The sequence below is a fragment of the Paraburkholderia sp. JHI2823 genome (genome assembly GCF_038900695.1).
GTDB classification, from domain to species: Bacteria; Pseudomonadota; Gammaproteobacteria; order Burkholderiales; family Burkholderiaceae; genus Paraburkholderia; species Paraburkholderia mimosarum.
Window position 1 is genome coordinate 1 of sequence record NZ_JAYMRY010000032.1, and the last position, 90,929, is coordinate 90,929.

The 90,929-nt window shown below is 63.6% G+C and carries 80 protein-coding genes; 57 read left to right on the top strand and 23 right to left on the bottom strand.

All coding sequences use genetic code 11. The features are described 5' to 3' along the window. Positions 1–353 precede the first annotated feature (353 nt). Positions 354–2,432, top strand: a complete 2,079-nt coding sequence (ligA, locus tag VSR34_RS27505) for an NAD-dependent DNA ligase LigA (protein ID WP_028211407.1) — start codon at positions 354–356, stop codon at positions 2,430–2,432. Next, positions 2,429–2,962, top strand: coding sequence for a peptide deformylase (gene def / locus VSR34_RS27510; protein ID WP_028211408.1), 534 nt, complete (start codon positions 2,429–2,431; stop codon positions 2,960–2,962). The genes ligA and def overlap by 4 nt, the downstream gene beginning before the upstream one ends. Before the next feature lie 80 nt (positions 2,963–3,042). Here def and VSR34_RS27515 read toward each other — a convergent pair whose 3' ends face one another. Then, entirely contained in the window at positions 3,043–3,945 is a 903-nt protein-coding gene (locus tag VSR34_RS27515; RefSeq protein ID WP_337588020.1) for a pseudouridine synthase, read from the bottom strand. Between VSR34_RS27515 and VSR34_RS27520 the strand changes: the two genes are divergently transcribed. Then, positions 3,919–4,668, top strand: coding sequence for a hypothetical protein (locus VSR34_RS27520; protein WP_342964065.1), 750 nt, complete (start codon positions 3,919–3,921; stop codon positions 4,666–4,668). The two genes, VSR34_RS27515 and VSR34_RS27520, sit on opposite strands and share 27 nt — an antisense overlap. Positions 4,669–5,063: 395 nt before the next feature. Here the strand turns inward: VSR34_RS27520 and VSR34_RS27525 are convergent, their stop codons facing one another. Further along, complete coding sequence (locus VSR34_RS27525; RefSeq protein ID WP_028231863.1) at positions 5,064–7,643, bottom strand: [protein-PII] uridylyltransferase; 2,580 nt, start codon at positions 7,641–7,643, stop codon at positions 5,064–5,066. A 307-nt stretch (positions 7,644–7,950) separates the two neighbouring features. Further along, positions 7,951–8,772, bottom strand: coding sequence for a type I methionyl aminopeptidase (map, locus tag VSR34_RS27530; protein WP_028211412.1), 822 nt, complete (start codon positions 8,770–8,772; stop codon positions 7,951–7,953). Positions 8,773–9,195: 423 nt separating this feature from the next. Here map and rpsB point away from each other — a divergent pair, with 423 nt between their 5' ends. The 16 genes from rpsB to VSR34_RS27610 all read left to right on the top strand — a co-directional run bounded on the left by rpsB (position 9,196) and on the right by VSR34_RS27610 (position 25,706). Continuing rightward, positions 9,196–9,951: a 30S ribosomal protein S2 gene (gene rpsB / locus VSR34_RS27535; protein ID WP_028211413.1), complete on the top strand. Its 756-nt coding sequence runs from the start codon at positions 9,196–9,198 to the stop codon at positions 9,949–9,951. A gap of 211 nt (positions 9,952–10,162) precedes the next feature. Continuing rightward, positions 10,163–11,044: a translation elongation factor Ts gene (tsf, locus tag VSR34_RS27540; protein WP_028211414.1), complete on the top strand. Its 882-nt coding sequence runs from the start codon at positions 10,163–10,165 to the stop codon at positions 11,042–11,044. A 268-nt stretch (positions 11,045–11,312) separates the two neighbouring features. Further along, the gene (gene pyrH / locus VSR34_RS27545; protein ID WP_028211415.1) at positions 11,313–12,029 is read left to right on the top strand and encodes a UMP kinase; all 717 of its coding nucleotides are present in this window, start codon (positions 11,313–11,315) and stop codon (positions 12,027–12,029) included. Positions 12,030–12,121: 92 nt separating this feature from the next. Beyond that, positions 12,122–12,682 (top strand): ribosome recycling factor, encoded by a 561-nt coding sequence (gene frr, locus VSR34_RS27550; RefSeq protein ID WP_028211416.1) that lies wholly within the window; start codon positions 12,122–12,124, stop codon positions 12,680–12,682. 85 nt (positions 12,683–12,767) lie between these two features. Next, the gene (locus VSR34_RS27555) at positions 12,768–13,544 is read left to right on the top strand and encodes an isoprenyl transferase (RefSeq protein ID WP_028211417.1); all 777 of its coding nucleotides are present in this window, start codon (positions 12,768–12,770) and stop codon (positions 13,542–13,544) included. Beyond that, the gene (locus VSR34_RS27560) at positions 13,538–14,347 is read left to right on the top strand and encodes a phosphatidate cytidylyltransferase (protein WP_028211418.1); all 810 of its coding nucleotides are present in this window, start codon (positions 13,538–13,540) and stop codon (positions 14,345–14,347) included. The genes VSR34_RS27555 and VSR34_RS27560 overlap by 7 nt, the downstream gene beginning before the upstream one ends. 52 nt (positions 14,348–14,399) lie before the next feature. Next, positions 14,400–15,581 carry a 1-deoxy-D-xylulose-5-phosphate reductoisomerase gene (locus VSR34_RS27565; RefSeq protein ID WP_028211419.1) on the top strand — a complete coding sequence of 394 codons (1,182 nt, stop codon included), beginning with the start codon at positions 14,400–14,402 and terminating at the stop codon, positions 15,579–15,581. 108 nt (positions 15,582–15,689) lie between these two features. Further along, complete coding sequence (gene rseP, locus VSR34_RS27570) at positions 15,690–17,078, top strand: RIP metalloprotease RseP (protein ID WP_028211420.1); 1,389 nt, start codon at positions 15,690–15,692, stop codon at positions 17,076–17,078. 68 nt (positions 17,079–17,146) lie between these two features. Beyond that, positions 17,147–19,453: an outer membrane protein assembly factor BamA gene (bamA, locus tag VSR34_RS27575; RefSeq protein ID WP_028211421.1), complete on the top strand. Its 2,307-nt coding sequence runs from the start codon at positions 17,147–17,149 to the stop codon at positions 19,451–19,453. A gap of 61 nt (positions 19,454–19,514) precedes the next feature. Next, on the top strand, positions 19,515–20,060 hold the full coding sequence (locus tag VSR34_RS27580; protein ID WP_028211422.1) for an OmpH family outer membrane protein: 546 nt from the start codon (positions 19,515–19,517) through the stop codon (positions 20,058–20,060). Positions 20,061–20,096: 36 nt separating this feature from the next. Next, positions 20,097–21,173 (top strand): UDP-3-O-(3-hydroxymyristoyl)glucosamine N-acyltransferase, encoded by a 1,077-nt coding sequence (gene lpxD / locus VSR34_RS27585; protein WP_028211423.1) that lies wholly within the window; start codon positions 20,097–20,099, stop codon positions 21,171–21,173. A 364-nt stretch (positions 21,174–21,537) separates the two neighbouring features. Next, positions 21,538–22,002, top strand: a complete 465-nt coding sequence (fabZ, locus tag VSR34_RS27590) for a 3-hydroxyacyl-ACP dehydratase FabZ (RefSeq protein WP_028211424.1) — start codon at positions 21,538–21,540, stop codon at positions 22,000–22,002. A gap of 78 nt (positions 22,003–22,080) precedes the next feature. After that, entirely contained in the window at positions 22,081–22,869 is a 789-nt protein-coding gene (gene lpxA / locus VSR34_RS27595; protein WP_342964066.1) for an acyl-ACP--UDP-N-acetylglucosamine O-acyltransferase, read from the top strand. Positions 22,870–22,872: 3 nt separating this feature from the next. After that, positions 22,873–24,042: a lipid-A-disaccharide synthase gene (gene lpxB, locus VSR34_RS27600; protein ID WP_342964067.1), complete on the top strand. Its 1,170-nt coding sequence runs from the start codon at positions 22,873–22,875 to the stop codon at positions 24,040–24,042. Continuing rightward, on the top strand, positions 24,039–24,815 hold the full coding sequence (rnhB, locus tag VSR34_RS27605; protein WP_342964068.1) for a ribonuclease HII: 777 nt from the start codon (positions 24,039–24,041) through the stop codon (positions 24,813–24,815). The genes lpxB and rnhB overlap by 4 nt, the downstream gene beginning before the upstream one ends. 105 nt (positions 24,816–24,920) lie before the next feature. After that, complete coding sequence (locus VSR34_RS27610) at positions 24,921–25,706, top strand: TrmH family RNA methyltransferase (protein WP_028211428.1); 786 nt, start codon at positions 24,921–24,923, stop codon at positions 25,704–25,706. A gap of 89 nt (positions 25,707–25,795) precedes the next feature. On the opposite strand, the gene VSR34_RS27615 is transcribed toward VSR34_RS27610, so the two are convergent. After that, positions 25,796–26,611 carry a pyruvate, water dikinase regulatory protein gene (locus VSR34_RS27615; RefSeq protein ID WP_342964069.1) on the bottom strand — a complete coding sequence of 272 codons (816 nt, stop codon included), beginning with the start codon at positions 26,609–26,611 and terminating at the stop codon, positions 25,796–25,798. Between the two features lie 398 nt (positions 26,612–27,009). Here VSR34_RS27615 and ppsA point away from each other — a divergent pair, with 398 nt between their 5' ends. From ppsA to VSR34_RS27630, 3 genes are all read left to right on the top strand, one after another. After that, positions 27,010–29,403, top strand: coding sequence for a phosphoenolpyruvate synthase (gene ppsA / locus VSR34_RS27620; protein WP_042290977.1), 2,394 nt, complete (start codon positions 27,010–27,012; stop codon positions 29,401–29,403). Between the two features lie 143 nt (positions 29,404–29,546). Beyond that, positions 29,547–30,020, top strand: coding sequence for an NfeD family protein (locus VSR34_RS27625; protein ID WP_342964070.1), 474 nt, complete (start codon positions 29,547–29,549; stop codon positions 30,018–30,020). 59 nt (positions 30,021–30,079) lie between these two features. Next, positions 30,080–31,039, top strand: coding sequence for a stomatin-like protein (locus VSR34_RS27630; RefSeq protein WP_028211432.1), 960 nt, complete (start codon positions 30,080–30,082; stop codon positions 31,037–31,039). Positions 31,040–31,140: 101 nt separating this feature from the next. On the opposite strand, the gene smpB is transcribed toward VSR34_RS27630, so the two are convergent. Next, the gene (gene smpB / locus VSR34_RS27635) at positions 31,141–31,587 is read right to left on the bottom strand and encodes an SsrA-binding protein SmpB (RefSeq protein ID WP_028211433.1); all 447 of its coding nucleotides are present in this window, start codon (positions 31,585–31,587) and stop codon (positions 31,141–31,143) included. 102 nt (positions 31,588–31,689) lie between these two features. On the opposite strand from smpB, the gene VSR34_RS27640 reads away from it, so the two are divergent. After that, positions 31,690–32,127: a type II toxin-antitoxin system RatA family toxin gene (locus VSR34_RS27640; RefSeq protein ID WP_028211434.1), complete on the top strand. Its 438-nt coding sequence runs from the start codon at positions 31,690–31,692 to the stop codon at positions 32,125–32,127. Next, complete coding sequence (locus VSR34_RS27645; protein WP_028211435.1) at positions 32,124–32,456, top strand: RnfH family protein; 333 nt, start codon at positions 32,124–32,126, stop codon at positions 32,454–32,456. Before VSR34_RS27640 ends, VSR34_RS27645 begins: the two co-directional genes overlap by 4 nt. 144 nt (positions 32,457–32,600) lie before the next feature. Here the strand turns inward: VSR34_RS27645 and VSR34_RS27650 are convergent, their stop codons facing one another. Beyond that, on the bottom strand, positions 32,601–33,647 hold the full coding sequence (locus tag VSR34_RS27650; RefSeq protein WP_081715956.1) for a DMT family transporter: 1,047 nt from the start codon (positions 33,645–33,647) through the stop codon (positions 32,601–32,603). Positions 33,648–33,938: 291 nt separating this feature from the next. Between VSR34_RS27650 and guaB the strand changes: the two genes are divergently transcribed. The 4 genes from guaB to VSR34_RS27670 all read left to right on the top strand — a co-directional run bounded on the left by guaB (position 33,939) and on the right by VSR34_RS27670 (position 39,475). Further along, the gene (gene guaB / locus VSR34_RS27655; RefSeq protein WP_028211436.1) at positions 33,939–35,399 is read left to right on the top strand and encodes an IMP dehydrogenase; all 1,461 of its coding nucleotides are present in this window, start codon (positions 33,939–33,941) and stop codon (positions 35,397–35,399) included. A gap of 6 nt (positions 35,400–35,405) precedes the next feature. Continuing rightward, a complete protein-coding gene (locus VSR34_RS27660) occupies positions 35,406–36,128 on the top strand; it encodes a hypothetical protein (RefSeq protein ID WP_028211437.1) in 723 nt (240 codons plus the stop codon). Between the two features lie 201 nt (positions 36,129–36,329). Continuing rightward, positions 36,330–37,913, top strand: a complete 1,584-nt coding sequence (gene guaA, locus VSR34_RS27665) for a glutamine-hydrolyzing GMP synthase (protein WP_342964071.1) — start codon at positions 36,330–36,332, stop codon at positions 37,911–37,913. A 218-nt stretch (positions 37,914–38,131) separates the two neighbouring features. Next, a complete protein-coding gene (locus tag VSR34_RS27670) occupies positions 38,132–39,475 on the top strand; it encodes a tyrosine-type recombinase/integrase (RefSeq protein WP_342964072.1) in 1,344 nt (447 codons plus the stop codon). A 79-nt stretch (positions 39,476–39,554) separates the two neighbouring features. On the opposite strand, the gene VSR34_RS27675 is transcribed toward VSR34_RS27670, so the two are convergent. Together VSR34_RS27675 and VSR34_RS27680 are read right to left on the bottom strand one after the other, a co-directional pair. Next, positions 39,555–39,695 (bottom strand): hypothetical protein, encoded by a 141-nt coding sequence (locus VSR34_RS27675; protein ID WP_342964073.1) that lies wholly within the window; start codon positions 39,693–39,695, stop codon positions 39,555–39,557. 46 nt (positions 39,696–39,741) lie between these two features. Next, the gene (locus VSR34_RS27680) at positions 39,742–40,296 is read right to left on the bottom strand and encodes a KilA-N domain-containing protein (protein ID WP_342964074.1); all 555 of its coding nucleotides are present in this window, start codon (positions 40,294–40,296) and stop codon (positions 39,742–39,744) included. A 155-nt stretch (positions 40,297–40,451) separates the two neighbouring features. Here VSR34_RS27680 and VSR34_RS27685 point away from each other — a divergent pair, with 155 nt between their 5' ends. The 6 genes from VSR34_RS27685 (at position 40,452) to dnaB (ending at position 44,511) form a co-directional block, all read left to right on the top strand. Continuing rightward, on the top strand, positions 40,452–40,667 hold the full coding sequence (locus tag VSR34_RS27685; RefSeq protein ID WP_342964075.1) for an AlpA family phage regulatory protein: 216 nt from the start codon (positions 40,452–40,454) through the stop codon (positions 40,665–40,667). Continuing rightward, positions 40,642–41,094, top strand: coding sequence for a hypothetical protein (locus tag VSR34_RS27690; protein WP_342964076.1), 453 nt, complete (start codon positions 40,642–40,644; stop codon positions 41,092–41,094). Before VSR34_RS27685 ends, VSR34_RS27690 begins: the two co-directional genes overlap by 26 nt. Continuing rightward, positions 41,081–41,395: a hypothetical protein gene (locus VSR34_RS27695; protein ID WP_342964077.1), complete on the top strand. Its 315-nt coding sequence runs from the start codon at positions 41,081–41,083 to the stop codon at positions 41,393–41,395. Before VSR34_RS27690 ends, VSR34_RS27695 begins: the two co-directional genes overlap by 14 nt. Before the next feature lie 406 nt (positions 41,396–41,801). After that, positions 41,802–42,044, top strand: a complete 243-nt coding sequence (locus VSR34_RS27700) for a hypothetical protein (protein ID WP_342964078.1) — start codon at positions 41,802–41,804, stop codon at positions 42,042–42,044. Further along, positions 42,044–43,135 (top strand): hypothetical protein, encoded by a 1,092-nt coding sequence (locus VSR34_RS27705; protein WP_342964079.1) that lies wholly within the window; start codon positions 42,044–42,046, stop codon positions 43,133–43,135. The genes VSR34_RS27700 and VSR34_RS27705 overlap by 1 nt, the downstream gene beginning before the upstream one ends. Then, a complete protein-coding gene (gene dnaB / locus VSR34_RS27710; RefSeq protein ID WP_342964080.1) occupies positions 43,132–44,511 on the top strand; it encodes a replicative DNA helicase in 1,380 nt (459 codons plus the stop codon). Before VSR34_RS27705 ends, dnaB begins: the two co-directional genes overlap by 4 nt. A gap of 92 nt (positions 44,512–44,603) precedes the next feature. Here the strand turns inward: dnaB and VSR34_RS27715 are convergent, their stop codons facing one another. Together VSR34_RS27715 and VSR34_RS27720 are read right to left on the bottom strand one after the other, a co-directional pair. After that, complete coding sequence (locus tag VSR34_RS27715) at positions 44,604–44,840, bottom strand: hypothetical protein (RefSeq protein ID WP_342964081.1); 237 nt, start codon at positions 44,838–44,840, stop codon at positions 44,604–44,606. Next, positions 44,837–45,634 carry a hypothetical protein gene (locus tag VSR34_RS27720; RefSeq protein WP_342964082.1) on the bottom strand — a complete coding sequence of 266 codons (798 nt, stop codon included), beginning with the start codon at positions 45,632–45,634 and terminating at the stop codon, positions 44,837–44,839. The genes VSR34_RS27715 and VSR34_RS27720 overlap by 4 nt, the downstream gene beginning before the upstream one ends. A 344-nt stretch (positions 45,635–45,978) precedes the next feature. On the opposite strand from VSR34_RS27720, the gene VSR34_RS27725 reads away from it, so the two are divergent. The 7 genes from VSR34_RS27725 to VSR34_RS27755 all read left to right on the top strand — a co-directional run bounded on the left by VSR34_RS27725 (position 45,979) and on the right by VSR34_RS27755 (position 52,902). Beyond that, on the top strand, positions 45,979–46,278 hold the full coding sequence (locus VSR34_RS27725) for a hypothetical protein (RefSeq protein ID WP_342964083.1): 300 nt from the start codon (positions 45,979–45,981) through the stop codon (positions 46,276–46,278). After that, on the top strand, positions 46,265–47,140 hold the full coding sequence (locus VSR34_RS27730) for a Rha family transcriptional regulator (RefSeq protein WP_342964084.1): 876 nt from the start codon (positions 46,265–46,267) through the stop codon (positions 47,138–47,140). The genes VSR34_RS27725 and VSR34_RS27730 overlap by 14 nt, the downstream gene beginning before the upstream one ends. A gap of 401 nt (positions 47,141–47,541) precedes the next feature. Continuing rightward, entirely contained in the window at positions 47,542–47,907 is a 366-nt protein-coding gene (locus VSR34_RS27735) for a hypothetical protein (RefSeq protein ID WP_342964085.1), read from the top strand. Between the two features lie 386 nt (positions 47,908–48,293). Then, complete coding sequence (locus VSR34_RS27740; RefSeq protein ID WP_342964086.1) at positions 48,294–49,751, top strand: hypothetical protein; 1,458 nt, start codon at positions 48,294–48,296, stop codon at positions 49,749–49,751. After that, a complete protein-coding gene (locus VSR34_RS27745; protein ID WP_342964087.1) occupies positions 49,748–50,518 on the top strand; it encodes a hypothetical protein in 771 nt (256 codons plus the stop codon). The genes VSR34_RS27740 and VSR34_RS27745 overlap by 4 nt, the downstream gene beginning before the upstream one ends. A gap of 5 nt (positions 50,519–50,523) precedes the next feature. Beyond that, a complete protein-coding gene (locus tag VSR34_RS27750) occupies positions 50,524–52,143 on the top strand; it encodes a hypothetical protein (protein ID WP_342964088.1) in 1,620 nt (539 codons plus the stop codon). Positions 52,144–52,263: 120 nt separating this feature from the next. Beyond that, positions 52,264–52,902, top strand: coding sequence for a hypothetical protein (locus VSR34_RS27755; protein WP_342964089.1), 639 nt, complete (start codon positions 52,264–52,266; stop codon positions 52,900–52,902). Between the two features lie 169 nt (positions 52,903–53,071). Here the strand turns inward: VSR34_RS27755 and VSR34_RS27760 are convergent, their stop codons facing one another. The 4 genes from VSR34_RS27760 to VSR34_RS27775 form a co-directional block, all read right to left on the bottom strand. Further along, positions 53,072–53,662 (bottom strand): recombinase family protein, encoded by a 591-nt coding sequence (locus VSR34_RS27760; RefSeq protein ID WP_342964090.1) that lies wholly within the window; start codon positions 53,660–53,662, stop codon positions 53,072–53,074. A gap of 236 nt (positions 53,663–53,898) precedes the next feature. Further along, on the bottom strand, positions 53,899–55,461 hold the full coding sequence (locus tag VSR34_RS27765; protein ID WP_342964091.1) for a hypothetical protein: 1,563 nt from the start codon (positions 55,459–55,461) through the stop codon (positions 53,899–53,901). Beyond that, the gene (locus tag VSR34_RS27770) at positions 55,458–57,554 is read right to left on the bottom strand and encodes an AAA family ATPase (RefSeq protein ID WP_342964092.1); all 2,097 of its coding nucleotides are present in this window, start codon (positions 57,552–57,554) and stop codon (positions 55,458–55,460) included. The genes VSR34_RS27765 and VSR34_RS27770 overlap by 4 nt, the downstream gene beginning before the upstream one ends. 142 nt (positions 57,555–57,696) lie before the next feature. Next, a complete protein-coding gene (locus VSR34_RS27775) occupies positions 57,697–60,510 on the bottom strand; it encodes a UvrD-helicase domain-containing protein (RefSeq protein ID WP_342964093.1) in 2,814 nt (937 codons plus the stop codon). Between the two features lie 1,433 nt (positions 60,511–61,943). On the opposite strand from VSR34_RS27775, the gene VSR34_RS27780 reads away from it, so the two are divergent. Both VSR34_RS27780 and VSR34_RS27785 read left to right on the top strand, forming a co-directional pair. Next, on the top strand, positions 61,944–62,384 hold the full coding sequence (locus VSR34_RS27780) for a hypothetical protein (RefSeq protein WP_342964094.1): 441 nt from the start codon (positions 61,944–61,946) through the stop codon (positions 62,382–62,384). Positions 62,385–62,391: 7 nt separating this feature from the next. Next, positions 62,392–64,998 (top strand): AAA family ATPase, encoded by a 2,607-nt coding sequence (locus tag VSR34_RS27785; RefSeq protein WP_342964095.1) that lies wholly within the window; start codon positions 62,392–62,394, stop codon positions 64,996–64,998. Between the two features lie 1,105 nt (positions 64,999–66,103). Here VSR34_RS27785 and VSR34_RS27790 read toward each other — a convergent pair. Continuing rightward, positions 66,104–66,778: a hypothetical protein gene (locus tag VSR34_RS27790; RefSeq protein WP_342964096.1), complete on the bottom strand. Its 675-nt coding sequence runs from the start codon at positions 66,776–66,778 to the stop codon at positions 66,104–66,106. Positions 66,779–67,785: 1,007 nt separating this feature from the next. On the opposite strand from VSR34_RS27790, the gene VSR34_RS27795 reads away from it, so the two are divergent. Then, positions 67,786–68,394, top strand: coding sequence for a hypothetical protein (locus VSR34_RS27795; protein WP_342964097.1), 609 nt, complete (start codon positions 67,786–67,788; stop codon positions 68,392–68,394). Positions 68,395–68,659: 265 nt separating this feature from the next. Further along, the gene (locus tag VSR34_RS27800; RefSeq protein ID WP_342964098.1) at positions 68,660–69,169 is read left to right on the top strand and encodes a hypothetical protein; all 510 of its coding nucleotides are present in this window, start codon (positions 68,660–68,662) and stop codon (positions 69,167–69,169) included. Positions 69,170–69,736: 567 nt separating this feature from the next. Here the strand turns inward: VSR34_RS27800 and VSR34_RS27805 are convergent. After that, positions 69,737–70,462, bottom strand: a complete 726-nt coding sequence (locus VSR34_RS27805) for a hypothetical protein (RefSeq protein WP_342964099.1) — start codon at positions 70,460–70,462, stop codon at positions 69,737–69,739. A 526-nt stretch (positions 70,463–70,988) separates the two neighbouring features. Then, positions 70,989–71,198 (bottom strand): hypothetical protein, encoded by a 210-nt coding sequence (locus VSR34_RS27810; protein WP_202905085.1) that lies wholly within the window; start codon positions 71,196–71,198, stop codon positions 70,989–70,991. A gap of 513 nt (positions 71,199–71,711) precedes the next feature. On the opposite strand from VSR34_RS27810, the gene VSR34_RS27815 reads away from it, so the two are divergent. From VSR34_RS27815 to VSR34_RS27825, 3 genes are all read left to right on the top strand, one after another. Then, on the top strand, positions 71,712–72,413 hold the full coding sequence (locus VSR34_RS27815; protein WP_028211439.1) for a potassium channel family protein: 702 nt from the start codon (positions 71,712–71,714) through the stop codon (positions 72,411–72,413). Between the two features lie 207 nt (positions 72,414–72,620). Further along, positions 72,621–72,905, top strand: a complete 285-nt coding sequence (locus VSR34_RS27820) for a helix-turn-helix transcriptional regulator (RefSeq protein WP_342964100.1) — start codon at positions 72,621–72,623, stop codon at positions 72,903–72,905. Then, on the top strand, positions 72,898–74,145 hold the full coding sequence (locus VSR34_RS27825; RefSeq protein WP_028211441.1) for a type II toxin-antitoxin system HipA family toxin: 1,248 nt from the start codon (positions 72,898–72,900) through the stop codon (positions 74,143–74,145). The genes VSR34_RS27820 and VSR34_RS27825 overlap by 8 nt, the downstream gene beginning before the upstream one ends. Before the next feature lie 536 nt (positions 74,146–74,681). Here VSR34_RS27825 and VSR34_RS27830 read toward each other — a convergent pair. Continuing rightward, a complete protein-coding gene (locus VSR34_RS27830; protein WP_036018742.1) occupies positions 74,682–75,659 on the bottom strand; it encodes a sugar-binding transcriptional regulator in 978 nt (325 codons plus the stop codon). A gap of 32 nt (positions 75,660–75,691) precedes the next feature. Next, entirely contained in the window at positions 75,692–76,186 is a 495-nt protein-coding gene (gene rpiB / locus VSR34_RS27835) for a ribose 5-phosphate isomerase B (RefSeq protein WP_042288912.1), read from the bottom strand. A 264-nt stretch (positions 76,187–76,450) separates the two neighbouring features. Between rpiB and VSR34_RS27840 the strand changes: the two genes are divergently transcribed. The 7 genes from VSR34_RS27840 to dhaL all read left to right on the top strand — a co-directional run bounded on the left by VSR34_RS27840 (position 76,451) and on the right by dhaL (position 83,685). Next, the gene (locus tag VSR34_RS27840; RefSeq protein WP_342964101.1) at positions 76,451–77,932 is read left to right on the top strand and encodes a sugar ABC transporter ATP-binding protein; all 1,482 of its coding nucleotides are present in this window, start codon (positions 76,451–76,453) and stop codon (positions 77,930–77,932) included. Then, entirely contained in the window at positions 77,929–78,921 is a 993-nt protein-coding gene (locus tag VSR34_RS27845) for an ABC transporter permease (RefSeq protein ID WP_342964102.1), read from the top strand. Before VSR34_RS27840 ends, VSR34_RS27845 begins: the two co-directional genes overlap by 4 nt. A 26-nt stretch (positions 78,922–78,947) precedes the next feature. Further along, complete coding sequence (locus tag VSR34_RS27850; RefSeq protein ID WP_036018708.1) at positions 78,948–80,000, top strand: substrate-binding domain-containing protein; 1,053 nt, start codon at positions 78,948–78,950, stop codon at positions 79,998–80,000. A 13-nt stretch (positions 80,001–80,013) separates the two neighbouring features. Further along, positions 80,014–80,784, top strand: coding sequence for an SDR family oxidoreductase (locus VSR34_RS27855; protein ID WP_028231254.1), 771 nt, complete (start codon positions 80,014–80,016; stop codon positions 80,782–80,784). A 76-nt stretch (positions 80,785–80,860) separates the two neighbouring features. After that, on the top strand, positions 80,861–82,003 hold the full coding sequence (locus tag VSR34_RS27860) for an alcohol dehydrogenase catalytic domain-containing protein (RefSeq protein ID WP_028211447.1): 1,143 nt from the start codon (positions 80,861–80,863) through the stop codon (positions 82,001–82,003). A 3-nt stretch (positions 82,004–82,006) separates the two neighbouring features. After that, a complete protein-coding gene (locus VSR34_RS27865; RefSeq protein WP_028211448.1) occupies positions 82,007–83,011 on the top strand; it encodes a dihydroxyacetone kinase subunit DhaK in 1,005 nt (334 codons plus the stop codon). Continuing rightward, positions 83,011–83,685, top strand: coding sequence for a dihydroxyacetone kinase subunit DhaL (dhaL, locus tag VSR34_RS27870; RefSeq protein ID WP_028211449.1), 675 nt, complete (start codon positions 83,011–83,013; stop codon positions 83,683–83,685). The genes VSR34_RS27865 and dhaL overlap by 1 nt, the downstream gene beginning before the upstream one ends. A gap of 283 nt (positions 83,686–83,968) precedes the next feature. On the opposite strand, the gene VSR34_RS27875 is transcribed toward dhaL, so the two are convergent. The 4 genes from VSR34_RS27875 to VSR34_RS27890 all read right to left on the bottom strand — a co-directional run bounded on the left by VSR34_RS27875 (position 83,969) and on the right by VSR34_RS27890 (position 87,966). Next, positions 83,969–84,961, bottom strand: coding sequence for a sugar-binding protein (locus VSR34_RS27875; protein ID WP_028211450.1), 993 nt, complete (start codon positions 84,959–84,961; stop codon positions 83,969–83,971). Between the two features lie 212 nt (positions 84,962–85,173). Then, positions 85,174–86,169: an ABC transporter permease gene (locus tag VSR34_RS27880; RefSeq protein ID WP_342964103.1), complete on the bottom strand. Its 996-nt coding sequence runs from the start codon at positions 86,167–86,169 to the stop codon at positions 85,174–85,176. A 364-nt stretch (positions 86,170–86,533) separates the two neighbouring features. Further along, positions 86,534–87,274, bottom strand: a complete 741-nt coding sequence (locus tag VSR34_RS27885) for an ATP-binding cassette domain-containing protein (RefSeq protein WP_028211452.1) — start codon at positions 87,272–87,274, stop codon at positions 86,534–86,536. A 218-nt stretch (positions 87,275–87,492) separates the two neighbouring features. Continuing rightward, positions 87,493–87,966: an Lrp/AsnC family transcriptional regulator gene (locus tag VSR34_RS27890; protein WP_342964104.1), complete on the bottom strand. Its 474-nt coding sequence runs from the start codon at positions 87,964–87,966 to the stop codon at positions 87,493–87,495. Positions 87,967–88,220: 254 nt separating this feature from the next. On the opposite strand from VSR34_RS27890, the gene VSR34_RS27895 reads away from it, so the two are divergent. Together VSR34_RS27895 and VSR34_RS27900 are read left to right on the top strand one after the other, a co-directional pair. After that, positions 88,221–89,615: an amino acid permease gene (locus tag VSR34_RS27895; protein WP_028211454.1), complete on the top strand. Its 1,395-nt coding sequence runs from the start codon at positions 88,221–88,223 to the stop codon at positions 89,613–89,615. 50 nt (positions 89,616–89,665) lie between these two features. After that, entirely contained in the window at positions 89,666–90,862 is a 1,197-nt protein-coding gene (locus VSR34_RS27900) for an amino acid aminotransferase (RefSeq protein WP_028211455.1), read from the top strand. The last annotated feature ends 67 nt before the right edge of the window (positions 90,863–90,929 follow it).

A 90,929-nucleotide genomic window follows, 5' to 3' on the forward strand; every position in this document is an offset into this window, starting at 1 on the left:
GCTGCGCAGCGGTGACATCTTCGGGAGGACGGGCGGGGGTACGGACCATGCCTTGGGCAACTCGCTTGGAAAAGATTTCGGACGTCAGATTATCTCAGGAAGCGGCGCGGGCAGGTCGTGGCGATGGTTCATGGTGGCCCGGATGCCGTTGCCGGCAGCGTGTTGCGGTGCACTCAAGTTCGCATCACCGGGCCCGGGCGTCAACGGCATCGATGCAGCGTTAGCCTTTCGGCCAGGACCATCGGTAGGGCCGTACGGCGACGCACGAAGCTGGCCGTTCGGCCGATGCGACACGCGCCGCTTCCTGAGATAATCTGACGTCCGAAATCTTTTCCAAGCGAGTTGCCCAAGGCATGGTCCGTACCCCCGCCCGTCCTCCCGAAGATGTCACCGCTGCGCAGCGCGCGGCGTGGTTGCGCGCCGAACTCGAGCGGGCGAATCACGCCTACTACGTGCTCGACCAGCCGGAACTGCCCGACGCGGAATACGACAAGCTGTTTGGCGAACTCCAGCAGCTCGAGGCAGAGCACCCGGATCTCGTCACGCCTGATTCCCCTACCCAGCGAGTGGGCGGCAAGGCGGCCGCGGGCTTCGAGCCCGTGGTGCACGACGTGCCGATGCTCTCGCTCAACAACGGCTTCGCCGACGACGACATCGTCGCGTTCGACAAGCGCGTGGCCGATGCGCTTGGCAAGATCGGGGGCACCCAGTCCGTCGATGCCGCCGGGGTCGAGTATGCGTGCGAACTCAAGTTCGACGGTCTCGCCATCTCGCTGCGCTATGTCGATGGCGTATTTGTCCAGGCGTCCACGCGCGGCGACGGCACGACCGGCGAGAACGTCACCGAGAACGTCCGCACGATTCGCTCGCTGCCGCTGCGCCTGAAGGGCAAGCACGTGCCGAAGGTGCTCGACGTACGCGGCGAAGTGCTGATGTTCCGCCGCGACTTCGAGCGCATGAACCAGCGGCAGCGCGACGCCGGCCAGAAGGAATTCGCGAATCCGCGCAACGCTGCGGCGGGCAGCCTGCGGCAACTCGATCCGAAAATCACGGCGCAGCGGCCGCTATCGTTCTTCGCCTATGGCATTGGCGTGCTCGAGGGCGAGCCGATGCCGGCCACTCATAGCGAGCTGCTCGACTGGTACGAGCAACTGGGCTTGCCGGTGAATTCCGAGCGCGCGGTCGTGAAGGGTGCGCGAGGTCTGCTCGAATTTTTCCGCGCCGTGGGTGAGAAACGCGAGAGCCTGCCGTACGACATCGATGGCGTGGTCTACAAGGTGAACCGCCGCGACGAGCAGGACGCGCTCGGTTTTGTCTCGCGCGCACCGCGCTTCGCGCTCGCCCACAAGTTCCCGGCCCAGGAAGCGCTCACGAAGCTGCTGGCGATCGACGTGCAGGTGGGCCGCACCGGCGCCATCACACCGGTCGCGCGGCTCGAGCCGGTGTTCGTCGGCGGTGCGACCGTGACCAACGCCACGCTGCACAACGAAGACGAAGTGCGCCGCAAGGACATCCGCATCGGCGACACCGTGATCGTGCGCCGCGCGGGCGACGTGATTCCCGAAGTGGTCAGTGCGCTGCTCGACCGGCGTCCTGCCGACGCCAGCGAGTTCGTGATGCCGAGCGCCTGCCCTGTGTGCGGTTCGCGCATCGAGCGCCTGCCGGACGAAGCGATCGCGCGTTGCACGGGCGGCCTCTTCTGTCCGGCGCAGCGCAAACAGGCACTGTGGCACTTCGCCCAGCGCCGGGCGCTCGACATCGACGGATTGGGCGAGAAGATCATCGACCAGCTGGTCGACCAGAACCTCGTGCGCACGCCCGCAGATCTTTTCAATCTCGGCTTCGGCACGCTCGCGCAACTCGATCGCATGGCGGACAAGTCGGCGCAGAACCTGCTCGATTCGCTCGAAAAGGCCAAGTCCACGACGCTTGCGCGTTTTATCTACGCCCTCGGCATCCGGCACGTGGGCGAGTCGACGGCCAAAGACCTTGCGAAGCATTTCGGCTCGCTCGATCCGATCATGAACGCCTCGGTCGAGGAACTGCTCGAAGTGAATGATGTCGGGCCGATCGTCGCGCTCGCCATTCACGAGTTCTTTGCGGAAGCGCACAACCGCACAGTGATCGAGCAACTGCGTGCGCCGGGCAAAGTAACATGGGCGGAAGGTCCGCCCGCGCCGAGGGCGCCCGTGGGCGTGCTGGCAGGCAAGACGGTGGTGCTCACCGGCACGCTGCCCACGCTCGCGCGCGACGAGGCGAAGGAGATGCTGGAGGCAGCCGGTGCGAAAGTGGCCGGCTCGGTGTCGAAGAAGACCGATTATGTGGTGGCGGGCGCCGACGCGGGCAGCAAGCTTGCGAAAGCCGAGGAACTTGGTGTGCCGGTGCTCGACGAAGAAGGAATGCGCAAGCTCCTGGAGGGGCAAACGACATGATTCGCGAAATTCTCAGGATGGGCGATCCGCGCCTGCTCAACATCGCAAAGCCGGTCGATCACTTCGATACGCCCGAGCTGCACGAACTCATAGCCGACATGTTCGACACCATGCATGCGGCGAACGGCGCGGGCCTCGCTGCCCCGCAGATCGGCGTGGACCTGCAGGTGGTGATCTTCGGTTTCGAGCAAAACGAGCGCTATCCCGAGGCGCCGGCGGTGCCGCAAACGGTGCTCATCAACCCGGTCATTCATCCGTTGTCGCACGACATGGAAGAGGGCTGGGAGGGCTGCCTTTCGGTGCCGGGCATGCGGGGCGCGGTAAGCCGCTACTCGATGATCCGCTACAACGGCTTCGACCAGTACGGCACGCCCATCGAGCGCGTGGCCGAGGGTTTTCACGCGCGGGTCGTCCAGCACGAATGCGACCACCTGATCGGCAAGCTGTACCCCATGCGCATCACCGATTTCTCGAAGTTCGGCTTTACCGAGGTGCTGTTTCCGGAACTCGACCCGAGCAGAGACGACTGAACGTCGGATCTTCTCAAGAAAAACGGGAGCCCGATGGCTCCCGTTTGTTCATTCGGCGCGGTGTTTGCGGCGGAGTCGCGTCAGAACGCTTCGTCAGCCGCCAGATAGCGCCATTGGCCCTGCGGCAGGGCGCCGAGCAGCACGCGGCCCATGCGCACGCGCTTGAGACCCACCACCTTGAGGCCGACGAGTTCGCACATGCGGCGGATCTGGCGTTTCTTGCCTTCGCGCAGCACGAAGCGCAACTGCTCGCCGTTCTGCCAGCTCACCTGGGCTGGCTTGAGCGGCACGTCGTCGAGCGACAGGCCGTGGCGAAGCTTCGCCAGCAGCTCAGCCGGGAAGTGCTGATCGATTTCCGTGTCGATGTCGTTATAGGTGACACGTACGAGGTATTCCTTGTCGATGTCCGAGCTCTCACCGATCAGCTGCTTGGCCACGCGGCCGTCCTGGGTCAGCACGAGCAGGCCCGTCGAGTCGATGTCGAGCCGCCCAGCCGGCGCGAGCGTGCGCAGATGCTTTGCCGAGAAACGAATGCCCGAGCGGTCGCCTTCCCAATGATTCTCGCCGGTGACGAGCGTGGCGGCGGGCTCGTAGCCGTCCTCCGCCTGGCCCGACACATAGCCAACGGGCTTATGCAGCAGGATCGTCACCTGGCGCGCCTGAGCGGCGAGCGCGGCCGGGTCGACCTCGATGCGCTGATCGGGCGTGACCTTGGCTCCGAGGGTGTCGACGACTTCGCCATCGACGTACACCCAGCCTTTTTCGATCCATTCATCGGCTTCGCGGCGCGAGCACAGGCCCAGTTCGGACATGCGCTTGGACAGGCGCAGCGTGTTGTCGCCGTCGACTTCTTCCCGCGGCGCACGGCGCGGCGCCGATCCGGCGTCGTCGCTGCGGCGTAATGGCTTGTCGGCCGACTTGACGGGGCGGGCGGATTTGCGATCGCCGCCAACTCGATGGTCGTCGCTCCGGGTGGATTTCACCGGGCGCGCGAAACTGCGCTCAGTACCCTCGTCGCGTCCCCGTGCGGGGCGGCGGTCGTTGCTGTCTGTGCGACGTGTGAAGCGCTCCTCGCCGCCTTCGCTTCGGTTGCGCGGCGGGCGGCGGTCGTCTCCTTCCGTGGGTCGCGCGAAGCGTCTCTCACCACCATCCTCGCGGCTGCGCGGCGGGCGGCGGTCGTCGCCTTCCGTGCGGCGCGCGAAACGTCGGTCACCACCTTCCTCGCGGCTGCGCGGCGGGCGGCGGTCGTCGCCTTCGGCGCGGCCTGCGAAGCGTCGCTCACCGCTTTCGTCGCGGCTGCGCGGCGGGCGACGGTCGCCGCCCTCGGCGGGGCGTGCGAAGCGCCGGTCACCACCTTCGGCGCGCCGTGCGAAACGTTGCTCACCGCCTTCCTCGCGGCTGCGGGGCGGCCGGCGATCATCGCTCTCCGTGCGTCGCGCGAAACGTCGGTCACCAGCTTCCTCGCGGGTGCGCGGCTGGCGGCGGTCGTCGCCTTCGGCGCGCCGTGCGAAACGTTGCTCACCACCTTCCTCGCGGCTGCGCGGCGGGCGGCGTTCGTCTCCTTGGGTGCGTCGCGCGAAACGTCGCTCACCACCTTCGTCGCGGCTGGGCGGCTGGCGGCGGTCATCGCCTTCCGTGCGTCGCGTAAAACGTCGCTCGCTGCCTTCTTCACGGCCACGCGCAAAGCCTCGTGGTTCATCGGCTGAACGCCGCGCCGGGCGACGGTCGTCGCCGAAGCCGCCTTCGCGAGCGGGCCGCGCCGGGCGGCTCGAACTGTCGCGCTCGCGCGTCGTCGCCGGCCGCGCCGGGCGTTCGCCTGGGCGCGCATCGGCGCTGCGCGTCGCCGTGCGGCCGGTGGAGGTGCGCGCGGGCTTCGCCGCCCCCGTTTTGGAAGCCGATGCCGGCCGCGCCTCAGCCGGCCGCACCTCAGCCGGCCGCACCTCAGCCGGCCGCACCTCAGCCGGCCGCACCTCAGCCGGCCGCACCGGCTTACGCGCGGTCGTGCTGCCGCGGCGGACGGGGGCGCGTTCCGGAGTGGTCGGACGCGGATGTTTGGCTGTCAGTTTGGCTCGCATGGATCTGGGTATTTCGCTTGGGTCATTCACACTGCAATGGCGCGCAGCAATTCGGTCTCGACACGAATCTGCTGGCGGTTGTCGGACAGTCCCGAGCCGTCGAGCAGAAACACGTCTTCCACGCGTTCGCCGAGCGTATTGATCCGCGCCGCGTGGACGCCGACATGGTGTTCGGCGAGCACGCGTGCGATGGAATAGAGGAGGCCCGGCCGGTCGTTCGCCGACACGGACAGGATGTAGTACTGGCCGCGCTCGTCGGCGCGCAGGTCGACGCGCGGGGTCACCGGGAAGGTGCGCGACAGGCGCGAAAGGCGTCCCTTCGACGGCTCGGGCAGTGCCTTGCCGGTGGCGCTCAGCCGCGCCGCGAGTTCCTGTTCGACGAGGTTCGCGATATCGCGATAATGCACGTCGCCCTCGGTGTGGGCGACGATGAAGTTGTCCAGCGCATAGCCGTGGCGTGTCGTGCTCACGCGCGCGTCGAGCACGGAGAGGCCGCTGCGGTCGAAGTACGCGCACATCGTCGCGAAGAGGTCGGGGCGGTCCTTCGCGTAGACGAGCACCTGGAGCGCCTCGCCGATGGGCGACGGGCGCGCGCGCACAACCGGTTCCGGCGCCTCGACGTGGCGGTAGAGCACGCGCGTTTGCCAGGCGATGTCGGCGGCGTCGTGGCGCAGGAAGTAGCCCACGTCGAGCTGGTCCCACAGCGCTCGATGCGCGTGCTCCGGCACCGTCTCGAGGCGCAGCAGGGCGAGCGCCAGCTCCTGGCGCGTCTTGAGTTCCGAATGTGCGTCGGGCTGGGCGCCGCCAAGGACGGCGAGCGTCGAGCGGTAAAGGTCTTCGAGGAGCTTGCCTTTCCAGTTGTTCCAGACTTTCGGGCTCGTGCCGCGGATATCGGCGACCGTCAGCAGATACAGCGCGGAAAGGCGCCGCTCCGTGCCGACCAGATCCGCGAAGCGCTTCACGACCTCGGGGTCGGTGATGTCCTGCTTCTGCGCGACCTGGCTCATGGTCAGGTGCTGCTGGACGAGCCAGACGATCAGGTCGGCATCGTCGCCCGCGATGTCGTGCTCGCGGCAAAAGCGCCGCGCGTCGGCCATGCCAAGCTGCGAATGGTCGCCGCCACGGCCCTTCGCGATGTCATGGAACAGGGCCGCGACATAGAGCACCCAGGGGCGCTCGAAGTTCGCGATGAGCTGGCTGCAGAACGGATACTCGTGCGCATGCTCGGCCACGGCGAAGCGGCGCATGTTGCGCAGCACCATCAGGATGTGCTGATCGACCGTGTAGACGTGGTAAAGGTCGTGCTGCATCTGCCCGACGATGCGCCGGAAATTCAGCAGGTAGCGCCCGAGCACACTGGTCTGGTTCATGAGCCGCATGGCATGCGTGATGCCGGCCGGCTGCTTGAGAATCTCCATGAACAGCCGGCGGTTCTCCGGGTCGCGGCGCCAGTTCTGATCCATGGTCTCGCGCGCGTTGTAGAGCGCGCGCAGGGTCCTCGCCGAGAGACCCTTCACGCCGGGCACCTGCTCGTAGAGCAGGAACGCTTCCAGAATCGCGTGCGGCTCGCGTTCGAACACGTCGTCGCTGACGATTTCCAGCATGCCCTGCTTTTCGACGAAGTGGTCCGAGAGCGTTCGCGTGATGCCACTCGTGCTCGGGAAGAGCTGCGCCTCGATGTTCTGGATGAGGATGGTGGCGAGCTGCGTGACTGCCTTCGCCGCCCAGTAGTAGCGGCGCATGAGCTGCTCGCTCGCACGCCGCGCGCCGCTTGCCTTGAAGCCGAAGCTCTCGGCCACGGCCGTTTGCAGATCGAACACGAGGATGTCCTGACGGCGCCCCGCGATGACATGCAGCCGCGCGCGCAGCGCCTTGAGGAACGCTTCGTTGCGGCGCAGCTCGCGCGCTTCGCGCCCGGTAATGAGCCCGCGCTGATCCAGTTCCTTCCAGCTGCTGCCAAAGGCCGCGGCCTCGGTGATCCAGAGGATCAGTTGCAGGTCGCGCAGTCCGCCGGGGCTCTCCTTGACGTTGGGTTCGAGCGAGTAAGGCGTGTCCTGGAAGCGCGCGTGGCGCTGGCGCATTTCGAGCACCTTCGCCTGGAAGAACGCGCGCGGATCCATGGCGTCGCGGTAACGCTGCGCGAAGTCGCCAAAGAGCGTTGCGCTACCCGTTATGCGGCGTGCCTCGAGCAGGGACGTGCGCACGGTTACGTCGTTGGCGGCCTCTTCGAGACATTGCGAGACGCTGCGCACGCTGCTGCCGATATCGAGCCCGAGGTCCCATGCGAGCCCGATGAACCGCTCGATGCGTGCTTCGAGCGGGGCGAGCGCCTCGTCGTCCGGCAGCAGCACGAGGATATCGACATCGGACCAGGGCGCGAGCTCGCCGCGGCCGAAGCCGCCCACGGCGACGAGCGCCAGCGTCGCCGGCAGCTCGCAGAGGTTCCAGGCGCTGCGCAAGGTGTCGTCGGTCGTGCGGGCGAGGGCGCGCATCAACGAGTCGACGTTGGTTGCGGTCCTGAATCGCTCGAGCAACTGGGCCTTGGCGGCCTTGTAGTCGGACTTCAGCGACGACGTATCGGGAACGGCGACAGCGGGAGCGCTCATGGGCTGGAATCGTGTGTGGCGTGGTTGGGCGGGTGGCCGGTCGCGCGCGGGGAAGCCTCGCGCTCGCGGATGTCGGCTCCCGTCAGGGCGGCGCTGCCGCCACGTTGGTTTGTCGGCTGGTTCTGCGTCGGGTGCTTCGTTGAATGTTCCGTCGTTCGCTACGTCATTGCGCGGGCGCTGCGCGGCGTGTCCGCCTGCACTGCCTGCTTGCACCGGGCTGGAATGCGGCGCAAGTGCACCTCGCGACCGCATCCATTTTGCGCCGGATCACGCCACGAAGCCCTTTTCCGGAGCTTTCGGTTGGCCGTCAGGCCGCCGTGCCCGCCATTTGCGCGACGATGGCCGGCTTGGCCGGCGTGCCCGCCGAGACTGTCAGGACGTCGTAGCCGGTTTCGGTCACGAGCACCGTGTGTTCCCACTGGGCGGAGAGGCTGCGGTCTTTCGTCTTCACGGTCCACTGGTCCGGCATGGTGCGGATGTCGCGGCGGCCAGCGTTGATCATCGGCTCGACGGTGAAGATCATGCCGGGCACGAGTTCGATGCCCGTGCCGGGTCGGCCGTAGTGGAGCACCTGCGGATCTTCGTGGAACACCGTGCCGATGCCGTGGCCGCAGTATTCGCGCACCACGCTGTAGCCCTGGCTTTCGGCGTAACGCTGGATGGCATGGCCGATGTCGCCCAGGTGCGCGCCCGGCCGGATCTGGTCGATGCCGAGCCACATGCACTCATACGTGGTCTGCACGAGCCGCTTTGCGAGAATCGAGCCTTCGCCGACGATGAACATGCGGCTCGTGTCGCCGAAATAGCCGTCCTTGATGACCGTGATGTCGATATTGAGCGCGTCGCCGTTCTTCAGCGCCTTGTCGCCCGGAATGCCGTGACAGATCACGTCGTTCACGGAGGTGCAGATCGCCTTCGGGTAGGGCGGGTAGCCGGGCGGCTGATAGTTGAGCGGCGCGGGCACCGTGCCCTGCACATTGGTCATGTATTCGTGGCACAGGCGGTCGAGCTCGCCGGTGGTCACGCCGGCCGTGATGAACGGCGTGATGTAATCGAGCACCTCGCTCGCCAGCCGGCAGGCGACGCGCATTTGCGCGATGTCGTGTTCGTTCTTGATCGAAATGGCCATGGTGTGCGCCCGAAAATGCAGTCGAATATTGAATTATCGCACCTAATGCAAGCGGTCGCTGGCTTTTGAAAAGGCGGGCCGCGGTCCGGTGCGCCGTGCTTGCAAGGATCTGCGCCTTGTTCCGCGGGTAATAGCTGGCTTGAGTGGGGCGTCGTTTGCGTGCTATACTCTTCGGCTAAGTCGCTTCCCATGTGTTTTATATTTGCATGGGTCGCGGCGGAATCCGCCGTTGCCGCGGAGCGCCTTGCCGGGAATGCAGGAACACGGTGGGGCGCACGGAGAACATTCGGAAGCATTTTCTCCTGGCAGCACACTCGCGAGCCGGCGCACCCAGGGTGTCGTGCGCGCCGATCCCAAAGAGACCGGGATGGCGCAACGATACGGCAGCCGGCTTCAGACCCAAACCCTAGCGGAGAATTTCTCATGGCAGTTACCATGCGCCAAATGCTGGAAGCCGGTGTCCACTTCGGTCACCAGACGCGCTTCTGGAACCCGAAGATGGCCCCCTTCATTTTCGGCCATCGCAACAAGATTCACATCATCAACCTCGAAAAGACGCTGCCGATGTACAACGACGCGCTGAAGTACGTGCGTCAACTGGCAGCCAACCGCGGCACGATCCTGTTCGTCGGCACGAAGCGTCAATCGCGCGACACGATCGCCGAGGAAGCGCAGCGCGCCGGCATGCCGTTCGTCAATGCGCGCTGGCTCGGCGGCATGCTGACCAACTTCAAGACGCTGAAGGTTTCGATCAAGCGCCTGAAGGACATGGAAGCAGCCGTGGAAGCGGGTGAGCTCGAGAAGATGAGCAAGAAGGAAGCGCTCCTGTTCGAACGCGAAATCGCCAAGCTGCAAAAGTCGATCGGCGGCGTGAAGGACATGGGCGGCATTCCGGACGCGATCTTCGTGGTCGACGTCGGCTATCACAAGATTGCCGTGACGGAAGCGAACAAGCTGGGCATCCCCGTGATCGCCGTGGTCGACACGAACCACTCGCCGGAAGGCATCGATTACGTGATCCCGGGCAACGACGACGCGAGCAAGGCCGTTGCGCTCTACACGCAAGGCGTGGCTGACGCGATCCTCGAAGGCCGTGCGAACGCGGTCAACGACGTGGTTGCGGCCGCGCGCGGCAACGACGGCGACGACGAGTTCGTCGAGGTCAATTCGGAGGCGTAAGCTGCCCCGTGTCCGGCAAGAAAAGGGGGCTTTCCATAGGCCCCTTTTTTTTAAGCCGCGACTTTCGTCGCCGCGTCATCTATGCGGCACCGTAGCCCTGTAGAAACAGCTGTAAGAAAGCGTTTCTCCGCAGGCGGAAACGGAAACGAATTTCTGCCGGCCGCGTCCAAAAGCGCGGCGGCGTGTACCTGACAGACTCAAGGAGCGAATGATGGCGGCAATTACCGCAAGCATGGTGGCAGAACTGCGCGCAAAGACCGACGCGCCGATGATGGAATGCAAGAAGGCCCTGACGGAAGCCGACGGCGACCTGGCGCGCGCTGAAGAGCTGCTGCGCGTGAAGCTCGGCAACAAGGCGAGCAAGGCTGCGTCGCGCGTCACGGCTGAAGGCGTGATCGCTTCGTTCATCGGCGGCAACGCGGGCGCCGTGGTCGAGCTGAACTGCGAAACCGACTTCGTCGCCAAGAACGACGACTTCCTCGCTTTCGCGAACACGGTGGCCCAGCTGGTCGCCGCGCAAAACCCGGCTGACGTCGCAGCCCTGTCGGCCCTGCCGCTGGAAGGCTCGACGGTCGACGCAGTGCGTCTCGCGCTGGTCGGCAAGATCGGCGAAAACGTCTCGATCCGCCGTTTCGCGCGCTTCGAAACCGCCAACAAGCTGGCTTCGTACCTGCACGGCACGCGCATCGGCGTGCTCGTGGAGTACACGGGCGCCGAAGAGCAAGTGGGCAAGGACGTCGCGATGCACATCGCCGCGATGAAGCCGGTCTCGCTGTCGTCGGACGACGTGCCGGCCGACCTGATCGCCAAGGAGCGCAGCATCGCCGAGCAGAAGGCCGCCGAATCGGGCAAGCCGGCTGAGATCGTCGCGAAGATGGTCGAAGGCTCGGTGCAGAAGTACCTGAAGGAAGTCTCGCTGCTGAACCAGCCGTTCGTGAAGAACGACAAGCAGACGATCGAACAGATGCTGAAGGCGGCCAACACGTCGGTGCAGAAGTTCGCGCTGTTCGTCGTCGGCGAAGGCATCGAGAAGCGCCAGGACGACTTCGCCGCCGAAGTGGCCGCGCAAGTCGCTGCTGCAAAGCAGCAATAAAGACGGTCATCGCCGCCCGGGCGCGGATTGCGCGGCCGGCGGCAACCGCAGTTGTTGCAGTACCGCAGTCTGCATTCGCATTTTGTACAAGTCGTAAATCGCGGCGGAGCAATCCGCCGCGGTGGGCAGCGTAGCGACACCGCGCAAGGCAGTCCCCGCCGCGCGCGGCGTCGGCAATCTTCGCAATTTCTGCGGCGCTTGCCCGAAGCCGTATTTCACCCCTACAGTTTCAAGTTATTGCCCTTTGCGCGCGATTCTGGATACCTCCATGCCCACACCCGCCTATAAACGCGTCCTGCTCAAACTTTCCGGCGAAGCCCTGATGGGCGATGATGCATTCGGCATCAATCGCGCCACGATCGAACGTATGGTTGCGGACGTGGCCGAAGTGGTGCGGCTTGGCACGCAGCTCGCGGTCGTGATCGGCGGCGGCAACATTTTCCGCGGCGTCGCGGGCGGCGCGGCCGGCATGGACCGTGCGACCGCCGACTACATGGGCATGCTGGCGACGATGATGAACGCGCTGGCTTTGCAGGACGCCATGCGCCACGCCGGCATCGAGGCGCGCGTGCAGTCGGCGCTGCGCATGGACCAGGTCGTCGAGCCGTACATCCGCCCCCGCGCGATCCGCCAGCTCGAAGAGGGCAAGGTCGTGATCTTCGCCGCGGGCACGGGCAACCCGTTCTTCACCACCGACACGGCTGCCGCGCTGCGCGGCTCGGAAGTCGGCGCCGAGGTCGTGCTGAAGGCCACGAAGGTCGACGGCGTCTACTCGGCCGACCCGAAGAAGGACGCGAGCGCCACGCGCTATTCGACGATCAGCTTCGATGAGGCAATTGGCCGCAACCTGCAGGTCATGGACGCCACCGCGTTCGCGCTGTGCCGCGACCAGAAGCTGCCGATCCGGGTTTTTTCGATCAACAAGCCCGGTGCCCTCAAGCGCATTGTTCAGGGCGAAGACGAAGGTACGCTCGTCCACGTGTAAACTCTCGTCTCACGAGAGATTCGAACACGGGCCGCGCCGCCCACCAGCGCGCCGGCGGGCCCGTACCGTTATCAAGGTTGGGAGGTATCAAAATGGCTGTGGCTGACATCAAGAAGGGCGCCGAGCAGAAAATGCAGCGCTCGATCGAAGCGTTCAAGAGCGACCTGGCGAAAATCCGCACGGGCCGCGCCCATACCGGTCTGCTCGACCATATCCAGGTCGACTACTACGGCTCGCCCGTGCCCATCTCGCAGGTCGCGAACCTCACGCTCGTCGACGCGCGCACGATCGGCGTCCAGCCGTGGGAAAAGAAGATGGTCCAGGTCATCGAAAAAGCGATCCGCGAGTCGGATCTCGGCCTGAACCCGGCTACGCACGGCGATCTGATCCGCGTGCCGATGCCCGCGCTCACCGAAGAGCGCCGCAAGGAACTGACGAAGATCGTCAAGAACGAAGGCGAAACGGCGAAGGTGGCCGTGCGCAATCTGCGCCGCGACGCGAACGAGCAGCTCAAGAAGCTCGTGAAGGACAAGGAGATTTCCGAAGACGACGAGCGCCGCGGCGGCGACGACGTCCAGAAGTTGACGGACCGCTTCGTGGCCGAGATCGACAAGCTCGTGCAGACGAAGGAAGCCGAGATCATGACGGTCTGAGGCCCTCGGGCTCGCAGATTCGCCGGGTGTCTGGATGTGTTTCCCGGCGATTTCCTTTTTTCACAGCAGTTATAGTCCGACGGCCATGACCTATACCAGCTCAACCGTTCACGTGCCCGACGTGGCGGCCGTACCGCGCCACATCGCGATCATCATGGACGGCAATGGCCGTTGGGCAACGCAGCGCCGCCTGCCACGCGTCGCAGGCCACACGCGCGGCGTGGACGCCGTGCGCTCGGTCGTCGAGACGTGCGTGGAGCGCGGCGTCGAGTACCTCACGCTGTTCGCGTTCAGTTCCGAGAACTGGCGCCGCCCGACCGACGAAGTCTCGTTCCTCATGCGCCTGTTCGTCAGCGCGCTCGAGCGCGAGGTGGCGCGGCTGCACGCGAACGGCATCCGCCTGCGCGTGGTCGGCGACCTGTCGATGTTCAACGAGCGCATCCAGGACCTGATCCGCCGCGCGGAAACCAGGACCGCGCGCAATACCCGTCTCACGCTCACGATCGCTGCGAACTACGGCGGTCGCTGGGACATCATGCAGGCGACCCGCAAACTGGTCGAGGAGGCCGCGGCCACGGGCCAGCCGGTGCCCGTGACCGAAGACTCGTTCGCCCAGCATCTCGCAATGGCCTATGCGCCCGAGCCCGATCTGTTCATCCGCACGGGTGGGGAGCAGCGGGTGAGCAATTTCCTGCTCTGGCAACTCGCGTACGCCGAGTTCTATTTCACCGACACGTTCTGGCCGGATTTCGACGCCGAAGCGCTCAACCGCGCCATCGCGTCGTACGCCGAGCGCGAGCGCCGTTTCGGCCGCACCAGCGCGCAGGTCGTCGCCCAGAACGTCGATTCGCTTTCATGCTGAAGACCCGCGTCATCACGGCGCTCGTCCTGCTGGCCGTCTTTCTGCCAGTTACCCTGTACGCGCCGGTGGCGTGGTTCGGCGCGCTGATCGGCGTCGTGGTCGTGTTCGCCGCGTGGGAGTGGGCGCGCCTCCTGAAGGCCGGCGCCACCGGCTCGATCGTCTATGCGGTGGTCGCGGCGGCGGTCGTCGTGCTCAGCACGCGCCTGCCGACGCCGCTGCCGCTCTTTCAGGCGGCGGCGGTGTTCTGGATCATCGCCGGCCCGTACGTGCTGCTGCGCAAGCCGGTGCTGGCCGCGGGCGCCTGGCGCGCCTTCCTGCTCGCTGCCGGGCTCATCCTGTTCGCTGCCTGCTGGCATGCGCTGGTGGCGGCGCGCACGGCGGGCGTGGCTTTCGTCCTGTCCCTTCTGCTCGTCGTATGGCTGGCCGATATCGGCGCATACTTTGCAGGTAAGGCATTCGGAAAGCATAAGCTCGCGCCTGCGATCAGCCCCGGCAAGACGTGGGAGGGCGCCGTGGGCGGGTGGGCCGCCGTGATGGTCGTGTCCAGCGCGGCGATCGCGCTTCACGCGTTCGAACCCACGCTGTATTCCGCGCTCGCGGCCCAGACCGGACTTGGCCGTGCGCTTTTCGTACTTACCGTGCTGGTCGCGTTCAGCGTGGTCGGCGATCTGTTCGAGTCGATGCTCAAGCGCCAGGCTGGCGTGAAGGACTCGAGCGGCCTTCTGCCCGGTCACGGCGGGGTCCTCGACCGCATCGACGCGTTGCTGCCCGTGCTGCCGCTCGCCATGCTGCTGCTTGGCTAGAGGTGCCTGTTTAGAGACGCTCGGTTAGAGACGCTCGGTTAGAGATTTCAATATGCAAAAACGACTCACTCTGCTCGGTTCCACGGGCTCGATTGGCGACAGCACGCTCGACGTCGTCGCGCGGCATCCGCAACGCTTCTCGGTCTACGCGCTCACCGCGCATCGCAACGGCGACAAGCTCGTCGAGCAATGCCTGCGCTTCGCGCCCGAAGTGGCCGTGGTCGGTGACGCCGCCACCGCCGGGCAGGTCGAGCGCAAGCTGCGCGAAGCCGGCTCGAAGACGATCGTGACCTACGGGCCGCAAGCCCTTGTGGAAGTCTCGAAGAGCGATGGCTGCGACACCGTGGTCGCGGCGATCGTCGGCGCGGCGGGTCTCGCGCCCACGCTGGCGGCAGCGAAGGCCGGCAAGCAGATCCTGCTCGCCAACAAGGAAGCGCTCGTGATGTCGGGCGACATCTTCATGGATACGGTGCGCGACAGCGGCGCGGTGCTGCTGCCGCTCGATAGCGAGCACAACGCCGTATTCCAGTGCTTTCCCCGCGAGGGCACGCAACATGGTGGCGTGACCAAAATCATCCTCACGGCCTCGGGCGGCCCGTTCCGCACGCGCGAGCCCTCGACGCTCGTGAACGTGACGCCGGACGAGGCCTGCAAGCACCCGAACTGGTCGATGGGCCGCAAGATCTCGGTCGACTCGGCCACGATGATGAACAAGGGCCTCGAAGTGATCGAGGCGCACTACCTGTTCGACCTGCCGGGCGAGCGCATCGACGTGCTGATCCATCCGCAAAGCGTGATCCACTCGATGGTCTCGTACGCCGACGGTTCGGTGCTCGCGCAACTAGGCAACCCCGACATGCGCACGCCGATCGCCCACGCGCTGGCTTACCCCGAGCGGGTCGACTCCGGAGTCGCTCAGCTCGATCTGGCGCAGATCGCGACGCTCACGTTCGAAAAACCCGATTACGCGCGCTTTCCGTGCCTCGCGCTCGCGATGCAGGCGCTGGCCGCCGGTGGCGTCGCGAGCGCGGCGCTCAACGCGGCGAACGAGGTCGCAGTGGAAGCATTCTTGAATCGGCGCATCGGCTTCATGGCCATCGCACAGACGGTGGACGCCGTACTGAGCGCGCTCGAGAACCGCAGCGCCTCGAGTCTCGAAGTCGTGCTCGAAGCCGACGCGGCTGCCCGCCGTGCGGCTCACACCATCATCGACAGCCTGCCGGTGCCGGCCTGACAGGTCGCCGAGGGGCTCGCGAACGGTTCCCGGAGGACCACGGGCACGCGAGCCTGACCTCGGGGCCGCTCCCGCACCGGTGCGCTGCTTCCAGCCAGGGAGGCGCTCATGAACCTGCTTACTGAACTCATCGCGTTCGTTGTGGCGATCGGCGTGCTCGTGGTCGTCCACGAGTACGGGCACTACAGCGTCGCGCGTTTGTGCGGCGTGAAGGTCCTGCGCTTCTCGATCGGTTTTGGCAGACCGCTTGTCCGGTGGGTCAACAAGAAGAGCGGTACCGAGTGGACCATCTCGGCGCTGCCGCTCGGCGGCTACGTGAAGATGCTCGACGAGCGCGAGTCGGACGAAAAGATTCCGGCGGGCGATTTGCCGCACGCGTTCAACCGCCAGTCGGTCGGCAAGCGCATCGCGATCGTTGCGGCCGGGCCGATCGCCAATTTCGTGCTGGCCGTTGCGCTGTTCGCGGTGGTGTACGCGAGCGGCGTGACGGAGCAGTCGGCCATCGTCGCGGCGCCGCCCGCGCAATCGGCGGCGGCGCGTGCGGGTTTTCAGGGTGGCGAGACGATTCTTTCGGTGAGCGATGCAAACGGCAGCGACACCGAGCGCGTACGTTCGTGGTCGGACCTGCGCTGGAAGCTGCTCGCTTCGGCATTCGACCAGGGTCGCGTCGTGCTTTCCGCGCGTGACGGCGCGGGCACTTATGATTTTCCGCTCGACCTCTCGCAGCTCACGGGCAAGGATCTCGACGACGACTTCATGACGAAGCTCGGCCTCGAAGCGGGGGGCAGCACGCTGAAAGTGGCTGCCGTGGAGGCGGGTAGTGCGGCGCAACATGCCGGGCTGCAAGCGGGCGATCAGCTGCGCGCCATCGACGGCCGTCCCGTGGACAGCGCAACCACATTCATCGCCTACGTCAAGGCGCATGCGGGCAAGCCCGTGCTGCTCACGGTGACGCGCGATGACGGCGCCCGGCACACGCAGCAAACGCTCATGCTGACGGTCACGCCAACGCTTCAGCGCGATGCGCAAACCGGCGACGAAGTGGGGCGCATCGGCGCGGCGCTCTCGGCGCAGGCGCCTTCGGTGGACGTTCGCTACGGGCCGCTGGAGAGCGTGCGCCTCGGTGCGTATCGCACGTGGGACATCGCCGTCTATTCGCTGCGGATGTTCGGCCGCATGGTGACCGGCGAAGCTTCGCTGAAGAATCTGTCCGGGCCGGTGACGATTGCCGACTACGCCGGCAAGAGCGCAAGACTCGGCCCTGCCGCGTTTTTATCGTTCCTCGCCCTTGTGAGCATCAGCCTCGGTGTATTGAATCTGCTCCCAATTCCGGTATTGGACGGGGGGCATCTGTTATATTATCTGGTTGAAGCCGTAACGGGCAAAGCCGTATCGGATCGCTGGCAGCTGGTGCTGCAGCGAGCGGGGCTTGCCTGCATCGTCGCGCTGTCGGCGATCGCGTTGTTCAACGATCTGGCTCGGTTAATCCATTTCTAAAGATGTCTGGCGGCGTCCGAGGGCGGGCCGCCTGACCTGATGCAGCTATACATAATTGGGGAAGCACGTTGTTTAGACCTCATCGCTTGGTTCCAAAAACGGTTGCGGCCGCGGCGATTGCCGCGCATGGACTCGTTGCCCACGCAGCAACGACGCCTTTCGTGGTTCAGGACATCCGCATCGAAGGGCTGCAACGCGTCGAGCCGGGCACCGTGTTCGCCTATCTGCCGATCAAGCAGGGCGATACGTTCACCGACGACAAGGCGTCCGAGGCCATCCGCGCACTCTATGCGACGGGCTTCTTCAACGACGTGAAGATCGCCACCGAAGGCGGCGTGGTGGTCGTGCAGGTGCAGGAGCGCCCGGCGATCGGCACGATCGACTTCGCGGGCATCAAGGAATTCGACAAGGACAACCTCACGAAGGCGCTGCGTGCAGTCGGCCTCTCGCAAGGCCGCTATTACGACAAGGCGCTCGTCGACAAGGCCGAGCAGGAGCTCAAGCGGCAGTACCTCACGCGCGGCTTTTACGCCGCCGAGGTCACCACCACGGTCACGCCGATCGACCGCAACCGTGTCGGCCTGCTGTTCTCGGTCGTCGAAGGCCCGAGCGCGAAGATCCGCCAGATCAACTTCATCGGCAACAAGACCTACAGCTCGGGCACACTGCTCGCCGAGATGCAGCTGTCCACGCCGAACTGGTTTTCCTGGTACACGAAGAACGACCTTTACTCGAAGGAAAAGCTCACGGGCGACCTCGAGAACGTGCGCTCGTACTACCTGAACCACGGCTACCTCGAGTTCAACATCGACTCGACGCAGGTCTCGATCTCGCCCGACAAGAAGGACATGTACCTCACCATCGGCATTCACGAAGGTGAGCCGTACAAGGTGTCGGGCGTGCATCTCGCGGGCAACCTGCTCGACCGCGAGGCCGAGCTCAGGAAGCTCATCAAGATCAAGCCGGGCGACACCTTCTCGGCCGAGAAGCTGCAGGCCACCACCAAGGCCATCGTCGACAAGCTCGGTGAGTACGGCTACGCGTTCGCGACCGTCAACGCGCTGCCGCAGATCGACCAGCAGAATCACACGGTCGACCTCACGCTGCAGGTCGACCCGAGCCGCCGCGTGTACGTGCGCCGCATCAACGTGGTGGGCAACACGCGCACGCGCGACGAAGTCGTGCGCCGCGAAATGCGCCAGCTCGAAAGCTCGTGGTTCGATTCGAACCGTCTCGCGCTCTCGAAGGACCGTATCAACCGTCTCGGCTACTTCACGGACGTCGACGTGACCACGGTGCCCGTGGAAGGCACGGCCGACCAGGTGGACGTGAACGTCAAGGTCGCCGAAAAGCCAACCGGCGCGATCACGCTCGGTGCGGGTTTCTCGTCCACGGACAAGGTGGTGCTGTCGGCGGGCGTCTCGCAGGACAACGTGTTCGGTTCGGGCACGTCGCTGTCGCTGAACGTGAACACCGCGAAGACGTACCGCACGCTGGCCCTCACGCAGGTCGACCCGTACTTCACGGTGGACGGCATCAAGCGCATCACCGACGTCTACTACCGCACGTACCAGCCGTTGTACTACTCCACGGATTCGAGCTTCCGCATCATCACGATGGGCGGCGACCTCAAATTCGGCATTCCGTTCTCGGAAGTCGACACGGTCTATTTCGGCGCGGGCTTCGAGCAGGATACGCTCGACGTCGACGCGAACACGCCGCAGAGCTACAAGGACTACGTGAACGAGTTCGGCCGCGTGTCGAACAACGTCCCGCTCACGGTGGGCTGGTCGCGCGACGCGCGTGACAGCGCGCTCGTGCCGAGCAAGGGCTACTTCACGCAAGCTAACGCCGAGTACGGCACGCCGGTCGGCGGCACACAGTACTACAAGGCCGACATCCAGGCCCAGTACTACTATTCGTTCGCGCGCGGCTTCGTGCTGGGCATGAATTTCCAGGGCGGCTACGGTAACGGCCTCGGCGGCAAACCGTACCCGATCTTCAAGAACTACTACGCGGGTGGTATCGGTTCGGTGCGCGGCTATCAGCCGAGCTCGCTGGGTCCGCGCGACAAGACGACGAACGACCCGATCGGCGGTTCGAAGATGCTGGTCGGCAACATCGAGGTGACGTTCCCGCTGCCGGGCACGGGCTATGACCGGACGCTGCGCGTATTTACCTTCGTCGACGGTGGTAACGTCTGGGGCACGGAAGGCAACAGTATCGGCGCCAACGGCCTGCGTTACAGCTACGGTTTCGGTCTCGCCTGGATCTCGCCGATCGGCCCGCTCAAGCTGAGCCTGGGCTTCCCGATCACCAAGCATACGGGCGACCAGTACCAGAAGTTCCAGTTCCAGATCGGGACGGCGTTCTGACGTATGTTCAGCCCGGCGCCGCGAAGCGCGGCGCCGGAATCCAGGAAACGAGAGGATGACTTTGCTAACGGGTATGTTTTCCAGACGGGCGATCGGGGCGATAACGGTTTCGCTGGCGCTCGTCGCTACCGGGACGGGACTCGCGCAGGCGCAGGAAGCCAGGATCGCGGCGGTGAACTCGGATCGCATTCTGCGCGAGTCGGTTCCGGCGAAGGCCGCACAGACCAAGCTCGAGGCCGAGTTCGCCAAACGCGACAAGGATCTGCAGGACATGGCGCAGCGCCTGAAGGCGATGTCCGACTCGCTCGACAAGAACGGCCCGTCGATGTCGCCGACCGATCGCGCGCAGAAGCAACGCGATCTTTCGGCGCTCGACAGCGACTTCCAGCGCAAGCAGCGTGAATTCCGCGAAGATCTGAACCAGCGCCGCAACGAGGAACTCGCGGCGGTGCTCGACCGCGCGAACAAGGTGATCAAGCAGATCGCCGAACAGCAGCACTACGACCTGATCGTGCAGGAAGCGGTCTATGTGAGCCCGCGCATCGACATCACCGACCAGGTGCTGAAGGCGCTTGCCGCGAACAGCGCCGGCAGTAGCAGCAACTGACGCAACTAAAGCAACCAAGGCAGGAGCAGCACGCGCATGGCATTTACGCTTGAGGACATCGTCGGGCGGTTCGGCGGCGAGGTGGTGGGCGATGCGACGCAACGCGTCTCGTCGCTCGCGCCCCTCGACCAGGCTGGTCCGCAACAGCTCGCGTTCCTCGCCAATCCGAAGTATCTCGCGCAGGTCGAGACGACCCGCGCGGGCGCGGTGCTCATCAGCCCGGGCGACCTCGAAAAGCTCGCGTCGCGCGAGGGTCGCAACTTCATCGTCACACCCAATCCGTATGCTTACTTCGCGCGTGTCGCGCAGGCGTTCATCGACCTTGCGGCGCCGAAGGCGCGGCCCGGCGTACACGCCAGCGCGCATGTCGACGCGAAGGCGCAGGTTGCCGCGAGCGCGGTGATCGGCCCCAACGTCACGGTGGAGGCTGGCGCCGTGATCGGCGAGAATGTCCGGCTCGACGCGAACGTTTTCATCGGCCGCGGCACCCACGTAGGCGAGGGCTCGCATCTGTACCCGGGCGTGACCGTCTATCACGGTTGCAAACTTGGCGCACGCGCCATCGTGCATGCCGGCGCCGTGATCGGCTCGGACGGTTTCGGGTTTGCCCCCGATTTCACGGGCGAGGGCGAGGCGCGCACGGGTAGCTGGGTCAAGATTCCGCAGGTGGGCGGCGTGTCCATCGGGCCGGATGTCGAGATCGGTGCGAACACGACGATCGACCGTGGCGCGATGGCCGACACGATCATCGAAACGTGCGTGAAGATCGATAACCTCGTGCAGATCGGCCACAACTGCAAGATCGGCGCCTATACGGTCATTGCGGGCTGCGCCGGCATCGCTGGCAGTACGACGATCGGCCGCCACTGCATGATCGGCGGCGCCGTTGGCATTGCGGGGCATGTCACGCTGGGCGACTACGTGATCGTCACGGCGAAGTCGGGTGTCTCGAAGTCGCTGCCGAAGGCGGGCATCTACACGAGCGCTTTTCCGGCAGTCGATCATGCCGAGTGGAACAAGAGCGCTGCGATCCTGCGGAACATCGACAAGCTCCGCGAGCGCATCAAGGCGCTCGAGGCGGCCGTCGCCCAGAAACCGCAGGGCAGCGAATAAGAAAGCAATTCGGGTAACGGGCGGCGTATCGCGCAAGCGGCACGCCGCCGGAGCGCCGTGCAACGGCGGCCGCACGGGGCGGCGTCAGTTTTTGCGGCCGCTTCGGGTAACGGGCCAGCTGTCCGGGGCCACAACGCCCCGGAGCTACCCGCCCGGAGCTGCCCGCCTGGGGCTACCCGCCTGGGGCATTCCTCATGCACGGGAGACCGGGCGTGGCGCATACTTCGCGTCAGCGCGTGCCTGTTTGGACCCTAAGGGCTGGCCCATTGGGGCTGGCCCATATGGGCCGGGCGGGACGCGCCGGGCGCCTTGAAAATCGAAATCGAAAAGTCACACGCGCAATTCCTGCGTGAGCAGAACCACCATGAACATCGAAAAACTCAACTTCGACATCCACAAGATTCTCACGCTGCTGCCGCACCGCTACCCGTTCCTGATGGTGGACCGGGTTATCGAGCTGGAGCCGCACAAGAGCATCAAGGCGTTGAAGAACGTGACGGTCAACGAACCTTTCTTCACCGGCCACTTCCCGCAGCGTCCTGTCATGCCGGGCGTGATGATTCTCGAGGCGCTCGCGCAGACCGCCGCGCTGCTCACCTTCTCCGAGGAAGAGCAGGATTTCGAGAACACGCTGTACTACTTCGTCGGCATCGACGGTGCGCGCTTCAAGCGTGTGGTCGAGCCGGGCGATCAGCTCATCCTCAACGCGACGTTCGAGCGCTACATGCGCGGCATCTGGAAGTTCAAGGCGAAGGCCGAAGTGGATGGCGTCGTCGCCTGCGAGGCCGAACTCATGTGCACCGTGAAGAAGATGGACGCGGCGCAGTAAGACCCGCAGCCGTATGCCGCGGCGCGCCCTGACCCAGGGGCGCCCCGGCACGGAAACAGAATCGGAAAGCGAGGACGAATGAGCAGGATCCACTCCACTGCGGTCATCGAACAAGGCGCGCAGATCGACGAATCGGTCGAAATCGGACCGTTCGCGGTCGTGGGTGCTAACGTCACCATCGGCGCGCGCACGAAGGTCGGTTCGCACAGCGTGCTGGAAGGCCACACGACGATTGGCGAAGACAATACCATCGGCCACTACGCGTCGATCGGCGGCCGTCCGCAGGACATGAAGTACAAGGGCGAGCCCACGAAGCTCGTGATCGGCAACCGTAACACCATCCGCGAGTTCACCACGCTGCATACGGGCACGGTGCAGGACACCGGCGTCACGATCATCGGCGACGATTGCTGGATCATGGCCTACGTGCATGTGGGCCACGACTGTCGTCTGGGCAGCAACATCATCATGTCGAGCAATGCGCAGCTCGCCGGCCACGTGATCGTGGACGACTACGCGATCGTCGGCGGCATGACCGGCGTGCACCAGTTCGTGCGCATCGGCGCGCACTCGATGGTGGGCGGCGCCTCGGCACTCGTGCAGGACGTGCCGCCGTTCGTCATCGCGGCCGGCAACAAGGCGGTGCCGCACGGCATCAACGTGGAAGGTCTGCGTCGCCGCGGCTTCACGCCCGACGCGATTTCGGCGCTGCGCTCGGCGTATCGCACGCTCTACAAGAACGGGCTCTCGCTGGAAGAGGCGAAGGCGCAGCTCGCCGAACTCGCGCAGGCGGGCGGCGAGGGCGACACGCACGTGCAAGCGCTGCTCGACTTCGTCGAGCAGTCGCAACGCGGCATCATTCGCTGACCGATGGCGCTGCAAACGCGTCCGCTGCGCCTCGCGATGGTCGCCGGCGAACCGTCCGGCGACCTGCTTGCGGCCTCGCTGCTCGCCGGTCTCAAGGCTCGCCTGCCCGATACTACGCAGTACTATGGAATCGGCGGCCCGCGCATGACGGCCGCCGGCTTCGATGCGCACTGGCCGATGGAAAAGCTTTCCGTGCGCGGCTATGTCGAGGCGCTCAGGCACATTCCCGGCATTCTGCGCATCCGCAACGAGCTCAAGCACCAGCTGCTGGCCGACCCGCCCGACGCCTTCATCGGCGTTGACGCGCCGGACTTCAACTTCGGTCTCGAGCACGCCCTGCGCGATGCGGGCATTCCGAGCATCCACTTCGTTTGCCCGTCGATCTGGGCGTGGCGGGGCGGTCGTATCAAGAAGATCCAGAAGGCCGTGGATCACATGCTGTGCGTCTTTCCGTTCGAAACGGCGATTCTCGAAAAGGCAGGCGTGGCCGCATCCTATGTGGGCCATCCGCTCGCCGACGACATTCCGCTCGAACCGGACATGACCGGCGCGCGACGCACGCTCGGCCTGCCGGAAAGCGGTCCGGTGATCGCGGTACTGCCGGGCAGCCGCCGTTCGGAAATCAACCTGATCGGACCGACCTTCTTCGATGCGATGCAGATCATGCAGCGACGGGAGCCGGCGCTGCGCTTCGTGATGCCCGCGGCGACGCCCGCTATCCATGCGCAGTTGCAGGAGCTCGCGAACGCGCACGAGGGTCTCGCGCTCACGATCATCGACGGCCAGTCGCAGCTTGCCATGACGGCCGCCGACGCGATCCTCGTGAAGAGCGGCACCGTCACGCTCGAAGCGGCGCTGCTCAAGAAGCCGATGGTCATCTCCTACAAGGTGCCCTGGCTCACGGGGCAGATCATGCGCCGCCAGGCCTATCTGCCTTATGTGGGCCTGCCGAATATCCTCGCGGGCCGCTTTGTCGTGCCGGAAATCCTGCAGCACTTCGCGACGCCCGAGGCGCTTGCCGACGCGACGCTCACGCAGTTGCACGACGAGGCAAACCGGCGCACGCTGACCGAGGTGTTCACGCAGATGCATTTGAGCCTGCGTCAGAACACCTCGGAGCGCGCGGCAGAAGTGGTCGCGCGCATCGTCGAGGGCCGCAGGGGGCGGACATGAGCGAGGGCACCATCCAACGCGCAAAGGCGCCGGCTGCGAAGAAATCGCCGTCGGCGGCGGCGCTCAAGCTTGCCGCGCGTCGCAAGGCTGCGCGGCAGGCCGGCCTGCTGTTCGAGTCGCCCGACGACGTCATCTGTGGCGTGGATGAAGCGGGGCGGGGGCCGCTCGCCGGACCCGTGGTCGCGGCCGCCGTCATTCTCGATCCCGCCCGGCCGATCCGCGGACTCAACGATTCGAAGCTGCTGACGGCGCAGGCCCGCGAGACGCTGTACGAACGCATTGTCGAGCGATCGCTCGCATGGAGCGTCGCGTCGGCGACGGTCGAGGAGATCGACACGCTCAACATCCTCCACGCGACGATGCTGGCGATGCGACGCGCCGTCGAAGGCCTGAGCATCGTGCCGACGCTCGCGAAGATCGACGGCAATCGCTGCCCGGTCATGCCGGTGCGCAGCGAGGCGGTGATCGGCGGCGACGCGCTCGTGCCGAGCATTTCGGCCGCCTCGATCATCGCGAAGGTCACGCGCGACCGCATGTTGGTGGAACTTCACCAGCGTCATCCGCATTACGGTTTCGATGCACATGCGGGCTATGGCACGCCGCAGCACCTCGAGGCGCTCCGCGTGCATGGTCCGTGCGAGCATCACCGGTGCTCGTTCGCCCCCGTGCGCGACGCGTACGCGCTGCACGGCCTCGCGCTGCGCGGCGTGGCGACAGTGGTCGTCGACGCCGCCGACCTCGCTGAAGGCGACGCGTTCGCGCCGGTGCCCTGAGTCGCTGCCGGCGGCGTCGCTCAGACGCGCTGGCGCCGCTTCGCAGGGTGGCTTCGTCGCCGTTTTACTTTTCCCCGATCCTCTCTTGAAACGCCAGGCCCGCCCGTGAAAGCCATTACCTCGCGCGACAATCCGCTCTACAAGCGCCTGAAAGCGCTGGCCGGTTCGACGCATCAACAGCGGCGCAGCCATCAGGCCCTGCTCGAAGGCTTCCATCTCGCGAGTGCCTGGCTCGACGGCGGCTCGCAGCCCGAATATTGCGTGGTGACCGAAGGCGCGATGGCGCATGAGGAAGCGCAGGCCATCGTCGCCCGCGTGGACGAACGCCGCGTGATCACGCTGCCCGATGCGCTCTTCGGTCAACTCTCGAACGTGGTCCACGGAGTCGGGCTGCTGCTGCTCGTCGATATGCCCGAGATGCAGCTGCCCACGCGCGTCGACTCGACCTGTCTCGTGCTCGACGGCCTGCAGGACGCCGGCAACGTCGGCTCGATCCTGCGCAGCGCGGCGGCGGCCGGAATCGACAAGGTGTTCTGTACGCCGGGCACGGCGTACGTGTGGTCGTCGAAGGTGCTGCGCTCGGCAATGGGTGCGCATTTCCTGTTGCAGGTGTTCGAAAACGTCGAGCCCGATGCGCTCGTCGAGATGCTCGGCGTGCCGGTCGTGATCACGGATTCGCACGGTGCGCAGGCGCTCGACGAAGCCGATCTCACTGGCCAGGTCGCGTGGGTGTTCGGCAACGAAGGGGCAGGTGTTTCGCAGGTGTGGCGCGACGCGGCGGCGCTGCGCGTGACGATTCCTCAGCCCGGCGGCATGGAGTCGCTCAACGTCGCGGCCGCGGCGGCCGTATGCGTGTTCGAGCAATGCCGGCAGCAGCGGCACGCCCGCTGACCCTTGCCTGAACCATCAAAGCGAAAACGCCCGCGTCACAGGACGCGGGCGTTTTCATATTCAATCGCTTCGACTAGCGGCTGCGCCCCTCAATACGAGGGCTTGTCGATGCGAATTTCCTGCAGGATCGTCGTGGCGATTTCCTCAATGGACTTGTGCGTCGACGAGAGCCACTTGATGCCTTCGCGGCGCATCATCGCTTCGGCTTCGTTCACTTCGTAGCGGCAGTTTTCCAGCGCGGCGTACTTGCTGCCCGGGCGCCGCTCGTTGCGGATCTCGGTGAGGCGCTGTGGGTCGATCGAAAGACCGAAAATCTTCGCGCGATGCGCAAGCAACGAACTCGGCAGCTTGCCGCGCTCGAAATCGTCGGGAATCAGCGGGTAATTCGCCGCCTTCACCCCGTACTGCATCGCGAGGTAGAGGCTCGTCGGGGTCTTGCCGCTGCGCGACACGCCCACGAGGATCACGTCGGCGTCGGCGAGATTGCGGTCGGACTGCCCGTCGTCGTGCGCGAGCGAGAAGTTGATCGCTTCGATACGGTTCTTGTATTCGTCGGTGTCGGCGTTCTGGTGGCCGCGGCCCATGGCGTGGCTCGACTTGAGCTCCAGCTCCTGCTCGAGCGGCTCCACGAAGGTCTGGAACATGTCCAGCACGAGCGCATTCGCGCGCTTGACGATCTCGTTCGAGTTGCTGTCCACGAGCGTCGTGAAGACGATCGGGCGGCGGCCTTCCTGCACGGCAGCTTCATTGATCTTCTCGGCCGTCGACCAGGCCTTATCGGTCGAATCGACGAAGGGCACGCGCACGAGGCGGAATTTCTGGTCGAACTGCGACAGGATCGAATGCGCGAAGGTTTCGGCAGTGATCCCGGTACCGTCGGAGACGATGAATACGGTAGGCGGCATCGGTTGAGGCTGGGTACGTGAGCTGCAGGGCCGCTCGGGACAGGCTTGGGCGCCCGGAAAGCCCCGTCCGGCGAGACCGAGGGGCAATTCTCGCCGACTGGCACAATTTCGGGAGTCGGCACGGTAGAATAGCGGCAACCTGTTGGATAAGCAATTGCAGTGCAACCGCGCCAAACAGCCGCCCATCGCGGCGCATTCTGGTGTCAATTTGCAGCGATTCCTTCTAACTATCGGCAATCGCGCGCATCTTCGTGCTTTTCCGCTCCCGGAAATTCGCCTGGCGCCTGAGCGATTGTTTTTCCAACAGGTTGCGCAAGACGCGACTCCGCCTCCAATGGGTGGACCGCGTTCGAGCCCACTTGCGCAATCGTGAATTTTTTTCACACTTAGGGGCTTGTATGACTAACACCGTTGCCAAGGATCAGGCGTATGTAGTGCCTTTCGAGCAGTTGCGGATGACCGATGTCGAGATCGTAGGCGGCAAGAACGCCTCGCTCGGCGAAATGATCAGCCAGTTGGCTGAAGCTGGCGTGCGTGTGCCCACGGGCTTCGCTACGACTGCGCTCGCCTTCCGCGACTTCCTGAAACACAACAACCTGACCGAACGGATCGCCGCTCGTCTGGAAACGCTCGACGTCGACGACGTCAAGGCGCTGGCCGAAGCGGGCAAGGAAATCCGTCAGTGGATCGTCGACGCGCCGCTGCAGCCGAAGCTCGAAGCGGACATCCGCGCCGGCTTCGAGACGCTGCAGAAAGGCTCGCCGGCTGAACTCTCGTTCGCCGTGCGCTCGTCGGCAACGGCGGAAGATCTGCCCGACGCTTCGTTCGCCGGTCAGCAGGAAAGCTACCTGAACGTCGTGGGCATCGAAGATGTGCTCGATCGCTTGAAGCACGTGTTCGCGTCGCTCTACAACGACCGTGCCATTTCGTATCGCGTCCACAAGGGCTTCACCCACGCCGAAGTCGCACTGTCGGCTGGCGTGCAGCGCATGGTCCGCTCGGACCGTGGTGCCGCAGGCGTGATGTTCACGCTCGATACCGAATCGGGCTTCAAGGACGCCGTCTTCATCACGTCGAGCTATGGCCTCGGTGAAACCGTGGTCCAGGGCGCCGTGAATCCGGACGAGTTCTATGTCTTCAAGACCACGCTCGCACAGGGCAAGGCTCCGATCATCCGCCGCTCGATCGGCTCGAAGCTCATCAAGATGGAGTTCACGCAGCCGGGCGAGCCGGGCCGCGTGAAGACGGTCGACGTCTCGCACGAACAGCGCAACCGTTTCTCGATCACCGACGAAGACGTGATCGAGCTGGCGAAGTACGCCGTCATCATCGAGCAGCACTACCAGCGTCCGATGGACATCGAGTGGGGCAAGGACGGCCTCGACGGCAAGATCTTCATTCTCCAGGCGCGTCCGGAGACGGTGAAGAGCCAGGCCGCGGGCAAGGTCGAGCAACGCTTCAAGCTCAAGGGCCAGTCGCAGGTGCTCGCCACGGGCCGCGCAATCGGCCAGAAGATCGGCGCCGGCCGCGTGAAGGTGATTCACGACCCGTCGGAAATGGAACGCGTGCAGCCGGGCGACGTGCTGGTCGCCGACATGACCGACCCGAACTGGGAGCCGGTGATGAAGCGCGCTTCGGCGATCGTCACGAACCGTGGCGGCCGTACCTGCCACGCGGCGATCATCGCGCGTGAGCTTGGCGTGCCGGCCGTGGTGGGCTGCGGCAACGCAACCGACGTGCTGAAGGACGGCGCGCTCGTCACGGTTTCGTGCGCCGAAGGCGACGAAGGCCGCATTTATGACGGTCTGCTGGAAACCGAAGTCAGCGAAGTCCAGCGTGGCGAGCTGCCGGCGATTCCCGTGAAGATCATGATGAACGTCGGCAACCCGCAGCTCGCGTTCGACTTCTCGCAACTGCCGAACGCCGGTGTTGGCCTCGCGCGTCTCGAGTTCATCATCAACAACAACATCGGTGTGCACCCGAAGGCGATCCTCGAGTACCCGAACATCGATGCGGATCTGAAGAAGGCCGTGGAAAGCGTCGCTCGCGGTCACGCTTCGCCGCGCGCGTTCTACGTCGACAAGCTCACGGAAGGCATCGCCACGATCGCGGCGGCGTTCTATCCGAAGCCCGTGATCGTGCGTCTGTCGGACTTCAAGTCGAACGAGTACAAGAAGCTGATCGGCGGTTCGCGCTACGAGCCGGACGAGGAAAACCCGATGCTCGGCTTCCGCGGCGCGTCGCGCTATATCGCCGAGGACTTCGCGCAGGCGTTCGAAATGGAGTGCCTCGCGCTCAAGCGCGTGCGTGAAGAGATGGGCCTCGCGAACGTCGAGATCATGGTGCCGTTCGTGCGTACGCTCAAGCAGGCGGAGCGCGTGGTGGGCCTGCTCGAGAAGTACGGCCTCAAGCGCGGTGTGAACGGCCTGAAGCTCATCATGATGTGCGAAGTGCCGTCGAACGCGATCCTCGCCGAAGAGTTCCTGCAGTACTTCGACGGTTTCTCGATCGGCTCGAACGACCTCACGCAGCTCACGCTGGGCCTCGACCGGGATTCGGGCATGGAACTGCTGGCCGTCGACTTCGACGAGCGCGATCCTGCCGTGAAGTTCATGTTGAAGCGCGCGATCGAAACCTGCCGCCGCCTCAACAAGTACGTCGGTATCTGCGGCCAGGGCCCGTCCGATCATCCGGACTTCGCCCAGTGGCTCGCCGAAGAAGGCATTGCGTCGATCTCGCTGAACCCGGATACGGTCGTCGAGACGTGGCAGGCGCTGGCGAAGGCGAAGTAAGCACTGCGCCGGGGGCGCGAGCCCCCGGTGCATACTGCGCTTGATGTGGATTCCCCTGCGGCTTCGCACGCTGCGGAAAAAAGTGTCAGCTTCGTGCTATAACACCCCGGTCTAGCCGGGGTGTTTTACTTTGGGAGGTCGTCGTGGGTCCGCATGGCTTGTTCTGGTGGATTGCCGCTGGCGTGCTCATCGTCGCGGAGCTGATGACAGGGACGTTCTACCTCTTGATGATCGCGCTCGGCTTTCTCGCGGGCGCGCTGACTTATGAACTCGGCGCGCCGCTCGACGTGCAGTTGATCGTCGCGGCGGTGGTGGGTCTCGCGGCCGTGGTCACGCTGCGGCGCTCGCGCTTTGGCCGTCGCCGGCGCATGAACGACGCTTCGACCGATCCGGGCGTGAATCTCGACATCGGCGCGACGCTCGCCGTCGCCGCCTGGCGCAACGGCCGCGCGCGCGCCATGTATCGCGGCGCCGAATGGGACGTCGAACTCGCGCCCGGCGAGCCCGAAGACGCTCCGCTCTATGTCATCAAGGCGGTGCGCGGCAGTTGTCTCGTCGTTGCGGCGAAGCGGGAGCGCCATGCAGCCGATGCACCCGGCGGCGCCCGTCATGCGTGACCGGCGGGGCAGAGAAAAACGCAACCAATAAACCACACTGAAGCGAACGGAGGTCCCGTATGCAAGTCCCAGTCGTCGGCCTGATTCTGCTCGTGATCGTCGTCGTGCTGATCGCCCAGACCATCAAGATCGTGCCGCAGCAGCACGCCTGGGTGGTCGAGCGGCTCGGGCGCTACCACGCGACGCTCACGCCGGGGCTGACGATCGTGCTGCCGTTCGTGGACCGCGTGGCCTACAAGCACGTGCTCAAGGAGATCCCGCTCGACGTGCCGAGCCAGGTCTGCATCACGCGCGACAACACGCAGCTTCAGGTAGACGGCGTGCTGTACTTCCAGGTCACCGACCCGATGAAGGCATCGTACGGGTCGAGCAACTTCGTGTTCGCGATCACGCAGCTCTCGCAGACCACGCTGCGCTCCGTGATCGGCAAGCTCGAACTCGACAAGACCTTCGAGGAGCGCGATTTCATCAATCACAGCGTCGTGTCGGCGCTCGATGAAGCCGCGTCGAACTGGGGCGTGAAGGTGCTGCGCTACGAAATCAAGGACCTCACGCCGCCGAAGGAAATTCTTCACGCCATGCAGGCGCAAATCACCGCCGAGCGCGAAAAGCGTGCGCTGATCGCGGCTTCCGAGGGCCGCAAGCAGGAGCAGATCAATCTGGCGTCGGGCGCGCGCGAGGCGGCGATCCAGAAGTCGGAAGGCGAGCGGCAGGCCGCGATCAACCAGGCGCAGGGGCAGGCAGCGGCCATTCTGGCGGTGGCCGAAGCGAATGCGCAGGCCATCCAGAAGATCGGCGCTTCGATCCAGGAGCATGGCGGCATCGATGCGGTCAACCTCAAGGTCGCCGAGCAGTACGTGAACGCGTTCGCCAACCTCGCGAAGCAGGGCAACACACTGATCGTGCCGGGAAACATGGGCGACCTCAGCTCGATGATCGCCTCGGCGCTCACGATCGTGAACCGCGCGGGCTTGCGGGAGGGGCAGATCAGCGGCGCGGGTGCGGCGAAGGGTGCCTAGGCGTCGCAGCGGCAGGGCGCCGCGAGGGACGAAACAAAAACGGGCCGCATGAGCGGCCCGCTTGCTATTCAACGATCGACAACGATCGAACGATTGCCGGATCAGGTCGGCGAGCGCATCAGGCGCGCTTTCTCGCGCTCCCAGTCGCGTTTCTTCTCGGTTTCGCGCTTGTCGTGCAGCTTTTTACCCTTGGCGAGTCCGATCTCGCACTTCACGCGTCCGCCCTTGTAGTGAAAATTCAACGGCACGAGCGTGAATCCGCGCTGCTCGACCTTGCCGATCAGCTTGTCGATTTCCTCGCGGCGCAGCAGCAGCTTCCGTATGCGGGTGGGGTCCGGGTGGATGTGCGTCGAGGCTTCGGGCAGTGGGCTGATGTGCGTGCCGATCAGGTAAAGCTCGCCGTCCTTGATCATGACGTAGCTCTCCTTGATGTTGGCGCGCCCGGCGCGCATCGCCTTCACTTCCCATCCCTCCAGCACGAGCCCAGCCTCGTGGCGTTCTTCGATGAAGTAATCGAAGAACGCTTTTCTGTTATCGATGATGCTCATAGGAAAATGGGATCGGCCCAACTCGTTTAAAATTACGATTTTAGCAAAGCGGGCTCCCGAAAGCCCGCGGCGCTTTCAACCTTGCCACGCATTGCGCAATTTATGGCGGATGTCCAGAAAACCGTGTTGATTCGCCATTCGGCGGAGCAGATGTTCGACCTCGTCACCGACGTCGCCGACTACCCCAATTTCCTGCCGTGGTGCGGCGGCGTCGAGATCCGCCGACAGGACGAAACCGGCATGGAGGCGAAGATCGACATCAACTTCAAGGGCATCAAGCAGCACTTCGCCACGCGCAACTCGCAAAAGCGGCCCGAACGGATCGACATGGAGTTCGCCGACGGTCCGTTCCGCAAGTTCACGGGCTATTGGCGTTTCACGCCGCTGCGCGCCGACGCCTGCAAGATCGAGTTCGCGCTGCATTACGAGTTCTCGAGCATCATCCTCGAGAAGCTCATCGGGCCGGTGTTCAATCACATCGCGAACACCTTCGTCGACTCCTTCGTGAAGCGCGCCGACCAGCGCTACGGCAAGCCATGAGCGCCAATCTTTCCATCGACGTCTGCTACGCGCTGCCGGATGCGCAAACGCTCATCAGCATCGAACTGGCGCCGGGGGCGACGGTCCAGCAGGCCATCGAGGCGAGCGGCATTCTCGCGCGCCATCCCGAAATCGATCCCCACAGGCTGAAGGTGGGCGTCTTCGGCAAGCTCAAGCCGCTCGACACCGTCCTCGCCGACCACGACCGCGTGGAGATCTATCGCCCGTTGATCGTCGATCCGAAGATGGCGCGCCAGCGCCGCGTCGACAAGAGCCGCCGGGAAGGTTCGGTCGAGGGGCGCAAGTGGCTGCCCAAGGATTCACGCTAGGGCGACAAAACGGGTTGCCGGGAGGCCGCCACACCGATGCCGCACGAACGTAATGGGCGGGACGGCTTGCGCTGTCCCGCCCATTCGGCTTCCTGGGGCGCGCCGGCTCTGAGCTTCTTCCCTCGTGCGCGCGCGCGAGTCCGTTTACGCGGTAGTGCCGCTTCGCCGCAGGTCCGTGTTCCGCCGCTCGCGGCGAGTTTCGTTGGTGGTCCCCGGCAGATCGCCTTCCGGCACGATCCCGTCGCCATGCGGGGTTTCCTGAGCGTCGCCCGAGTGCTGGCGTACCGACCAGCTCACGCCCGCCACCAGCAATACGATCGCCGCGACTTCCAGCGCGCGCGGCAGCCGGTGATCGTAAATAAAGCCGTACAGCAGCGCGAAGAGTGTCTCGAAGACGATCATTTGACCCGAGAGCGTGAGCGGCAGGCGCTTGGCGGCGGCGTTCCAGAGGCCGTTGCCGAGCCACGACGCACCGATCGCGAGTACCAGGTTGAGCTGCCAGAAGGTGGACCAGCGGGAGCTTGCCACGCTTTCCTGCACCCACCCCGACGGCAGGATGAGAATGCCGAGCCAAAGCAGGCCGCCGAGCGCGCCCGTGACGACGCCCCACAGTACCGACCATTCGTTGCCGCCGAAGTGCGCATTGCGCTGCAGATAGCGGGCGTTCTCGACTGCGAACCACGTCCAGCACACGAGCGCGCCGACGGCACTGCCGATGCCGGCGAGGCGCGCAAGCGCGCTCGCCGGCCCGCCGGCGTTCGCGGCGGTGAATACGTCCACGTTGATGCAGACGATGCCGGCCGCGATCATCGCGAGTGGCCAGACGAGCCGTGAAATGGGCACCGCGCCGTGGTCGCGGCGCCCGAGCAGCGTGACCGTGACGGGCAGTACGCCGACGATCAGCGATGCGGGCGAGATGCCCACCAGATGGATCGCACTTGCGAGAAAGAGGTAATAGAGCACGTTGCCGACGAGCGCGAGTTTCACGAGCGCGATCAGGTCGGCCCGCGTGATGCGCGGCCACACGCGACGTAGCATGGGTACGAGCGCGGCAAGCGAGACGAGCCCGTACATGACATAGCGGCCAGCGCTGAGGAGCAGTGGCGAGAACTCCGCCAGCTGCCGGGGCACGACGAACACGGTTCCCCATAACGCGCCGGCGAGCACGCCGTACAACACACCACGCTGCATTTGCATTGCCTCCAGAAACTTCGGATGGCCCGACCGGGCCTGTCTAACGGAATGTCGCGAAGCTTAGCCGGCGGCCCGCGCGGCCGTCTTGTTCGATCCTGCACCGTGCGTCGGGCGCAGGCGGCGGGCGGGCCGGATATTCGGGTCGGAGGTGCGGCGCCTGGGCATGGCGTGCGTTAGTGGGGGCAGGCAATGGAAATAATCCCGAAAACGACGCTAAGCTACTGTTCACACTGATGATTTCCAGGGCGCTATCGCGTATAATCTGCTTTTGCGCCTATAGGATTTGCCATGCGTCTGATCCAGAAAGCACTCACGTTCGATGACGTGCTCCTCGTCCCCGCCTTCTCCGACGTTCTCCCGCGCGACACCAGCCTGAAGACCCGGCTGACCCGCAATATCTCCCTGAACATTCCGCTCGTGTCGGCCGCGATGGACACCGTCACCGAAGGCCGTCTGGCCATCGCCATGGCGCAGCAGGGCGGCGTCGGCATCATCCACAAGAACCTCACGCCGGCCGAACAGGCGCGCGAGGTCGCGAAGGTGAAGCGCTTCGAGTCGGGCGTCGTGCGCGATCCGATCACGGTTCCGCCGCAAATGAAGGTCGCGGAAGTCATCGCACTCTCGCAGCAGCATGGCATTTCGGGGTTCCCGGTCGTGGAGGGCGCGCAGCTCGTCGGCATCGTCACGAATCGCGACCTGCGCTTCGAAACGCGTCTGGAAGAGCCGGTGCGCTCGATCATGACGCCGCGCGAGCGCCTCGTCACCGTCAAGGAAGGCACGCCGCTGACCGAAGCCAAGGCGCTCATGCACAGCCACCGCCTCGAGCGCGTGCTGGTCGTGAACGACGCGTTCGAACTGCGCGGCCTCATGACCGTCAAGGACATCACCAAGCAGACCGAGCACCCGGCCGCCTGTAAGGACGAGCACGGCAAGCTGCGCGCAGGCGCGGCAGTCGGCGTCGGTCCCGACAATGAAGAGCGCGTGGAACTGCTGGTGCAGGCCGGCGTGGACGTGATCGTGGTCGATACGGCGCACGGCCACAGCAAGGGCGTGCTCGAGCGCGTCAAGTGGGTCAAGCGCAACTTCCCCCACGTCGAGGTGATCGGCGGCAACATCGCCACGGCCGACGCGGCGCGCGCGCTCGTCGAGTACGGCGCCGACGGCGTGAAGGTCGGTATCGGCCCGGGCTCCATCTGCACGACGCGTATCGTGGCAGGCGTGGGCGTGCCGCAGATCAGTGCGATCGCCAACGTCTCTGATGCGCTCAAGGGCACGGGCGTGCCGTGCATCGCCGACGGCGGCGTGCGCTACTCGGGCGACGTTTCGAAGGCGCTGGCAGCCGGCGCGAACGCCGTGATGATGGGCAGCATGTTTGCCGGCACTGAAGAGTCGCCGGGCGACGTGTTCCTGTACCAGGGCCGCCAGTTCAAGTCGTACCGCGGCATGGGCTCGGTCGGCGCGATGAAGGACGGCGCCGCGGACCGCTACTTCCAGGACAACTCGGCCAATATCGACAAGCTCGTGCCGGAAGGCATCGAAGGCCGCGTCGCCTACAAGGGCCCAATCAATGCAATCCTGTTCCAGCTGATCGGTGGCGTGCGTGCTTCAATGGGCTACTGCGGCTGCCGTACGATCGACGATCTGCATGCGAAGGCGGAGTTTGTGCAGATTACTGGCGCGGGCCTGAACGAATCGCACGTGCACGACGTGCAGATCACCAAGGAAGCGCCCAACTATCACGTGGACTAAGCCCCGATGAAGCCGCTGCTGCGCGTGCTGCTGATTGTCGATGCGTTGACATTGCTGGGGTTCGGCGTGCTGTTTGTCCTCACGCCCTGGACCGCGGTCTACAACGCGTTGCAACTCGAGCAGACGCAGCCGGTGCTCGTCGGGCAGGCGTTTGGCGTGGTGCTGCTCGGGTTCGCGTGGCTTGCGCTGCGCGCTGCGTTCCACGGCGAAATGACGGTGCCGGTAGGGCGCACGGTGGGACACGTCAACTGGATTGCCGGCGTGCTCATGCTGGTCTGGCTGATAGGCTTGCGTGCGCCGCGGCTCTCGGGTTTTGGGCAACTGGTGGCCGGTGCGGTTGGCGTGTGGCTGATCATCCTCGGACTCGGCGGCGCCCGGCTCGCGGGCGCGGTGCGCCAGCGCCAGAAAGGCCAGACGAGCGGCAGTTCCGCGCAACGGCGCAAGGCGGCGAAGGATGAGCGCGAACTTCGTGAACAGCCGGTGTCGTACGCGAAGCCGGGTTTTCTGCGAACGGTGGCGTGGGGCGGTGCGAACGAGCCGAAACGGCCGGCGCCGCCGGTCGAATCCGCTGTGGAAGTCCCGACCGTGACACCCGCCGCCGTTCCGCCGGTAACGCCACGAGCGTCGACTGTGGCCCCGCCGGCCGCTGGCCCGGCGCAAGCTGAAGAGGCGCGGCTGGCGGCTCGCGACGAAGCGGCCGACGCACCGAGGCCTCCACTGCGTGGCTGATGCCGCGCGCAAACCCGGCCTCCGAAACGCCAGACATAATGCGCCCGAAGCAGCGCCCGAAACAGCACGCATATCGCGTCCGCAATTGCGCCACCCGGTTCCGCCGTAGCGCGGTGCCCCGGTCCTGATGAAATCATGCCGCGCTTCTCGCATGTGGCGCGGCTTTCTGTATCCGTTCTTTTTTAGGTCTCGTCCGCAGCCATGCACGACAAAATCCTGATTCTCGACTTCGGCTCGCAAGTCACCCAGCTCATCGCCCGTCGCGTGCGCGAAGCCCACGTCTACTCGGAAATCCATCCGTACGACGTCGACGACGCCTTCGTGCGCGAATTCGCGCCGAAGGGCATCATTCTTTCGGGCGGTCCGAACTCGGTCACCGACACCGACACCCCGCGCGCGCCGCAGGCCGTGTTCGAGCTGGGCGTGCCGGTGCTCGGCATCTGCTACGGCATGCAGACGATGGCCGAGCAGCTCGGCGGCAAGGTCGACGGGGGCCATCTGCGCGAATTCGGCTACGCCGAAGTGCGCGCGCGCAACCACACGAGCTTCCTCGAAGGCATCGAAGACTTCCGCACGAGCGAAGGCCACGGCATGCTCAAGGTCTGGATGAGCCATGGCGACAAGGTCACCGAAATGCCGGCCGGCTTCCAGCTGATGGCCTCGACGGAATCGTGCCCGATCGCGGCAATGGCCGACGAGGCGCGCCACTTCTATGGCCTGCAATGGCACCCGGAAGTCACGCACACCGTGCAGGGCCGCGCGATGCTCGAGCGCTTCGTGTTCGGCATCTGCGGCGCCAGGGCCGATTGGGAGATGGGACACTACATCGACGAAGCCGTCGAATCGATTCGCAAGCAGGTGGGCAGCGAGCACGTGATTCTCGGCCTGTCGGGCGGCGTGGATTCGTCGGTGGCGGCGGCGCTGCTGCACCGCGCGATTGGCGACCAGCTGACCTGCGTCTTCGTCGATCACGGCCTCCTGCGCCTGAACGAAGCCGAGCAGGTGATGTCGATGTTCGCCGACAACCTCGGCGTGAAGGTGATCCATGTCGACGCCAGCGAGGCGTTCATGTCGAAGCTCGCGGGCGTGACCGACCCGGAAGCGAAGCGCAAGATCATCGGCGCCGAGTTCGTCGAGGTGTTCCAGGCGGAAGCGGGCAAACTCACCGATGCGAAGTGGCTCGCGCAAGGCACGATCTACCCGGACGTGATCGAGTCGGCGGGCAAGGGCAAGAAGGCCGCCCACACGATCAAGAGCCACCACAATGTCGGCGGCCTGCCGGAAACGCTGAACCTCAAGCTGCTCGAACCGCTGCGCGAACTCTTCAAGGACGAAGTGCGCGAACTGGGCGTGAAGCTTGGCCTGCCGCATGACATGGTGTATCGCCATCCGTTCCCGGGCCCGGGCCTTGGCGTGCGCATTCTCGGCGAGGTGAAGCGCGATTTCGCGGACCTGCTGCGCCGCGCGGATGCGATCTTCATCGAGACGCTGCGCACCACGATCGACAAGGAAACGGGCAAGTCGTGGTACGACCTCACGAGCCAGGCGTTCGCGGTGTTCCTGCCGGTGAAGAGCGTGGGCGTGATGGGCGATGGCCGGACGTACGAATACGTCGTCGCACTGCGCGCTGTGCAGACGCTCGACTTCATGACGGCGCACTGGGCGCATCTGCCGCACGAGTTGCTTGGCCACGTGTCGAACCGCATCATCAACGAAGTGCGCGGCATCAATCGCGTTGTCTATGACATCTCGGGCAAGCCGCCTGCGACGATCGAGTGGGAGTGATCTAGCATTGCCTCACACCGTTTCAGGCAGTATCAAAATCCTCACGAAACCCAAGCGGAATAAGGATTTAGCGGCCCATGTAGTTTCAACCGCTATCACTCAATCTCGCGCAATTTGACGGTAGTCGTGACGGTACTTTGGGAAGCGGGTGAAATTGCCGCTTCCCATACCGTCAGACGGGCTGACGGTATCAAGCGGCAAATCAGAGTGAGGCTGATTTGCTGACCGATCGAGAGCTTTCCAATCTGACGCCGCGTGAGAAACCCTACAAGGTATCTGACCGGGACGGCATGTACGTCGCTGTGTTGCCCACGGGCACGAAGGTATTCCGCTACGACTACCGCCTCAATGGCCGTCGCGAAACGCTTGCAATGGGGCGTTACGACGCCGACTTGGCGCGCAAGGAAACGCGAGATCCAGAGGCGCTCGAATACGGCATGGGCATTTCATTGAGAGAGGCCCGTACGTTGCTGGATCGAGCACGGCGGGATGTTGAGCGGGGCGTGTCGCCATCTAGAGCGAAGGTGGACAAGCGCACCGCAGCGGCAGGAGCCCGGACCTTTGCAGGATGGGCTGAGGACTACTTTCGTCACAAGTCAGATCCGAAGAGCGGCGCCGAGCAGCTCGCGGACAGCACGCTTGCGTTCCGCAAATCCACATATCGCCGCGTCATCGAACCTGAGCTTGGTCGTCTGAAGTTGGAGGAGGTGTCGCCGCAGCGGTTGAAACGTCTCTGTGATGATACGAAAGAAACGCGCGGCCCGGCCGTTGCGATCCACGTTCGCGAAGTGGTGCAGGCTGTGTTCCGACACGCGCAGGGAAGCGGGCACGCGGTAAGTAATCCGGCCGAAGCCATTCGCGCTAGTACCATTGCCACGTTTGAACCGCGCGACCGCGCATTGTCGCCGACTGAGATTCGCACATTCATTACCGCGCTGGAGCAGGTGGCCACGACGCCAACGCTACGCTTGGCGCTGAAATTCATTTTGCTGACTGGCGTGCGCAAAAGCGAGTTTATCGACGCGACTTGGCGCGAAATCGATTTGGATGCCGAGCGGTGGGCTATCCCGGCCGAACGCATGAAGGCTGGTAAGCCGCACGTTGTGCCGTTGAGCGAGCAGGCGCTGGACATTCTGGTGACGTTGCGGTCATGCTTCGGTGCCAGCAAATATCTGCACCCAGGCCGATACGATCATGACCAGCCGATCTCGAATGCAACGTTGAACCGCGTGATTGACGCGTCAGTGGAGCGCATCCGAAAGGACGACCCCGAGTTTCGGTCTTTCGGGGTCCACGATCTTCGTCGCACCTTTTCTACCCAACTGAACCGCATGCAGTTCGACGAACGCTGGGTTGAGTTGTCGCTTGCACACGTGCCTCGAAACCGGATTGCGAGCGTCTACAACACGAATCGGTATCTGCGAGAACGAACGATCATGCTGCAGGCATGGGCCGATACGCTTGACTGCTGGACGTGCGGAAAGTCAGCGAAGGACGTGATTACGGATGCAAAACGGCGAGCAGCCGAAATACCTGACGACGCGCTCGACGATGACATGTGATTTAGCGTACACCGGTCTTTGACAATTAATACCCGGTGGATTTGCAGGCGGCGCGGGCGGAGCATAGGGTCGTGGGGTTTTACGACTTTCTCGTAAAAACCCCTTTGGCGGAGAAAGGCTCGACGGTCGCGACGACATCGTTGTGCCGCGAGCAGACCAGATCGGCGATTTCGCGGCTGCTCATGCTCAACCCATTGCCAGGCAGGATTAGCTCGTTCATGGATTCAATACGCCGGGAGTTTGACCAGCCGCACCGGCGCTTTCGATTACTCGGCTGCGTCGCCGCGCCGCTCGCGCACGAGGATCTCGTGCGGCACTTCGTTCGTGACCTCTGGATTTTTAAAGCACTCGAGTGCGTGCCCGAGATCGCCGCAGTCAGCGCTGCAGCAGCACAGTATCTTCGGCGGCCCGTCCGCACGCTTGCCGCAGTTCGCGCAGCGCACCTCGACCACCTCGCACTTGTGGACGCGCTGGAGCACGCGCCCGAAGCAGAAGCGGCAGGCGTGGTCCGCCACCTGCCAGCCGGCCGATGTTCGGATCGCCATCAGGTAGAGTGACGCGCTGATCCACATCGCGTAGGCGTAGACCATTTCTTTGACGGCATACGTGCCTGGTGCGGATCCGCCACGAATCGACTCAGCAGGCGCAAACGCCAATTCCGGCGTTAGCTCTGAAATGAGATCTGCGTACCCCTTCGTTCGAGTCCACCGGTTCGGGGAGTGCTTATCCGCGCCACCCGCAGCACGATGCAAGTCGTTCAGCGAGTAGCGACCCATGGCGTCGCGACGGATTTCGACGCCACATACAACGAAATCGTTCATTTTCGGTACCAGGGATGCTTGATTTTAGGTACAGCGCACTCGTGGAGTGCGGTGGGCAAGCCGATTGAAGTTTGTGGTTTCCGAATTTTGCGGACCCCAGTCGTGATGTTTCAATACAGATCATGCGCTCTCGCGCAATCTAAATTGGAGCCGAAATGAAAAGCGAAACTGGGCTGGAAAAGTACATTCGTCCTTCACAACTTGTCAAAGAGCGGTTCGTCCCATTCAGCAGTCCGACATTGTGGCGGAAAGTTAGAGACCGTAGTTTCCCGCAGCCGGTCAAGATCGGTGGTGTCACGGCGTGGCCACTCTCTGTCATTCGTTCGTGGCAGGAGCAAGTCGGCAATGAATCCGAGCCGGTCGCAGAGTAACTTGCGCGCCGGCTTTTTGTACGGGAACATGCCGACGCCCCTGCGCCTGACTGGCGATTCGGGGAAGCGGCAGGACCGGACGTTGGAGCGCTCGGCCTGCCTGACCAACCACGGCCCTTATCAGGAGGTCCGCAAGATGGCTGTTGCCTATTCTACCGAGCGCGAGCGCTCGACCCTCGAAATTATCCGTACCGCGTTGCGTGATGCCGCATTTGCGCCGTCCGATCGCGCGGCGCTCGACGTGGCCGGGACCGCGCTTCTCCGCCTTGCCGAGCTTGGTCGTGAGCCGGCCATCGATGACGCGTTCGCGCCGTTCCGCGCTGGCCTCGTCGAGGTTTCACTTCTGCTTACTCGTGAGCATGCAGCGTCGCTGGCCGCGATTCACGCGATCGCAGGCGTGAAGGAGGCCGGCCATGTCCACGCTTGATGAGCCGTCGGTGCTGGATGCGCAGGAGCGCCACCGTGCGCTCGCGCAACTCGGGATCGCCTACAGCCTGGTGCGCCAGCTTGACTGCATGGACGCGCCGCGCGTCGGCGAATTTGTTTGCAGCCTGCTCGAGGCCGGCGAGGCCGAGAAGCTCGACGCGGTGCTCGAGCATATCGACGTCGCCGCCGGCGCTTGGCGCAAACTCGCCGACCAGGCAGACCTTGTGATCGCCGGCGTTGCCGCAGCGATGACGAGCGTTGTGCTGGAGCGCGCGTCCCGCGTGGAAGAGGGCTCGGCATGATTGGCTATTCATGGTCTCAGCCGCGAAAACTATGCTGGTTTGGCATGAGTTAGCGTCCACGAATGCAAAAAATTCATGCCTTGCAGTTTTGATTGAAAACCTTGGCAAAAGGTGCCGGAGACCCGCGTGGCAAAGCTTCGAGGGGTTCCGGAGCCTCCGGCTCAGAGTTACGATCCGGCCTGCTGTACCGATTCTTGGCGCGTGCGATGGGTTTTTCGAAGTCGAAAAAAAACCCACCTAGCGCGGCGGGTTTCTCAAAAAACTGTGTATGACGTTGTGGTGATTCGCAGGAACGACACGTTTGGCGCGTGAAGCTCCAACCACAGGCTGATTCTAGCATGGGCCTGTCTGCATAAAAAGCAGAATTTCGCGGATTGCGCTGCGTCATCCTCATAAGGATGACTAAATGAAGGACCATGATTTCCCAACGGAATTCGAAAATTCCGCCGCGGCCAAAACGGTCGCTCCATCGACTGCTGACCGCTGGAAAAGCGCCCACTGGTTTGCGGAAGTTGCCGCAACCGGTGATGCCGAATCCGAATCACTTGGTGCTGCTGGTTGTCTGTGCGTGATGCTGGGCATCCTGCCGCCTGCGCCGGCTGGCCGCCGCGCCGTGTTCCACTCGAGCCGCGGTTCGGAGGTGCGCTGATGGCACGTATCCGCACCATCAAGCCTGAATTCTGGACGTCAGGACAGGTGATGGAACTGTCTCGCGATGCACGTCTAGCGTTCATCGGGCTTTTAAACTTCTGCGATGATGCCGGCATTCATCCGGCCAGTCCGAAGCGCCTGAAGGCCGAGGTATTCCCTGCGGATGACCTCGACGCCGACAGCATCGCTGCGCTTGTCCGCGAGATGATTTCCTGCGGCTTGGTCGCTGAGTACTCGTTCGACGGCGAGTCCTTCTGGATCGTCACGGGATGGCACCATCAGAAAATCGACCAGCCGACGTACAAGTTCCCACGTCCGGACGGGACGATTCCTGCGGGAGCCCCAAAGCGCCGTAACCGCGTCGCTCTTCTCGACCCTTCGACGAGTATTCGCAGAGTGTTCGCCGAACATTCTTCGAACGTTCGCGGAGTGTTCACCCCCGGAAAGGAAGGGAAGGGAAAGGAGAAAACCACAACACCTGCTCCCCCTATCCCCCTCGTGGCCGAGGGGGAACCGGAGGTGCGTCGTCGTCGCAGCCGTCGTGATTCGCAGATGAGCCCGGAAATGGCCGAGCGCTTCGAGCGATTCTACGAGTGCTACCCGCGCAAGGCCGGCCGCGCAGCCGCAGAGAAAGCGTTCGCCAGGCTCTCGCCGGACGACGAGCAACTTGGCGCGATTCTGGCTGCTCTCGCGGTCGCCAAGGCGTCGCGCGAATGGCTCAAGGATGACGGCGAATTCATCCCGCACCCTAGCTCGTGGCTCAACGGCAAGCGCTGGACCGATGAGGTACAGGCCCAACCGATGGCTTACACCGAAACCGAACTCGCCGTGATCGACGCCTACAACGACGCAATGCCTGGCGAGTGGAGCGCTGCCGAGCGCGAAGTGTTCGTACCGGGACGCGCCGCAGCAATCCGCGATTTCCTGTCGCTGGCTCCTGACAAGCCGGATCTGCCTGCGCGCTACTTCTCGTTCTGCGCCGAGAGTCTGGCGGCCGACCCGCGGTACGGCCTCGACTGGTTGCTCAGGCGCGAAACGTACGCGAAGGTCCGCGAGGGTGCGGTCAAGCTCAAGGAAGGCGTGCAATGAGCAACGTACCCCCGCACGCAATCGAGGCCGAGCAGTCGGTTATCGGCGGCCTCCTATTGCAAAACGACGCAATCGACCGTGTCGGCGACCTGCTCAGCGAGCACTTCTATCGCAACGAGCACCGCATCATCTTCGGCGAGATTCAGCGCATTATTGCGGCCAACCGTACTGCCGACGTTGTGACCGTCATGGAGGCGCTGACCCTGGCCGGAAAGCTGGAATCGGTCGGCGGCCTCATGTACCTGAACGCACTCGCGCAGAACACGCCGAGCGCCGCGAACGTCAAGCGCTATGCCGAAATCGTTACCGATCGCTGGCAGATGCGCGAACTGCTGAAGGCCGCAGACGAAATCCGCGCGATGGTCGAAAACCGCAATGGGCGCGAGGCATCCGAGGTGATGGGCGCGGCTCAGGCGCTTCTTGAGCCCATGAGCGAGGCGCGCGGGTCCGAAGGTCGCGAGTGCGGCGCGCTTCTGGCTCAGGTAATCGGTGATATTGACGATCAGCACAGCGGCACGGCAGAGGTTCAGGTGACGCCGACCGGCCTGCGTGACCTTGACGACAAGCTCTGCGGTGGCCTGCGCGGTTCGCAGCTTGTGGTTGTCGCTGCGCGCCCGTCGATCGGCAAGACTGCGCTGACCCTTCAGTTCGGCGGTCACGTCTCGGACTCAGGCGGCGTCGTCGCGGTCTTCTCCATGGAAACCCCGGCGAAGCAGCTTTGTCAGCGCAACCTCGCCCGCGTCGGGAGGATTCCGCTCTCGCACGTGAAGGACGGCAAGCGCATGACTGACGACGACTGGCCGAAGCTCACCCACGCGACGCAGAGGATCGCCGAATGGAAGATGGTCACGTACGACAAGCCTGGCATGACGGCCGCAGAGATCATCGCACGCTGCCGCGCGCTGAAGCGCAAGCACGCACGTCTTGACCTCGTGATTATCGATTACTTGCAACTGATGACGGGTGGCCCCAGCGAGCGCGACGATATCCGCATCGGGAGCTATTCGACCGCGCTCAAGGGGCTCGCGATGGACCTTGATGTTCCCGTGGTCGCGCTGGCCCAGCTTAACCGGCAGATCGAAAACCGCCCGAACAAGGCACCCGTGATGGCCGACCTGCGCGGCTCTGGCAACATCGAGCAGGATGCGGACGTGATTTTGTTCCTGCACCGCGAGGAGTGCTACGACCCGAACACGATGCAGAAGGGGATTGCCGAGATCACGATCGGCAAGCAACGCGACGGTGAGCGCGGCGCGGTTGTGCGCACAGCATTCGATGGCGCGACGCAGCGCTTCGAGGATCTGCCCCCTGGCTATGTGCCGCGTGCTCGTGAAGAAAATCCTCGTGCTGGCGCGCGCCCACGATTTGTTGATTGACGCGCGGCTCGCGGTCGCGACTTCAATCTGGCCTTGACCGAGATGTCTCCAAAACCGCGTAGTACCCAGCCCCGCTGATGTTTGGCGGGGCTTCAATTTTCGGCGCCATCCCTGTCGCTATCGTCGCGCTCGGCGACAGTGACGTTGCGCCACTTGCGCGCGCGTGCGCGGGAGACGTCGCAGGCGCTTTGTTTGGGCTGCGGGAAGGAACACGCACGAAATTGTCGTGACGCGAGAATCATCTCGACCGCGAGGTCGTCCAAAATCAGAGCCCCGGCCAGATCATCGGCCGGGGTTTTGTGCTTTCTGGCCGCGCCTAAGGTCGTCATCGACCGAAAACTCCTCCACCTTGATCCATCTTCAACAGAGTCCGATGAACCTTGACGACTTCGCCGGCGATGGGCTGGATGTCATAGGTCTTATCCAGCAGTCGGAACTGCACGGTGTCCACGTAGTAGGCGCGAAAAATATGAAAAGGCGGCCCGTCGGACTCCGGGGCGGGCCCTATGTATTCGGGGAGTATGTTCCCGAATATGCCGTCTCCAAGATAGTCATCAAGCCGTTCGTCGAAGTGCTCGATCGCGTTCCGGAGATCTCTGTTTCGCAGGGGATTGTCGTCTGCGATCTGGAAGGCGTCGCGCAACTCGGCTCCACGCCACCGATGGCTTGGCTGAGTCGCCCAAAAGTATCGAGACAAGGCACCCGCATGGACGATTAAGTTCTGCAGATCGGCGAGGAATCTCGTGCCGTAGAGCACCCCATATGGGTTTTCCGGACTGTTCTCCCGGGCGACGGCTAGCATCGCGTTGACCTCCTCAATTGACCGAGTTGCCGACATCGTATTGAAGAGCATGCTCTGGATGTAGAAAGCCTGCCAAGGAGGCTGTATGGCCTTGCTGCGCGGCTCATCCATCTGCGGCTTATCCGACTTAGCACTTGCATTCTCCCTGTATTGGCTCGGCAGGCTCTCCCGCGCGATGTCCCACGTTGGCAGGGCGTCGGCGTCTTCAAGCAGGTGCGCATCCGTCGCACCTGCGGGAAGCGGGGATAGGTCGTCCCACTCCGTGACGAGCACGTGCTCGCGTTCTTCGTCGTCGGGCCTTTTGATCTCCCGTGTTTCCATTTTCGCTCCGCGGTATTGGGTGGCGGTCCGTCCGATTATGCCTCGCGACGGCGTGGCGCTCGTTGTGCGTGCAAGCGATGGTTGGTGTGGTGCGCTGGTCGAGTCGTGACGCCAATGTTCCAAGCAGGCAAACAGGCCGTTAGGCCGAAGGATCTACTTGTGAAAACTGATGCGAGTCACCCGCTGATGACGACGCCGGAAGCTGCCGCGGCTCTCCGCCATTCGCCCGAGACGCTCCGAGATTGGGTCGCCCGTAGCCGTGGCCCGATCAAGCCGGTACGGATCGGTCGTCGCGTTTTCTGGAAGCGCGAGGAGGTTGAACGCCTGCTCGCCGGAGGTTCCAAATGACCGCCCGCTACCGCTGGACGGACGCGGACGTCGCTCGCCGCGCAGCCGAGCACCTAGCCGCTCAATGCGCACGTCGCAGCGCTCGCCACGACTATGAGGAGGCATGCATCCGCTTCAAGGACCGGCGCGGCATCGAGCACGTCGACGTGGCTGATGCTGCCTTCCGTCGCTCGACGAAAAAGACCTATCTGGCCTACCAGCGTGCGCGTCAGCTCGAGCGCAACGCCGCGCGCCGCCTTGAGACCGCGATTCGCGGCAGCCAGGCATTCGCGGAGGTGCTCCGTGCTGCCCGTTAATCCGGTGGTCGGCGGTGAAGCGGTCGGTCCGTTGGTGCACCTGCGTGACGGTCGGCCTGTGGTCGACAGCGTGGCGATCGCGCGTGCATTCGGCCGCAGCCACAAGCATGTGCTTCGCACGCTCGACTCGTTGATCGAGGACCTGACGATCACTGAGCCCAATTTTGGGCTGAGCGAGTACCGCGATGCCAGCGGGAAGGCGTGCCGCCTGATCGAGTTGGACGAGCACGGCGCGCTGGTCGCGCTGCCGTTTGTCGGTGGTCGCCGGTCGCGCCTCGGTCAGAAGCAACTGGTCGCGGAGTTCTTTGCGATGCGCGAGACGCTGCGCGCGATGGCGAGAGATGCCCAGAAGCACGCAGCGCCGGCCCCCACGCTGAAGTCGCCAGCCGGCGATCTCGCCTTGGCTGAAAGCATCGGCCGCCTTCTCAACGTCAGCCCGTCTGGCCGCGTGGCTCTGCTCCGACGCGTGGCCGAGCGCCATGGTCTCGACGAGAGTCTGCTGCCCACCTACGTGGTTGACGCGCCGTCGGATGCGCTGCCGGGTTCGAGCGAGGCAACGGCCCCGATTTCGACGCTGCTGAGGGATGCTGGCGTTGCTTTGAGCGCGGCGCGCTTCAATCGCTTGCTCGAGTTCGCTGGCCTGCTGGAGAAGCGTAATCGCCGCACGACGCAGAAGCACTTTGCGTCTGGCGAAAAGTCCTTCTGGATGGTCACGCCAGCCGGTCTGAGGTATGGAAAAAACCTGACCGATTCTCGGTCGCCGCGTGAAACGCAGCCGCACTGGTACGTTGGTCGTTTCGCCGAGTTGCGGACTCACTTGCGTCCGATCTTTCGCCGGATGCAGGCCGAGGATGCTCTGTGATTGGTCCTGCCGACGACGCAGCTCCTGGCGGTGGCGCAGATCGGGAGCTTGCTCTTACGTATGCGCCACACGGTCCGACACGAGCTGGCGTTCCGCGCATCGTGGGTCGAGCGGTCGCGCGCTGCTCGTCTTGCGCCCGCCCGCTTAAGCGTCGCTGGAGGGGCACTTCTCTCTCGACGCGGAACTGCAGTCCGGCGACGCGTTCGAGAACGCGACGTGTTATCGCCGGCTGTCGGCCGGATCAGTGTCGAAGGTCAAACGTGCACCGCACGAGCTCCGGATGCGCCCCTGTTGACGGCGCATGCACTGAAAAATAATGCGATCTGTCGAATTTCGCCCTGTGTAAACAGCGGTGCGTAAACAGAGCAGGCGCGGCCCGTAAACTGAGCAGGGAGGTTCATATGGTCAAACGGCGTGAGGTTCCACCACGATTCTGGGTACTTGCCCGGATCGCATGGGAGCGCGATAGCCGTATCACGTTCGCGCAAATCGCAAGTGAATTAACGGTTTCCCGGCAAGGGGTTCGTGCTCGCGCGGTTCGCGAGGGGTGGCGGCGAAAGCAGGAAAAAGGCGCGACATTATTTACATATTTGCTCGCGGCAGAGGCCGGACGCGCGCCGCCTGTTTACGTTGCCTCGACCGGAAAAGGTGAGCCGGCGGACGTGGGCGACGCGCTGGTTGGACTCGTCGATATTCTCCGCCACGCGCAGCAACAGACGGAGGCACTGCGGGCATCAATCAGGTGGCGTCAAAATTCGACTGGCTGAACGGCGAGTCAATGTGAAACGGTGAGCCTGTTTTTGAGTAACCGTTCGCCGCTGCGCTGGCGGCAACGGCCGCCGCTCCGACTTCGGCTTATCGGCCGGCTGTAGACCCCTGCGCCGTCATCCCACCCGGGGATCGCACCATTTGTCCGCATCCGTAACCGTCGAACTTCAGCGTTGTTGCTTCACAACGGTCGGCAACCACCATCGTTCGGCGAGCGCCGAACATCCGGTCACCAATCTGCAACATTCCCGCTGCGTGTCGTACAGCGCAAACTTCCGGTGGCTTTACCGCAGCGAAACCCATTCGCCCATATAATTCGTAACATAAATTTACATTAAGTAACTTGTTACCCATTTGGGTGCGCCAACGGAGAGAGAGCTGGATCATGGGCTACGCAGGGCAGTTGCTTTCCAAGCAGGAACATTACGCGAAAAAAGGGATCGAGCAAGGCGGCAAATCGCTTCCCCCGGCATCTTCTCAATCGCTTGACGGCCATGAAACTCAGTTGCAGGCGGAAGCGCAGCGCTTTGCCGCGAGCGATCATGCCGATTTCATCAAGAAGCAGGCAGGCAAAACCAAGTCGCTCGGCGAAGTGAACGACGCGCTGAGCCACACTTCTGTCCAGTGCGACACGCTGTTGGGCGACCGGCCACTATCGGAAACGGTCTCGCACACGCGAGAACAGCAGCGGCCGGTGCTCGTCAAGCTCCGTGAAGATCAACTGATGCGCGAAGCCGAGCTTAAGGCGTTTCGGGCTCTCAACAAGATCACAGAGAAGGCGTCGTATCCCGACAGTCCGTGGCTGCCGTATTTCTGGCTTGTTCCGGTCATCCTGGCCGAAACTATCGGCAACGCGGTCTTTTACGAGAACGCACAGGGTTTGCTCGGTGGGGCGATCGTCGCGTTCGCGGTGTCGTTCGTGAATCTGGCGATCGCGTTCGTGCTCGGCATTGCTTTCCGGTACAAGAATCTGTCAGTCCCGGGATGGAAAGCAGCGGGATGGGGCGCGCTGGTTCTGGCGATCGTCGTCGCAATTTACTTCAACGCGATCTTTTCCGCGTATCGGAGTGAGTACCAGCTTCTGGTCGATCCGTCGGATTTCGCGGAAGGCGGCGCGGCATTCAAACGCGCGATGAGCGTGGCCGGGTACGTTTTCATCGGACATCTGCCGTCGAGCGATTTCATGAGTTTCATCCTGTTCTTCATCGGACTCGTGCTGAGCCTGATTGCGTTTTACAAGGGTTACACCTCCGACGACCGCTATCCGGGCTACAGCAAGCGCGATCGTCTGTTCACGGAAGCCACCAAACGATATGACGGGGCCATGGAAGTCGTGCGCCTGAAGGTGAGCGGCGAGATTCAGCGTCGCCTGACAGGTATGGCGGCCGCCAAGACGCAGTTGCTGCAATTGAAGGCACGTCTCGACCAGATCAAGAACTCGGTGCCGGTCGATGTCGCCGCGCTGAAGGCATCGCTGACCCAGCTGCAGCGCGACTTCGCGCTCGTGCTCAATACGTATCGGCAGAAGAACGTGTCCGTTCGTCCCGTGAAGGCGCCGGACTATTTCGCGCAGACGCCCGATCTGATCGGACAATACGCGCATGAAGACGGCAGCGAACTTCTGTCGCACGTCGACGTGGCGGAGAGGCAACTCGATCGTTATCGGGACTTGTACCTGTCGCAGCTCAACGACGGCATGCGCGACCTGGAGAATGAAGGCCGCGTGCAGCAAGGTTCGGCCTTGACGGACTTCGCGACGGATATCACGAAGGAAGCACAACGCAATATCGATGCGAGCAAGTTGACCATGCCCGCTTCCGCGACGATCGGTGCGCAGGTATGAACAAGACCACACAAGCGGGCATTGTGGCGGGCGTGAGCATCATTCTGCTCATCGGCCTTCTCGTCGCTTCGCGATTCACGAAGCCGGCGCCCGTCGATGCGATGGGTTGCGGCCAAGAAATCACAGGAAAAACGGTGATCGTCCTCGATACGAGTGATGATGTCGCCGCGCAGACGCGTCAGGAAATTATCGACCGGGTGAAAGACAGGATCGAACGGAATGTGCGCGACGGCGATCTGGTTTCGGTCTTCACAGTGAGTGAATTGTCGAAAAAGAACCTCGTGCCCGCGTTCGCTTACTGCAAACCGCGCCGTACCGGCAACGAGCTGACGGAAAACACGCGCGTACTCGAACGCACTTACGTGACCAAGTTCGAAAAGCCACTTCAGGCGGTCGTGCAGGCGCCGATCGAAGGCTCGAAGGAATCGCCGATCGCGCAATCGCTAATCGATCTTTCGCTCTCGGATTACGTGCGCTCGAGCGGCAAAACGAATCTGATTGTGTTCTCCGACATGATGGAGTACACGGACCGGTTCTCGTTATACAAGTGCGGCGTCGGCAACCAAGCGATCAAGTCGTTCAGGGATTCTCGCGGCGCGACGGTGGCGCGGCCGACGTTCCACAACGTCAACATTGAACTGAACATCATTCCTCGCAGCGGCACGTCGGCCGCCGTCGGCCGATGCCGCGATACTTTCTGGGCATGGTTTTTTGGTGACGATGATGGTCCCGGCGCCCGCTTCAGCCCTTCGAACCTGCCTGGGTAATCCCGATGCAACCCAATATCAATCGTATATTCATTGTGGCAATGGCGGTGGCGGTGCTCGGCGCCGGGGCGTCGGCCGTTCTACATCTGCCGGTTCCGGTCGTGCTCGTCTTCGAACTGTTGCCGTTGTGCATGTATTTCTCCGTGCTGTACCGGATCGGCAAAGATGGCCTGGGTCACACTGCGATCGATAGTGTTTACTACTTCGGCTTCATCGTCACGATTCTGTCTCTGGCGGCAAGCGTGATGCGCGTCTGGATGTTCGGCATCGAGAAGGACATGAGCGGGTTGATCGCGCAGTTCGGCGTCGGCTTGCTCGCGACGGGCCTCGCGCTCGTGTTCCGGCTTATGCTGACGGCGCGTGTGGAATCGCTCAACGCCAAGGATCTGAGCCAGACCATCGACGAATACGTGCAGCGGATCGACGGTATCGTCGTCAAGGTCGAAACATCCGCAGCCAGTTTCGAAGGGCTGTCGCAGTCGCTGCAGGAGCGTACCCGCGCCGTCGTCGAGTCGACGTACGAGGAATGCACGGCGAGCATGCGGTCGGCAGTGACGGCTTTCTCCGAGTCGATTTCGGGGATTACTCGGCAGACGAGCGAATCCGTCACGCGCTTTGGTGAAGTGGTCGAATCGGTCGCCGTGGCGTCGCACGTCAAGCATTTCGATGCGAACATCAATGAACTGACTGCGGGTCTGAAGGGCTTCGCGGCCGAAATAGCGAAATATGGTCGGAGCACGACCGACGAGGCACTGCGCGCCACCAAGCAGGCGCTCGACGCATCCGGCAAGTGGCACGCCGACAGTCTCAGCGAGATGTCAAAGGCCAGCCAGCAGGCGATTCAGACGGCGCTCGCCGCACTGTCCGATCTCGACATGTCCGTCGATACCTCGACGGTGAAGTCCGATCTCCAGGCGCTTTCGCGAACCATCGCGACATTCACGAAGAAGTTTGCGGAACTCGATGACAAGCTGGCTTTGGCTCACGCGCGCCAGAGCGCGCAGACGCTGGAGCCGATCGTCGAGAAGTTCGCGGAGAACCTTGTGCGGGCTACGGGCGAAGTCGAAGTGCAGGCGCTCGCGCAGTTCAACGAGGCATCGGCGCAGCTGACCGCTGAAGCCGTGAAGGGCATCGCAGCCGTCGGCGAACGAACGCAGGTTCAAACGAAACAGCAGATTGACGTCCTGGCGACCCACGTCGACCGCCTGAGCGCGGCACTCGAGCGCGCCGATCAGCAGCCAGCGATGGAGCGCAACGGGCAGCGCATCGACGTGCTGGCAGGCAACGTCGACCGGCTGGTCGCCGAGCTCGGGCGCACCGATCAGCCATCCGCGCTGGAGCGCACCGGGCTGCGCATTGACGCACTGGCCGGCAACGTCGACCGGATGATCTCGACATTCGAGCGTGTCGGAGGGCAGTACGGCAACGAGCAGATCGGCCAGCGTATCGACGCATTGGCGGCGAACATCGACAGGCTGATCGGCGTGCTCGAGCGCTCCTCGCTCCGCGCGGACCGGCACACCGTGCACGCGCCGGATGCGTTCGTGCCGACGCAGGCCCCCGCGATCCAGATCACGCCGATGCCGAACGAAAGCCAGCTCGCGTCGCACATGAAGCAGTCTTGATCGTCCGGGCCGCCATTAGACATGAAATCGCCTACACAGCAAGACAGCGTCTTTCTGCTGACGCTCGTCGACTTCCTGTTTCAGATCATTTTCTTCGGGCTCTTCGCCTACGCCATCTCGGTGGCGACGGAGAACACCGACTGGAAGTCGGCGGCACTCGCGCTTCAACAAAAATTCAAGGATGAATCGCCGGCCGATGTGCAGAAAGTCGTCGATGTCATGCCAGACGATGCCCAGCGTCTGAAGGACGCGCTGGCGAACGAGGATGCGGCGAAACGACTGGAACAGCATTTCGGCGTTTCCGATCTGACGAAGCTTACGGACGAGCTCACGCGCATGGCGCCCGTCGAGGAGTTGCGGTCGGCCAACAAACTGATCCAGAAGGCGGGAAGCGTTGAGCGTGCGAACGATGCCGTCGACCGTTATCTCAAGAGCGGCATCGGCAAGCCCGCGTGCCTGCTGGCCGATGTCGCGAAGAATCGCGCGAAGCCACTGGCGACCATCATCGGCTACGAAGACCACCTGGAGTTTCAGGCGGAGACGCCCGAGCTCTCCGTCGTGCTCGTGAAGATGGGGACAGATTTTGAGTCGGTCCGGTCACTGCCGCTGGCGCAGTTCAAGCACGTGTTCAGCAGGCTTGGTGCTCTGTATCCCGATTGCATGTACACCTTCGATCTCATCGAAAAAACGCGCTACGTCGAACCGCGAGACGCAGCTACCGCAAACTGGAACGTGCGCGTCATTCCAAGGCGTAGTTGAAATGCCTCAGACTATCTCCGACGATAAACATTTGCCGCCGCACGTGCCCGCATGAGCGCGAGCAGCGTGGTTGTTGCGCGGTCGCGTTTATCCGCCGGGAGCGCGTCGAGCCGCGCGCGCCAGTCGGCGAGGGCGCCCGAGATCCGGTCATCCTTGATCGGGCAGCCCGTCATGCTGCCACCTGTTGGGCGGCGTCACGGATCCGCGAGACCGTCGGGCGGCTGATTCCGAAATCGCGCGCGACGGCGGCAATACTGGCGCCGCCGGCCAATCGGGCGAGGACCGCGTCTCGCTTCTGGTCGTCGAGGGCTCGCGGGCGCCCCATGACCTTTCCCTCCGCACGTGCGCGCGCAAGGCCCGCGTGCGTGCGCTCGATCAGCAGATCGCGTTCGAACTCGGCGACCGCGCCGAGCACGCCCATCGTCATCTTGCCGGCTGCGCTGGTCAGGTCCATGCCGCCTAGGGCAAGGCAATGCACGCGCACGCCCATTTCTGCGAGCCGTTCGACGGTGGCACGCACATCCATCGCGTTACGGCCGAGCCGGTCGAGCTTGGTGACGATCAGGACGTCGTCGGCCTCAAGGCGATCGAGCAGCCTCGCGAAGCCGGGTCGCTCGCTGGCCGGCACGCTGCCGCTGATGTTCTCCTGGACGATCCGTTTCGGCTCGACGGCGAAGCCGGCCGCCAGTACTTCGGCGAGCTGGTTGGCCGTGGTCTGGTCCGCAGTGCTTACGCGTGCGTAAAGAAAGGTGCGGCTCATTTTTCCCTTCGTTATCAACGGTGTTAGAGGTGCTCAAAAACGCTGTAACGATTATCGAGGGTGCTCAAAAGCAGTCAAGCTGATTTTTGTTCACCCCAGTTGCGGGCGCACACAACCGCTCGTTTTCGTGCACGCGAGCAGCTGGAATGCGTCTCGGGAGGCCGAGCAGGATTCGGTCTCTCAAATGCACGCGAATTCCTACGTGGTTAGCAAGTTTGCGCGTAGAGCTTGGTCAACTAGACGTCGATAGGAACGAGGGCGACCTCGATTGAAACAGTGCCAGTGGCAGTGTCTATCCAAAAGGTAGGCGGGCCGTCCGCAGGAAGCTGCGACCCCGAAAGAACTGGATAGGCAAGTTTCGCACGTTGACAACCATAGCGCATCAGGTAGACCAGCACTTGGCGGGCGTCATCCTCATCCACGCCCCAGTCCAACCGAGTTGGCTTTAGGACCTTCCACTTGGCGTCGATGATCGCTTCAGGTGAGCCGTGCGACGGGCTCACGCCAGGAGGCCAGATCAGCAGGTCTGGTCTCTGCTGGAAAACCTCTCGCAAGGGGATGCTCGGGCCGCCTGCGCTTGCGCCGCCACGACCGACCTTCGCTAGGTTACGAGTCGAACCCTTGAACGCGACGATCATGCCGTCGGGCGCTTGGTCGCGCTCGCGTCGCGCGACCCACCGCTCGAAGATATCTTGCATGTTGAAGAGTAAGGCTGGTGCGGGCGAGACTCCGCCTGCGAGCGAGGGCGAGAGCAGGCCGAGCAGAAGACGCGCCCATCGCAGTGCTTCATCGTAGCGGGCACTCTCGCGTCCGCGGGTGAGCCGGTCGATGTACTCAGCACCCATTTGGATGCAGCTAACCTCCCCAAAGAAGGCACGGACTTCGAGCCAAAGGCGCTCTGTGGTGCGCCGGCGAAGGTGAGTGCGACAGCGCTCTACGGCGGCGAAAAGTGCTCGGTTGTAGGGGTTGTCGACGGAAAGGTCGTCGTGCGAGCAGCGCCAAAGGTTTGGGCGCCGCAACGCCAGTCGTTCGGAGTCGACGAGCAGCGGCCGGCCGCGCAGCAGCGGCATGTCGCTCGTGGTCTCGATGTAACGCGTCAAGAGGCCCCCCTTCGCTACACGCAGTGCCTCGCGCAGGAAGCTGCGGATAAAGAGGTCGAGCAGTGGTGCGCGTTCAGCGTCTTGGGGCGCGACGTCAAGCGTTCTAAGTCGCAGCTCCTCGCTGCCGCGGAGAAGGTGGAGCAAGGCTTGACGGGCACGACCGATTTCCCGACGGCGCTCGTGCGTGGTGCCGGTTCCTGCCAGAGTCGATGCGCCCTCGCGCTCGCTACCCACGCCACCCCAGAGTTTGGGTAGGATTTCCAGCGTCACCCCGGTGCTGCCGATGCCTGTCGCGTTGCTAGCTGCCCCATTTTCGCGGGTGAGAAACACTAGACCGCAATGCATGGCTAAGGACAACTTACGGCCGTCGCGGACGCAGAAGCCCCTCTGCGTAGCGTTGATGGCTTCGAGCGCGCGCGCCTCGGCCTCGGTTACGATCAGCGTGCCTCGTTCATCACGGCCGACACCTTCGCTGCTGCGGAGCTTTTCGGTTTTGTTCAACTGACTGCCGCTCTGGCAATCGTCGGGGCAGTCGTCGCTCGCGTCAGACACCAACGGTGCAGTGCTGAGGCCTGCGGAGGTGGGCTTTTCCGGTGCTGACATTTTGTCGCGCGAGGCGCGACGACGGTGCGCCACCTCTGTGTCTGAGGCGACGCGTAGCGTCTCACGCTCGAAGGCGGCGAGGTTCAGAACTGTCATGATCCCGTCGTTTGGACGCTGTCGCTGGATTGCGGCGAAGCCTCGTCATTGGCTGCAGGGGCGACGTAGACGGTATTGTTCTTCTCTTCGCCATCGAGTTCCGCCGATTCCTCGAGGTCCTCCAACTCGTCCTCTTCAAGGACGTCGGTCGCCGGCGGTAGCGTAGCGAGCGCCTCGCGCAGCGCCTCTCCGCGCAAGTAGAGGCCTAGGAACTCCGCCGCCGTCCACTCGGCGAGATTTGCACTGGGACGAATCGAGATCCGGGCATCCTGCATGTCGAGGTCGTCCGCGTTGTCGAACAAGCCGCTTGCATCGAGCGTGCGTTCGGCGAAGAAGACGCAGGGCTTATTCGAGCCAGTGAGCGCCAGCTTAGCCTTGGACAGGTCCTCAAAGAAATATTCTTGCAGCAGCGGGATGACCCGGCGAGAGAATGCTAGGCGGAGGTCCCGAAGGTTTCTGACGCCCATGAGGAACGCGTGACCGATCGCGTGCTCGCCGTCGAGCAGAAACTCGATGCGGTCGTTAATGGCGGCGAGAAGTGCCCGCAAGTCGACGCCATAGACAGTCTCTTCGGGCAGTTTGCGAGGGTCGGCCGGTGTTTCGATGAACTCGAAGCGCCGACGCAATGCGCGGTCCATCGACTGCACCGAGCGGTCGGCGGTGTTCATGCTCGCGACGATGTCAAGGTTAGCCGGTACCGCCAATATCTTGCCGCTGTATTGGAGCCGCACCGAGCAGCGCGCCTCGCTGAAGTCTAGGCTCGGGTTGGGCGCGCAGCGTTTGCTCGGCTCGAGCAACGTAATGAGCTCGCCGAACACCTTCGCTACGTTGGCGCGGTTGATCTCGTCAATGATTAACGTGTGGCGCACGTCGGGGCTCTTGTGCGCGAGGTCACAAATCTGGAGGAAAGGGCCCGGCACGGGCTCATCGCTAAGGCGACCGTGTTTGCCCTTCTCTGGCCGATAGCCCTCGACGAAATCCTCGTAAGAGTACGACGGGTGAAATGAGACGAACTCGATGTGCTCTCCAGCAGCGAAACGCCGAGCTCGAATGGTCTCGAGCGCACGGGTCTTGCCGGAGCCCGGTGGACCGAAGAAGATGCGATTGCGGGGCCGCCAGAGCTTCGCGGCCGCCGCCGCGAAGTCTTCGTCATTCTCAACGTCTGTATCAGACTCCAACTCACCATCGGACTCCTCGCTGAGATCCTCATCGAATTGAAGCACGTTGACGGTCGTCGACCCATTCGTGGCCCGGCGGGCTATGCTTTTGGTCGTCTTCTTTTCACGGCGCAGTAGCGGCGGGTTGACGTAGAAATCGATGGGATGCTCGGGGCTTTCGCTCTCCAAGCGCTCGCGCACTTCTAATAACGCCTTGTCACGCGCGACGCGATTAGCGCGTGCGACATGCGGCACTCCAAGGCTCGGGTGCCGGGCAAGCTTTGCCTTGCCGGTCTCAGAGAAAATGCGCTCAAAGTGGTCTGGGAAGAGCGCGTGGCAGAGGATGTGGTAGAGCTGGCGCGAGCGCGTCTCGTCCATTGAGAGCATCCATTCGGCAAACGTCCAAGGGTCGCTTAGCACCGCCAATCGCTTCTCTGCGTCCATTTCGGCGAGAGCCTTGAACAGGCGAATCGCGTAGGCGAGCTCGGCCCACAGCAGCAAATTGTATGCGGTGCCGGTGCTGCCCACCCCAAGCAGCGTCTCGGGCGCAAGAAGTCGATTCCCCATGTCGAGTTCACCGGGCTCCCTCTGCATCCGCCAGATCTCCTTGAGCCGGAGCAGCTTAATTTTTTTGAGGGAGCTCGAAGGGAGGGTAACGACCCAATAGATCTCGGCGAAAAGGGCTACGCTCTTGGGCGGGCACATCGCGAGCTGCGTGCGGAGTTTGCTGACAAATGTGTTGCCGCGCTCGTCGTCGTTCTCAACGATGAGATTCTCGACGTAATTCTTGATGAGCGGCTCAAAGTGCTCCGGAATCCAGAGTTGCTCGTCCGGTATGAAGAGCGACTGACCACCGAGCAATGCCTTCTCCTTGAAGGTGCGGGCGGCGTCGTAGGTAAGATGGGCATTGGGCCTGCCCGGAATGGTTCGGCTCATGTCTAGATGCGAGGCCGTCTAAGCGGCGCGTCGTTGGCAAGCAGCCATAATAGCTCGCGGCTCCCGCCTCCGCCCGCGCAATTCGTCGGCGGTTGCATGGGGGGGCGGCAGTGCACGGTCAGCGGCGCAGTGGCGGGACGGGCTACGACTGGGGGGGCGTCGGACAGGTCTTTGCTCCGCGAGAGGGCGCGGCAAGAGGAGCATTTCGGCGGTTCTTGGGTTTGTAGCGGCAAGCAGGGAAGTTTGAGCAGGAGCGGAACTCCCCGTAGGGGCCGGTGCGCACGACCAGCACCCCTCGCTTGCATGAGGGGCATGTCTCCTCGTGAATCGCTTCACCATCCGTATCGGTGATCGACACGGCGCCGTCCTGCTCAAGCTCCCGTAAAAAGCTGGAGCACTGGCCGCGTGCCGTGAACATGGCCACGCCACGCCGTGCCCTGGTCAGAGCCACGTAGAATAGGCGACGCTCTTCCCCGTCAGGGTAGTTGTCCCCGGCGGGCATCGCCAACTCGAGTACCGAGTCGTCAGCGCGCGTGTTCGGAAAGCTCCGGCCGCGTAGCACGCTCAGCATTTCCGGCAAGATCACGTAGTCGGCTTCGCTTCCTTTCGATCGGTGGACGGTGAGGAACGACACATCCACCCAGCGCTCGAAGCGGGCCTTGTTGGCCGGGACGTACTGCCGATCGGCGTTGTATCGGCCAAGCACGAAGACCGTAACCTTCCCATCGCGCCCAGGGAGGATATTGCCGTCTTGGACACCACGGGCCAGTTTCATCACGAACTGGTCGATGGCGTCGGCCAGCTTTTCCTTGGTGTCCACCTGAAACGCTTGCAGCACGGGTCCGATTGCGGGGGTGACGGATGTCACGCGTTTGCTGATCTGCGTCGGATTCTTCGACACGAACCGACTGGACACGTCGCACAGCGCTTGCGGGCAGCGGAACGTCTGTTCGAGCTTGAGAACCTGCCCGTGGCCGAACCATTCCCGGAAGCCGGTCATCACCGACACGTCCGCGCCGGCGAAACGGTTGATGGACTGCCAGTCGTCGCCCACGGCGAACAGGTATCGGCCGGGCTTCTGGACCAAGGCGCGGCACAAGCGGGCCCGAGCCCGGGAGGCGTCCTGAAACTCGTCGGCCATGACCAGGTCGTAGGGCGCCTCGTAACGACCGCTTTCCAGATACTCAGCCGCCAGGTTGAGCATGTCCTCGAAGTCGATGCCGTCCTCGGCCGCCAACGCGGCGTCCCACGCTTTGATGATGGGCTCGGCGATGTCGAGGAACATGCGGTGCCGGTACTTGAACGCATCGTCCGGCAGGGCGTCCAGGCGTTGGCGCAGCGCCGCCGCGGTCATGCAGTTGCTTTTGGCGTGGCTGATGAACGTTCTCACCAGGGTCACCAGTTCCGCTGGCTCCATGGGCTTCTGACCGCCCGCGGGAATCTCGCGATCCGGGTTGGGATCGAGCTGGATGCCCCGGCGGGTGAGCTGGCTGGCGAGGTGCTTGAACACGTCACCGGTGCGGACCTGGTGCGACGTTGTTTCGATCAACGCCGTGCCACGTTCCCGATGCAACTTGCGCTTCCATTCGACGCCGGCGACATAGTCGGTAAAGTGAGGCGGGGCCTTGCCGTGGGCGTCCAGGGCGAAGTGCTCGTGGTAGAGATCAATGCCCGGATAAAAGAAGTCGGGGCGGTATTGGCGATGATCCTCGTCGGCGGTCTTGAACTTGTACCGCTCCTCGTAGAGGTAATCGACGCCGTTGTAAAAGAGCCAGTTGGAGATGGTGGCCTCTTCTTGGCTACGCACGCGCTTCCCGTCGGCGGTCAGCGTGCGGCCGTTGCCTTGATCGTCCCAGACGTCAGGTGTGCCGTTCGATCCGAACGCAGGCAGATCCTTGCCAAAAACGAACCGGAAGAGGTCCCATTGCGTTCGGAACGTTGCGGAGCGGTCCTTGAGCTGATCGACGATCTCGGTCAGCTTGCTGATGCCGCCGGCGGTGTCGGTGGCCCAATCCGGGATGTCAGGCTTTTCCTTCGTGGCCTTGCCGATGATGCGAAGGCCCAAGGCGTGGAAGGTTGAGGCTTCCACCGCGACGTCCTCCATGCCCAGCCGCTCGAACGATTTGGCGGCACGTTCCGCCAGTTCGACGGCGGCCTGCTTGTTGAAGGCCAGCATGACGATCCGCTTCGGTGCGACGAAGCCCCGGTCGATTGCGTAGGCGGCTTTTGCCACCATGGTGGACGTCTTGCCCGAGCCGGCCGACGCAACGACCTGCACGCGGTTGTCGAAACAGATCACCGCACGCGCTTGCTCCTCGGTCAGAGGTTCGCGCTCCACCCGGTCGAACAGGTCCTTGCACGCCGTCAACTCACGCTTCGTATGGTACGCGTTGAGGGCGGCCCAGTAGGGGCGGTGGTCGGTTTCCCATTGGGCGAGGGAACGCTCCATTTCGGCAGCTTCCTCACCGAGCCTGGCGTTCACGTTGGCCTTCTTCATGCGCGCACGGATGGCCTTCACGTCGATGGACGGTCGGGCCGCTTCGATGGCCGCCTGGGCCTCGTGCGTGATCCATCGCCGGCCGAAGACTGCAGCCAGCTCTTGCTGGACCTTGTGGTTTAGCCAATCGAGCACGGTTTGATGAGCGTCACGGAGAAACGCCACGTCCGCGCGGATTTGCTTCTCGACCAGCGCAGCTTCCACAGCACTGGTCAATTCGGTCCCTCGGGCGTTGGGCAGCCCGTCCACCTTCACGACCCGCGAGGGGCCTGGGTGGAGCGTGACGTCGGTCCAGAACACTCCTCGATTCACCCGGTACGAGCCGGCGTCGTCGACGTTGACGTCGTGCGTTTTTCCATCCACCGTCAACGACAGTTTCAAGCCTTGAAGGATGAGGCGCCAGTTCGGCGATCGTGTCAGTTTTCGGCCCCATGCGGAGGGGGTCCATTCTATTATCATCGTCTACCCTGCAATATCCCCGGAAGCCGGTCTCGGTCCTGCCGGAGAGCCGGTCGCGTCATGATAGCTTGACGCTGCTTTGCAGGCGGGCGACGCGTGCCATGCTATGAGCATCTAGATCGCTCGTGGCCGCGGCATCGAAGGTTAGTTTTTTCGGTTCCAGGCAGGTCTCAACGCGGACCGTACAGTTTCTATTCGATGGCCGCCTCGAGCTTGGCGATGAAGCGATCCACGGTGTAGATCGTGGCCTCGAGCGAGGCCTGGCTGACGTGCTCGGTTGTTGGTGCTCACGGCTCAGGTCCCTCGCGTTGGTCTTGTCGCTGGGCGCCACACCCAGGCAGGACACGATTGAACCATGGCGCCACGAGCCGGCACCAGCGGAAAAGTGTTGCTATCCCACTGGGGCCAAGGGCGCGAAGTGGGTGGGGCGGTCGGTGCGGTGGCCACGTGACTGCCGAACTGGAGGCGGTGGAGGGTAGCCAAACGCGGGATTGCGGTTACCGCGAGCAGCGTCGTGTGTGGCGGTCTCGTCCAAGCTTGCCTGCGCTACGGGGCGGCTAGGCGTTCGGTCACCTGACGACGGACCACTACGCTGGCGAGGGGAGGCGGATATGCCGGTCCGAATGCGGCGGTGAGACGACTGTGAGTGCGGGACGCTTGCGGCTGGGGCAGGTATGTTCGTGCGGCTGCGTCGGTACTCCCGTTGATTGATCAGCCTGGTCTACTCCATTTCTGCAGACGTCCGGCGAGCGCTCGCTCGCCGGCCACAAGCCGCCGTTCACGTGCGGCGTCGCTCTGACGTTCGGGCGTCGGCCACACCACCATTCAATCGTAAAGGACGAACGCTCGGGCATCGTCCTTTATCGACATCCAGGTGTCGCAGTTCACGTAGCTGCTTGAGGACGCTTTTCTGCCGTTCGTACCTCTGCGATCGCGAACTTCAGGTTTCGCTATCCGTGAACTCGCACTCACGAACCGTTTCCGCCGCTTAAATCAGCATGCGCGCCCAGCGCGACCACTTGGGGTGGAAATGGGCACCGCTTTTAACCACTCCACATCGCACGTACCAACCAGCGATTGTACATTGCCATTCCTGCTCGCCGTCGTGGCAGCCCGTTGCTCGGTTTGCCGTTGCGTCAGTGTATTCGATCGTTATTACCAATTTCGTCGCCCGGACCGCGGGCCTGAGGAAAAGTGGTCCGAGCGGCGAGACGCTCTTCTCGGCGCGGAGGCCCATGATCATGAGTCTGCGCCCCCGGAAAATCCCGCGCGTCAGCGATGAGTCACGCCCTGCCACTCCTGCTCGTTGCCGGTCCCCCAGAGCTGCCAAGCAGTGGTTGCAAGAACGGCGCACGGAGTTGATCGCTCAATTGATATCATTATGGGACGCCCCAATTCTGGTGCGATCGTTCCGGTAAACGCTATTCAAACGAATGAGCCAACACACAACGAACATCCGCGCTTTTGTCGCCGCCGCAGCATCGAGTGCCGATGAGATCGTCAGGGCCTATTGCGGTATGGTCGCGATCGAGCTGGTCCTCAAACAGGCGACCGGACTGACCGACCACAATGTACCGGCCGCACTCAACGTCTTCGCACACCGCTTTGCCGTGGGCAACCAGCGCGGCTGCAAGGTCCGGCTCAATGCACTGTCCGCCCAGTTGAGCAACGCGCTGAAGGCCATCAGCGTGCAAGGCAAGGACGGAGTGGCTCGGTTTGCCCCTGCGGAGTCCTATCCTTACATCCGCTATACGCGGCACGTCGCTGACGGCTGGCCTGCGCCGTCGACGACCCATGAACAGGCGAAAACGCTCGCCGATCTCGTGGGCGGCACCCGGTCTTACCTAGCAACGAAGTTCCAGAAATCACTCTGATCCGGCCATGACAATATCCGAGTTCATTGAATCCATTGCGCACATCGACAGCATCAAGCTCGAGGTCGAATACGCACATCCGACACTGTATATCTTGTGCGTCGGCGGTTCGTTCGAGGGCATGGCCACTGAGGCCCGGTTCACCGCGTTTTGCGAGGCTGTCGGCATGTCAGCGGATGACGTCGCACTAGTTGCCGCGAGTCCGATGATCGAGTTGGCACTGATCACGGAAAAGGAACGTCGGGAACAGTTCGGCTTTTTGGGTTCAGGCGAAGCGGGAGCTAGCTGGCTGAACGCGTTCACCCCGCGCAGCGAAACTGCGATGGTTCCGCCCGCCGTTTTGGCTGATCAGCACGACAGGGCAGGCAATGCGTCCTCCGGCCAGCGCACTGCGAAAGCAGTTCACTTTTACGGATACAAGGGTGGCCAGGGACGATCGACCGTGCTCGTGGCGCTTGCCAAGGTGCTGGCCGATGCTGGCTACCGCGTGCTCACCGTGGATGCCGATGTTGAAGCGCCCTCATTGGACGCGATGTTTGGCGTCGCGGCTACGGACATCGACGCGACCTTGATGGGCCTGGCGACACCAGGCACTACGCTCACACCGCTTTCGCGCACGTACGTTGGCGAATCGGTCACGGGATACGTTGACCTTGTGTCTGCGCGGCCTGTCGCAGCACGCTTCGACATGGATTTTGCCGCTTTCCTGCTGAACGCGTCGCTGGATGCGTCGGTGCTGCAATTGGCGGTGGCGGATCTTCGGCAGCAGATAGAGACAGAAGCGGAAAACGGTTCGCCACGTTATGACGTCGTGCTTTTTGATCATCGAACCGGGCTCGCCCCCTCCGTTCTGCCCATCATGGACGCTTGGCCCGGACCGGCCGTAATTTTCGTTCGTCCGGACGGCATGGCACGGCACATTTTGGATTCACGACTGCTCGACACCTTGCTGGCCCACGATCCAGAATCCCCGGGGGCTTTCGTCAGCTTTTCGCTCGACCCCAAAAAGACCGCAAAGGACACGCGTAGCCAGAGCGCGCGATTTATTGAGGGTCTGCTTAGCAAGATCGCTGATGCGATGCAGATCGAAGATGCGATCGATCCCCAGGATCTAGATCCCTACTGGGTTTTCTGGAGACACGACCAGAATTTCGTCGACGGGCAGCAGCCGAATCCACGCGACATGTCGAGCGCCAGTCGCGAAGCCATTGGCCAGTTGCGCTCCGTGCTGGGCCTGAGCGGCAATCCTGCTGCGCCGATGCAACAAGGTACGCTGACGAGCAGCGGCTCAACGGATGACGGGCAATTCATCCTGACGCCGGGGCTGGCCAAGTTGTTCAGCGCAGACAGTCCATATACCTATGTATTTGGCCGAAAGGGGACGGGAAAGACTAGGCTGTTGACCGAGCTTGTGCGTCGCAATCTGGCCGAGCCGCTTCTCGTCGCGAACGACTCGCGTGCCGGCGGCTTGCCCAGCGCAAACCGCAGTTTTCAGTCCGCACTGGCCGCATGTAACCGGGACTTTGAAAAGTTCTGGTGGTTGTTGCTGGGTGCCGCCCTCTCGACGCCGAGCACGAAGGGCGAGGGGGTGCTCGAAGCTGCCCTTCAGGAACAGGTCGATCTGATTACTGCACATCCAGGGGCGCTCGTTCGTTTCGGCCCCCAAGATTTCACCAGCCACACGGAAAAGCGCGCTTTCGTGATCGATGGTGTCGAAACGGCGGTTCCGGCCGCCGACCTTCGTTCCTTCGTCGAAGCCCTGTTCCGATTCCTCGCGGCTGTCCAGTTCGATAGGACTTATTCAAGGACGCTTACGATACGGCTGCTACTGCGCACCGACCTTGCAACTGGGGCGGCGGAGAACGTCGAACAGCAAATTGAAGGGGCTGCGCTCTATTTGCACTGGAACAAGACCACGATTCTTAACTTCGCACTCGCTCGGATCGTGAGTCTGCCCTGGTTCCAGCAGCACTTCACCAGCGTCTGCAAGCGGATAGAAGAGGAGGCCGACAGCATCTCGCGCGGGGCTTTGTCTGATGACGATTCCGAGTCTTTACTGCTGGAAATCTTTCCCTCGGGTCTGGAGCGCAATCGCCTAAAAACGACAACATTCTTCGCCTCATATTTCTCGGACGCGGGAGGAGACGCGGGCGCCGACTCCGCCTTTTATCCGAGGCTGTTCGACGGGTTCCTGCGAACGTTGGCAGACAATTCCGGTGAGGCAGGACCGGTCGACTTGGTCGACGGTCGGCTCTCCAGCAAGAGTGTCCTGCTCGCCTACGATCAGGCTTCTCGGTCCTTCATCAGCGATGTAAGGACCGAACTGTATTCATTCCTCGACATCGAGTCCAACGTCGACGCAAACAAATCAGCCGTAGACAGGTTGATTGCCGCCTTCGACGGACTTCAGACGCCGTTTTCCATCGAGGGAATCGTCGAGACACTGACGGAGAGGGCAAACATTCCAGCAGATGTGGTGAGGCGCTCCCTGACCAGTATGCAGAAAATCGGGATGTTCGAGGCACGAGCGGGGTATCCGGGTGAACTGCGGGCGCGACAGCTTTACAAGGCGGGCCTCGGGATGAAGTATGTGAGAAAGAAGGCACAGGAATGAGGTGAGTTCGGCGAGTGGATCATTTGCCAGTCGGAAACCACGTATCCAGTTTCAGAGCGACCCGCCACTCGTGACAACGGTTGTTACGGAAATCGGCAACGAAGACGTTTCTCGACCCGTTGCGAACATGACCACCCACAAACTGGAATGCCTCGCTGTCGTGGCACGTTCAGGGTCTCAGAAACATGCGTGAAGTAGGCCGGACTCACCCCACAAAAATGCCGAAGCGAGGGCTCGTTCTCGGCAATGACAGATTATGCAGCGATTGGATACTCAAAATTTCTTATGGCAAGTAAGACGGCTTTCCGTTTTTTCGTCGCTGACGAACGAAGATGCTCCTCGACTTGGAGCCTCACGATCCAAAAGAATGATATTTACGTCTCCCATGGCGGGTCACACCAGGACAAGATTAGCCTGCATGAAAGCGGAAAGTATCAGTGGTCTGTGAGGTCGGAGCACGTCACCGCTGTACCCTTTGCTAAGGACAATCGCCACATCGCGCGTTGGAACAATCCATCTGCCCTCCCGGGGAGTTTGACTCGGCAGTTCTTTGTGCTCATACCGGCCTCTGAGCTTCAAGTTAACCGAGCACGACCAGCTAAGAAGGCCACCTTCCTTCCGGCTCCCCCACAAGGGTGGGCTATACGTTTCGACTTCGTATTTTTCACGCCTCATGAGGGGAAGCAAGTAACGAGCGCAAAATGGGAGCCAAAGCCGCTCTTTGAGGCCAAACTCGCGTCCGGTCGGATCTTGCTTGTGGCCTATTCAATAGTACCGATCGATCAAGCGACGGCGGCCAAGGTTAACGCAGTGAAAGAGATGGGGTGGGCTGAAGGCGAGAAACATGAGCAGAACGTGTCAAGAGCACTGGCAAGGATTAGGGATCCTAATGGAATTTGGGGTATGATGGAAGTCCTACTCAACCGCAGTTCGCCTCTGAATTCGTCGTCCGCTACCACGGACGACTCGTGACAGTCGAGAAGAATGCGACCGTAGCGGTTTCCAAACGCAGTCGTAGACCAAGGACGGCTTCTGGTCGGTAGTGGCCGGTGAGAAGTCGAGCACGCGTTTCTGGGACCACTGGCAGCCCGCAGCAGAAAGGACGTCAAAGAGGGCCGAGGAGGACGATCGGCATGGACGCGTAGAATCCCCGGAGCTGCTCGTCGGCCGTCTTTGTCACTACGTCGGCGCGCTTCTTTCCGCCGCAGCCGCAGTGTCGTATCTTTCGTGCAACCACCGTCGCAGCGTCAATAGTGCTCACGCTGCCGCACACGCAAAGCCATCGCCACTTCGTCTCGCGCACGTGCCGCAGGGCGGTCAGGTGGCCCCGCCGCATGCCTGTAGCGATGGTCGACGTTCTACGTGGCTTGGGCGCCCCGTGCTCGGGCTGCCGCGGCGGATCAGTCTCGACAGCCGGTCGACGCGAAGCGCATCCGCACGAGGATTGTCGCGAGCCGCGCAGCGCTGTGGCGTGGAGCACAGTCTGTTTTCCGCAGTCGCAATGGCACGCCCATCGAGCGCGGCCGATGTCGCGCTGCAGTTCGAGGAGCCCGATGCGCACGCCGGCGGCCAACTTGCGCGGTGTCGCGATGGCCGGTGGTGTGTCCGTTGCTGAAACGTCATGTTTGTCAGTGGTTTCCGGTTCGGCCATCGCCCGCTCGGTGCGGCGCGTCTCGGCTTCCGCCTTCTTGCGCTCTGCGATGCGCTCGCCACGCACCGATTTTGCGCGGTCGAGCCCTTCGCCGTGCGGTGCGGCGATCAGGCGGAAGTCGCTCCCCACGAATACCCCGATGACGCGGGCCTTCGGATGGGCGCGCGCAGCATAGCGTTGCGCCTCGTTGACGCCCGTGGACAGCCTCGCTTCTGGACGCCACCTTCAACGCAGACGATCTGCGTACGGAGCAACCTTCCGGCCCACTTTTTCGGGCGGCCCCCTTTAGCGTTCGCACCGCGCAGCACCTCTTTCTCTCGGTTGTAGCAGCTCACGCAGATCGTTTGCGCACGTACGAGGCGCATGCGGCCGATCAGCCTCCTGTTCGTCGCGGCGCTTTTCAGGCATCGAATGCACGAGAGCGCCGCCGACTGTCCGCCTGTGGCTCGCAGCGCGGCGCGGCGATTCAGTCGGTCCTGGATGTCGGATTCGTCGGGCGAGACATTGATTGCCGCCGGCGGATTCGATCGCTTCTTCGCCGCCGACGGAGGCTCGGCCTCGAGCTCGTGGCGTGCGCCTATCGGGCAGCAGATACACGCATCGTTGCGTGGGGCGCGGTAGCTCCGGGCGCATGAGCTCGGTGAGAGCTCGAGGTGCAGTCGCTCGCATCTGAACACCAGGACGCCGGGGAAGCCGGCCAACTCGCGAAGCTCGACGCGACCGTCGTCGGCAGCGCTGATCCGGCGCTTGCGGAGAGCAGATGAGGGCTTCGCATAGGCATATTCGGGCATGTGCATCGGCGCGCGGGGATAACGCACTCATGCTCACGTCACGACTTTTCGCACGATATCCCCTGAAAACGTAGTGCTTTTCTCATCGACGCGGCTCGCCTTCGATCCCCCCATCGCATCTCATGGCACCCCACGCGCGAGTCGTGACGGGATGCTGGTGGTGTCGCAACTCATTGGGCTCGCTATGCCCCACCCACCTGAAAAACTCATCCGTCGTCCGGCGGTGCTCGATCGGACCGGGCTTGCGTCGACGACGCTCGATCGACTCATTGCGTCTGGCGGTTTCCCCGTTCCGGTTCGCACGTCGCCGGCGACGATCGCGTGGCGCGACACGGAGGTGTCGCGGTGGATCCGGACCAGACCGCGTGCGGCATGCGGCTCGGTCAGTCAACCGGAGATGTCGAAGTGAACTTCAACGAATTGATGGCAGTCCTTCGTGCCGAGCAGGCGCGGCAGAGCGCGGCGGGCGGCGGTCGCACGTTCGCGAAGGCGGCGAGTCCGACTGCGTGGAAGAAGGACGGTAACGGTCAGGCACTTGCGAAGTCGCTTCCTGCGCCGCTCTCCGCGCAGCACGGCGCGACGATCGCAGCGCTCGCCGGCCACGCGGTGATCAGCTTCGACTCTCTCGCGAAGATGGGCGTGAGGGGTGCCAATGGTCAGCCTCTCGTGAAAGCGCTGGGCGCCGTGCCGAACCAGAAGATCAAGGAAGCCGCGAGCGACTCGGCCGCGCGCCGTCGCGAGGTTCCGAACGCCGACGAGCTGCTCGGTGGCGGAAAGCGCGCGTATCGCGTCACCCACGGCGACCGCTCGCTGACCGAGGCAGAGGCCCGTGCAGCCTGCGAGCGTGGGCTTCTTGCCGGCCGCATTGGTGCCGACGACGCGACGCGAATCGAGCATCTGCTGAATGAACAGCGACCGCTCCCTCCCGGGCTAGTCGCGAAGCTTTTTAACTGACGGAGCCGCAATGGCGAAGAAAACTATCGAAGCTCTGCGCGCGCACCTGCGCACGGCGCTCTTGGCCGGCAATGACGCTTCAGCGATTCGTGCCGAGATCGAGGCCGCCGAGGCTTGCGCAGCGGGATGAGGCAGAGGCAAGCGCGCGTGCTGCGGCCGAAGCGAAGCGCGTCGACGACGCTGAAATTCAACGAGAAGCCCGCCGGCGAGCCGAAGCGTCGGCTGCGCGTCTGCAAACCCTTATTTCTGCATTGGACTGATACACATGAACACGTACGAACACGAACAAGCTATTCGCGCCGAGCGCGAGCACAGCGTGGTCAGGGATACTCTGGCGGTCGTCGCGGCCGAAGTTGCGTCCATCGAGAAGCGTCTCGCCGAGAAAGCCGCCGCGCGAGATCAGTTGGTAACGGATGTGCGCACTGGCGCGATCGACGAGGCGGTTGCGGCGATGCGTCTCGCGTGCATCGACGCTGACGTGCGCGATTTGACGGCTCTCATTGGTGAAGCGAAGCGACTTACCGTAGCCGCTGCTGCCAAGGTTGAGGATTCGGCCCGCGTGCTGCGTTTCGCTCATGACGCAGTGGCGGAACTTGAACGTCGCGAAACGGAGCAGGCGTTGGACGCCGCGGTTCGCCAATGTGAGCAGAAGCTGCTGGTCGCATTGAGGCGGCGCTATGTCGCTTCTGGCCGTAGCGATCGGCGCATCTTCAGTTTTTGGCAGGCGTCCGTTGCGTTGCGCGAGGCCATCAACGGCAACCTTCCCAATCTCTAATTCTTGGGGGTGCTTTGTGTGACCCTCGTGCGAATCGACCAGATATCGAGGTCCATTTTGGCGGACGTGAAAATCGGAGTGTTAGCGAACGCTGACTCGGCAAAGGCCGCAGTCAACGTCATGGTCAACGCTGTCAACGTCCTCCGCGTTTATCTCTCACGACGACCCACGAGCCAAGCTGCCAGCGCACAGCTCGTGGACGCCATTGGCTTAGTTCGCCTACGGCGCACGACGAGACAACGGAGAGGTCGCTTGCACCGCCTTTCGACGAATCGGTCACTCTCCCAACAGCATGTCTTGCGACAAAAAGTATCGCTGTTCCCCGGTATTCGCCCAAGTCACGCCGGTTACTGTCCCATGCTCGCGAGGAGGCTCATTGTTGTGACCCTGTTTGTGACGGGCCAACTATATGGCGGTTCCGCCCCCCGGAGCAATGTGCACGTAACGGGACGGTTGCGTGCTCCATGAAACGGCGTGCTCACAAACCTGCGTCGCGTGATTTATGCACCCTCAGCGATCCATACACCCATTTTGTGCACCCTCGAATTCCGTTGATAACGAAGGGATTTAGGGCTGCCGGCTGAGTTCGCCCACGATGGCTCGAAGGAGGCGCTGGGCGTCGACCCCGTGCTTCGTCGCATCGAATGCCAGCCGGACGCGATCGGCAAGCTCGTAGCAGCGATCGTCGTCGGCGAGCATCGCGAGGTTGATTGTGGCCCGCTCGCTGCCGGCGATTTCGTTCCACGCTGCCTCGCCGGCGCGCCAGTCAATGTCGACAACGCTGGGCTCCGATCCGGGCCGGACGTATCCCGGTTGCGGGGGCATCGGGTCGCCGTTGCCGCGCGACGTGCTGATCAGATCCCACTGCGAGAAGTCGCTCGTGTATTCATGGAATGCCGACGGCAGGAAGCCTGCGTCGAGCGCTGCGTCCAGTCTCTCCAGCCAAGTGAGTGTTTCCGGGAGGGTTTCGCCGCGGCACGCGTCCTTCGTGGCGTCGGAGACACTCACCATGATTGCCTCCGCCAACGCTCGCGGCGATGCGTTTCGGCGGATCGACCCTCCGCAATGATCTCGCAGGTATTTCGACCCACTGGCGCTCGTGTACCGGAAGAAGGCCTGGCTGGGTCGGCCGGGCGGGTGGAATTCGCAGCGCCAAGTGCCGACCGGCGAGAGGTATGGCAGCAGCATCAAGCGCCCGTACCCGCTCCGGATGAGCCACGCGCCGGCGCGCAGCACCTTGGCTGCCGCGTCCATTACGGCTTGGGTTTCGTAGACCAATTCCTCGATTGTCATGTGCTTCCCCGTAGCTGTGTTTTTCGTTCGTTATCAGCGGAATCCGGGGGAGAAGCATACTCCGCTGCCGCGGTGTGCGCTGCGGCCGTGGTGGGCTTCGGGTGAGGCAGGTTGGTGCTGTCCGGTGCGGCTGCTCCAGCGCTTTCGTGGACGCGGTGCGCACATGCTGACGGTACCCGTGACGGTGCGGCGGCGGCGCGATTCGCCAAATTCCAATGTTCGCGCGAAGTTAGCGCTGCTATTGACAATTGAGTGGGAGTGAGTGTCATTTTGGTGCGTGATCCGGCAAGGTCTGGCGACGACCCGAAGTAAAGCCAAAAAAGCCCGCGATTCTGCGGGCTTTTTTCATGTTCTTGTCGTTTGTATGGATCATTAATAAGGGCGGCGTTTTTCAATTAATTTCTATGATTGATTTCTCATGCCATGCTTGACAATCCATTCTCGCGCCGTGCTCTTTTTAGCCTTCTCACACTCTGCAATTATATACTTGGCTTTTTCCGGTGCATTGTGTATCGTTCAAATTCATCTAATGCAAAAAAAGTTTTTGTGACCACGGTAGGCGTATTCTAACCCCTTCGCTGGCAAGCCTTCGGACATGAAAATTTTCATCGCTAGTCCACAAGATCAACTCGTCCATAACTTCCTTGGGGTGCTCTTTCAGCAGTGGACGGATGCCGTACTCACCGGTAAATTGTTCAGCTCCTTTAAAAAGGACAATGACAATTTCCGTTTTCATTCCCGTGCCGCTCGACATACCTGCTGATAGGCCACAACCAGTATCCGTAATTTAACATCCCTTCCGGTTTGGTCCATTCCGGGCCAAGCATGTTAAAGAACGCTCGTCCTGTATTTAGTGATTTGCTGCATTATGCTTATTGTCGTCGCATCAGCAAACAGCCATTCGGAGGGTGATTGCCATTCTGGCAGTCATAGGGCTCGACGACTCACCGGCCCTTGACTGGCACACCGACACCACGACTCAAAGCCGCAATCTGCCGGATTCCCGCTCGTGTGGCGAGCGTCAGCGGTGCTCGATGCCCCCTTTTTGATCTGCATCAAGCGTCCATTTGCCGGCCGGCAGTGTGATATTCGCTTTATCGCATCACGGATTCAGTGCGCTTCGAACTTCCACCGCGACTCATCGTGGGCCGAGGGTGAGCAGCGAGCGCCCGGCAATGCGATTGCGAATCCCGCTTTCGTATCCACTCTTCACGGCTGACCGTGCTGTTGTTGCCTGACGGGAGAAACGATGACGTACGTCCAACGACTTGCGGACTGCCTCACGCGGCTGCGCAAGGCCAGCATGGCCGCACTTCTTGCGCTCCTCGTTGTATCGCTTTTCGGTATCCCGTTCTTCAGCGAGCCCGGTAGTCAGGTCAGCCGTATCGTGCAGGACGTGCTTTTCTCGTTGATCCTCGCGGCCGGGGTCGTGACGTCAAAAGAACGACCCGGCGTTTTCCCTCTGATCGCTCTGGGTGCTCTCATTGCCGTAACGGTGCGCTGCGCCAGCTGGCTGTTTCCGGCGGATTACACGCTGGCGATACGTGACGAAACCGCTCTCGCGGCGGTCGCGCTGATTGGTGCAACCCTCGGGATGATCGTGTTCGGCCCGGGCAAAGTCACATTTGACCGGATCGACGGAGCGATAGCCCTTTACATCCTGATCGGCATGATTTGGGCCTATGCCTATCAGCTGGTCAATTTAAGGTTTCCCCATGCGTTTTCCGGAACCACACTCGGCCCGGGCCCGGAGAACTCCTCGACCTGGATATATTTCAGCTTCGTCACGTTGACTACGGCAGGGTATGGCGACATCGTGCCCGTCGCGCGGCAGGCGAGATCGCTTGCGAATCTCGAGGGGCTCATTGGCCAGCTTTATCCGGCTATTGTGCTCGCGCGACTTGTGTCATTGCACCTGGCAGGCGGCAGTTCCGGAACAGACAAGAACTGACCGCTGATCCCGCATCTCATCGGGCCGACAACGGCGGCCGCGACTCATCATCTCCTGCTGTACCCGGGCGGCATGGAACCGTTCGGTTAGTTCGGCCGAGGGAAATGTTATCTTCGTGATACATTAACTATCACAGCGACTTACGAAGATTGCAAAATGCCAACCCCTCACGCTCCTTCTGCCGGCGTCCGGCGGGCGCTGCGAAAATTGGGTGCCGATATTCACGATGCGCGTCGCCGCCGCCGGTTGACCATGGCGGTGGTGGCCGATCGAGCTTTCACGTCGAGAGCGACTTTGCAGCGCGTCGAGGCTGGAGATCCGGGTGTGAGCATCGGCATCTATGCAGCCGTGCTACTGGCGCTCGGCCTTTTAGGCGGACTTCAGGACGTTGCCGACGTTGCCCACGATACGGTGGGGCAGTCGTTGGCTACCGCAGCGTTGCCTCAGCGCGTCCGGTTGCCGCGTGGCAAAGGCAAGGTCGATCATGGCTGATGTCGAGGTTTATATCGATGTCGATGGCTCGCCGCGGCCGGCGGGGCTGCTCAGGCGCCATGCGTCGCGCCGGGAAGAAACGGTCACCTTCGAATATGACGAGGCCTGGCTAGCCGCCGACGAGCGCTTCTCGATCGAGCCAGCGCTGGCGTTGACGCGAGGTCTCTTCCCGCCGCCGGCTGGCCAACCCATTTTTGGCTCGATCGGCGATTCGGCGCCGGACACCTGGGGGCGTCGTCTCATGCAGCGTGCGGAGCGTCGACACGCCGAACGGGAAGGGCGGCGCGTCCGTACGCTCGGCGAACTTGACTATCTGCTGGGCGTAGCCGATGAAACGCGCCTGGGCGCGCTGCGATTCCGCTGGAGCGGAGAAGAAGAATTCCAGTCGCCCGTGCCCGCCGGTGTTCCGGCTCTGATCGAACTGGGGCGGCTGCTCCAGATCACTGAACGCATCTTGCGCGACGAGGAAACGGATGAGGATTTGCAACTGATCTTTGCGCCAGGGTCGTCACTGGGTGGCGCGCGTCCCAAGGCTTCAGTCATCGATCAATACGGCCATTTGTCGATTGCCAAATTCCCGAAGGAAACCGACGACTACAGCATCGAAACGTGGGAGGAAATCGCCCTGCGATTGGCCGAACGCGCCGGTATCTCCACCCCGCATCACGAATTGCTCGAGGTAGCGGGCAAGGCCGTGCTGCTATCGCGTCGGTTCGATCGCGCGGGGAGCATTCGCATCCCCTTTCTCTCGGCCATGTCAATGACGGAATCGCGGGACGGTCAGCGCGGCAGTTATCCCGAGTTGGTTGATGCACTGACACAACACGGTGCGAAGGCGCGGGCCGATGCCGCACAGTTGTATCGCCGCGTGACCTTCAATGTGCTGGTCTCCAATGTCGATGACCATCTGCGCAATCACGGTTTTCTGTGGACGGGGCGCGACGGCTGGATATTGTCGCCGGCCTATGACCTCAACCCCACGCCAACCGATCTCAAGGCGCGCATCCTGACGACCAATATCGATCTCGACGAGGCAACCTGTTCAGTCGGCCTGCTGGAAAGTGCCGCGGAGTTCTTTGGTTTGTCGCTGAAACAGGCTCGGGCCACGATCCGGGCTGTGGCCGACGTGACCAGGACATGGCAATCGGTTGCGGAGGAAGTTGGTTGCAGGCGCGCAGAGATCGTACGGATGGCAAGCGCTTTCGAGCACGATGACCTGTGCGCCGCATTACAGTTGTGACGGTATCGAGGACCGCGTCCAAACAAGCCTTGACGGTATCGGCAACGGTATCGCGCTCACGAACAGCCCCGAGACGCAAACATGTCGGCGATTTTTCCGGCGAATCGAACATCGATCCTCCAGTGCGGCCCAACAACGGCCGTCAGCTGCTGGGCATGACATCCGGTATCGACGCAGCGTGAACAGGTGGGGACGCCGGCCGTAAGGCCCGGCCACTGGATCGACGATCGAGTGGGAGCGATGTCCTCCCGTCAGCCTGCTGGCGATGCAAAAACCCGCGTTCGGCATCATGAGCCGACGCGGGCTTTTTGCTTTTGGCGAGTCCGCCTTGTCCGTTGAGACTGGCGCCAGACCATTGAATGCTTCAGGCGCATGCCCGCGTTCTTCCGGGTGCGGACGTCGAGCCCTGTGTGAACGACGGGCTTCACTTCCGCCAGCTCACGCATCATCATCGCCGCCCGATTCGTCTGCTGTGCCGCGAACGACGGCATGGAAATACGGTGTCCGCAAGGTCCAGTTCCGGATCATGAGCCGGATCATGAGCCGTGGCCAGCGCCAGCCGGCGACGTGTCCGTGGCTTGAGCGAGGCTCAGGACCATCTGCGCAATCGACTGCGTGGTGGCGAGCGTATTGATCACGCCCGCGCGCAGCGCGCCGAGAATGCCGGTGGCCTTGGTGGGCTCGCTCGCGGTCGCGATGACGTTGGGGATGCGCTTCAGATCGTCGAGCGTCAGGCCGATCACCCGACCGCGCAGCAGCGTAGTCGCGGGGCGGCCATGGATGTCGATGAAGTCGTAGCCCATGATGTCGCCGACCGCGCCCGCGCGCTTGGCCTCGGCCATTTCCTCGGGCGTGAACCAGCCGAGGCGCAGCATGTTGCTGTCCTCGAGAATGTCGCCAATGCCCACCAGCGCCACCGTCGCGCGTCGCGCTTTGTCGAGCGACTGCCGCACGACATCGTTTTCCAGCAGGGCGGCGAAAAGCTGTGGATCGTTGACGAGCGCCGGCGCGTAGAGCGTTTCGCTGTCGCCGCCAAAGCGCGCGGCGAGCCGGCGGCAGATGTGGTCGGCGTTCATCGTTTCTCCGCCGCGATACGAGCCGCCGATCGCGGAGACGAACGAGCAGTTGCGCGGCGTCGTCGACACCGCGTGGCGCGACACGGCGCTGACGTTGCGCCCCATGCCGACCGCGACGATCGTGCCGTCCGTCAGCGCGCGGTCGAGGTAACTCGCGACGAGCCCCGCCAGCAGTTCCCGCTGGCTGTCCTGATCTTTGTGATCGACCGAGATGATGGCGCGCTGGATGCCGAAGCGGGCGATCAGTTCCTGTTCGAGATCCTGTACCGCGCGCGGATGATGGCGCACCCGGATCTCGACGATGCCTTCCTCGACGGCGCGCCTGAGCAGACGTCCCACTTTCGGGCGCGAGATGGCGAACTTTCGGGCGAGTTCTTCCTGGGTCATCCCGTCGATGTAGTAGCAGGTCGACAGTTGCGTGAGTTCGTCGTTGGTCATGGCGTTATCGATGGTGGCAAGCATCGCGACGGTCACCTCTTGAGCGTTACGTCATTCGGGAGGCCGGCGGGCGTGCCGCCCCGGCGCTCGTAGTCGGCGATGCGCTGCACCTTGGGTTGGGAGCGGCCGCCGTCGAATTCTGCCTTAAGCCAGGCGTCGACGATGCTGTTGGCCAGCTCGCTGCCGATCACGCGCGCGCCCATGGTGATGATCTGTGCGTCGTTGCTGCGCCGCGCGCGCTCGGCGGAGTACGTGTCGTGGCACTGCGCCGCGCGGATACCCGGCACCTTGTTGGCGGAGATCGCCACGCCGATGCCGGTGCCGCACAGCAGGATCGCGCGCGCAAAGTCGCCCGCGGCGACGCGCTGGGCGACCGCAATGGCGATATCCGGGTAGAGCACCGACTGTTCGGCGTGGTGGGTGCCGAAATCGACCAGTTCGACCTGCGGATGCGTGTCGCGCAGATGCCGCTTGATCGACTCCTTCAGCGCATAGGCTGCTTCATCGCAGCCGATCGCTACTTTCATGGTGATGATCTCCCTGAGTCGCGCCGCGAAGCGCTCGTGTCCCGTTGCGCGCATTATAACCATCAGAAATGACCATTTGTCAAATGCCGAGCATTTGCTCACCACTTTGATAGGAGATGGGTTGCCTTGCTGGTCCGGTGGAGCGGAGGAAGGACGCGTTCACCAGGGTTCATCCGTAGTTGACGACGCCATTTAGCGATATCTACCATTTGCTCTGAAGTATCAAAATTTCATTGATGAACAAATGATCGTCAAGGATGCCCTGTGACTTCTGTTCTGCTCGAAGCAACCCAGGTAGCCAAACGGTTCAACGGCGTGAGCGCGTTGCGCGACGGACGCCTGACCTTGGCGGCGGGCCGCGTACACGCGCTGTGCGGCGGCAACGGTACGGGCAAATCGACGTTTCTGAACATCCTGATGGGGCTGCTGCGCCGCGATGAGGGCGTCATCCGGCTGCATGGCCGGGAAGTGGATTTCGCCTCGCCCGCGGAGGCGATTGCGCACCGGCTGGCGATCATTACGCAGGAGCTGTCGCCGGTGCCGGGCATGACCGTCGCCGAAAACCTGTATCTCGGCCGCGAGCCGACCGTGGCGGGCGTGATCGTCGATCGGCGCGCGCTGCGGCGTCGGGCGCAGGCCCTGCTCGACCGGCTCGGCTTCGCGATCGACGCGGGCGTGCCGATGCAGCGCCTGAGCCTCGCGCAAACGCAACTGGTCGAGATCGCGAAGGCATTCAGCCATGACTGCAGGGTGATGATCATGGACGAGCCCACGTCGGCGATCGGCGAGCGCGAAACGGAGACGCTTTTCACGGCGATCCGCCAGGTCACGGCGCAGGGAACCGGCATCATCTATGTGTCGCACCGCCTGAGCGAACTATTCGACATCGCCGACGACTACACCGTGTTTCGCGACGGGGCCTACGTCGAAAGCGGCCGGATGGCCGACATCGATCGCGCGCACCTGGTGCGCACGATCGTCGGACGGGAGCTGGCCGCCGTCGACCGCGACCGTCGCCCGGCCGATGGCGCGGTGTGTCTGTCCGCGCGCGGCTTGACGCGCGCCGGCGAATTCGAGGACATCGGGCTGGACGTGCGCCGCGGTGAAATTCTCGGCATCTACGGGCTGATGGGATCAGGGCGCAGCGAATTCCTGAACTGCATCTACGGATTGACGCGGCCCGATGCCGGCACCCTCACGCTCAACGGCGAACCGCTGCCCCAGGGCGATCCCGCGCGGACGATCCGTGCGGGCGTCTCGCTCGTCACCGAGGATCGTAAGGACTGCGGACTGGTGCTCTCCGGCAGTGTGCAGGAGAACATCGCACTGTCCGCGTACCGGCGTCTCGCGCGCGCCGGTGTGATCCGGCGTGCGCCGGTGCGGCGGCTCGCGCAGGCGATGGTCGAACGGCTGGCGATCAAGGCCGCGTCGCTGCGCATGCCGGTCTCGGCAATGAGCGGCGGCAACCAGCAGAAGGTCGTGCTGGCCCGATGCCTGTCGACCGGCCCCGTGCTTCTGCTGTGCGACGAGCCGACGCGCGGCGTCGACGAAGGCGCGAAGCAGGCCATCTACCAGTTGCTCGATACGTTTGCGCGCAACGGCGGCGCGGTGATCGTCGTGTCGTCCGAAGCGCCTGAGCTGCTGCTCGTCAGCGACCGTATCGCCGTTTTCCGGGGTGGCCGCGTGGCCGCCGTGTGCCCGGCTGGCGGCGTGACCCAGGAAACCCTGCTCCATCTCGCGTCATGAACCTGCCCATGCCTACCCAGACCCTTTCCCATCCCGCCGACGCCGCAGCGAGCCGCGTGCCGGTGTCCGAACTCGCGAGCCGCTTCGGCCTTCCGCTCGTCTTCGTCGCCCTTTGCGTCGCGCTGGCCTTCGCGAGTCCGTACTTCTTCACCTGGCGCAACTGGGGCGACATTCTGCGGCAGACCTCGATCAACGGCATCCTCGCGCTCGGCATGACCTGCGTGATCCTGACCAAGGGCATCGACCTGTCGGTGGGCTCGGTGCTCGCGCTCGCCGGGATCGGCAGCGGCCTCGTCGCGGCGGCGGGGCACAACCTCGTCGTCGTCCTCGTGACGGGCATCGCATGCGGCGCGGCGCTCGGCGCGCTCAACGGCGTCGCGATCGCCCGCTTCCGGGTACCGCCGTTCGTGGCGACGCTCGGCATGCTGAGCATCGCGCGCGGCGTCACCTACATCGTCAACGACGGCAGTCCCGTCGCCAACCTGCCGGACGACTACCTCGCGCTCGGCATCGGCAAGCTGGGCCCGCTTGCCATGCCGGTGCTGATTTTCGCGGCGGTGGCGCTCGTGTTCTGGTGGCTGCTGCGCTCCACGACGTACGGCCGTTATCTCTACGCGGTCGGCGGCAACGAGAAGAGCGCGCGCACCTCGGGCATCGGGGTGCGCAAGGTGGTGGGCTCGGTGTACGTGCTGTCCGGCGCGCTCGCGGGTCTCGCCGGCATGATCCTCGCCGCGCGCACCACCTCCGCGCTGCCTCAGGCGGGCGTGTCCTACGAACTGGACGCGATCGCGGCCGTGGTGATCGGCGGCACCAGCCTGTCCGGCGGCCAGGGCGGCGTGGTCGGCACGCTGTTCGGCGCGCTGCTGATCGGCGTCATCAACAACGGGCTGAACCTGCTGGGCGTGTCCTCGTATTACCAGCAGATTGCGAAGGGGCTGATCATCGTCCTCGCCGTCCTCATCGACGTGGCCCGCAAGCAGCAACGCTAATCCGTTCCAACCGGGAGGAGATACCCATGAAGTCGGACAAGAAGTCGGGCAAGACATGGCTTGGCAGGATCGCCGCGACCGCCGCACTCGCCGCCGCACTCGCCGCCGCACTCGCCGTCACGGCCGCGGGCGGCGCGGCGCAAGCGGCCGGCACGCAGTATCGCGTCGGCGCGGCGGTCTACGGCATGAAGGGGCAGTTCATGCAGAACTGGGTGCGCGAAATCAAGGCGCATCCGGCCGTGAAGAACGGCACGGTGCAGCTGACCGTGTTCGACGGCAACTATGACGCGCTGACGCAGAACAACCAGATCGAAACGATGCTCACGCAACAATACCGCGGCATCCTGTTCGTGCCGATCGATACCCGGGCCGGGATCGGCGTCGCGAAGCGCGCGGCTTCGTCGGATACGCCGCTGATCGCGTCCAACACGATGCTGGCCACGCCGAACGTGCCGTACATCGGCAACGACGATGTAGAGGGCGGCCGTCTGCAGGCCGAAGCGCTGGCGAAGCAGCTCGGCGGCAAGGGCAGCATCGTGATCATCCAGGGGCCGATCGGTCAGTCGGCGCAGATCGATCGCGAGAAGGGCGAGATCGAGGTCCTCGCGAAGTATCCCGGTATCAAGGTCATCGAAAAGAAAACCGCCAACTGGTCGCGCGCCGAAGCGATGAACCTGATGGAGGACTGGCTCAATGCCCATCCGAAGGAGATCAACGGTGTCATCGCGCAGAACGACGACATGGCGCTCGGCGCGCTGCAGGCGATCAGGAACCGGGGCCTCGCGCCGAGGGACATTCCGGTCACGTCGATTGACGGCATGCCCGACGCGATCCAGGCCGCGAAGAAGGGCGAACTCACGACCTTCCTGCAGGACGCGCAGGCGCAATCACAGGGCGCGCTCGACCTCGTGCTGCGGCAACTGGTCGGGCCGGGCTACAAGCCGCAGTCGGTGATCTGGCAGCGCTACGCGAAGGATCTGAGGTGGGACGACGGCACGGCGAAGCGTTACATCCTGCCGTGGGTGCCCGTGACGCCGGCGAATGCCGACCAGTTGTACCGCCAGGTGACGGGTGGCTGATCAAGGAGCGGACATGACGGATCTTTGGGACAGGGCGTTCGACTTCAGCGGTCGGGTCGCGCTGGTGACGGGCGGCGCGGCCGGCATCGGCCATGCCTGTGCGCAATTGCTGGCGATGCGGGGCGCGCGCGTCGCGCTGGTCGACCGCAATCCACGGACTGCGCAAACGGCAGAGGCGTTGCCGGGAACGGCCGGCCAGCATGCGGGCTTCCTGCTCGACCTGCGCGATGGCGCCGCGGCGCAGGTTGCGGTCGACCTCGCGGTGGCCCGTTTTGGCGGGATCGATCTGCTCGTCAACAGTGCGGGGGTGGCGTTGCTCGACAAGGCGGTCGATGTCGACGAAGCCGCGTGGGATACCACGATGGCGATCAATCTGAAAGCGTCGTTCTTCATCGCGCAGGCCGTGGCCCGGCAGATGATCGCGAGCGAACGCCGCGGACGCATCGTCAATCTCGCATCGCAGGCGAGCGTCGTCGGGCTGGAGCGGCATGTCGCCTACTGCGCGAGCAAGGCTGCGATCGTCGGCATGACGAAGGTGCTGGCGATCGAATGGGCCCCGTACGGGATCACGGTCAATGCGGTTTCGCCGACGATCGTCGAAACGGAACTCGGCAAGCAGGCGTGGGCAGGCGAAGCCGGCGAACGGGCCAGGCGCGAGATTCCGGCCGGGCGCTTCGCGCAGCCGGACGAGATTGCGGCGCTCGTACTGTATCTGCTGAGCGATGCGGCGGCGATGATCACCGGCGAGAACGTCGTGATCGACGGCGGCTACACCGTGCGTTGAACGCCGCCGGCCGTAGTGCAGCCGCAGGCAGCCGCATAGTCCGTAGTACGAACCGAAAAGGGAAAGGAGACGTCTCATGTCGTCGATAGCCGAAGCGCTTTTGCCGGCGCAGCAAGCGGGCGGGCAGCGCATGGCGGGCGCGCTGCCGGACACCATGCGCGCCGTGGTGTGTCACGGGCCGGAAGATTACCGGCTGGAGCAGGTGCCAGTGCCGATACCCGGGCCGCACGAGATCCTGACGCGGGTGGAGCTGGTCGGTATCTGCATGGGGGACATCAAGACGTTTCGCGGCGCGCCGTCGTTCTGGGGCAATGCGATCCAGCCGCGCTACGTGAAGCCGCCGATGATCCCGGGTCATGAATTCGTGTGCCGCGTCGTGGCGCTGGGCCCGGGAGCGGAGAGCCGGGGCGTCCAGGTGGGCGAGCGCGTGATCTCGGAGCAGATCGTGCCGTGCTGGGGCTGCCGCTTTTGCCATCACGGCCAGTACTGGATGTGCCAGAAGCACGACCTGTACGGCTTCCAGAAGAACGTGCAGGGGGCGATGGCGGAGTACATGATCTTCACGAAGGAAGGCATCGTGCACAAGGTGCCCGATGAGATTCCGCCCGATGAAGCGATCCTGATCGAGCCGCTGGCTTGTTCACTGCATGCCGCCGACCGCGCCGACGTCGGCTTTGACGACGTAGTCGTAGTGGCCGGCGCGGGGACGCTCGGGCTGGGCATCATCGGCGCGGTGCGCATGCGCAATCCGAAGCGGCTGATCGCGCTCGACATGAAGCCTGAGCGCGCCACGCTGGCGCTGCGCATGGGGGCCCACGAGGTGTGGAATCCGGCCGAGGCGAACGTGGTGGAGCGGATCCAGTCGATCACGGATGGCTACGGCTGCGACATCTACATCGAGGCGACGGGTCACCACCGCGCCGTCAATCAGGGCCTCTCGATGCTGCGCAAGCTGGGCCGCTTCGTCGAGTTCAGCGTGTTCAACGACGAGGCGACGGTCGACTGGTCGATCATCGGCGACCGCAAGGAGCTGGACGTGCTCGGGGCCCACCTCGGGCCTTACATGTATCCGCGCGCGATCGACTTCATCGGCTCGCGCAGGATCGACATGCGGGGTATCGTCACGCACCGTTTTCCGCTGTCGCAGTTTGCGCAAGCGTTCGCCGTGATGGAGCGCGGCGAGCAATCGTTGAAAGTCGTGCTGGATCCGCAGGGGTAATCCATGAACCGTGTCATCAATCATCCCGACCAGGTGGTCGAGGATATGCTGCGCGGCGTGCTGGCCGCGCATCCCGAACTGACAGCCGATCCGCGCAACCCGCGCGTGATCGGCGTGGCGCGGCCGGCGAGGGGCAAGGTCGGCGTCGTGACCGGCGGCGGCTCGGGCCACGAACCGGCGTTTCTCGGCTATGCGGGACCGGGCCTGCTCGACGCGGTCGCGGTGGGCGAAGTGTTTTCGTCGCCGACCGCGAAGAGTTTTCTCGACGCGTTCCGGCGTGCCGACCAGGGTGCGGGCGTCGCTTGCCTCTACGGCAACTATGCGGGCGACAACATGAACGTGAAGATGGCCGTCAAGATGGCGGCTGCTCAGGGCATCGACGTGAAGACCGTGGTGGCGAACGACGATGTCGCGTCGGCGGGGCGCGACGAGCGGATCAAGCGTCGCGGCGTAGCGGGCGAGATCCTGATGTGGAAGGCCGGCGGCGCCCGCGCGGCGCTCGGCGGCGATCTGGATGCCGTGATCGCCAGCGCGCAGAAGGCGATCGACCATACCCGCTCGGTCGGCATCGGGCTGTCGGCCTGCACGATTCCGGCCAACGGCAAGGCGAACTTCCATATCGCCGATGGCGAGATGGAGCTGGGCATCGGCCATCACGGCGAACACGGCGTCAAGGTAACTCGCACGGTGCCGGCGAAGGACATGGCAGCGCTGATGCTCGACATCGTCCTGCCCGACTTCCCGCTCGAACGCGGCGAAGAGGTGTCGGTGCTGGTGTCGGGGCTTGGCGCGACGCCGCTGATGGAGCAATACATCCTGTATGCGGAGGTGGCCGCGCGCCTCGCCGAGGCTGGATTGTCGATTGGTTTTCGTTTCGTCGGCAACCTGTTCACCTCGCTGGAGATGATGGGCGTGACGCTGACCGTCACGCGGCTCGACGACGAACTGAAGCAGTTGCTGGCGGCGCCGTGCCGCAGTATCGGCCTCACGATGGGAGATGGCGCATGATGTCTACGCAAGGGTTGCCGCTGGCTGATGCCGGTTTTGTGGTGCGCGATCTCGTTGCCGTGATCCAGCGCCACCGCGACGAGTTGTCGGAGATCGACGCCGCCATCGGCGACGGCGATCACGGTATCAACATGAACAAAGGATTCAGCCAGTGCGGCGCGCAACTCGAGGCGCGCGGCGAGGTGAGTTTGCCCATCGCGCTCGAGCTGCTGTCGCTATCGTTGCTGGAAGGCATTGGCGGTTCGATGGGGCCGCTCTATGGCAGCTTTTTCATGGAATTCGCCGGACCGTTGAGGGACCAGCAGCGGCTGGGCGCGGCCCTGTTCGGCGCGTCGCTGTCAGCCGGCCTGGCCGGCGTACAGGCGCTCAGCGACGCGAAGGTTGGCGACAAGACGCTCATGGATACGCTCGTGCCAGCCGAAACGGCATTTCATGCGGCATTGCACGCCGGCCAGGATTTCCGGCAGGCGCTGATGGCGATGAGCGCGGCCGCCGAGCGCGGCAAGCAGTCCACCCGCGCCATGCAGGCACGGATCGGTCGGGCATCGCGTCTCGGTGAGCGATCGGTCGGGACGCTCGATGCGGGAGCCGCCTCGTGCTGCCTGATTCTGTGCAGCATGGCGGCGTCGATCGCGGCGCGGCTGGACGGTGGGCCGCAGGGCGCGCCATCGTGACCCCTTCAGACCGGCGAATACAGCATCGAAACCTGGGGAAATCGCCTGCGATTGGCTGAATGCGCCGGCATTTCCATCCCAAATCATGAACTGCCTCAGGCACCGGCAAGCCTGTGCTGCTGTCGCGTCGCTTCGAATTGGGCGATGTATATCTGATGTCAATACACCCTGGGGCAGGACCAACCAGGGCAGATGACGTAACCCGCGTTCGGCCACGTTGAGCCGACGCGGGTTTTTTGCTTTTGTCGAGTCCGCCTGCGTACCATCTCCAAGCCTTCGAGTTTCAATGCTTGAGGCAGGTGTCCGCGTTCTTCCAGGTGCAAACGTCGAGCCCGGTATGAACGATGGGCTTCACCGTCTTCCCCTCAGCCAGATCGCGCATCACCATCGCAGCCTGATAGCCCATTTCCTCGGGCCGCTGCCCGACCAGCGCGTTGACCTTGTGGTCCTTGAGCGCCTGCAGCTCCGGCCCGAGCGTGTCGGCGGAAACGATCACGAACTGCCCGCTGTTGATCTTGTCCATGATCGGCGCGACGACCTGCGAATAGGCTTCAGGGGCGAACAGCGGCCAGCCGCCCTCGAACACGAATGCCTGCAGCGTGCTCGCGTTCGCGGTGAGGGTGTCCTGCATCATCTGGTTCGCCTTTGCGGCGTCGTCGTTCACGTAGAGCGGGCAGGCGCTGATTTCGTGCCAGTTGTTCTCGCCCGCCAGCTTCTTGATGCCCTTCTTGCCCGAGAGCACGTCGCGCGTGCCCTGGGCACGCTGGTTGATGTTCTCGGCCGCGGGGTTGCCCATCACGAGGCAGATGTTGCCGCCCTTGGGCATGAGCGTCTTCAGCTGCTCGCCGAGCTTGACGCCCAGCTCGTAGTTGTCGGTGCCGACATACGCCTTGCGCAGCGACTGGTCCTTCGGCAGCAGATCGGCATCCGCGGTGATGATCGGGATCTTCGCGTTGCGGCGGCGAATCACTTCGGCGATGGCCGGCGCGTTCGACGGCGAGATCGCAATCGCCGCGACGCCCTTGGTCAGCAGGTCGTCGACGATCTGCACTTCGGCGCTCTCGTCCGCGGCTGTCGCGGGTCCGGTGTAGTAACAGTTGTAGCCCTGCTTGCCGAGCTCCTTGTTCGCCCGGTCGCAGCCCTGGTGCATGAGATCGAAGTAGGGATTGTCGAGGCCCTTCACGACCAGTGCGAGGGTCTTGTCGGCTGCGCACGCGGAAGAGGCCAGCATGGCGAGCCCTCCGATCGCAGCGAGATATTTCCACGCTTTCTTCATGGTTTCCTCCGGTTCGGCGCCGGTTGTACGGCGCGCGTGTCTCGTACGGTTATCGTCGTCGGAAGGAAAGCCCGCGCCCGTGCCTTGGGCTTCCTGCGGAACCTGGTACTACCCGTGATGGCTGGCGTCCGGTGGTTCCGCGTGTCGTCCGGTCGTGCCTCCCTTCCACTGCGCGCCCGCCGCATGTCGCGGCCGGCGTGCCCGAAGACCGTTCACTCTCCTTGTCGTTCGCCGCCGAGCCGGTTGAACAGCACGGCGATGATGATGAAGCCGCCCACCACGGTTCCTTGCCAGAACGAGTCGACGCCTAGCAGGATCAGGCTGTTGCGGATCACTTCGATGAGCGCCGCGCCGACGATGGTGCCGAAGGCGCTGCCCACGCCGCCCGCGAGATTGGTGCCGCCGATCACGGTCGCGGCGATCACGCGCAGTTCGTCGCCGGTGCCGAGGCCCGTCGTGACCGCGCCTAGCCAGCCGACTTCGAGGACGGCCGCGACGCCCGCCATCAGGCCGCCGAGCACATAGACCGAGCAGATCACGCGGCGCACCGGCACGCCGGTGAGATTGGCCGCGTGGCGGTTGCCGCCGACCGCGAAGACATAGCGGCCCCAGCGCGTGAAGGCGAAGGCGAACCAGAACAGCACGCCGAGGACGACCAGGAACCAGACGGGATTGGCCACGCCCAGCGTTTTGCCGCCGCCGAGTGCGAGGAGCATTTTGCCGTCGGGCCCGAAATCGAAAATGGTCCGGCTGCCGGAGATCACGAGCGCGAGGCTGCGGCCCACGCTGAGCATGCCGAGCGTCACAACGAAGGGCTGCATGTCGAGATAGGCAATGAGCAGGCCGTTCACGAGACCGACGAGCCCCGCAGTGAGCAGGCCGAGCCCGATGCCGGCCCAGATCGGGTAGCCCGCGTTCATCGTGACGGAAAGCACGATACCGCTGAGTCCGATCGTCGAGCCCACTGAAATGTCGATGCCGCCCGTGACGATGATGGCCATCATGCCTAGCGCGACGATGGCGACGAAGGCGAAGTTGCGCGTGACGTTGAAGAGGTTTTGCTGCGTGGCGAATGTCGAAGTGACGATCGAAAGCAGGACGCAGGCGACCAGCGTGGCGAGCACCACCCAGAACACCTGGCTCGCGAGCAGCCCGCTCCAGCGGGTGTGGGTTTTCGCGGATTGGGGGTCGTCAAGCAGGGTAGGCATGGGTTTGTGGCTTTGCGGCGCATCGTTCAATTTCCGTGTCTCCTGTCGGCCGCACTTAGCGCTTTAGCGCTTAGTGCGGCCCCATGCAGAGCGGTCGGCTCGCACTTAGCGCTTTAGCGCTTAGTGCGGCCCCATGCAGAGCGGTCGGCTCGCACTTAGCGCTTTAGCGCTTAGTGCGGCCCCATGCAGAGCGGTCGGCTCGCACTTGGCGCTTTAGCGCTTAGTGCGGCCCCATGCAGAGCGGTCGGCTCGCATTTAGCGCTTTAGCGCTTAGTGCGGCCCCATGCAGAGCAGTCGGCTCGCACTTGGCGCTTCAGCGCCTGGTGCGGCCCCACGCAAAGCAGTCCCGCGCAACTTGCGCATATCACGCCGCGGCAATGGCACCCGTGATGAGGCCGGTAACCTCTTCTGGCGAAGACGCCGCGGTCTCCTTGTCAGCGACCTTGTGGCCGCGCCGCATGACGACCACGCGATGGGCGACCTCGAAAACATCAGGCATGCGATGACTGATCAGAATGACGGCGATGCCATGCTCGGAGAGGCGCTTGATGAGATCGAGCACCTGCACGACCTGGCGCACGCTGATCGCAGCGGTGGGTTCATCCATGAGCACGAGCCGAGCCTCGGACAGACGCGTACGCGCGATCGCCACCGCCTGCCGCTGGCCGCCCGACATCTGCCGGACGAGATCGCGTGGCCGCGTTTCGGACTTCAGTTCCTTGAAAAGCTCGCCGGCGCGCCGGTACATGGCCGCGTGATCGAGAACGCGCAAGGGCCCTATGCCGATGCGCGGCTCGCGGCCGAGAAAGACATTGGCGGCCGCCGTGAGGTTGTCGCAGAGCGCGAGGTCCTGATAGACGACTTCGATGCCCTTGGCGCGGGCGTCGACGGGGCGGCTGAAATGCACCGGCTTGCCATCGATGAGAATCTCGCCGTGAGAGGGCGGGAAATTGCCCGCGATCACCTTCACCAGCGTCGACTTGCCGGCGCCGTTGTCGCCCATGAGGCCGACCACCTGGCCCGGCTCGAGACTCAACGTGACATCGTTCAGCGCATGAATGGCGCCGAAGTGCCTGGAAACGCCTCTGAGCTCAAGAAGACTCATGGACTGTCTCGCTCGCGCTTGTGGGGCCGCCCGCTGCATTGGCGGGGGCGGCGGGAAGATGTGCCAACCAGCTTTTTTTTAGAGCACGATCGGGCTTTTAGCAAGACTATTTCGCTACGCGGTTCCGCTGCGCTGCCAGCAGGCCGCCGATGAGATAAAATTGCGTTTTCGCCGAAAATCCCCGCCAGGCGGCCGTGGCGCGCGTCGTCCCCAGGGCTTCAGGCCTCCAGCGGCATCGCACTCGTTCCCTTGAGTTCATCGAGACAGACGATCGATTGCACGCTGTTGACGCCGGGCGCGCGCATCAGCGTATCGAGCAGGAACTCGGAGAGCGCCTTGAGATCGCGCGCCACCACCTTCAGCACGTAGTCGATATCGCCAGTCACGGAGTAGCACTCCTGCACCTGCGGCAACGTCGCGACGAGTTCCTTGAACTTGACGAGCTCGCGCATGTGCCCGCGTTCCATCGTCACCTGAATGAAGGCGACCACGCCGAAGCCGAGCGCCTGCGCGTCGAGTCGCGTCTCGTAACGCCGGATCACGCCGAGCGCCTCGAGCCGTCGGTGACGCCTCAAGGTCTGCGCGGGCGAGAGCTTGATCGCGGCCGCGAGTTCGAGGTTCGAGGCGCGGCCGTGCTGCTGGAGCGCGGCGAGAAGCCGCATGTCGATCGTGTCGAGCGCGAGGTTTTGCATTTATCTTGCGTGAGATGGGTTTGAGGCGAGAGGGAATTGTATCAATCAGGGTTTGCCTGCGTACGAGATGAAATCCTATTTTTCCGCGCCAACTATACACTGGGCGCACCCGATCGGGCTGGCGGCCAGATCCGTCAAGCCTGGCAGCGCGCCGGCGCAGAACGTTGCGCGCGCAATTTTATTTCGTGGAGCGGAGCCGGCGTCTTATCCGGATGCTTTGGCCCCGTGCAGATAAATCGGAGACAGGAAGAGACATGGTTTCAAACGACACGCGTGAAAATCGCGGCCAGCTAAAGCGCGGCCTGAAGAATCGTCATATCCAGCTCATTGCGCTGGGCGGGGCGATCGGCACGGGCCTGTTCCTCGGCATTGCACAGACGATTCAGACCGCCGGCCCCGCGGTGCTGCTCGGCTACGGCATTGCCGGCTTCATTGCGTTCTTCATCATGCGGCAGCTGGGCGAGATGGTCGTGGACGAGCCCGTCGCCGGTTCGTTCAGCCACTTCGCCGACAAGTACTTCGGCCCGTTCGCGGGCTTTCTCTCGGGCTGGAATTACTGGGTGCTCTATGTGCTCGTGAGCATGGCCGAGCTTTCCGCGGTCGGCATCTACATGCACTACTGGTGGCCGACGCTGCCCACCTGGGTCTCGGCGCTCGTGTTCTTCGTCGTCATCAACGGCATCAACCTCACGAGCGTGAAGTCGTACGGCGAACTCGAATTCTGGTTCGCGATCATCAAGGTGCTGGCGATCGTCGGCATGATCGGCTTCGGCGGCTGGCTGCTGCTCTCGGGCTCGGCGGGTCCCGAGGCGGGCGTCTCGAACCTCTGGCGCAACGGCGGGTTCTTCCCGCACGGCGTCTCGGGTCTCGTCATGGCGATGGCGGTCGTGATGTTCTCGTTCGGCGGGCTGGAGCTCGTGGGCATTACCGCGGCCGAGGCCGACGATCCCTCGCACACCATTCCGCGCGCAACCAATCAGGTGATCTATCGCATCCTGATTTTCTACATCGGCGCGCTCGCCGTGCTGCTCTCGCTTTACCCGTGGCAGAAGGTCGTGGCGGGCGGCAGCCCCTTCGTGCTGATCTTCCACGCGATGAACAGTGACCTCGTGGCCAACGTGCTCAACGTCGTCGTGCTGACGGCGGCGCTGTCGGTCTACAACAGCGGCGTGTACTGCAATAGCCGCATGCTCTACGGCCTCGCGCAGCAGGGCAATGCGCCGAGAGCGCTGCTCAAGGTGAGCCGGCGCGGCATTCCGCTCGCGGCGCTCGGCGTCTCGGCGTTCGTCACGGCCGCGTGCGTGATCATCAACTACTTCATGCCGGGCAAGGCCTTCGAACTGCTGATGGGGCTCGTGGTGTCCGCGCTCATCATCAACTGGGCGATGATCAGCCTCATCCACCTGAAGTTCCGCCGCGAGAAGGCGCGCGCGCACCAGACCACCACGTTCCGCAGCCTCGGCTATCCGCTCACGAATTACGTATGCCTCGCGTTCCTTGGCGGCATTCTCGTTGTAATGTATCTGATTCCGGATCTGCGGATTTCCGTGTATCTGATTCCGGTGTGGCTGGGCGTGCTTGGGCTCGCCTACCGACTGTGGCGCCGCAAGCCGGCGCCGGCGCTGCAACGCGGCGTGCCGGCTCCGTGAGCGACGGCCGCCGTCACCGTTCCGAATTTTCGTCCTGAGAGCTAAACAGCATGTTCGAACACATCGATGCCTACCCCGGCGACCCGATCCTCTCGCTCAACGAGAACTTCCAGAAAGACCCGCGGGAGAACAAGGTCAATCTGAGCATTGGCATCTACTTCGACGACGAAGGCCGCCTGCCGGTCATGAAGGCGGTTCACGCCGCCGAAGCGGCGATTCTCGCCGAGCCCGGTCCGAAGCCGTATCTGCCGATGGCGGGTTTCGCGCAGTACCGCGACGCCGTACAGGCGCTGGTGTTCGGCGGCGAGTGCCCGTCGCGCGCGGCCGGCCGGATCGCGACCGTGCAGACGCTGGGCGGCTCGGGCGCGCTCAGGGTCGGCGCCGATTTCATCAAGCGCTACTTCGCGGGCAGCCAGGTGTGGGTGAGCGACCCGACGTGGGAGAACCACCGCTTCATCTTCGAGCGCGCGGGCTTCACGGTGAACACCTATCCGTACTACGACGAGGTGACGGGCGGCCTGAAGTTCGAGGCGATGCTCTCGGCCATCGACGCGCTGCCGGCACGGAGCGTCGTGCTGCTGCACGCGTGCTGCCACAACCCGACGGGCGTCGATCTGGACCGCGCGCAATGGGAGCGACTGATCGACGTGCTGCAAAAACGCGATCTGCTGCCGTTCGTGGACATGGCGTATCAGGGCTTCGGCGCGGGCCTCGACGACGACGCCTTCGCGGTGCGCGAGCTTGCGCGCCGTGGCGTGCCGGCGCTCGTGGCGAACTCGTTCTCGAAGAACTTCTCGCTCTACGGCGAGCGCTGCGGCGGCCTGCATGTGATCTGCGAGGACTCGGCCGCCGCCGACCGCGTGCTCGGCCAGCTCACGGGTTCGGTCCGCGCGAACTACAGCAATCCGCCGACTCACGGTGCGAAGATCGTGACCCGCGTGCTCTGCACGCCGGACTTGAAGGCATCGTGGGAGCAGGAGCTGGCGGCGATGTGCGAGCGCATCGCCCGCATGCGCGTCGCGATCCACGATGGCCTGCGCGCCCACGCAAGCGAAGCGGCGCTCGCGCGTTATCTGAAGCAGCGCGGCATGTTCACGTACACGGGCTTGAGCGAGAAGCAGGTCGAGCGCCTCAAGGCGGAGTTCGGCGTGTATATCCTGCGTTCGGGCCGCATGTGCGTGGCGGGCCTCAACGAGAAGAACGTGGGCGTGGTGGTCGACGCGGTCGGCAAGGTGATGAAGGACTAAGGCAGTGACGGGGCGGGGCGCCCCGGGATCCTTCGAGCGCCGCGGGTCTGCACGGATCGTATCGTGC

Bases quoted from the DNA above. Each gene is read 5' to 3' on its own strand.
- VSR34_RS27700 (WP_342964078.1), top strand. From the start codon at position 41,802: ATGAAGGACCATGATTTCCCAACGGAATTCGAAAATTCCGCCGCGGCC.
- frr (WP_028211416.1), top strand. From the start codon at position 12,122: ATGGCTGTGGCTGACATCAAGAAGGGCGCCGAGCAGAAAATGCAGCGC.
- VSR34_RS27845 (WP_342964102.1), top strand. From the start codon at position 77,929: ATGAACCTGCCCATGCCTACCCAGACCCTTTCCCATCCCGCCGACGCC.
- VSR34_RS27865 (WP_028211448.1), top strand. From the start codon at position 82,007: ATGAACCGTGTCATCAATCATCCCGACCAGGTGGTCGAGGATATGCTG.
- smpB (WP_028211433.1), bottom strand. From the start codon at position 31,587: ATGAGCATCATCGATAACAGAAAAGCGTTCTTCGATTACTTCATCGAA.
- dhaL (WP_028211449.1), top strand. From the start codon at position 83,011: ATGTCTACGCAAGGGTTGCCGCTGGCTGATGCCGGTTTTGTGGTGCGC.
- VSR34_RS27555 (WP_028211417.1), top strand. From the start codon at position 12,768: ATGACCTATACCAGCTCAACCGTTCACGTGCCCGACGTGGCGGCCGTA.
- VSR34_RS27805 (WP_342964099.1), bottom strand. From the start codon at position 70,462: ATGACAATCGAGGAATTGGTCTACGAAACCCAAGCCGTAATGGACGCG.
- VSR34_RS27800 (WP_342964098.1), top strand. From the start codon at position 68,660: ATGAACACGTACGAACACGAACAAGCTATTCGCGCCGAGCGCGAGCAC.
- VSR34_RS27875 (WP_028211450.1), bottom strand. From the start codon at position 84,961: ATGAAGAAAGCGTGGAAATATCTCGCTGCGATCGGAGGGCTCGCCATG.
- lpxD (WP_028211423.1), top strand. From the start codon at position 20,097: ATGGCATTTACGCTTGAGGACATCGTCGGGCGGTTCGGCGGCGAGGTG.
- def (WP_028211408.1), top strand. From the start codon at position 2,429: ATGATTCGCGAAATTCTCAGGATGGGCGATCCGCGCCTGCTCAACATC.
- VSR34_RS27640 (WP_028211434.1), top strand. From the start codon at position 31,690: ATGGCGGATGTCCAGAAAACCGTGTTGATTCGCCATTCGGCGGAGCAG.
- ligA (WP_028211407.1), top strand. From the start codon at position 354: ATGGTCCGTACCCCCGCCCGTCCTCCCGAAGATGTCACCGCTGCGCAG.
- VSR34_RS27705 (WP_342964079.1), top strand. From the start codon at position 42,044: ATGGCACGTATCCGCACCATCAAGCCTGAATTCTGGACGTCAGGACAG.
- VSR34_RS27810 (WP_202905085.1), bottom strand. From the start codon at position 71,198: ATGAAAACGGAAATTGTCATTGTCCTTTTTAAAGGAGCTGAACAATTT.
- VSR34_RS27695 (WP_342964077.1), top strand. From the start codon at position 41,081: ATGTCCACGCTTGATGAGCCGTCGGTGCTGGATGCGCAGGAGCGCCAC.
- VSR34_RS27560 (WP_028211418.1), top strand. From the start codon at position 13,538: ATGCTGAAGACCCGCGTCATCACGGCGCTCGTCCTGCTGGCCGTCTTT.
- VSR34_RS27720 (WP_342964082.1), bottom strand. From the start codon at position 45,634: ATGGAAACACGGGAGATCAAAAGGCCCGACGACGAAGAACGCGAGCAC.
- lpxB (WP_342964067.1), top strand. From the start codon at position 22,873: ATGGCGCTGCAAACGCGTCCGCTGCGCCTCGCGATGGTCGCCGGCGAA.
- VSR34_RS27645 (WP_028211435.1), top strand. From the start codon at position 32,124: ATGAGCGCCAATCTTTCCATCGACGTCTGCTACGCGCTGCCGGATGCG.
- pyrH (WP_028211415.1), top strand. From the start codon at position 11,313: ATGCCCACACCCGCCTATAAACGCGTCCTGCTCAAACTTTCCGGCGAA.
- tsf (WP_028211414.1), top strand. From the start codon at position 10,163: ATGGCGGCAATTACCGCAAGCATGGTGGCAGAACTGCGCGCAAAGACC.
- VSR34_RS27880 (WP_342964103.1), bottom strand. From the start codon at position 86,169: ATGCCTACCCTGCTTGACGACCCCCAATCCGCGAAAACCCACACCCGC.
- ppsA (WP_042290977.1), top strand. From the start codon at position 27,010: ATGACTAACACCGTTGCCAAGGATCAGGCGTATGTAGTGCCTTTCGAG.
- VSR34_RS27745 (WP_342964087.1), top strand. From the start codon at position 49,748: ATGAACAAGACCACACAAGCGGGCATTGTGGCGGGCGTGAGCATCATT.
- VSR34_RS27685 (WP_342964075.1), top strand. From the start codon at position 40,452: ATGAAAAGCGAAACTGGGCTGGAAAAGTACATTCGTCCTTCACAACTT.
- VSR34_RS27615 (WP_342964069.1), bottom strand. From the start codon at position 26,611: ATGCCGCCTACCGTATTCATCGTCTCCGACGGTACCGGGATCACTGCC.
- VSR34_RS27740 (WP_342964086.1), top strand. From the start codon at position 48,294: ATGGGCTACGCAGGGCAGTTGCTTTCCAAGCAGGAACATTACGCGAAA.
- VSR34_RS27680 (WP_342964074.1), bottom strand. From the start codon at position 40,296: ATGAACGATTTCGTTGTATGTGGCGTCGAAATCCGTCGCGACGCCATG.
- rseP (WP_028211420.1), top strand. From the start codon at position 15,690: ATGAACCTGCTTACTGAACTCATCGCGTTCGTTGTGGCGATCGGCGTG.
- rnhB (WP_342964068.1), top strand. From the start codon at position 24,039: ATGAGCGAGGGCACCATCCAACGCGCAAAGGCGCCGGCTGCGAAGAAA.
- VSR34_RS27895 (WP_028211454.1), top strand. From the start codon at position 88,221: ATGGTTTCAAACGACACGCGTGAAAATCGCGGCCAGCTAAAGCGCGGC.
- VSR34_RS27660 (WP_028211437.1), top strand. From the start codon at position 35,406: ATGAAGCCGCTGCTGCGCGTGCTGCTGATTGTCGATGCGTTGACATTG.
- lpxA (WP_342964066.1), top strand. From the start codon at position 22,081: ATGAGCAGGATCCACTCCACTGCGGTCATCGAACAAGGCGCGCAGATC.
- VSR34_RS27690 (WP_342964076.1), top strand. From the start codon at position 40,642: ATGAATCCGAGCCGGTCGCAGAGTAACTTGCGCGCCGGCTTTTTGTAC.
- VSR34_RS27525 (WP_028231863.1), bottom strand. From the start codon at position 7,643: ATGAGCGCTCCCGCTGTCGCCGTTCCCGATACGTCGTCGCTGAAGTCC.
- VSR34_RS27825 (WP_028211441.1), top strand. From the start codon at position 72,898: ATGGCTGATGTCGAGGTTTATATCGATGTCGATGGCTCGCCGCGGCCG.
- guaA (WP_342964071.1), top strand. From the start codon at position 36,330: ATGCACGACAAAATCCTGATTCTCGACTTCGGCTCGCAAGTCACCCAG.
- rpiB (WP_042288912.1), bottom strand. From the start codon at position 76,186: ATGAAAGTAGCGATCGGCTGCGATGAAGCAGCCTATGCGCTGAAGGAG.
- guaB (WP_028211436.1), top strand. From the start codon at position 33,939: ATGCGTCTGATCCAGAAAGCACTCACGTTCGATGACGTGCTCCTCGTC.
- VSR34_RS27760 (WP_342964090.1), bottom strand. From the start codon at position 53,662: ATGAGCCGCACCTTTCTTTACGCACGCGTAAGCACTGCGGACCAGACC.
- VSR34_RS27785 (WP_342964095.1), top strand. From the start codon at position 62,392: ATGACAATATCCGAGTTCATTGAATCCATTGCGCACATCGACAGCATC.
- VSR34_RS27750 (WP_342964088.1), top strand. From the start codon at position 50,524: ATGCAACCCAATATCAATCGTATATTCATTGTGGCAATGGCGGTGGCG.
- VSR34_RS27725 (WP_342964083.1), top strand. From the start codon at position 45,979: ATGACCGCCCGCTACCGCTGGACGGACGCGGACGTCGCTCGCCGCGCA.
- VSR34_RS27765 (WP_342964091.1), bottom strand. From the start codon at position 55,461: ATGACAGTTCTGAACCTCGCCGCCTTCGAGCGTGAGACGCTACGCGTC.
- VSR34_RS27650 (WP_081715956.1), bottom strand. From the start codon at position 33,647: ATGCAGCGTGGTGTGTTGTACGGCGTGCTCGCCGGCGCGTTATGGGGA.
- VSR34_RS27830 (WP_036018742.1), bottom strand. From the start codon at position 75,659: ATGACCAACGACGAACTCACGCAACTGTCGACCTGCTACTACATCGAC.
- rpsB (WP_028211413.1), top strand. From the start codon at position 9,196: ATGGCAGTTACCATGCGCCAAATGCTGGAAGCCGGTGTCCACTTCGGT.
- VSR34_RS27675 (WP_342964073.1), bottom strand. From the start codon at position 39,695: ATGAACGAGCTAATCCTGCCTGGCAATGGGTTGAGCATGAGCAGCCGC.
- VSR34_RS27815 (WP_028211439.1), top strand. From the start codon at position 71,712: ATGACGTACGTCCAACGACTTGCGGACTGCCTCACGCGGCTGCGCAAG.
- dnaB (WP_342964080.1), top strand. From the start codon at position 43,132: ATGAGCAACGTACCCCCGCACGCAATCGAGGCCGAGCAGTCGGTTATC.
- VSR34_RS27885 (WP_028211452.1), bottom strand. From the start codon at position 87,274: ATGAGTCTTCTTGAGCTCAGAGGCGTTTCCAGGCACTTCGGCGCCATT.
- map (WP_028211412.1), bottom strand. From the start codon at position 8,772: ATGGCCATTTCGATCAAGAACGAACACGACATCGCGCAAATGCGCGTC.
- VSR34_RS27780 (WP_342964094.1), top strand. From the start codon at position 61,944: ATGAGCCAACACACAACGAACATCCGCGCTTTTGTCGCCGCCGCAGCA.
- VSR34_RS27900 (WP_028211455.1), top strand. From the start codon at position 89,666: ATGTTCGAACACATCGATGCCTACCCCGGCGACCCGATCCTCTCGCTC.
- VSR34_RS27850 (WP_036018708.1), top strand. From the start codon at position 78,948: ATGAAGTCGGACAAGAAGTCGGGCAAGACATGGCTTGGCAGGATCGCC.
- VSR34_RS27890 (WP_342964104.1), bottom strand. From the start codon at position 87,966: ATGCAAAACCTCGCGCTCGACACGATCGACATGCGGCTTCTCGCCGCG.
- VSR34_RS27775 (WP_342964093.1), bottom strand. From the start codon at position 60,510: ATGATAATAGAATGGACCCCCTCCGCATGGGGCCGAAAACTGACACGA.
- VSR34_RS27770 (WP_342964092.1), bottom strand. From the start codon at position 57,554: ATGAGCCGAACCATTCCGGGCAGGCCCAATGCCCATCTTACCTACGAC.
- VSR34_RS27565 (WP_028211419.1), top strand. From the start codon at position 14,400: ATGCAAAAACGACTCACTCTGCTCGGTTCCACGGGCTCGATTGGCGAC.
- VSR34_RS27735 (WP_342964085.1), top strand. From the start codon at position 47,542: ATGGTCAAACGGCGTGAGGTTCCACCACGATTCTGGGTACTTGCCCGG.
- VSR34_RS27855 (WP_028231254.1), top strand. From the start codon at position 80,014: ATGACGGATCTTTGGGACAGGGCGTTCGACTTCAGCGGTCGGGTCGCG.
- VSR34_RS27715 (WP_342964081.1), bottom strand. From the start codon at position 44,840: ATGACGACCTTAGGCGCGGCCAGAAAGCACAAAACCCCGGCCGATGAT.
- VSR34_RS27520 (WP_342964065.1), top strand. From the start codon at position 3,919: ATGGTCGTCGCTCCGGGTGGATTTCACCGGGCGCGCGAAACTGCGCTC.
- fabZ (WP_028211424.1), top strand. From the start codon at position 21,538: ATGAACATCGAAAAACTCAACTTCGACATCCACAAGATTCTCACGCTG.
- VSR34_RS27860 (WP_028211447.1), top strand. From the start codon at position 80,861: ATGTCGTCGATAGCCGAAGCGCTTTTGCCGGCGCAGCAAGCGGGCGGG.
- VSR34_RS27630 (WP_028211432.1), top strand. From the start codon at position 30,080: ATGCAAGTCCCAGTCGTCGGCCTGATTCTGCTCGTGATCGTCGTCGTG.